A 115,343-nucleotide genomic window follows, 5' to 3' on the forward strand; every position below is an offset into this window, starting at 1 on the left:
CACGCCCTTGTCGAGCACGAGCACCGATTTGCCGTCGCGCGCCAGCCACCATGCCGAAGACAGCCCGGTAACCCCCGCGCCGATCACGATGACGTCGTAATGCGCGCTTGCATGATGCGTTGTCACAGGTGCATGTTCCCGCCCAGTTCCGCCAGATGGCGCTGTTCCGCCTCGGTGCCGATGTCGCGATAGGGGATCCACTGCGTGTCGATCCCGAACCACACGTCCCAGCCTTCGTCCATTTTTGCCGCCTGATCCCAATCGGCCATCACGCCCAGCGGCAGCGGCCGTACCGGTACGCGCCAGTTGCCGCGCGGCGCGGACTTTGGCGGCAGATTGGCCGCCATCGCCAGCAGCAGCGAAATCTGTTCGCGGCAACGACGCCCCTGGCACAGGCCCATGCCGGCACGCGTCAGGCGCTTGACCTGTTCGGCATCGGGGGGCCCGTCTTCCAGCAGCGTGCCGAGCGAACGCGTGCCCATCGTGTCGGAACGCGACAGATACCGCGGGGGTTGCACCCCGATCAGATCAGCGCGGCTGACCTCTTCGCACTGGCACACCAGCGTCGTATCGGGGCTTGTCGCCACCAGCGCCCGCAGCCAGTCGGCGCGATAGGCCATCCGGTCAAAGCCCTCGTCCGCGGGCACGATCACGCTGTCGAGCCCCAGCGCCGCGGCAGCAACCGCGCGCCCTTGCGCAAGCGCATCGGCATACGACCCGTTCAGGCCGGCCGCGGCACCCGCCAGCCACACGCGGGGCAGCACTTCGCCCGCGCCGCCTGCGATCACCGCCCCGCCGCGCGTGGGTTCGGTCACGACCTGTCCGCCGCCGACTTCGGCCAGTTCGATCGCCGGCACCACGTCGATCGCCTGGATCACGGTGTCGCACGCGATCGTCTGTTCCGCGCCACCGGCGCCGCGCACGATCACGCGTTCGACACCGTTGATCCCGCCTTCGGCGCGGATCACCTGCTGCGATGTCATCACGGTCAGCCCGGCGGGCACCGCACCGGTGCCCTGCACCGCATCGCGCACTTCGATCACTGCTGCCACGTCGATCCCGTGGGTCTGTGCAAGGGCGGCGGTTTCCAGCGCCAGATCGCCCGATCCCAGAATGACCACGCGGTGCCCGGCAAACGCCTGATAACGCTGGACCAGCGTCTGGAACGCCAGCGCGCCCATCACGCCGGGCTGGTCCCATCCGGCAAAGGCCAGCGCGCAATCGCGCGCGCCGGTCGCCAGGATCAGCGTGCCAAAGCCTGCGGTTGACGAGGTCTGGCCATCCGACAGCCCCAGCATCGCTTCGGGCAGCGCAGCCGACCCGTCGCGGTTGCGCCACAGGCCCCAGGCCGTTGTGCCCAGCCGCACATCGATCCCGGCCTCGAAGGCTTCGGCAATCAGCGGCTCGGTCTCGACCAGCGTTTCGATCAGCCGTTCGGGCGCCTGCACCGCGGCGCTGGCGCGCCCGCCAAACCACAGCGGCACATCGCTGCCGACAAGCGCTGCGGCCACCGGGTTTTCGTCGATCAGCAGCACCTGGCGTCCGGCCCTGGCCGCTTCAAGCGCGGCACCCAGCCCGGCCGGCCCTGCGCCCACCACGATCACATCGTGCGTGGCATCGGGCGCGGCGATCTTGCCGTCGATCGCGTGGGGGTCGTGAATACGCGTCATACCTGCTCCAGCGCCTGGGCAAAGTCGCCGATCAGATCGTCGGGATGTTCGATCCCCACAGACAACCGGATCGTGCCCTCGGTGATGCCGCCTGCTGCCCGATCGGCGGCGGCGACGTTGTAATGGGTGGTAGTCGCCGAATGGCAGGCCAGCGTTTCCGACCCGCCCAGGCTGACCGCCAGTTTGACCAGCCGCAGATTGTCGAGCAGCGCAAACGCCTCGGCCTGCCCGCCGTGCAGGTGGAACGAAAAGGTCGATCCTGCGCCCTGGCACTGCCGGTCGAACACCGCGCGTTGGACCGAACCTTCGGGCAGGAAACCGAGATAGGTCACACCGGCGACTTTGGGATGATCGCGCAGGAACGCGGCGACCAGCGCGGCATTGGCCATCGCGCGTTCCGAACGCACCGCCACGCTTTCGAGCGAACGCAGCACCAGCCAGCAGGTGAACGGATCGCAATGGCTGCCCAGCATCGTGCGTGTCTGCAGCAGCGGTTCGATCAGATCCGCCCGCCCGCTGATCCCGCCCGACAGAAGATCGCTGTGCCCGCCGCAATACTTGGTCAGCGAGGTCATGTTGAGATCGACCCCGAGCGCAATCGGACGTTGTGCAAACGGCGCCAGAAACGTGTTGTCGCAAACCACCAGCGGGCGTTTGCCCGTGCGCGCGCCGATCTCGTCGGCAATCGCCACGACCAGCGCGATATCGGTGATCGCCGCAGTCGGGTTGGCCGGGGTTTCAATCACGATCAGCGAAAGCGGCCCTTGCGCCAGCGCCAGATCGGCGCGCGCGCGGATATGATCGCCATCGCAGCCATCGAACATCTGCACCACATGCACGCCGAAATGCGGCATCAGGTGGTTGTACAGCGCATCGGTCCCGCCATAGATCGGACGGCAATGCAGCACGCTGTCGCCAGGGCGCAGATACTGGAACGCAATCGCGCTCTGCGCCGCCATGCCCGACGCGAACACCGCCGCGCGTTCGGCACCGTCGATCGCCGCCAGACGCGTTTCCAGCATCGCCAGATTGGGATGCGACAGCCGCGAATAGATATAGGCAGGCTTGCCCGCCATCGGGCCGGTGCCGCGAAAATAGGCTTCGTGAATGTCACGCGCCTGCGCCGCGCTTTCATACACGAAGGTCGACGTCAGATAGACCGGCGGCTTGGCCGCGCCGCTGGCGCTGGCCGGATCATATCCGCTGGTTATCGCCAAAGTTTCAGGTCGATACTGCATCGCCGGGTCATGCGGCATGCACGCATTCCTTCGCAAGCTGCTCGTCCAGATATTCGCGCGCGCGATCGCAATACCAGTCGACAAACCGCAGCACGAGCGTTTCGGCCTCGGGCGAATAAGGGCCAGGCGTGTAGCCTGGGCTGTCGACACCGTTCTGGTTGTTTTCGGCCAGATCGCGGTCCTGCAGATTGGTGGTGTGCCACGGTTCGGCGATCGTGCTGCTGTCGTAATCGACGCCGTCGACTGCATCCTTGTGCATCAGCCACTTGGCCGTCACCAGCGTTTCCCGCGGGCCGCTGGGCATCGCGCTGAAACAGAACACCAGATCACCGGTGGCATGGGCAAAGTGATGCGGTTCCAGCGCCCAGCGCAGCGATCCGATGTCGCCATCGCCGATCGGGCACATCAGCTTTTTCGATGCGGGCGTGCCGTCCACCGTCATCGAAATCATGCCGGGATTGAGCGGAAAGCGCACTGCCTGCCACCAGCCTTCACCGACCGGCCCCTTGGGCAGGCCGATTTCGTCCATGCGCGCATCGAACCGCGCGGCGTGATCGGCCCCGCCGAAATCGAAATAGGCGCTCATGTCGGCGGGAAAGGTCTTGGCCAGTTCGGGATGCGAACCCTGGCAGTGATAGCATTCGCGCCCGTTTTCGAGCACGAGCTTCCAGTTGGCCTGTTCGACCAGCACTTCGCTGTGCACGACTTTGGCATTTTCCAGATCGTGCGGCCCGAGCACCGCCTCCATATCGGCGCGAAAGCGCTCGAAAGGCAGCGGCGTCTCCGACAGGCAGATATAGATCACGCCCGCCACCACTTCGGTATGCACCGGGCGCAGTCCGTGGTCGCTGGTGTCAAAATCGTCGGGCATGCGCGCCGCGTTCATCAGGCTGCCGTCAAGATTGTAGGTCCAGCGGTGATACGGGCACACGATGCGGGGGCTTCGGCCCTGCCCTTCCTTGCACAGCACCGCGCCGCGATGGCGGCACGAATTGTGAAATCCGCGGACCACGCCGTCGCGCCCGCGCACGATCAGGATCGGCCAGGGCCCGACCTTGATCGAGCTGTAGCTGCCCGGCGTGGGCAGTTCGCACGAAAACCCGGCCATCAGCCAGGTGCGGCCAAACGCTGCGTGCAGGTCGAATTCGAACATCGCCGGATCGTTGTACAGCTCCTGCGGCAGGCTGTGGCCCGGCCGGCGGCTGTCGAATGCCGCCTTGATCTGTGCAAGATCCACGTGTCGTATCCCCTTTGGCGCGTCGCAAAATCGATTCGGTTCGCACTGAAACCGGCTTTCCCCGGCCTGTGCGATCACACCGTGCTGATCGCACAGCGCCATGCACCGCAGCGAATCCCATTATGTCATGGCCACATTCGATTTTTTGCGTGGGGATAGGGGCCGACACGGGGCGATTTCGTGTTCGCGCCATGATATTGACCTTGATCATTGACAGCACGGGCGCAAGGCCCGGCGCGGGTCAGGCACAACAGGAGGCAGGGCGATCGCCAGCAATCACCAGATCAACCGGCGATGGCTGCCTTTGAACGCGTTGCGCGCGTTTGAAGCGGTTGGAAGGCACCTGAGCTTTACCGCCGGCGCCCAGGCGCTGACCGTTTCGCAAAGCGCGATGAGCCGCCATGTGTCGAGCCTGGAAGACCTGATCGGCAAACCGCTGTTTGAACGTTCGGCCAGCGGGCTGCGGCTGACCCCGGCGGGCGAAGTGCTGTTGCCGGTGGTGGCCAAATGCCTCGACCGGCTGGAAGAAACGATCAACACCGTGCGCAATCGCGACAGCGAAAGCCGTCCGTTGCGGCTGCACATTCCGCCATCGCTGCTGTACCAGACCGCGCTGCCGCTGCTCCACGGGTTTCGCCAGGAACATCCCGAAATCCGCATCGATGTCACCACGTCGAACGTGACCGGCACGCCGCAGGCGAATGTCGATATGGCGATCGTGTTCGACCGGCCCAATGTCGACGACCGCGTGACCGATCTGCTGTGGATGGTGCGCGTGGCCCCGCTGTGTTCGCCCGCCACCCGCGACCGGCACCAGGGCAAGACGCTCGAAGCGTTCCTGTCCGAAACCGAACTGTTGCACGTAAAGCTCGACAACGAGCCGCGCGGGCTGTTGTGGAGCACTTATGCCGATCAGCAACGGCTGAATCTGGATACCGGTGGGGGGCTGGCATTCGACACCGCGTTTTCGGCCGTACGCTATGCCATGTCGGCCACCGGCGTGGTGCTGGCCGATATCGACATGTTTGCCGATGAAATCGCCGCAGGCAATCTGGTCATGCCGTTCGATTGCATTGGCGCCGACGGCTATGCCTATTACCTGAAAACGCACGCCGAAGATCTGTCGGACCCGACGATCTTTCTGCTGCGCGACTGGATCATCCGCCATTTTGCCAAGGGCAACCCGGGCGGCGACGGGCAAAGGATTGCACCGGGCGGCTGATCACTTGCCGATCGGCACCCCGATGATGAATTTGACGATCACGCTGTCCTTGGCCGTGCCATAGCCTTTGCCAATGCCCGCATTCAGGTCCCAGCGGCCCAGCCTGGTGTCGAGCGCCAGAAACGTCGAATGCTCGCTTGCAGAAACGTTGGCGAAACTGCGCAAGGCGCCGATGCCGTTGTAGCTTTCGATGCCGAAGGTCGTTTCCCTGGCCAGCTTATAGGCCGCTTTGGTCGCCAGTTGCACGCTGGCCGGGGTTTTGGCGGGCCCTGACAGCGCAAAATCGATATTGGTGTTGGTGCCGATAATCCAGTGATCGCCTTCCCATCCGGCAATCAGCTTGACCTCATTGTTCCACGCGTTCTGGTCAAGGCGGTAATCGACCCGCCCGACTTCATAATTGATGCCGTAATAAAAACCGCGCCCGGGATGGCGGGCCAGCCATTTGACCCGCAGTTTCCAGCCATCGACGCGGAACCGGCCGTTTGCATCGATGGTGGTCAGCGGAAGATAGGCGCCGAGTTCAAAATGGTCGTCCAGGCTGTAGGAAAATTCAGGCGTCACGCGCACGCGGTGCAGGCTTGACTGGCCGCCCGGATAGTCGGGGGTGCCCTTGCCCGAGGCAACATCGTTGACATGCAGATCCAGCCCCGGCTGTCCCGGCGCATTGATCTCGTTCATGTAGACCTGGATTTCCTCGTCGGCAGCGCGTGCATGACCGCCCGCGATCAATGCCGGCAAAGCGGCGCAACCGGCAATCGATCGCAGCAACACGATGGTGCAACGCATCACGCATTTCCCGACGCCAGCCGGGCAGCCTTTGCCCGGATCCATGCGCGCCCTGCCGACCCCCTGCCGCAATCGTGCCCCATGCACAACTGTGCCAAGGGGCCAATCCGGCCCATCTGCCCTATCCGGCGTGCGGAGCCAGACGCACGCCGTCAAACCCGGCAAACACCGCCAACACCGCCAACCCCAAGGCAAGGGCCGCGATGATCAGCGCCATGCGCACATACCTGGTCTTCATTGCCCCGCCCCCAAAGCGTCAGCGCCGCGACAGCGTGCGCGAAACCGCATCCTGCCACCGCGCGACCAGCGCATCGCGATGCGCTGCGCCCATGCCGGGCACAAACCGCGCGCCGCGTTGCCAGGTGGCCGACAGCGCGTCGAGCCCGCTCCACAGGCCCACCGCCAGCCCGGCATGGAATGCCGCGCCCAGCGCAGTCGTTTCCAGATGATCGGGGCGTTCCACCGGGGTATCGAGCAGATCGGCCAGGAACTGGCACAACCAGTCATTTGCCGCCATGCCGCCATCGACGCGCAGCGCCGCCGGCCAGACCGCCCCGTCCGCGGCCATCGTCACGGCAAGGTCGCGCGTCTGAAATCCCACCGCCTCAAGTGCTGCGCGCGCCAGATGCGCCTGCGTCGTGCCCAGCGTCAGACCATAGATCGCGCCGCGTGCATCAGGATCCCAATGCGGCGCGCCAAGCCCGGCAAAGGCGGGCACCATCGTCACGCCATGGGCATCGTCGACCTGGGTTGCCATGTCCTGCGTCTGGCTGGCATGGGTTATCACGCCCAGTCCGTCGCGCAGCCATTTGATCGCGGCGCCGGCGGCAAAGATCGATCCTTCCAGGGCATAGGTCATCTGCCCGTTAAGGCGGTAGGCCGGGGTGGTCAGCAAACCGCCATGCGACGGCAGCGCCTGATCGCCGGTGTTGATCAGCATGAAGCAGCCGGTGCCATACGTCGATTTGACTTCGCCGGGCTGAAAACAGACCTGGCCGAACAAGGCTGCCTGCTGGTCGCCCGCCATCCCGGCAATCGGGATCGGCGCGTCGAACAGCCCCGGCGCGGTGGTGCCGAACAGCCGGCTGTTGTCGTGCACTTCGGGCAGGATCGCCATCGGCACGCGCAACAGACGGCACAAGTCTTCGTCCCATTGCTGGCGATGGATATCGTAGATCAGCGTGCGCCCGGCATTGGTAACGTCGGTTGCGTGCACCGCGCCGCCGGTCAGGCGCCACAACAGAAAGCTGTCGATCGTGCCAAACGCCAGTTCACCGCGTTCGGCGCGCGCACGCGCGCCGGGCACATGGTCGAGGATCCAGGCAATCTTGGTGCCCGAAAAATAGGGGTCGAGCACCAGCCCGGTGCGCGCGCGCACCATCGCCTCAGCGCCATCGGCCTTGAGCTGGTGACAGGTTTCGGTGGTGCGGCGGTCCTGCCACACGATTGCACGGTGGATCGCCTGGCCCGTGGCGCGGTCCCAGATCACGGTGGTTTCGCGCTGGTTGGTAATGCCGATGGCAGCAATGCCCGCGGCCGACAGGCCCGCCTCGGCAATCGCCTGCCGGGCGGTGGCCAGGGTGTCGCGCCAGATGTCTTCGGGATCGTGTTCCACCCATCCGGCTGCGGGATAGTGTTGCGTGAATTCGGCCTGGGCGGTCGCCACCGGGCGCGCATGGCTGTCGAACACGATCGCCCGGGTCGATGTCGTGCCCTGGTCGATTGCCAGGATATGCTGCGCCTTGGTCATGATGTTCGCCCTCTCGCCTTTTCGTTTGATGTTCGTTATAGCGTGTTTTGGTTCGTTTCAAATTCGTTTTCGCATTCCCATGCGCGGATCGACCCTCGCGCGGAGCATTCCACCATGACCGGTCCAGAGCAAGCCCCCGATCACACGACAGAGTCCGAAACCGTCGATCTGCTGATCGTGGGTGGCGGGATCAATGGCGCAGGCATCGCGCGCGATGCGGCAGGGCGCGGGCTGTCGGTCCTGCTGGTCGAGGCAGAGGATCTGGCGCAGCACACATCGTCGGCTTCGACCAAGCTGATCCACGGCGGGCTGCGCTATCTCGAATATGGTGAATTCCGCCTGGTGCGCGAGGCGCTGATCGAACGCGAACGGCTGTGGGGCATGGCCCCGCACATCATCTGGCCGCTGCGCTTTGTCCTGCCGCAACTGCATTCGCCGCGCCCGGCGTGGATGGTGCGGCTGGGTCTGTGGCTTTACGATCATCTGGGCGGGCGCAAGAAACTGCCGGCAACGCAGACGATCGATCTGGCCCGTGCGCCCCAGGGCGAAGGTCTGAACCCCGGCGCGCGCAAGGCTTTTGTCTATTCGGACTGCTGGGTCGAAGACAGCCGGCTGGTCGTGCTCAATGCGATGGACGCGGCCAGTCGTGGCAGCACCGTGCTGACACGGACACGGCTGGTTGCCGCCCGGCGCGAAGGCCCGACATGGACGGCGACGCTGGCCGGTTCTTCGGGCACCCGCACCGTGCGCGCTCGCGCGCTGGTCAATGCCGCCGGGCCCTGGGTTGAAGACGTGATCCAGCGCACGCGCGATCCCGCACGCGCGTCGAACCAGCGCGACCGTGGCGTGCGCCTGATCAAGGGCAGCCATATCGTCCTGCCCCGGCTCTATCCCGGCGATCATGCGTTCCTGTTGCAGAACCCCGATCGCCGCGTGGTTTTTGCCATTCCCTACGAAGGGGAATTCACACTGATCGGCACCACCGACGAGGCATGGACCGGCCCGCCCGGACCGGCGACGATTTCACCGCACGAAACCGAATATCTGCTCGACACGGTGCGGCGCTATTTTGCCAGGACCGTCGGCATCGATGATGTGCGTTGGACCTATTCGGGCATCCGCCCGCTGTATGACGATCATGCCGCCAATGCTTCTGCTGTCACGCGTGACTATGTGCTCGATCTTGACGCAGCACACGGCGAGGCCCCGATGCTGAGCGTGTTCGGCGGCAAGATCACCACGTTTCGCAAACTGGCCGAACATGCGCTGGAAAAGCTTGCCCCCCATTTCCCGATGGCGGGGCCTGCCTGGACCGCGGGAGCGGGTTTGCCCGGCGGAGATTTGCCGAACGGCGATTTCGATGCCTTTGTGGCCGACCTGTGCGGTGAACACCCCGCCCTGCCCCGTACTCTGATCCGTCGTCTGGCACGCGCCTATGGCACGCGCGCCGAACTGGTGCTGGCAGGTGCGCGCGACGCGGCGGATCTTGGCCGCGATTTCGGTTCGGGGCTGACCGAGGCGGAACTGAGGTATCTGGCGCGCCACGAATGGGCGAAAAGCGGCGCCGACGTGCTGTGGCGGCGCAGCAAGATGGGGCTGCACACGCTGCCGCAGGCAGAGGCGCAGATCGATGCGTTCTATGCCGGCCTGGGGCATGCCTGAACCCGGCGGCAGCGCCGGGCGGCGCCGGGCGATCCTGGCGGCGGTGCGCCGTGCGGGCGAAGCCAACGTGGCGGTGCTGGCGCGTGAATTTGCCGTCACGCCACAGACGATCCGTCGCGATCTCAACCACCTGGCCGATCGGGCCCTGATTGCGCGGGTCCACGGCGGCGCGGCGCTGGGATCGGGCATTGCCAATGCCCGGTATGAAGAACGGCGCGGCCATGCCGCATCGGCCAAGGCGCGGATCGGTGCGGCCGCGGCAGCACTCGTACCCGAAGGCGCATCGCTGTTCATCAACATCGGCACCACGACCGAGGCGGTGGCACGCCACCTGGTGCATCATGCCAAGCTGATGGTGGTCAGCAACAATCTGAATGTCGTCGATATCCTGTCGGGCCGTGAAGGTCTGTCGGTGATCGCGGTTGGCGGACAGGTGCGCGCGGGCGATCGCGCGGTGATCGGCGCGCTGGCCGACCAGTTCATCGACAATTTTCGCGTCGATCTGGCGCTGATCGGCACCTCAGGGCTGAGCGAGGCGGGCGATCTGGTCGATTTCGACGCCGACGAAGTGCTGGTCGCACGCCGCATCATCCGCCAGGCGCGCACCGTGGTGCTGGTTGCCGACAGCAGCAAGATCGGGCGGCCGGCACCGATCCGCATTGCCGGGATCGATGCGGTTGACCATCTGGTTACCGATCGTCTGACCAGCCCGGAATTGCGCGCGGTGCTTCAGGCCAGTGGTGTCCGGCTGACCGAAACCGGATGACGCGCGCATCTGCCGATCGCCCCCTTGACCGCATGGCGCGTTGCGCGTCTGTTGCGCGCCACTGAACCTTGCGCGAGAATGCCATGACCCCCAGCTGGACCCCCGCCGCCGACAGCGGCATCACGATCGAAACGGTGGTTGCGGCCGGGCTGCCGTTCGAAGTGGCAACGGCCGGCAGCGGCGATCATCTGGCGCTGTGCCTGCACGGTTTTCCCGAACTGCATTATTCCTGGCGGCACCAGATCCCGTTGCTCGTCGCCAAAGGCTATCGCGTGTGGGCGCCCAATTTGCGCGGGTATGGCGCATCGTATCGCCCGGCGCACGTCGCCGATTACCGCGTGTCGTTTCTTCTGCAGGATATTGCCGCACTGATCGTGGCCAGCGGCGCGCGCCGGGTAACGCTGATCGGGCATGACTGGGGTGGCGCGCTGGCGTGGTATTTTGCGATCCAGCGCATCAGGCCGATCGAACGGCTGGTGGTGATGAACCTGCCGCACCCCAAATGCCTGAACGAAGCGCTGAAGCATTGGCCGCAACGCCGCCGCAGCTGGTACATGGCGTTTTTCCAGCTGCCGTGGCTGCCCGAACGCAGCCTGCTGCGCAATCGAGCGGCCGGGCTGCGCCGCGCGTTCAGGGGCATGGCGGTCGACAAAAGCCGATTTCCCGACGCGGTGCTCGATGTCTATGCGCATGCCGCAGCCCAGCCCGGGGCCATGACGGCCATGATCAACTGGTATCGTGCCGCGTATCGCTTTCGCGGCGATATGGCGGTGGGCAATGGCCGGGTCGATGTGCCGACCTTGCAGATCTGGGGAGAGGCCGACACCGCGCTGGGCCTGGAAACGCTCGACGGCACCGACCGCTATGTGCCCGACCTGACCCAGCGCCGCCTGCCCGGCGTTTCGCACTGGGTGCAACAGGAAGCACCCGAAGCGGTGAACGCAATCCTGGACGAATGGTTACCCGACGTGTGATGCCGCGCGCCTGCGCCCGGCGCGATAGATGGCAGCACCTGCCCCCAGCAGCACCAGCGTCAGCCCGATGATCTTGGCCAGCGCCAGCGGCTTGTTCGCTTCGTCTGCCGCGGGCAAGACCGCCAGCACCAGCGCCACCAGCGTGGTGCCAAGCCCGATCAGCGCCAGCATGGTCGAAACCGGCCGCCCGCCCGGCAGCCGCGACACGTCGGGCGCGTGCGCGCGCGCATCGCTGTTGACGCGCAGAACCGCCAGAAACACCCCCGCAAACGGCAGAAATGCCGCGATGATGCCCATGCTGACCAGCACCTCATAGGCGCCCTGCACGCCGGTGCCCGCCTGCCCCAGCACGCAGAACACCGCGCCAAGCCCGCCTTGCAGCAACAACGCCACCCACGGTGTGCCCCAGCGCGGATGCACGCGCGCGAACACCGGGGGCAGCATATGGTCGATCCCCACTGCAAACGGCAGCCGCGCGCATCCCGACAAATAACCGCTGGCCGCCCCCAGATTGCCCACCGTAATCAGCAGCGCGATCGGCCACGCCAGCCAGCCGATCCCCAGATGCGCCGACGCAATCGATCCGGCCTGGACCAGCCCCTGCAACGGATTGACCGAGCCTGCGGGCATCACCACCAGCACCGCGATCGTGCCCAGCAGATACACCGGCAGCACCACCATGCCCGCCAGAGGCAGCGCGCGCGGGATGGTGCGGCGCGGATCGCGGATCTCGCCACTCATGAAACTGGCCGCCTCGGGACCCGACAGCGCAAAGGCCAGGCTCGACAGGATGATCACATGGCCAAGGTCGAACGCCGGGCGCGCCGAGGCGGCGTCAAACCGCGTGACACTGCCGAACCGCCACCAGCAGACGCCTGCCAGCCCGACCACGATCAGCGTGGGCAGCCACATCCCGACCGCACCGGTGCCGTGAAGCCATCGGGCCCATTTCAGCCCGGCAATGTTGATTGCGGTAATAGCCCCCAGCGCGATCAGCGCAAACGACATGAACCAGGCGGTGCTGCCCGCCCATGCCTGCATCCGCGCGCCGCCCAGAAACAGCGCGTTGCCGGCATCGAAATAGAAAACCGAGGGAAAATACGGCAGGTTGGATGTCCAGTAGCTCCACCCCGCCATGAACCCTGCAAACGGCCCGAAGGTCTCGCGGATCCAGACGTAAAGCCCGCCTTCCTGCGGATAGCGCGACGACAGTTCGATCACCGCCGCGACCAGCGGGATGTAAAAACCGGCAAACGCCATCGCCCAGTACCACAGCGCCTGCGGGCCCAATGTGGCCGCAGACGCGATCCAGCGCAGCGAAATCCCGGTCACCATGTAAAACAGCGCCAAATCAGCCACCCCCATCACGCGGGGTGGCCGGCTTTGTGCGCCGGTCATGACCGCCATCGCGTCAGGCGATCACTTGCCGAACCACATGCGCCGGAACTGCGGCTGATGATCGAGTAACTGGTGTTTGAGCGCGCCGGCAATATGCAGCGCAACCAGCCCGGCCAGCAGCCAGCTTGAATATTGATGCACGGCAAACAGTTTTTCGTGCCACCAATCCTTGCCCGCATCATTCAGGCCGCCAAACAGCGGCATCCGGAACCACGGGATCACCCCAAACAGCACCAGCGGATGCGTTGGCGCGCCCTTCCAGGCCGAATCGTGCAACCATCCGGCCAGCGGAACGATTGCCATCAACAGATACAGCAGGTGATGCGCGCTGACCGACAGCTTGCGCTCCCACACTTTCAGTCCGGGCAACGGCTTGGGGCCGGGATGCCCGATTTTCCAGAGTATGCGCAAAACCACCAGGCCGATGACCGTAATGCCGATGGATTTGTGCAGATCGATCGCCGGCCGGGGCGTATTGTCATCGAAGACGACCAGCGCTTCGAACAGATTGTAGATGATACCGACAGCCACCAGCCAATGCAGGGCGACGGCAACCGCAGTATAACGCTGGGCCAATGGACTTTGGGGCATCTTGGACAATCTCCGCCAAAAACAGTGTCAGCCACCATCGAAACCTGCCATGGCGCGCCTGCGTGAAAGCTCAGGTTCATCCCGGATCGGACAGGTAGGCACACATGAGCATTCTTGACCCCGGCTTTCAAGCGCTCTCTCCGCGCCTTTCTCCACGTCCAGTGCCGTGGGTGGGCGCGCTGCTCGGCTGGGCCGGCCCCGCGCTGCTGGTGATCCTGCTGTGGCAAAGCGTCATGCGGTCAAGCCTGCTTGGCTGGTCGGTGGGCCTTGCCTATATCGGGTATGACACGTTTCTGCTGTTGTTTACCGCGGTGCAATTGTGGCCGCTGCGCCATGCCATGCGTGCCACCCCGCCGCCGTCGGCAGACATGCCGCGCGCGCGGCTTGGCGCGATCGTCGCCGCACACAACGAAGCGCAATCGCTGCGCATCACCATCGACACTCTGGCCGCGCAAGACCAGGCGCCCGATCTGATCGTGCTGGCCGACGACGGTTCAACCGATGACAGCGCGCAAGTGCTGCGCGACGCCTATGGCCTGGAGCCACCTGCGCCCGGGCAGATGAGCGCGTCTTCGCCGGTGCTGCCGTCGTTGCGCTGGTTGCGCCTGCCGCATGGTGGCAAGGCACGCGCGCTCAACACTGCGATCCCGCTGCTCGATACCGAACTGTTGCTGACGGTCGATGCCGACACGCTGCTGGCGCCGGGCGCGCTGGCCGCGATGCGCGATGCCTTTGCCGCCGAACCGCAGCTGGTGGCTGCGACCGGGGTGCTGGTGCCGATCTGCGGCACCCGGCCGACCGAGCGCCTGTTCCAGTGGTTTCAGCGTTATGAATATGTGCGCAATTTTCTGTCGCGCTTTGCCTGGATGCAACAGGACGGCCTGCTGCTGATTTCGGGTGCCTTTGCCGGGTTCCGGCGCCAGGCGGTGATCACCGTCGGCGGATTTGATGCCGATTGCATGGTCGAAGATTACGAACTGATCCACCGCATGCACCGCCATGCGCACGAAACCGGACAGGACTGGCGCGTGCGCGTGATCGGCCGGGCAATTGCCAGCACCGATGCCCCGGCCAGCCCGATGGCGTTCATGCGGCAACGGCGGCGCTGGTTTGGCGGGTTTCTGCAGACCCAGCACTGGAACCGCGACATGGTCGGCAATCCTGCGTTCGGTACGCTGGGCACGCGGATGCTGGTGGTCAAGGCGCTGGATACCGCACAGCCGATCTTTGGCCTGGTCGCGTTCGGTATTCTGGTGTCGCTGCTGGTGCGCGGGGCCCTGCCGCTGGCCGGTGCGATTGTCGTCGTGATGCTGGCCAAAGTGGTGATCGACCTGACCTTTCACCTGTGGTCGATCGCGCTGTATCGCCGCTGGACCGGGCAATCCGACGGACTGGGTATCGGCCGCGCGCTGATCGCATCGTTCTTCGAACCGTTCACGTTCCAGTTGCTGCGCCATGCCGGGGCCTGCTGGGGCTGGATCGCATTCCTGTCGGGGGGCGGCAGCTGGGGCAAGCAAAGCCGGACGGCACTGGCGGGTTCGGCGATCACACTGCCCGGTGGCGTGCGCACCCCCGAAACGGTCTGAGCCGTACGCCGTTCGCCCCCTTTCGCGGGGGCGCCGATACGCTAGATTGCGCGCCATGGCCTGCCGTCATCGCCCGTTTGTCCACCTGCGCCGCACCCTGCTGATCGGTGCAACCGCGCTGTTTGCCACGACCGCACTGATGCGCGCCGAGGCCGCGCCGAAAAACGCGCCTGCGTGGGATGCCGCGGGCGCCGCGCGCTATCTCGACGCACGGCTCGACTGGTGGCGGCACTGGCCCAAGGCGCAGCGCGATCATGATACCGTGTGCATTTCGTGCCACACCGCGCTGCCGCATGTGCTGGCCCGCCCCGGCTTGCGCGGCGGCCTGCCGGGCGCGCAGCGCAGCCCGGCCGAACTGGCGATGTTCGACGACGTGACCAAGCGGGTGTACCTGTGGCACGAAATCGATCCCTTTTATACCGATCAGAAGAACGGCATGCCCAAATCGGGCGAATCGCGCGGCGTCGAATCGGTTTTGAACGCCCTGTTCCTGGCCACGCGCGACACCGAACGCGGCGCGTGGGGTACCGATACGCGGCAGGCTTTTGCCCAGATGTGGGCGATGCAGATCCAGACCGGAGAGATGAAGGGCGGGTTTCCCTGGCTGAATTTTCACCTGGAACCCTGGGAATCGCCGTCTGCCACCTATTGGGGCGCCACGCTGTCGGCGCTGGCTGTGGCGCGCGCGCCCGCCAATTATGCCGCCGACCCCGCAATTGCACCCCAGATCGAAGCGCTGCGCGCCTATCTGCGCGGCGGCCTGACCGGCCAGTCGCTCTATACCCGTACGCTGATCCTGATTGCCGACAGCGAACTGCACAGCATTGCCACCCCCGACCAGCGCGCGGCGATCGTGGCCGAACTTGCCGCCGGGCAAGCGGCCGACGGCGGCTGGAGCCTGCCGGCACTTGCCCCGTGGAAACGGCTCGACAAGACCGATCTGCCCGCCACCAGCGATGGCTATGCCACCGCGATCGCCGCCTTTGCCTTGCGCGAGGCCGCCCTGCCGCAAAGTGCCACGCCTCTTGCCCGCGCAAAAACCTGGCTGATCGCGCATCAGGACAAGGCAACCGGCGCCATCCCGGCGCGATCGATCAACAAGGACCGCCAGGCGGGCACAGATGCCTATCCGTTCATGTCCGACCACGCCACGGGCATAACCGCCTTGGTGCTGCGCCCCTGACCGTTACGGCCCAAAAACCGAACCATTTTGGCGCGTACACTTGCAATCGCCGCAATTTGGTTTCCGTTTTGGCCAGCAATGCGCATGTTTGGACAACGGGCAAACACACGTGGGGGCGATTCGTATGATCTATGGCGGGTTCTGGGTCCGGTTTGTGGCCTATCTGATTGATGCGATCATCATTGGCATTGCGTCAACGATCATCCGGCTGGCCGTTTCGCTTGTCCTGGGCACAGGCCTCAGCATCCTGACCGGCGGCGGAAGCATCGTGATCCTGGTGATCAGCACGCTGATTTCCTTCGTGGCCGGCTGGCTTTATCACGCGGTCATGGAATCCTCGGACAAGCAGGCGACCTTTGGCAAGCAGGCCATGGGTCTGATCGTGATGGACACCAACGGCTATCGCATCAGCTTTGGCCGGGCGACCGGGCGCTATTTCGCCAAGATCCTGTCGGGCGTGATCCTTTATATCGGCTTTGTGATGATCGCCTTTACCGACCGCAAGCAGGGCCTGCACGACATGATCGCCGATACGCTGGTGGTCAAAGGCGATCGCGGGGCGCTGCGTTATGGCGAAACGTTCGGCTGATCGCATGCGCGACTGGCTGGCGCGCAATCATCGCACGATCGTTGGCAACAGTCGCTGGACCATCATGGCCTGCGGCCTGGCGCTGATGGCGCTCGACGCGTTGCCGCGCGATCCGATCGGTCATGCCTTGGCCATGATCGGCGTGATGGCGGTGGCGGTGGTGTTTGCGCTGTGGGCCATCGTGGTGGGGGTGGCAGTGATCCGCCCGCGCACATTCGATCAAAGGCCGCACCGCCATCCCGATCAATCGTAGGCCGGTTCCCACATCTGCGCCGCGATGGCATCGCGGGTCAGGGCATCGGCCTCGACACCTGCCACGCCTTCGTCCAGCGCCTGTTGCGCCACCGCGATCGCAATGCGCAGCGCCACCTCGCGCAAGCCGGTGATCGGCGGCAACAGGCCCGCGCCACCATCGCCAATCTCGGCGCTCAGTTCGCCCAGCCGCCGCGCTGCGGCCATGAACATGCCATCGGTCACCACGCTGGCCTTGGCCGCCAGCGCCCCAAGCCCGACACCGGGGAAAATATAGACATTGTTGACCTGGGTCACGCCCGGCGTGCCGAACGGGCTGCCGGTGCCGACGATCGCGCGGCCATCGCTCCAGCGCAGGATGTCGGCGGGCGTTGCCTCGGCGCGGGACACCGGGTTGGACAAGGGAAAGATCACCGGGCGTTCGACCAGGCTGGCCATCAGGCGCACGGTGCCTTCGTTGAACGCGTCCTTTTGCCCAGACGCGCCGATCAGCACATGCGGCCGCACCTGGGCGATGGTCTGTTCCAGTCCGATCCGGCCATTGCCGATGCGCGGCCAACCGGCCACATCGGCCGGATCGCGCGCCAGCGCCACCTGTTGCGGGCCAAGATCGGGCATGTTGGACACGATCAGCCCGTCGCGATCGATCGCCCAGATCGCGCCGCGCGCCGCAGCCTCGTCCACGCCTTCGGCCATGAACGCCTTGACCAGCATTTCGGCAATCCCGCTGCCCGCTGCGCCCACGCCATACAACAGCACACGTTGCGCCGCCAAAGGCACCCCTGTGGTACGCACCGCAGCCAGCATCGTGCCGACCGCGGTGGCTGCCGTGCCCTGGATATCGTCGTTGAATGTCAGCAACCGATCGCGATAGCGGTGCAGCAGGTCATAGGCGTTCTTGCCGGCAAAATCTTCCCACTGCAGCAGCACATTGGGCCAGCGTTCGTCGACCGCGCTGACGAATTCCTCGACAAAGGCGTCATAGTCGGCACCGCGAACGCGCGGCGAATGCCACCCGATGTACAAGGGATCGTCCAGCCGTTTGGGATTGTCGGTGCCGCAATCGAGCAGGATCGGCAGCACTTCGGCAGGGTGGAACCCCGCGCAGGCCGTATAGAGCGCCAGCTTGCCGATCGGGATGCCCATGCCGCCCGCGCCCTGATCGCCCAGCCCAAGGATGCGTTCGCCATCCGACACCACGATCACTTTCACCCGATCGAATGCCGGATCGGCCAGGATTTCGCGAATGCGGTGGCGATTGGGCCAGGTCAGGAAAAGACCACGCGGCCGGCGGAAAATCTGGCTGAAACGTTCGCACCCTTCGCCCACCGTGGGCGTATAGACCAGCGGCAGCATGCGCGGCAGATCGCTTTGCACCACCGCGTGAAACAGCACCTCGTTGGTGTCCTGCAATTCGCGCAGGAACGCATAGCGATGAAAATCCGAATCCATCCCTTCAAGCATCTGGCAGCGCCGCTCGATCTGGTCGGCCAGCGTGAACACGTGGCTGGGCAACAGTCCGTGCAGACCATAGGCGTCGCGCTCTTCCAGTGTAAAAGCCGTGCCGCGGTTGGTCAGCGGATCGTTGAGCAGCGCACGCGCGGCTGCATAGTCTGTCGTCATCGAAGGCTCCTGGTCGGCACGGTAGCGCCGTCGCTATGCGCTGACCGCGGCATAGGCAAGTCGGATCAATCGCGCACCCCCGACCTTGGGAAATCAGGCATGCCGACAGTCTTGCGGCGCTGCGGGGGCGCAGGCGCCGGTGCTTTCATCCGGCTGTGCCACGGGGTTTCCAGGCGCGGCACGCCTTCGATGCGGAAACCCGTCGCCTTGTGACAGCGTTCGCACACCGGGCCCAGCGTGTTGTTGTGAACGTCGTCGCGTTTGTGGCAATCGATACAGCGCGCGCCCACTTTCACTTTGTCCACCGATTGCGGATGGCATGCCACGCAAGCGACCCGGGTGTGATACCCGATCAGCGCAAAGCCGGTCCTGGCGTGATCGAACTTGTCCACTTTCCAGGTTGACTGGCTGTGGCAGCTTTCGCATTTCGGGCCGTCGGCACCTTTGTGCACGTCGTCTTTCACATGGCAGCCAAGACAGGCCACCGGCGCGCGTGACGGGCGCGCCGCAATCGCGTGGCACGCGACGCACGCGAGCGGGCGATGCGCGCCGCGCAACGGAAAGGCGCGGACCTGTTCGTGATCGAAACGGATCGTGCGCCAATCGGTGGTCAGATGGCAATCGGCACATTTCGGGCCATCGGCCCCGCGATGCACATCTTTGCGCAAATGGCACGACACGCATGCGGTCGAAACGCCGTGCCACTGTTCGCCCACATGGCAGCCAAGGCAGGCCGTCGTGCGATGCGCGCCCGTCAGCGGATAGCGCGTGTGGTCATGATCGAACGGCAATACTTCGCGCCAGCGCGCGGTGGTGTGGCACGATTGGCATTGCGGACCCAGCCGGCCGCGATGCACATCCTGCCGGGTGTGGCACGCGGCGCACGCCTGCGGGGTTTCGCGAAACAGCGTCATGCCGCGATGGCAGGCAACGCATTGCGTGCGGCGGTGCCCGCCGGTCAGGCGATACGCGCTTTGGCTGTCATGATGGAATGTCTTTGCATCAAGCTGCGCCAATGGATGCGCGGTGCCCTGGTGTTCGACATGGCAGGTGCGGCAGGCCTGGGTGCGCGCCTGGGTCACCAGGCCATGAAACCGGGTCTGCGTGGCACGATCGCGCGCGATCCCGGTGTGGCACGCCAGGCACTGCGCGGGCTGCGCCTGGCGTTGAAACGACAGGTGGCATGCGCTGCAGCGCCCCTCGAACCGGGCATGCGCGGGCGACAGTGGCCCGGGGCTGACCAGCCGCTCGATCGGGGTTTCGGCGCGCAACGCGCCGATCCCCCCCAGCAGGACCATGGCCACGATCAGCAACAGGCGCGACAGCCCGCGCATCAGTAGGCGTGTGCCATATAGACGTGCAGGATCACCGCCAGCATCATGACGACAAACAGCGGCAGGTGCAGATAATGCCAGCCTTCGGCCAGCGCGAGGGCCGGCGTGTTGCCGCTGCGTCGAGCCAGCGGCAACGCATACCGCGCCAGCAACCCGCTCAACACCACCAGCCCCATCGCCACCAGCGCAAAGCTGCTGTTGATCGAGCCCCAGGCAAACCGCGCATGAAGGACCACCAGCACCGGCCCGAACAACCCGAGCAGCACATGCGCGTTGTACCAACCCGCCACCGATCCGCGCCCCGCCGCCACCCGTTTGCGCCACGAAAAGCCCGCCACCGCCGCCATCATCAGCGCGCCGGTCAATCCCAGCCACCACCCCGGCCAGCCATGCGGATCAAGCAAGGGATCGGCGCGCGCGCGCCAGCCCCACACCAGCACGCCCAAAACCACCGACGCCACGCCCAGATCGATCGACGCAACGCACATGGTCGGGCGCGTGGTCGCACGATCGATCGGTTGCATTGCGCCGTCCATAACCCCTTTGCGAATCCGCCCTTTGTGATGACCCCATGCTGTGATGCCAGAATTTGCTGGAATTCGCGGCACAAATGTCGCTGTGTGTGCAAACAAAGCCCGATGATTGCCTCCACCGCCCTGATCCCGGTCTATGCCGTGCCGATTGCCCTGACGATGGCCGGGTGGGCATGGCACCACGCCGCGCGCACACGGCGCAACCGCGCGCTGTTGATGCAGAACCGCGCAACCGGCCTGTCCGAACCGCCCGGACTGCACCCCCTGATCGATCCGGCGCGCTGCATCGGCTGCGGCGCCTGCGTGCGCGCCTGCCCCGAACACGATGTGCTGGGGCTGATCGGGCGCACCGCCACCTTGATCGAACCGTGGGCCTGTGTCGGCCACGGCGTGTGCCGCGATGCCTGCCCGACCGGGGCAATCAAGCTGGTGTTCGGCACGCCATCGCGCGGGATCGAGGTGCCGGTGCTGGGTGCCGGCGGCGAAACCAGCGTGCCCGGCATCCACATCGCCGGCGAACTGGGCGGACTGGGCCTGATCCGCAATGCGATCAACCAGGGGCGCGATACGATCGATCATATTGCGCGCGTACTGCGCAGCGAAATCGCACCCGACGACCCCGATCGGCTTGATCTGGTGATTGTCGGCTGCGGCCCGGCCGGACTGGCCGCGGCGCTGGGCGCGATGGAGCGGTCGTTGCGCTTTGTCGCGATCGACCAGGCCAGCCTGGGCGGTTCGGTGGCGCACTATCCGCGCGGCAAGCTGGTGATGACAGCACCTGCGCATCTGCCGCTGATCGGCGAAGTGCGATTGGGCGCGGTATCCAAAGAACGCCTGCTCGCGTTCTGGCAGGATGTGCTGGTGCGCACCGGGCTTGCCCCCCGGTTCGAGGAACGCGTGAATGCGGTTACCCCCGACGCGGGCGGCTTTGTCGTCCAGACCGACAAGGATCGCTATCGCGCGCGGCGCGTGGTGCTGGCGATGGGGCGTGGCGGCACACCACGCAGACTGGGTGTGCCGGGCGAGGATCTGGCCAAAGTGGTCTATCGCCTGACCGAGCCTGGCCAATATGCCGGGCACCGCGTGATGGTCGTGGGCGGCGGCGATACGGCGCTGGAGGCCGCGATTGCGCTGACCGAAGTGCCCGATACCGTGGTGACCCTGGTGCACCGCGGCAGCGCATTTTCGCGCGCGCGCCCCGCCAACCGCGATGCGGCCGAGGCGCTGGGCCGGTCTGGCGCGATCACCATCCACCGCGCATCGCGCCCCGTTGCGATTTCCAGGACCGACGTGACAGTCGACGGTCTGCACGGCACGATCACGCTGCCCAACGACACGGTGATCATCTGTGCCGGGGGCACCCTGCCGCGTGAATGGCTGGCCCGGATCGGCATTGCGGTGCAAACCCACCACGGCGTGCCGGTAACCACGCTATAAGCCCAGGCGGGGCGGGTGCCGGTTGGCCACACCCCCGGGCACGGCGGACGGTCAAGACGCGCGACGGCAAGGCTCAGGCGTCAATGTCCTGCGGGTGCGTACCGGTTTCGGGCAGCGCGCGGTAGGCAAAGTCGCGAAACCGCACGCGCCCCGGGCCGGTGGCAAACAGGCCCGGGCGCAAACTGGCAAGGTCGTCGATCGTGTTGACATGATAGCCCGAGGTTTCGCTGCGGACCGTGTGCCGCGTCCAGCTGCGGCCGTCGGCGCTGTAGTAGAACGTCACGAGAGTGCGCCGGTTGACGATGCGCAGGTGGATCGTGCGCAATGGCGGCGCGGGTTCCTGCCAATAGCTCGCCTTGCCGCCACGCCAGGTGGTCATGTGTGTGCCGTCATGGCCCATACCCAGAAACAGGCGATCGTTGTAGAACAGCAGCAGTCCGCCCTGGCTTTCCCCGAGCAATTCCATGCACACCGATATCTGATACGCGGGATCGCCGACCATCTGGGTCAGCGGCGAGCTGTCTGCCGGGCTGGTGCCTTTGCCTGCAAGCACGAGGCCCTCGGGACCAAATTCGGCCCGATGCGCCTCGGTCGGGTCCGCTGCATAAAACGACCAGCGTTCACCCAGCGTGTTGCGCACAAAGCTGTCCGATCGCGCAATGCCGTCGGCTCCACCCGGCTGCCCGGTGGGCATTGGCAAGGGCCGCGACAGATCGCCACCGAGCGCCACGGGCCAGCCATCGGCGCTCCAGGGCATCGGCTCGAGCAGGGTTTGGCGGCCAAGCGTGCGCAGGCCGTTCTCGTAACCGTGATAGACCAGGTACCAATGGCCGCCCGGTCCTTCGACCGCGGTCGCATGTCCGCGCGACCACCATGGCTCGGCGGCACTGGCGGTATGGACGATCGGATTGTTCGGGGCATTTTCCCACGGTCCGGCGATGCTGCGCGATCGCGCGGCAATGACCATGTGGCCGGTGGGCGGCCCCGCGGTGCCCCCCACCGCGCTGATCAGGTAAAACCAGCCGTTGCGGCGCAGCAGCTTGGGCCCTTCCAGCGCATAGGCCTCGGTCACCCAGGTATCGGGGTAATGCCAGCCGTCGTAGGCGTGCTCGATCGCGCCGTTTGTAGCCAGTCCGTCACCGCTCAGCCTTATCCGGCTGACCCCCGACAGAAACAGGTAACGATGCCCGTCCTCACCCACAATGTGACAGGGATCGATATATCCGGAAATGCCAAGGTCGATCGGATCGCTCCACGGACCGGTGATGCTCGGCGCATGGATGACATGGATGTTTGCCCAGCTTTTGAGCCCGCGCGACCACGGCGCGCGCATGAACGGAATATAGATGTAATACCGACCGTCATGTTTGGCCAGGTCGCAGGCGAACACGGTGCCGAGCGGCGTGTCGAGCGCGGGACCGACCGGCGTCCAGTTGACCAGGTCGACCGATTGCCAGATCATCAGGCCCGGCGCCGCATCGAAAGAGGAATGGGTCATATACCAGCGATCGCCATCGCGCAGGATGGTTGGATCGGGATGGTCGCCGGCCATGACCGGATTGCGATAGAAACCGGTGCCCAGGTCCGCCTTGCGCTGGCCCTCGATTCCCACACCCCAGCCCGCAGCCGGCAACGCCGCACCGCCTCCCGCGCCCTGCGCCTGCGTCGGCGCCCCGCCCAGCAGCGACCACGCCGATCCGGTCAGGGCACCCTTCAATGCGTCTCGGCGCGTGGTCACCATGGCCTCCGGTTCTCGCCAGCGTGGCGTTGCAAGTCGCTGTCAGGCTCGCCCCGCCAGCCAGCGCGGGTGATGGTTCAGAAACAGATCGTCTTCTCGTCGTTGTTGAACGACGGGAACGGCATGTACGAGATGCGCAGCCGCTGTTGCAGCCCCAGGCGGTGGTCGCCCTTCGGAAAACCGCCGGGCAAGCTGACGATCACCGTGGCCGGTGTGCCGAACCCCCAGCGCCGATCGTAGACTGTCTCCATTTGCGCCAAAGTCAGCGCGCCCTTGCCGTCATCGAACGCGATCGCGTCACGCGGCATGACCTGACCGTCGATCGACACGGCCAGATCTTCGATCAGCGACAGAGTGATCCCGCGATAATATCCAAGGCGCGTTTCGAAGGCAAAGCCGGTGGGCGCATCGACGGGCCCGGTGTTGTGCACAGTGGCGGGGTCGATAATATATTTGTCGAACATCAGCGCGCGTCCTCAAGAAAATGTTGCAACCGCAGCCAGCGCAGCATGACATCCAGCCAACCTTCGGTGGGCGTGCCCGCGATGCCCGCGCCAAACCCGTGACCGCCGCTTGCAAACAGATGGAATTCGACCGGCCGGCCCGCCTCTCGATAGGCCTCAACCAGCGGAAAGCCGTGAACTTTTGCCAGCAGAAAGTCATCCGATGCCACCGCCACGAACATCGGTGGCGCATCCGCGGGCACCTTGATCGCGGCCATGTTGGGATAAATCGGCCCGACGAAATTGGGGCGCTCCGGACCCGAACGCTCGACCAGCGAACGGGTCAGAAACCCGCCGGCGGAAAACCCCATGAACCCGATGCGGTGCGGATCGATGCCGTACTCATTGGCGTGGGCGCGCACATAGCGAAGCGCGCCAAGGCCATCGGCCATATGTCGCCGTAATTAGATATTTAAATCATTATTTTAATCGCAATTTGAACCGCAATCAAATCCGAAACTTCCAACCTAACTTACAATCTGACTTTTGAAAGGTCGATCATGTCTGAAGCTCTTCGTACTTTTAACGCAATTCCAGCGAACTTTCGCACCACTGACAACACCGATGGCGACTGGCCAAGAGCGCCGCAATGGAAGGCCGCAACCGACGCCGGTGAAAGCGCCGCAATCGGCTTGGCAAGCGCCCATACGCGAATGCGCGAAGGTATGGGCCAATTTGTCAGCTTACTTAAAATGGAACCAAGGACGAAGACGCCCGAAGGTCATTATCTCGAAACGAATGATGCAGCGCAAAGCTGGTTGAAAGCGACCGCAACCATAACGCAAAATGCGCGGGACGCCGCCGATAGGTGTGGATAGGGGGCTGGAGGGCGTCGAAGTCTGCCAGTGATAATACACAGCGCAAACACTGTGGATGCACTAGCCGCGAACCGATCTGAATTTTCCGACGCCATAAAGCGCGCGCGCACTGCTGCCGAAACTGGCCCCTAGGTGCCGCACTGCCCGCATCCGTTCGCGTCAATTCAGGTCCAGCCGCAACCCGTTCGTGGGCTTAGTCATGGGCAACGCCTGAAAAAGTGCATTTTATCGAGGAAAATCAGAGGTAGTTGGCGGAGAGGCAGGGAAACGACGCTATTTCTTACTTTGATAGGATTATCAATATGTTTTAGGTCATGCCGGCTTAGATTTTGTAGCACATTTTGTAGCAACGGGTTGCAAGGGACATGCCGCCGCGCAGATCGAGCTACTAGCTGCTACCGGCGCACTTCAAGCAAAAGACGGCAGGCTTGATCAGCCACGGCCTCACGTTCTGCCCGCCACTTCAACCGTGCTTGCAGCATTCGGGCTTGGAATGCCCCTACGCCCTTGTCTGCGTTGCGGCTGGACTTGGCCTTGCCTTCATCGGTGCGCGGGCCTGTGGCCCGACCCCACGGCTGCCATTGCCTTATCGCTTCCGCTTGCTTTGCCCGGCGTTCGGGCGTCCAGCCTGACTTGCGCATGATTGCCTCCTTCAATAGTTCGTTTCGACCATTACAGCGTGATCGCGGTGCGCGCCAGAGTGACCTGCTGGCGACGGCAAGTGCGTCGGAGAGCAGCAGTGCGCGCAAGCAGGTTCTGTGGCCCCACGGGGCGCATACGGACGAAATAGCCGGGATCGTGGGGAAATTAGCAGTGGATCATTGACCGCTATCAGATGGGCACACCAAGACTGGCGACATGATGCGGGTCATCGACCCCTGCTTTCATTGTCAATAAAATCGGCTGGCTGTGCTTCGGCAGTGGCACTCGCACTATGTAGCGCCAGACCAGCCATGACCGCATCCATGAGATGCCGGTATTGAGGAACGAGGGCATAGCGTTTTACGGGGTGCTGGTGATCTCGACGACCTATCACGACCCGGTGCAGGATGCCGACGTTGCACAAATCGTCCAGGAGGGCTTCTGGCAATTCGTCGTGGCCATTTCGGCTAATTCCGCCGTCCTCGAACAGCCGGGCCATGACGCCTTGCACGCCGACCTGATGCGCAGCGCAGAGTTGGGCGATCATTCCGCATAGCCGGGTCAGATCGGTGATCTGCGGCGTAGGCCGCTCGTTGAACATCTCACCAAACCGTGACCAGCGCACAGCGGTCAATAGGTTCAGCCGTTCCATTTCCAAGATCGCGAGCAAGCGGTCTCGCGGTCGCACGGGGCGGCCAATGTCCGAGTAATCGCCCTTCTTCAATCGACGCACTTCAAACCGAAACCGCGACGGGGATTTGGCATAGACGCCAAGTCGATACTTATCGGTGAGCGTGAAGCCAATGGACAGGCAGTCAGGGCCATGTGAGGCACCCTTGGCAACAATGCGCGGTTGAAAGGAATGCCAACTGCGCGCCATTGGTTCTGTTGCCGGGCGGATGTCCGCCATTCGAAGTGCCGCTATGCGATCCCGGCATCTTCCACTGGTGTTACGACCGGACAGTCGCGCTCGACCCGCTCCGAATAGCGGTCCACCAGTTGGTCAGCATGTGGACGCAGCAGGACGGTGAAGCGCACCAGTTCCTCCATCACGTCAACGATGCGGTCGTAGTACGCAGAGGGCTTCATGCGGCCCGCGTCGTCAAACTCTTCATAGGCTTTTGCGACACTCGACTGGTTCGGGATGGTGACCATTCGCATCCAGCGCCCCAGCACTCGTAGCGTGTTGATGGAGTTGAACGACTGCGAACCGGCACTGACCTGCATCACCGCCAGCGTGCGCCCCTGTGTCGGACGCCTACCCTTCATGGCCAAGGGCAGATGGTCGATCTGCGCCTTCATGACGCCCGTGATCTGGCCATGCCGCTCCGGGCTGCACCACACTTGGCCCTCCGACCACAGCGACAATTCGCGCAACTCATGCACAGCGGGATGGTCGTCTCCTGCCACCTGATCGGGCAGGGGCAGGTCAGACGGATCGAAAATGCGCGTCTCGCAACCGAAGTAGCGCAACAACCGAGCGGCTTCCTCCGTGGCCAGCCGCGAATAGGACCGCTCACGTAGACTGCCGTAAAGCAGCAGCATGCGCGGCGGTGGGTCCATCGCCCCAAGGCCAAGCGCCGGGCGGCGATAGGCGTACTCGGGGCGCAGAGCCGGAAGTTGCTCCGGATCGGACAGGTCGCGAAGGCGGTTCATGCGATGTCCTTGGGAGCCAGAACTGTCTCCGTGCATAGATAGGCTGCCAACCCGCCCGCGAGTTGCGCAGCGATGAAGCCCGGCACACTGGCGGGCGCGATCCCGGCAAAGCTGTTGCTCAAACTACGGGCGATGGTGATGGCCGGGTTGGCAAAGCTCGTGGAAGAGGTAAACCAGTAAGCTGCGGTGATGTAGAGCGCGACACTGGCGGGCACCCATTGAGGCCGAACCCTGATCGTACACAGGATGGTTAGCAACAGGCCGAATGTGGCCACCGCCTCACCAGTCAACTGTCCGGGGCCAGAGCGCACCTTGGTCGATAGCTGCCACACGGGCAGGTCAAACATTAGGTGCGCCGTCCAAACGCCGAGGATACCTCCGGCAAGCTGCATCACCGCATAGCCTATGGCCTGCCCGGTCGAGAGTTCCCCGCGCAGACGGAACACCAGTGTCACGGCTGGGTTGAAGTGAGCGCCCGACAACGGCCCCAGCATCGTAATCAGCACGAACAGCATGGCCCCGGTTGCCAAGGTGTTACCCAATAGGGCTATCGCCACATTCCCACCGGCCAGCTTCTCGGCCATGATCCCGGAGCCGATCACAGTCGCGAACAGCATGAAACTGCCGACCGCCTCTGCCCACAGCGCCGGGCGTATCATGCCGAACGGCCGGGTGCGATACGCTGACCAGCGTCGTCGATCACCTGTTCGCCGTCCTCCTTGGCGAACGCACCCTGTTGGACGGTTGGCAGCAGGTCTAACACAACCTCGGACGGACGGCACAGCTTCACCCCTAGCGGAGAGACAACCAGCGGACGATTTATGAGGATCGGGTGGGCCATCATGGCGTCCACCAATTCCGCGTCAGTCAGGGCCGGATTGTCCAGCCCGAGATTGGCGTAAGGAGTTCCCTTCTGCCGCAGGAGGTCGCGGGGAGACATCCCGGCTCGCTCCAGCAGGCTTTCCAGCAAGGCACGCGAAGGCGGGGTCTTGAGGTACTCGACGACATGCGGCTCGATCCCGGCATTGCGGATCATGGCAAGCGTGTTGCGCGAAGTACCGCATTCCGGGTTGTGGTAGATGATAATGTCAGTGCTCATTGGGCGATCACGCCGGGCTGGGTAGCGCCTTCAATGTGACCGATGTCTTTGAGCTTACGCTCCGTCGCCAGCTTGTCGAGGGTGGCGAGCGGAAGTTCCAAGAACAGTTCGATCCGGCGACGCAGGTAGCGCACGGTATCAAGAAATGCCTGTCGCTGACCATCACCTTCCACGGCGGCAGGGTCTTCAATACCCCAATGGGCCGTCATGGGATGACCGATCCAAACTGGGCAGGTCTCGCCCGCCGCATTGTCGCACACGGTGAAAATAAAATCGAACTCGGGCGCGCCAGCACCAGTAAACTCATTCCAACTCTTTGAGCGCAGTCCTTCGGTCGCAAAACCCAGCCCGGCCAAAGTTTCCCGTGCCATCGGGTGGACCTCGCCCTTGGGGTGACTGCCTGCGCTATACGCCTTGCAGCCGCCAGCACCGTAATGGTTCATCAGCACCTCACCGATGATCGAGCGCGCCGAGTTGCCGGTGCACAGAAACAGGACGTTGTAAATCTTGTCGGTCATGAGGGCCTCCCTAGGCGCTGGCACTACAGTGAAGTTCAGCAAGCAAGTCCGAACACATTTCCGGCGCACCATTGCAGCAATCCTGCATGAGGAACGCAAGCAACCGGCGCATACCGGCATAGTCCGTTCGGTAATGGATCAGACGGCTTTCCCGCTCCGACCGCACCAGACCGGCGCGTTCGAGCGTCGCCAGATGATGGGACATGGTCGAGGGCGGCACCCCGGCATTTTCAGCGATGGCCCCTGCGATCAGGCCATCCGGCCCCGCCTGCACCAGCATGCGGAAAACCGATAGGCGCGTTTCGTGGGCAAGAGCGCCCAACGCATCAACGGCCCATACCTGCGGGTTTACATCACTCATGCGAGACCACCTTTCGACTTGACTAAAAGTATCGACACAAGCTCCTATGTCAAACGATATTTCTAAATCAATCGAAACATTCTAGCCTGCTTGACGAGGCTTGGCTTCACCGAGGCACGGCGGTGAACGAGATCAGCGCGATACGCCGGTGCAACAGGTTGCAACGACGTTCATCAATCATCCAATCGTTGACAGCTTGTAAGCCGGTAGCCGCTCGATCTCGGCCAACGTCACTGACGGCTCTATGTCGCCATAGTGCTCGCCCTCGGTTCTTGGAGCGTGGCCTTGGATGTAGTCGGCGATTGTCGGGTCCAAACGATGCCTTTTCGCCAAGGTCTTGAAGCGGTGCCTCCATCCATGGTTTGGAGCCACGCCCACTATTCCCAAGTCGCGAACCCATTCCGCCAGATGCTGCCCAACCTTCTTGCTCTGGCGGTTGCCATCACCGCCGCCGCGATGGCGGCTCGGGTCATAGAACAAGCTGCCCGTGCGTTTGCTGACCTCGCTCACGAAGCCCTGCTCAATCAAATGCGGATGGAGCGCAACAATCCGGGCTTCATTGTTCTTTTGCCCACCAGCCTCTGGCGTAATACGCACGGCCCAGACACCATCACGCTTTTGCACGTCCTCCGCCCGAAGCTGCGCCATCTCGTCCACGCGACGGCCCGTGTAGGCGCAAAGCCAAGGAACCCAGCGCCGGGCGAAAGCTCTTTCTGCGGAAAGCCGAGCAGGCGGCGCGGTGAGCGTGGCGCGAAGGATCGTAAGCGCCTCGCTATCAGACAGTGACTTGGAGCGCAGTTTCAAGGGGCGTGGGGCACGGACGCGAACCTGTTCTGCCGGGTTCGATTTGAGCTTCGCGTTTTCAACGCCCCACTTCAAAGCGGTTTTCAAGGCAGACAGGTATGTCTCTCCGACCGTCTTGGCCGTCCGCACAGTGCCCTTGGCGTTGGGGACTGTGAGCAAGTGCTGCTTCCATGCAACGACATCCGCGAACTGTATTTGCTTCGCATCGTCGTGCCCAATGAACGCGACGAATGCGGCCACCTGTCGCCGATACGCCTTGACGGTAGCCGGAGCCGGTTTGCGTTCCTTCGCATAATCATCGAACAGACCTATCAAGGAAACCGGCCCATTATTCTCGCGTGCGCGCCGCCGCTCTTGATCCGACTGGTATTGCTCGCGACTGAAACGGTCATCGCTGGTTTGAAGCGGACTGCCATTGATCGCTGCTCGCTGCTGCTGAACGGCCTCCTTCTGGCTCTGCGCGACAAACTGTAGCAAGAACCAATAGTCCGGATGGGACGTTGGCAATTCCCAACCATACCGCTCGATGATAGCTGCCGCCGCCCACTCTGTTGCAAGAGGCACTTCGGCATTTGCTTCAAGGTCAAGACCTCGAGCAATCATGCTCTCTTGGTGGGTCAGTATCGCGACAAGTTCTCTGCCTGCCGCACGATCCTCCGGCATAAAATAGTCGGTTCGAGCGCGCGCCAATCGTTCGGCAAGAACTTCACGGACGGCTTCCTCAATCTCTATGCGCAACGGCACGCGCGACTGCTTCTGCACAGCTACAGGAGATTTGGTCCGCCGCACCGTGGACAGGCAGTTATCAAACTCGGCTAGATGCTTCACCATCAAATGGCGCGCCTCACGCACGTCGCCGGTTTCGAGTGCCACCCATACTTCGTGCCTTCCACCGAACGCGGCACGCGCATCTTGGGGCACACCACGGCGGAAATAAAGAAACCCTTCGCGCCGATAAAGGTAGCGATGATCCTTCACGCGCTCCATGCCAAACCCATCCCTTCTCGACAGGGATTTTGTAGCACACTTTGTAGCAAACGCCAGCGCACAAAGCCCGGAGAAGCGGGCTTTCGAGCGTTATCAATGCTTTTCAGAGATATTGGCGGAGAGGCAGGGATTCGAACCCTGGATGCCCTTGCGAGCATGCCGCATTTCGAGTGCGGTGCATTCGACCACTCTGCCACCTCTCCGCGAAGTGTCGTCGGGCGCCGCTGGTGCGCCCCGGTCGGGAAAGCGCCGTTAGCGCATGGGTGGTGGCTTGCCAAGCGCAAAAAGCAATCGGCTGATCATAACATTGCCCATCAAGGATGGCGGCAAAGGCCATGCCTTGCTTGTTTGCGTCCGCCCCAACGCCTATATGCCTGATTATGGAACACGGGAATTATGTTTCGGCCCAAAGCGGCCGTGAAATCGTCGCTCCGCCGGTGTGCGAGGCGCGGTTTTCGATCGGTGAAGTCGTGCGGCACAGGCTGTTCGATTTTCGCGGCGTTGTTTTCGATATCGACCCGGTATTTGCCAATTCGGAAGACTGGTATCAGTCCATCCCGGAAAATATCCGGCCTGACCGCGATCAGCCGTTCTATCACCTGCTCGCCGAAAACGGCGAAAACAGCTATGTTGCCTATGTCAGCCAGCAAAACCTGATCACCGATGCCGAAGCAGGCCCGGTAGACCACCCGTCGGTGACCGAAATGTTCGAGGCATTCCGCGACGGGCGCTATCGCCTGCGCCGCAAGCTGTCGCATTGATCACGGAGCGCTGCGCGATATTCAGTCGCGCAGCTTCCACCCCGAACGCAACAGCGCATACGTGGCTGCAGCCAGAACGACGTTCAGCACGCCCAGGCCCATCGCCCCGCCCAGCACCGCTGTATTGGTGGCACCGATATCGCTCTGGCCCAGAAAGCCATAGCGAAACCCCGACATGATATAGAACACCGGATTGTATCCGCTGATCGCGCGAAACACCGGTGACAGGCGTTCCACCGAATAGAATGTCCCCGACAGCATCGCCATCGGCGTGATCACGAAATTGGTGACCGCGGCGTTCTGGTCGAATTTGTCGGCCCACAGTGACGTCAGCACCCCGATCAGCGAAAACAGCACCGATCCCATCAGCCCGAACCAGATCACCGCCCAGGGGTGATGCATCGTCAGATCAACCCCCGGCCACAGCCACATCGCGGCATACAGCGCAATCCCCACCAGGATGGCGCGGGTCACCGCCGCCGCCACCAGCGCGATCAGCAGTTCCATTTCGGAGATCGGCGGCATCAGATAATCGATGATCGTGCCCTGCATCTTGCCCACCAGCAGGCCAAAGCTGGCATTGGCAAAGGCATTGTTGATCATGCCCATCGCAATCAGCCCCGGCGCAACAAAGCTGGCGAAGGGAACGCCCATCACCGTGCGGCCGCCGCCGCCCAGCGCCAGCGTGAAAATTACCAGATAGAGCAGCGTCGTCACCGACGGCGCCCAGATGGTCTGGAGCTGAACCTTGAAAAACCGGCGGACTTCCTTCATATAAAGGGTCCACAGGCCCAAACGGTTGAAACCGCGAAACACCGGTTGACCCGGTGGCGGAAAATTCCCGACAGCTGCAGGATTGGGATAGACGGTTGCGAGCGTTGCCGATGGCAGCGTCGGGATCGATTGATCAAGCATGACCAAGGCGGTATCGCGGCGGTCGGACAATAGCAAGCGGATGGCGGCAAGCGCAGTTTGCCCTCACCCCAAAGAACAGTATGGCGGGCATTGGCGCGCATGAAGGAATTGGCATGAGCTGGACGGACGAGCGGATCGAGACACTGACCAAAATGTGGGAAGGCGGCGCCACCGCCAGCCAGATCGCCGAAGAACTGGGCGGGGTCAGCCGCAACGCCGTGATCGGCAAGGCGCATCGCCTGGGCCTGAAAGCGCGCCCTTCGCCGGTAAAGCCGAACGAAAAGACCGAAGCAGCACGAGCAGAGGCACCGCCGCCCAAACCTGCGCCCCGTACGGCCGCGCCGGCAGAACCGCGCGCGCCTGCGCCGCGCCCTGCCGCACCCCCGCCAGCAGCAGCAGCACCGCGCGCGCCCGCGCCGGCACCGGCGGCACCCGCCGCTGCGCCGCTGGCCGCGGCACCTGCCACCGATGCACCGCCTGCCGCGCCGCAGCCGCGCATTGTCTCGGTCGGGCCCGGTGGATTTCTGCGCCAGGGTCCGGGCGATCAGCAGGCGCCCATCCCGCCCGCTCCGCCACGCCGCCTGGTGCCCGCGCGCCCCAGCGCCGAAATCGCCGACAAGACCAGCCTGCTCGATCTCAACGATCGCATCTGCCGCTGGCCGATGGGCCATCCCGGCGAGCCCGATTTCCATTTCTGCGGCGAAAAGGTGAACCCCGGCTTCCCCTATTGCGTCGAACATTGCGGCCGTGCCTATCAGGCGCAATTGCCGCGCGGCCATCGCCGCCCGCCCCCGCCGATGCCGTTTGGCGGCCCGCGCGTACGCTGACCATATAATGACCAAGCCCGGGGCCCGCGCCCCGGGCTTGGTTAATATCGCGCTACTGCTGCCGTTCTCTACCCGTATGACAGCAGACGAACATCCTGATCCGGCGCAGCAGCATTCAGGCTGGCGCGAATGGCTGGGCCTGGCCCCGCGCAGCGCCCCAGCCACGCGCGACAACCCCGCCCGACCGGACCACGACCTGGGCCGTGAACTGACCCAGCGCGAGATCTGGCTGCCGGCCAAACGCCGGATGCTGGCACAAGTTGCCGATTTCCTGATCGACCACGACCTGGACGTGCTGCCCTTCACACTGGCAATCGCCTACGACTGCGTCACTGGCGCCAGTCCGAAACTGGCGCAGCGGGTCCTCGAACGCACCGAAAAAGGCCTGCCGATCACGTTGAAATGGCTGGAAGAAGCCTGTGCAGCGCAGGCCCGCGATGCCACTGCAGAGGCGGTCGCCATGCTGGTCGGAGAACTGGAACACAGCCTGTCGGATCTGGGCCGGACCATGGCCGGGGTGCGCGTCGCCACCGGTACCTATTCGGTGGCGCTTGAAGGCCATGTTGCCGATCTGCAAGGGGCAGCGGCAAGCACCGATGTGATCGCACGACTGACCGCGCTGACCCGCCATATGCTGGACCACACCCGCACGGTGGAACGCGAACTGACCAGCAGCGAGGCGCATATAGCCACGCTGCAGACCCGGCTCGACGAAGCGCGGCTGCAGGCCAACCAGGACCACCTGACCGGCCTGCCCAACCGGCGCGCATTCGACGAAATGTATGACCGCGAAGTGCGCGAGGCCAGACTGGGCGGCGAAGCGCTGTGCGTGGCGTTTTGCGACATCGACAATTTCAAACGGATCAACGATGCGCATGGCCACCCCGCGGGTGATCGGGTGATCCGCTTCGTGGCCGAGGCACTCGGTCGGATTGGCGATGCCAAATGCCATGTCGCCCGCCACGGTGGCGAAGAATTTGCCGTGCTGTTGCGCGGCACCAGCGTGTCCGATGCCTGGGCCAGGCTGGACGCCGCGCGCGAGGCGATCGCACAAAAACGGCTGGTCAATCGCACCAACGACACCCCGTTTGGCCGGATCACCTTTTCCGGGGGCATTGCCGATGCGCTGGCCTATCGCACCAAAAGCGCCGCGCTGAAGGCTGCGGACGACGCGCTGTATGCCGCCAAGCAATCGGGCCGCAACCGGATCGTGATTGCGGGGCAGCAGGGCGAACCCATGCGCGATGTCGCCTGACGATCAGGCGTCAACAGCCATCGCTGTCAGCGCGCGTTCGGCCGACACCACGGTGTTTTCCAGCAGCATCGTAACCGTCAGCGGCCCCACCCCGCCCGGCACCGGCGTGATCGCGGCGGCCCTGGTGCAGACGCCGGCAAAATCGACATCGCCGACGATGCGCCCGTCCGCCAGGCGGTTGATCCCGACATCGATCACCACCGCGCCGCGCTTGACCATCTGCGGCACGATCAGCCCGGGCACACCCGCGGCCACCACCAGGATGTCGGCCATGATCGTATATTGCGCCAGATCGCGCGTGTGGATGTGGCAGATCGACACGGTTGCCCCTTCGGCCATGAGCATCAGCGCGGTCGGTTTGCCAACGATATTGCTGGCGCCAACCACGACCACGTTCTGGCCCTTGAGGTCAATGCCTTCGGATTCGAGCAGTTTGACCACACCGTACGGGGTGCATGGCGAAAACACCGTGTTGCCGGTGACCAGCGCGCCGATGTTATAAAGGTGAAATCCGTCGACATCCTTGTCGATGCTGATCGTCTCGAGCACGCTTGGCATGTCGATATGGCCGGGCAGCGGCAATTGCACCAGAATGCCGTGCACCGTGGGGTCGGCGTTAAGCGCGGCGATGCGCGCCAGCAACGTACCGGTGTCGATCGCAGCCGGATACCGCTCTGTAAAACTGCGGATGCCGACCGCGTCGCAGGCCTTGACCTTGCGGCCAACATAGACCGCGCTGGCGGCATCATCGCCCACCAGGATCACCGCCAGGCCGGGGATCACGCCCTGTGCGGACAGCGCGTCGACGCGCGTCGCAATATCCTGCCGCAGATGCCGGGCAAGCGCTGTGCCATCGATGATCCGCGCGGTCATACGTGCTCCAATTCAGTATGCAATACATACGACATAGCGTGTTGACGTGGGGTCAACAAGCCGTGCCCAAGATAACAAACGTTGTCATTTCGGTGGCTGGCCCCACTTGCAACCGGCCGCGGGCTGTGGCTTAGCTGGCAGCCTATGAACGATCAATCCATCACCAAAACTGTTCCTGCGCCCGCGCATCTGCTTGTGCGGCTGCTCAAACTGGGCAGTTTCATTTCAGGACCGATGCGCGACGGCGTGTGCGATCCTGCCCAGATCAGCAGCAACGAACTGCGCGTGATCATGGCGCTGGCAGGTGAAGGCGCATTGGCCGGACACGATCTGGTCGAAATCACCGGCCTGCCGCCGATGAATGTCAGCCGCGCCATCGCAACCTTGCGCGAACGCGGCTGGATCGAGGATGCTGTCGATCCGGACAATCGCCGCCGGCGCCCGGTGCGGCTGAGCGACGACGGGCACGAGGCCTATCGCCGCACCCAGCCCTATTTCGATGTGGTGGCCGATGCGCTGCTCAGCACGTTGACCTTGCGCCAGCGCCAGCAACTGGCCAGCCTGACCGACAAAGTCAACGCGCAGCTGATCACCTGGATCCGCGACCACCACGCCGAAGTAAAGCTGGCCAAACCCGATCAGTCCGACTGACGCAGAGGGACATTTTACCGCGGTACGATCAAGTCCGCGTCACGATGAGCGACGGTCGGGCCTGCGCAAGCCCACCCGACCGTCCGCAGCATCGGATCATACGCGCGTGCCGCCGCGCGCGTCGACTTTGTCTTGCGTGTTGTTTTCGAAATCGCTGGCATCGTGGCGTTCACGCAGCTGGCCGGCCGGATCGCCAAACGCGCGGTTGACCATGCGCCCGCGCTGCACCGCCGGACGCGCAGCGACCAGATCGACCCAGCGCGATACATTGGCATATTCGTGCACCGACAGGAATTCCTGCGCGCTGTAGGCTTCGCGCACCATATTGCCGTACCAGGTGAAATTGGCGATGTCGGCAATGGTGTAGTCGTCGCCGGCAACATACTGCGTCTTGCCCAGCTGGGTGTCGAGCACGTGCAGCAACCGCTTGGTTTCCATGGTAAAGCGATTGATCGCGTATTCGATCTTGATCGGGGCATAGGCGTAGAAATGGCCAAAGCCGCCGCCCAGATAGGGCGCACTGCCCATCTGCCACATCAGCCAGTTCATCACCGCAGCGCGCGCGCGGGTTTCGGTCGGCAAAAATTCGCCGAACTTTTCCGCCAGGTAGAAAACAATCGATCCCGATTCGAACAGGAACACCGGCGGATCGAGCGAATGATCGGCCAGTGCCGGAATTTTCGAATTGGGATTGATTTCGACAAACCCGCTGGAAAACTGATCGCCCTGCCCGATGTTGATCAGCCAGGCATCGTATTCGGCGCCCGCATGGCCGCGCGCCAGCAGTTCTTCGAGCATGATCGTCACTTTGACGCCATTGGGCGTGCCCAGCGAATACAGCTGCAACGGATGTTTGCCCACCGGCAGCACTTTGTCATGCGTCGCGCCCGATACCGGCCGGTTGATATTGGCAAACGTTCCGCCCGAAGGCTGGTCAAAGGTCCACACCGCCTGTGGCACATAGCCGGCGGGAAAATTGTCGGCAGGGTCACCGTTGGCCATGATCGTATCCTTGGTTGCGCCAATGCGGCGCGCGGTTTGTCTTCAGATGGTCGGACCTGCGCGCATTACAACCCCGCAAAGGCCCGGGCGCGCCTATTCGTGGATACGCGTCAGCATCTCGATCAGCATTTCGACCTCCTGATCGGTAAAGCGCGATTTCAGCCAGCGTTCGTGTTCAAGGATCGCGTCCTTGGCCTTGGCCAGCGCATCACGCCCGGCATCGGTCAGGTTCAACGTCTGTTTGCGCCGGTCGGTCAGCGACGCGCCGCGCACCAGGTAACCGCGATCCTGCAACCGGTTGACGATCGCCATGGTGGTGGCGCGGTCCATCCGCATGCGGTGCGCCAGATCGGTCTGGGCGATATCGGGGTGATCATCGATCAGCCACAGCACCGAGACCTGTTTCTGAGTCAGGTCGATGTCGGTGAATGTCTCGGTAAAATGGCGATATGTCGCACCGTGGGCCAGGCGGATGTGAAACCCCACGATCGAACGGATTTCGCCAATGTCCTCATCCCCCTCGACATGGGGGGTGGTCGGTACGAGCGTTTCTTTTGGTCTTGCCATCCACGTGTCCCTGGAGGATTGTCAGTGCAACATACAATAACATTTGAGAGCGATGTCCATGGCTCATTTTCCACAGACACCTTCGTTTACCGGTTTCAACACGCCTTCGCGCATCGAAGCCGACATCGCCGATCTGGCGCACGAGGGCACCATTCCCGACGCATTATCGGGCGCTTTCTACCGTGTTCAGCCCGATCCGCAATTCCCTCCGTTGCACGGCGATGACATATCCTTCAACGGCGATGGCATGATCACGCGGTTTCACATCCACGATGGTCAGGTCGATTTTCGCCAGCGCTGGGCACGCACGCGCAAATGGGAACTGGAACATGCCGCGGGCCAAGCACTGTTTGGCAATTATCGCAACCCGTTGACCGATCTTCCCCAAGTGGCCGGCGAAATCCGTTCCACCGCCAACACCAATGCCTTTGTCTTTGCCGGCAAGCTGTGGGCGCTGAAGGAAGACAGCCCCGCGCTGGTGATGGACCCGGTCAGCATGGACACGCTGGGGATCGAAACGTTCGGCGGCGCGATGACCGGACAGACCTTTACTGCGCATCCCAAGATCGACCACGCCACCGGCAACATGGTCGCGATCGGCTATGCCGCCAGCGGCCTGTGCACCGATGATGTGACCTATATGGAGGTCGCCCCCGACGGCACGCTGGTCCGCGAAGTGTGGTTCAAGGCACCCTATTACTGCATGATGCACGATTTCGGCATTACGCCGGATTATCTGGTCCTGCACATCGTGCCGTCGATCGGCAGCTGGGAACGGCTCGAGGCGGGCAAGCCGCATTTCGGGTTCGACACGACCATGCCGGTCTACCTTGGCATCATTCCGCGGCGCGACGATGTGACCCAGGCCGATATCCGCTGGTTCAGGCGCGACAACTGTTTTGCCAGCCATGTGCTCAACGCATGGCAGGACGGCAGCACCGTGCATTTCGTGACCTGCGAGGCAAAGAACAACATGTTTCCGTTTTTTCCCGATGCCCACGGCGCGCCGTTCAACCCGCACGAAGGCATCAGCTATCCGACCGAATGGGTGGTTGACCTGTCAAGCAACGACGACAGCTTTGCCGCGATCACTCGCCTGTCCGAAACCGCAGCGGAATTCCCGCGCATCGACGACCGCTTTGCCGGGTGCAAGACGCGCCATGGCTGGTTTCTGGAAATGGACATGGCCCGCCCAGTGGCAATGCGTGGCGGCAGCGCAGGCGGATTGCTGATGAACTGTCTGTTTCACAAGGATTTCGAAACAGGCGCGGAACAGCACTGGTGGTGCGGACCGGTGAGCAGCCTGCAGGAACCATGCTTTGTGCCGCGCAGCGCCGATGCCCCCGAAGGCCAGGGATGGATCGTGCAGGTGTGCAACCGGCTGGACGAGGCGCGCAGCGATCTGCTGATTTTCGACGCGCTGGATATCACCAACGGTCCGCTCGCCACTGTGCATATCCCGATCCGCCTGCGGTTCGGCCTGCACGGCAACTGGGTCAATGGCGCGGACATCGGCCTGGCCGCATGATCAAGCCCGGGCTTGAATTCGTCTATGAAGCGCACGGGGAACTTGAGCCACCGCGCGCGATTGGCGATACATATGACGGCACGCGCCGCATCGTGCCGATCGTGGGCGGTGGCCGGGTCGACGGGCCACAGATCAAGGGCCGCCTGATCGGCAATGCGGCCGACTGGCAATGGACTCGCCATGACGGGGTGACCGTGGCCGATGCGATCTATGCGATCGAAACCGACGACGGTGTGGTGATCCAGATCCGCAACCGCGGCCTGCGCCACGGCCCGCCCGAGGTGATGGCGCGGCTGATCGCAGGTGAAGTGGTTGATCCGGCTGAATATTATTTTCGTACTGTGCCCGAATTCATCGCCCCCAACGGCGCGTACGAATGGCTGAACCGATCAATCTTTGTGTGCTCGGGGGCGCGCTATCCGCTGGGCATCAGGCTGTGGGTTTGGCGCGTTACATAAGGCGCAAACGCCCCCTTCCCCTGCCGTGTCGGCCGCAATAGGCTGCATCGCAACAGCGGGGGCAGACGACATGCAAACATCCGAATTGCGTTTTGGCGACATCATGGCCGGTTTGGGCAGCGTGATCCGATCGAATGCGGGACTGGTCCTGCTGGCGACCGCGTTGATTGCGATGATCGACACCGTGTTCGACATGACGGCGGACAAGGCAACCAGTGCGGGCCTGGGGATGTTTGCCAGTGTCGCGATCAGCGTATTTGGCCAATACCATTTCGTCGAAGCGCTTCTGCCCGGATATCGAGCCGGTACCGCATCGCGCAAGCGCCGTTATGGCAGCCTGTTCGCGGCCGGTTTTCTGGGCGGGCTGGGTGTTGCGCTGGGCGTCGTGCTGTTGGTGGTGCCGGGTCTCTATCTCGCGGCGCGCTGGTCGATATCGACCCCGTTCATCGTTGCCGAAGATCAGGCCAGCACGCAGTCGCTGAAATCAAGCTGGCACGCGACACAGGATTCGGGCTGGACAATATTTCTGGTGCTGCTGACGCTGAGCATGGCCGGGCTCGCGGTGTTTGCAACGGCAACCGTGATCGCGACATTGGCCGGAAAACAGGACAATGCGCTGGTGCAATCGCTGCTGACCAACATCCTGGTTGGCCTTTGGCTGGTCGGTGGGTGGTGCCTGAGCGTGGCAATCTTCCAGCGGCTGAACCCTGCATCGGGCACGTATGAGGCGGTATTTGACTGACTTGCCCAAAAAGCGGCCCGCAAGTGGTGAAACTTGCGGGCCGTAAGGGTGGACTGGTGGGGACCGGCGTCGATCAGACGATCGCTTCGGCCAGCGCATGCCACAGCCACGGCGCAAAGCTGCGCCAGACTTCGACATGGAATGTTTCGGGCGCCAGCGCCCAGATCTGGATTTCAACGGTTTCAAACACGGTGCGCGTGGCGCGGCCCGGGGTCAACCGCGCAAGATCGAGCGGGCAACCACGGCCCAGCGCGGCGGCTGCGCCAGGCCCGGTCAGCGTAAGACCGACCGCGCGCGCGGTAACCTCGACCTGGCTGAGCGGCTGGCCTGCGACAACCGGCAGCGTACTGCCCTCGGGCAATAGCGCATACCATTCATCGGGGCCCAGCCGGGCAATGCCATCGTGGTGCGTGCCGATCGCGTCGGGCAGCGCGCGGCCGATAGCCGCCGACAACACGCCCGCATCCTTTGCGCGCAACGACCAGCGCACCATCGGCGCGGCGGGCGACAGGGTAACCGAATGGCCATAGACCGTGCCGGAAACCGGCGTGGTGCCCAGGGTCAGATCGATGCCGGCAACGGCAAGCGGGGCGATCTCAAGCATTGAGGCGGCTTCCTTGCGCATCATAAAACATCGGTTCGGTGACCGTGGCGCGGATCACTTTGCCCGGCATCGGTACGAAAATGGTCTGCCCGATCCGCGCGCGGCCATCGGCGATCACCGCCAATGCAACCGTGCGCCCCAGCGCCGCGCTGCGGTAGGACGATGTCACATGCCCGATCATCGGCATGGGGATCGGCAGATCGGGATCGGCCACGACCTGCGCGCCTTCTTCCAGCAATTCCTGCGCGTCTTCGGTCAAAAGACCGATGAACTGTTTGCGCCCCGGCGCCGACATGTCGGGCCGCGCGAGCGAGCGTTTGCCGACGAAATCGGGCTTTTTCTTGCCCACCGCCCAGTCGAGCCCCATGTCAAACGGGGTCATCGTGCCGTCGGTATCCTGCCCGACGATGATAAAGCCCTTTTCCGCGCGCAGCACGTGCATGGTTTCGGTGCCGTAGGGCACAATGCCGAACGCGTGGCCGGCGGTGTGGATCGCCTCCCACACCGCGCGCCCTGCGCTGGCGGGCACGTTGATTTCAAAGCCCAGTTCACCGGTAAAGCTGACGCGGAACAACCGCGTCGGCACACCCGCGATGGTGCCTTCGCGCACCGCCATGTGCGGGAACGCCTCGGCGCTCAGATCGATGCCCGACACCAGCGGCGCGATCACGTCGCGTGCGCGCGGGCCCTGCACCGCGATCACCGCCCATTGTTCGGTGGTCGAGGTCAGCCAGACATCAAGGTCGGCCCATTCGGTCTGAAGATAGTCTTCCATCATGCCCAGCACGCGCGCGGCCCCGCCGGTGGTGGTGGTCAGGTGGAACCGGTCATCGGCCATGCGCGCCGACACGCCATCGTCCATGATGAACCCGTCTTCGCGCAGCAGCAGCCCATAGCGGCACCGGCCAGGCGCGAGCCCCTTCCACGGGTTGGTGTACATGCGGTTGAGGAATTCGGCGGCATCGGGCCCGACCACTTCGATCTTGCCCAGGGTCGAGGCGTCGAACATGCCCACCGCATTGCGTACGGCGGCGCATTCGCGCAGCACGGCAGCCTCCATGTCTTCGCCACCGACCGGGAAGTACCGCGCGCGCCGCCAGTTCGACACGTTTTCGAACACTGCGCGCTGTTCGCGCGCCCAATCATCGATCGGCGATTTGCGCACCGGCTGAAACAGCGCATCCTTGTGATGGCCCATCAGCGCGCCAAAGGTCTGCGGGCTGTACGGCGGGCGGAATGTGGTCAGGCCGATTTCGGCAACCGGGCGCCCCAATGCGGCAGATGCGATCTGCAAGCCATTGAGATTGCTGGTCTTTCCTTGGTCGGTCGCCATGCCGTTGGTGGTATAGCGCTTGATATGTTCGATCGAGCGCATGCCTTCCTGCACCGCCAGATGAATGTCGCGCGCCTTCACGTCGTTCTGGAAATCGACAAAGGCCTTTTGCGCGCGCACGTCGCGGCGGTTGGGCAGCACCGCGGTGATGGCGCCTGTACCCATATCCCACGCCCCGGCGCAGGCCCCCACCGCGCGGCAGTTTTCGATTGCCGTCCCGGGCAGGTAAGCACCCCAGGCGTCGTTCCACACCAGGCTGCCCTTGGCATGGCTCCACAGATGCACGCTGGGTGTCCAGCCTCCGGCCATCAGCACGGCATCGCAGGCCAGCCTTGCGCCACGGCCGGTGCCACCGGCGGCAAAGGTAACGCCCTTGACCGCGTGGCGCCCGTGCACGGCGGTGATCGCACTGCCGATATGCACCGCGATGCCCGCAATCCGTGCGGCATCGGCCAGATCGGCAGACACGACGCCGCGCACGTCGATGATCGCGGCAACCGTCACGCCGGCTTGTGCCAACGCCAGCGCATCGCGCCAGCCGCTGTCATGCGCGGCCATCACCACCACGGCCTGGCCCACGGCCACGCCATAGCGCAACGCCAATGTGCGTCCGGCGCTGGCCAGCATCACGCCCGGCACGTCGTTGCCATGGAACACCAGCGGGCGTTCGATCGCACCTTGCGCCAGCACGACTTCGCCGGCGCGGATCCGCCACAGCCGTTCGCGCGGGCCATCGGCCTGCGCAGGGGCCAGATGGTCGGTCAGGTATTGCGTCGCGCCGATGAAGTTCTGGTGATAATACCCGAATGCCACCGTGCGCGTCAGCACGGTCACATTCGCGGCCGCCGCCAGCCGGTCCTTCAACGCGTTGAGATCGGCCCATTGGGCCAGATCCGACAATGCCCCGCCGCCCAGTTCATCCTGTTCGTCGATCAGGAACACGCGGCCACCTTGCGCCGCGGCATCCAAAGCAGCCGCAATCCCGGCCATGCCGCCACCGACCACCAGCACATCGCAATGCGCATAAGTCGCATCGTAATGATCGGGATCGCGCGCCACCGGGCTGTCGCCCAGTCCTGCCAGCTGGCGGATCACCGGCTCGTACAGATGTTCCCAGGCCGAACGCGGCCACATGAACGTCTTGTTGTAGAACCCGGCCGGAAACAGCGCGCCAAACACATCGTTGAGTGCTGCGACATCGAATTTCAGCGAAGGCCAGCGGTTCTGGCTTTTGGCCATCAGCCCTTCGTGCAGCGCCACCTGCGGCGCGCGCAGATTGGGCGTGATCCGCGCCGGACCGCGATCGACGCTGACCAGCGCATTGGGTTCTTCTGGCCCCATCCCGACTAGCCCGCGCGGACGGTGATACTTGAACGAGCGACCAAACAGCGTGACACCCGATGCGACCAGCGCCGAGGCCAGGCTGTCGCCGGCAAAACCCTGATAGCCCTGCCCGTCGAAACTGAACGCCAGCGGACGGCTGCGATCGATGCGACCGCCGGTGGAAAGCCGATAACCGCTCACTTGGCATCTCCGGGGCGTGCTTCGCCGGTCTTGTAGGTCACTTCAAACCGGTCGGTCACTGTATCGCGCACCGCGTTGAAAAACCGGGCACAACCATGCGCATGCCGCCAGCGTTCGGCGTGCGGCCCGCGCGGATTGCGGCGGATATAAAGGTAGGTTTCCCATTCGCGGTCGTTCAGCGCGGCAGGGTCTGCGGGGCGCGCGATATGCGCCTCGCCGCCATAGGTGAATTCCACCTCGGGCCGGTCTTCTTCGCAATAAGGGCAATGGATCAGGATCATCGGTGTTCTCGTCAGTGCGCGACAGCCGCGGCGGCGGCTTCATCGATCAACCGGCCGTTGCGGAACCGGTCGAGATTGAATGGCGCGTTGATCGCGTGCGGCGCATCATGGGCGATGGTGTGGGCCAAAAGGTCGGCAGCGCCCGGCGTGGCCTTGAACCCGCCGGTGCCCCAGCCGCAATTGACATAAAGCCCAGGTACCGGGGTCTTGGCCAGGATCGGCGATCGGTCGGGCGTGACGTCGACAATCCCGCCCCAGGTGCGCAGCATGCGCATGCGGGTAAAGATCGGAAAGATCTCGCAGATCGCGGCCAGCGTGTGTTCGATGATATGCAGCGCGCCGCGTTGCGAATAGCTGACATAGGCATCGGTGCCCGCGCCGATCACCAGTTCGCCCTTGTCCGACTGGCTGATATAGGCATGGACCGTGTTCGACATCACCACGCAAGGGAAGATCGGCTTGACCGGTTCAGACACCAGCGCCTGCAACGGATAGGATTCGAGCGGAAAATCGAGCCCCGCCATGCGCATCACCAGCGATGTGCTGCCCGCGGCCGACACGCCGATCTTTTTTGCGCCGATAAATCCCTTTTCGGTTTCGACCCCCAGCACCGCGCCATCGGGCCCGCGCCGGATTCCGGTAACCGCGCAATTCTGGATGATGTCCACACCGCGCGCGACCGCGCCGCGGGCATAGCCCCAGGCCACGCTGTCATGCCGGGCGGTACCGCCGCGGCGTTGCAGCGCGCCGCCCAGCACCGGATGGCGCGCGTTGGCGGCAATGTCGAGCGGCGGGCAATAGGCCTTGCACTGCTCGGCGGTCAGCCATTCGTTGTCGACACCGTTCAGCCGGTTGGCATGGATGTGCCGCTTGAAGCTTTGGATATCATGCACATTGTGCGCCAGCATCAGCACGCCGCGCTTCGAATACATGACGTTGTAGTTCAGTTCCTGGCTGAGCCCGTCCCACATCTTCACCGCGTGATCGTACAGATGCGCGGATTCGTCGTAGAGATAGTTTGACCGGATGATCGTGGTGTTGCGCCCGGCATTGCCGCCGCCCAGCCAGCCCTTTTCGATCACCGCCACATTGGTGATGCCGTATTTGGCCGCCAGGTAATAGGCCGCCCCCAGCCCATGGCCGCCGGCCCCGATGATGATCACATCATACGCGGCCTTGGGCGCCTTGTCGGGCCAATGTTCGGGCCATCCCTTGTGCCCGTTGAAGGCCTCGGCAAAGAGGTTCAGGCCAGAAAAACGCTTCATCGTCCGATCATCCGTTCCTGTGCTCAGCCCAACGCGCGGACGCTGGCGTCGACGTAAAACTGCTTGAACGCGTCAACCAGCTTTTCCTCGACCGAATAAACCCCCTGGGCATAGCCGTCGCTGGTGATCCCGCGATGGTTCACCGCCGACAGATAGCTGTCCTGCCCGTTGGTCGCGCGCCATACTGCCGCAAGATTGTCGGGATCGTAATCCACCCCTTCGACCGCATCTTCGTGCACCAGCCAGCTGGTACGCAACAGCGTCTTGTCGGGGCCCAGCGGGGTCAGCGAAAACGTCACGACATGGTCGTTGCAGAAATGGTGCCAGCTGTTGGGCTGGGTCCAGACCGACAGGCTGGACTGTTCGGTCAGCCCGTGCTGCCAGATCGGCACCTGGCTGGCCGGTTTGCCATCCAGCGTCTGCGACACCGCGCCGTGCGCCAGCGGCAGGCGTGCCACGCGGTGCCAGCCGGTCTGACCGTTCTCTTCGGGAAATTCGATCAGTTCGTGAAACACCCCCAGGTCGCGCCAGTGCTGACGCTGCGCCTCGAGCATGGCATCGAACGCCGCATCGTCGACCACGTCGGCTTCGCCATCTTCGGGCAGGCCTTTGCCAAACCCGTAGGTCGACAACGATTTCAGCAGCTCGGGATGGTTCTGGTCGCAGTGATAGCACTCGCGATTGTTTTCCATCACCAGCTTCCAGTTGGCCGGCTCGATCAGGTCGTCTTGAACCGCGACTTTCATTGCGTCGAGGTTGTACAGGCTGACCTGCTCGGCGATGTCGGCCTTGGCACGGCCGAATGGCGGCGGCGTGTCCGACAGACAGACGAACAGCAGACCGGCGACATTTTCGATGGCCACCGGCGCCAGCCCGTGTTCGGCCTTGTCAAATCCTTCGGGCATGTTGCGCGCGGCCAGCAGCTTGCCATCCAGCCCATAGGTCCAGAAATGGTAGGGGCAGATCAGCCGCGGCGCATTGCCGCTCGATGCTTCGCAAACCCGCGCGCCGCGATGGCGGCAGGTGTTGTGAAACGCGCGGATTTCGCCATCGCGCCCGCGCACGATGATCACCTGGTTGTGACCCAGTTCAAAGATGAACCAGTCGCCGGGCTTTTTGGCATGCGCCACGGTTCCGGCATACAACCAGACCGATTTGAGCATGACCTCGACATCGAAGCGATAAGCCTCTTCACCGACATAAAGGTCGCGCGGCAGGGTGTATCCGGGCCGGTTCTGGTCCAGCAGACGGGCAATGGCATCGAACTGTTGCATCGGATCAGCTCCGCAATGCGTGGTTTTCCGGGTCATAGGGCGAATCTGGGATCACCACGGCCTTGTGCACAGTGCCGAGGATCGAAATCTCGAGCTCGGTGCCTGGCGTCGCGTGTTCGGGTGCAACCATTGCCAGCGCCAGGCTTTTGTCCACGCGCGCGCCATAGCCGCCCGACGTGGCGCGGCCAACCAGCGCGCCATCGCGGTAGATCGGTTCGGACCCGCGCGCATCGGCATCGGTTACATCAAACACTTCGAGCGTTACCAACTGCCATTTCAGCCCGGCCTCCTTGGCCGCGATGATCCCGTCGCGGCCCTTGTAGGCCGGCTTTTTCATGCTGACGAAACGATCGAGCCCGCTTTCCAGCGCGTTGTATTCGATCGACAGTTCGCGCGGGATCAGCTTGTAGCTCTTTTCCAGCGCCATCGCGGTCATCGCACGAATGCCGAACGGCTTGATGTCGAATTCCGCGCCCGCCGCCATCAACGTGTCGAAAATGTAGTTCTGCATTTCGATCGGGTGGTGGATTTCCCAACCCAGTTCACCGATGAAATTCACCCGCAGCGCATCGACCCGCGCCGCGCCGACCGAGATCGACTGACCGGTCAGCCACGGAAACGCGGCATTCGACAGATCGGTGCGCGTCACTTTGGCCAGCACATCGCGCGCACGCGGCCCGGCCAGCACGAGCACACCCATCGCCGTGGTCAGGCGTTCGAACCGCACCGAGCCGTCGGCGGGCAAGGCCTTGACCAGATAATCCTGATCGTGACGCTCCATCGCGCCGGCCGAGACCAGATAATAGCTTTGCGGCCCCTTCTTGTAGACGGTGAATTCGGCGCGCACGCCGCCGGCATCGGTCAACAGATACGACAAAGACAGCTTGCCGATCTTTTTGGGCACCACGTTGGACAGCAGGCCGTTCAGCCAGTCTTCGGCGCCAGGGCCCGAGATCAGGCACTTGGCAAAGGCGCTCATGTCCTGGATGCCGACCTTTTCCGACACATGGCGGCATTCCGCGCCAACAAAATCGAAATAGTTCGACCGGCGGAACGACCACTTTTCGCGGATCGCCTCGCCCGCCACATCAGGGTGGTTGTGGTTCAGGATGACGTCGGCACGATCGAGATCGGCGTCGGTCAGTTCATACCCCTGCGGCGCAAACCAGTTCGGCCGTTCCCAGCCGAACACGCTGCCGAACACCGCGCCCAGCGCCTTCATCCGGTCATAGCACGGGGTGCGGCGCAGCGCGCGCCCGGCTTCGCGTTCTTCATCGGGGTAATGGATCGAGAACACCTTGGCATAGGCCTCCTCGTTCTTTTCGATCAGGTAGCCTTCGCCCGCATAATCGCCAAAGCGGCGCGGATCGACGCCCATCATGTCGATCGTCGGCTCGCCATTGACGATCCATTCGGCCAGCTGCCACCCGGCGCCGCCTGCGGCAGTGATGCCGAACGAATGGCCTTCGTTGAGCCAGAAGTTTGTCCTGTCCCACGCCGGTCCGACAATGGGCGAACCATCGGGGGTGTATGCGATCGCACCGTTGTAGACTTTCTTGACGCCCACTTCGCCAAACGCGGGCACGCGCGCCATGGCCGACAGGATATAGGGCTCAAGCCGTTCCAGCGCGTCGGGGAACAGTTCGTATTCGCTGTTGGCCGCAGGGCCCTTCACATAGCATGCGGGCGCGCCGACTTCATACGGCCCGAGCAGCAGGCCGCCGGCCTCTTCGCGCATGTACCAGCTGGCATCGGATTCGCGCAGCACGCCCATTTCGGGCAGGCCCTGGCGCTTGCGCTCCATGATCGCGGGGTGCTGTTCGGTGACGATATACTGGTGTTCGACCGGCACCACCGGGATATCGAGGCCGACCATTTCGCCGGTCTGGCGGGCAAAGCTGCCCGTGGCCGAAACCACGTGTTCGCAGGTGATCTCGCCCTGGTCGGTGGTGACCACCCATTCGCCATTGGTCTTCTGCGTGATGCCGGTGACCGTGGTGTTGCGATAGATCGTGGCGCCGCGCTGACGCGCGCCCTTGGCCAGCGCCTGGGTCAGGTCGGCGGGCTGGATATAGCCGTCAGCCGGATGCTGGATCGCGCCCAGGATATTGTCGGTCTCGACCAGCGGCCAGATCTCGCGCACCTGTTCGGGGGTCAGCCAGTTGACCTCGACCCCGATCGTTTTAGCCACGCCCGCGTAATAGCGGTATTCGTCCATGCGGTCGGGGCTTGTCGCCAGGCGGATGTTCGACACATTGGAAAAGCCCACATTCAGCCCGGTTTCCGCCTCGAGCGAAGGGTAGAAATCGACCGAATACTGGTGCAGCTTGCCCACCGAATAGCTGAGGTTGAACAGCGGCAGCAACCCGGCGGCGTGCCAGGTGGAGCCCGAGGTCAGTTCCTTGCGCTCGATCAGGACGACATCCGACCAGCCCAGCTTGGCCAGGTGATACAGCGTGCTGACGCCGACCACTCCGCCACCAATCACCACCACGCGTGCTGTCGTTTTCATGCTTGCCCCTCAGGCCTGTCGATCCGGATAGAAACCGCGATATGCCAGTTTCACGACGCATGCGCCAAGTGAACGCATGGCCATACGAAACACTAATGTCGAATATCAGCCAAACTTAACCCAATGCGCGACGGGCGCCATGGCCCGAAGCCATCGCGCCCATCGTCGAACCGCCGATTCGGCCCACCTGCCATGCCCCCGACGGGGCACGGCAGGCAAGGCGTCAGAAATGATAACGCGCGTTCACACCCCAGGTGCGCGGTTTGCCGTAAATGCCTTCGGTCGATCCGAAATACAGCGAACCGTCATAGGCATAGATGCGATAGGCGTGGTTGAAGACATTGTTGACATAGAACGCCAGATCAATCGGGCTGTCCTTTGGCGTGAACGAAATCCGCGCGTTTTCGACATGATAGCCCGGCTCCTGCTCAACCGGCGCGCACATCACGGTAAAGCACATGTGCGACTGGTACAGGCTGTCGGCCTGCACCGCCGCCAGACCGCCCATGGCGGCGAATTCGTAGCGGATCAGCGCGTTGCCCGACCAGTGCGGCGCCTGCGGCAGATCGTGGGTAACGACGGTCGCGCCATCGGGCAGCAAAACATCGTGCACATGGCTTTCTTCCCATGATCCCGCCAGGTTGAGCGTCAGCCCCGGGATCGGGTGCGAGGTGAATTCGGCCTCGACCCCACCGGCGACCGCGGGCAGATTGCGGATTTCCTGCGTGTACCCGACCTGCACAAACGCCTGATAGTTGTGATAATCGTAATAATAGGCCGCCACGTTCAGGCTTGAATGCCCCGGCAGGCTGGCCTTGATACCCACTTCATAGTCATCGAGCACTTCGGGACGGAACGCGATCCCGTTGATCGTGTCATAGACCGCCTGCCCCAGCGTCGGGGTGCCGGTCGAGAAGGTAAAGCCACCCGATTTCGAACCGCGGTTGTAGCTGGCATAAAGCAGCGTGCCGACCGACGGCTTGTAATCCAGTTCGGCCCGCGCGGTCACACCCGAAAAGGTCGGCCGCGCCGCCGAAGGCGATGCGGTGATCGATCCGCCGGCTGCGGCGGTGGTGCCGGTGGGATCGTTGAACGAAATGCCGTCAGGGCAATAATGGATCGAAAAGCCCGACCAATATTCCTGCCCGTTATAGCAACCGACTTTGTGATCGTTCCAGTAGCGCGCACCCAGGATCAGTTTCCACTGATCGTCGAACTTGTATTCGTCCTGGGCAAACACCGCCAGGCTGCGGGTGTGCTGATAGAACTGCACCTGCGGATCATATTCATCGAACGGCGTGGCGTATTGCGCACCAAAATGGCTTTCGATCGCCATGCCGAACGCGCCCACCACCAGATAGTTCTTGCCGAAGGTGGTCGCCGCGCGCAGCTCTTCGGAAATCTGGTTGGTCCGGTCCTTTTGCGAGAAGATCGTGCCCGGGGCATAACAGGTGACCGACGCAATGCCGGGGCACGGGCCTGGGGTATATGTCGCGCCCTGCACATAGGGAAATTCGGGCTGATTGTCGCCCATCTCGTTGTAGAACTTGTTGACGTACTGATAGTCGGTGACCGAGGTCAGATCGAACAGCCCCAGCTTGGCATCCATGCGATAGCTTGCGCCAAAGAACTGGCGCTCGACGCCCGGGTTGCCGGTGGCGGCGATCGACCAGGGATCACCCCCCTGCCAGGCGATGACCGACGGGTTGGTATAGCCTGTGGCCATCGCGCCCGGCGTGTTGCCATTGTACGCGCTCCAATAGCTGCACACCTGGTTGGCGGGCAGATTGACGCCCTGGAAATTGGCATTGGGGCATGACGGTGACAGCGTGTACATCGCCGCCTGCCGCTCGTGATCGGCCTCGGTATACCGCAAGGTCAGCTTGGCGGTGAAATCGGACGACGGCGACCATTTGAATATGCCGCGCAAGGCCCAGTGATTGTTGGCGCCGCGATTGGGCTGCCCGGGGATCACGTCCTTGATATAGCCGTCATCGCGGTCATAGATGCCCGAAATGCGCGCGTCGAAATCCTTGGCCAGCTGCCCCTGCAAGGCACCTTCCAGCAGGGTCTGGTTGAAGCTGCCATACGTCGCCGACAGGAAACCCTCGGTGACGTCGCGCGGCTGGGTCGAAATGAACTGTACCGCGCCGCCTGTGGCATTGCGGCCGAACAGCGTGCCCTGCGGCCCGCGCAGTGCCTCGGTCCGGGCAAGGTCGAAGATCGGAAAACCGGCAGTGGCCATCGACGAGGCATAGCTGTCGTCCTGGTAGACCGCGACGGGGGGTTCCTGTTCATCGCCGTAATCGTTCTGCGCAACCCCGCGCATGTTGAACACCACCTGCGACGAGGCATAGGCATTGAAACGCAAGTTGGGGATCGCGCGCACGATATCGGTGGCGTTGGTGATATTCAGGTTCTTGATCGTTTCCTTGTCGAGCACCGTGATCGCGATGCCGACATCCTTCAGCTTCTGTTCGCGGCGCTGCGCCGTCACGACGATGTCGGCATTGACAGGGGCGGACGCGGCTTCGGGCTGCGGCGTGGCTGAAACGGCGGCTTGCGCGATCGCCACACCCGGCGCCATGCCCTGCAGCGCACCCCCGGCCAAAAGCGAAACAAGCAACGCGCGACGCGCCACGGATGAATGGCGCGCAGCCGCGCCCTGCATGGTGCTGATCATGGAAAGTTCCCTTTCATAGGCACCCGCAACCGCCTGCGACGGCCACGCGGATGCGCGTCTCCCTGGACGGGAACGCTGCCAAAAATGGGCCCAACGGGCAAGTGAATCCACACGGGTTCTGCCGGAAAACAGCGGGATAAGCACCGCTACGAATTCACGAAAAACCTATTTTAATCATAAATTTAACCAAGCTCTGCCACGGCACCCTGCATTACTCATACTAATGTTTCTCATAAATTATTGGCGTGTCACGCAGCGTTTCGCGCCCGTCCCCGGCATGCGTTGCAATCAGTTTTATTAATCCCGCCAGCCGATTTTGACTGATACCCTGCGGAACGATGATCCATTTTTGCAAACATCTGTTTTTGTTGATTTTCTGCGCATAGCATGCGCGTCAGCGGGCGAAACGTCGCCTGAAAAAGTTTCTCCACGCTTAAAAAGATTTACTCCAAGGGTTGTTAGACGCACCCGCATCAGGCAATTTCGGCAGGTAACAGCGGGGCGTCGCATCCTGGCCGCGACGCCGCCCGGGTGCACACTATGGGGAGCAGTTCATGACCAAGACAGCGCATGTGGGTGCAACGGGTTGCATGGCCGATGGCGCGCGCGCCGGTTCGCCGCGCCCGAAGATTGCGGCTGCTCTTCTGGCTGGCGCAGCGCTGGCGGCATTCGCGCCGGACGCAGCATGGGCGGACCCCGCCGCCCCGGCCGCCGAAGCCGCGGCGCAGCCGGCCGGGCCAGCCGACATCGTGGTGACCGCACAGCGCCGCGAACAAAAGCTGAAAGACGTCGGCATCGCCATTACCGTGCTCGACAAGGAAACCATTCACGACCTCAACATCACCAATGCCACCGACGTGGTGCGGGCGATCCCCAATTTGCGTTACAACGCCTATGCGTCGAGCCAGGTGGTCTACAACATGCGCGGCGTGTCGATGACGTCGTATGGTGACGAGCAGGAACCGCCGATCGCCGTCTATCAGGACGACAGCTATTCCTCGTCGATGTCGACCGCCGGCTTTCCGATATTCGACCTGGCGCGCACCGAAGCGCTGCGCGGCCCCCAGGGCACATTGTTCGGTCGCAACGCCACCGGTGGTGCAATCCAGTTCATTTCAACCCAGCCCAAAGACAAGACCGAAGGGTATTTGTCGGCAACATATGGCCGGTTCAACGAAACCATTCTTGAAGGCGCGTTGCAGGGCCAGGTCGCCAAGGATCTGGATGTGCGCGTATCGGGGATCTACGACCGCGACGATGGCTATATCAAGAACATCGTGCCCGGCCAGGGCGACCGCGGCGGCGCGCATCACTGGGCGCTGCGCAGCATCATGAAGTGGACCCCTTCGTCCGATTTCACCGCCAAACTGACCTTGCGCTATACCGAGACCGATCACGAACGGCAGGGCGCGATGTATTCGTTTTCGCCGTCATGCCCCAATGCACAGTTTCAGGGCGTGGATCTTCCGGCAAATGTGGTCTGCCCATACTGGGCGCCAAACTCCAGCTACAATCTGCCCGGCTATGCAGCTTCGCCCGGCTTTGGCACCAATGTCACCCCCGGCGCGATGGGCACCGGTTTTAACGGTCAGGTCAACGGCACCAATGTCAACATTCTGACCGGCGGCAACCCGTGGACGATCGCTGCCACGGGCAATCCCGGGATCGACCGCCAGTTTTTTGGCGCGACCTACCGCATGGATGCCAAACTGGGCCTGTTCGACGTAACCTCGATCACCGATTATCAGTACATCAACAAGTTCTATAACGAACTCGGCGACAGCCAGCCCGAATTTGCCTATGTGCAGGGCGCAACCTACACCCCCGGCCCCTGCCCCGGCGCAGCGTCGGTCACCTGCTATGCACCGGGCACGATCTTCAACCAGCGGTTCAAATCGAACCAGGTTTCGCAAGAAGTGCGCGCCGCCACCAGCTTTGGCCAAAACTATCTGGTGTTCGGCGCGTTTGGCATGTCGATCGAAAGCCATTTTCACGCGCAATACGCTACGCCGTTTGATGAATACGATCCGCAGGTGCAGTTTTATCAGCAAACCCGCAGTTATGCGTTCTTTGCGCAGGATGAATACAAGTTCAACGATCAATTCAAATTCATTGCTGGTGCACGCTATTGGCATGATCACAAATTGGGCTGCTACAACGGCGCAGAATACTGGACCGGCTTCACGATCCATTATTGCCCCGACGGCGTGTCGTACAACGACCCGACCGGCGCCAGCCAGGCCACCGGATCGACCATCACCGCAACCGGAGCCGACGCCAGCGCAAACTACAGCGGCGTGACCGCGCGCGCCGAACTCGATTACAAACCCACGGTCGACACGTTGATCTATGCCGCGTTCAACCGCGGATCGAAATCGGGCGGGTTCAGCTTTTCAACCGGCACGCCAACCCCGGGCCAGGCGGTCTATGATACGCTGAACGGCATTGCCTTCCGCCCCGAAGTGCTCAACGATTACGAAGTGGGCATCAAGACCAGCCTGCCTGCCCATTCGTCGTTGAACCTTGTCGGCTATTATTACGATTACCAGAACTATCAGGCGTTTGCCCAGGTGGGCTATGTGCAGGAAATCCGCAACCTGCCTGCCAAAGCCAAAGGGATCGAGGCCGAATTCAGCACGCATCCGGTTATCGGCCTGACGTTCAATCTGACCGGCGCATGGGAATCAAGCCATGTGCCCAATGTGCTGCTGCCCGATGGCGTAACGACCGTGACCCACGATCTTCCGCAGACCCCGCACTGGTCGGGCAATGCGCTGATCCGTTATGAATTTGCGCTGGCGGGCGGGATGGCCATGCTTCAGGCCGACGCGCTGTACCAGTCACACATGTGCTTTACGCTGCTGTGCGCACCGGTCGAACAGGAACCGGGCTACAGCGTCGAAAACGCGCGGATCGGCTTTACCCCCAAGGACAGCAATGTCGATCTGGCGTTTTACGTGAACAATATCTTCAATCACGCCTATCGCATCTATGCCTATGACGGTTCGCTCTATTCGGGCGCAACGCAATCGACCTTTGCCCGGCCGCGCACCTGGGGGATCAACGTGCGCTATCATTTCTGACCGCCTGCAATTGCGCATGGTTGCCCTGCCCCGGCCCGGTCTTCCGCTGGCCGGGGCTGTGCATTGTGGTGCATAACGATGGCTAATGCCCGCGATAGGCGCTTGCCATCGACAATATTCCGACGGACACATTCGACCATGTCACACACGAATCTTCGCAAGGCCGCAACCGGCCTGGTTTCCGTTTTGGCGCTGTGCAGCGCGATCGTTCTGCCCGGGTCAGCCACGCATGCCGGCATGCCCGACCTGTCGTCGGCGGCGTATCCGGTGGCGGCCGACCAATGGCCCTATGTGGGCGGGGACCAGGCCGGCACGTGGTTTTCGTCGCTGACCGACATCAACGACGGCAATGCGGCGCAGTTGGGTCTGGCCTGGTCGTATGACATGGGCACCGAACGCGGGCAGGAGGCATCGCCGCTCGTGATCGGCGGGGTGATGTATACCTCGGGCGTGTGGGGCATTGTCTATGCGCTGGATGCCGCCAGCGGCAAATTGCTGTGGCAGTTCGATCCGGGGATCGACCCGATGTCGGCGCGCAATGCCTGCTGCGACACGGTCAATCGCGGCGTCGCCTATCGCGACGGGGTGGTGTTTGTGGCCTCCGAAGATGGCCGGCTGCACGCGCTCGATGCCAAAACCGGCACGGAAAAGTGGACCGCCGACACGATCATCAACCGCAAACAGGCCTATGCCTCGACCGGCGCGGTGCTGCTGACCGGCGATGCCGTGGTGATCGGCAATTCGGGATCGGATCTCGGCGATGGGTCGTCGCGTGGCTATATCTCGGCCTGGGATATCAGGACGGGCAAATTCAAGTGGCGCTTTTTCACCGTGCCGCCCGCCCCCGATCAGCCTTACGAGCACCCCGAACTGGCCATGGCGGCCAAATCGTGGGGGCCCAATCGCGACGGCAAGTACCAGAACGGCGGCGCGGTGTGGGACGGCCTGTCCTACGATCCGCAGACCGACCAGATCGTGTTCGGCACCGCCAATGCATCGCCCTATCTGCGCGTCAAGGACGGCAGCGAGCGGCACGATGACCTGTTCAACGCCTCGATCATCGCGGTCAATGCGCGCAACGGGCACATGAACTGGTACTATCAGGAAACACCCGGCGACAGCTGGGACTATGACGCGGTGCAGAAGTTTGTTTTTGCCAACCTGCCGATTGGCGGCACTCCGCGTCGCGTGGTGATGCAGGCGTCGAAGAACGGGTTCTATTACACGCTCGATCTCAAGAGCGGCAAATTGCTTGCCGCCGATGCCTTTACGTATGTCAACTGGGCCAAGGGCGTCGATCTGGTTACCGGCCGGCCGCAGTTCACCGAGGTGGCCGACTATTCGCACAAGCCGAAAAACGTCTACCCGTCGTGGGCGGGCGGCCACACCTGGAACCCGATGTCGTTCAGCCCGAAGACCGGGCTGGTCTATATCCCCTCGCTCGATGTGCCCAACGTGATCTTCAACATGGCGCACAACGGCGGCGCGCTGGCGCATCTTGAAGGGTTTTTCAACGCCGACGGGGTGATCCCCGATGAAACCTACGACACCGCGGGCTTCAAACGGCTGTTCGGGGCGCTGCCCGAAAAATCCGAACTGCAGAAGGAACGCCCCGGCACCAAGCTGGTACGCGAAATCCTGAAGGCCTGGGACCCGGTCACGCGCAAAGTGGTGTGGCAACAGGTCACGTCCGAAGGCAACCGCGGCTATGACGGCGGCGTCTTGTCAACCGCGGGCAATATCGTCGTGCAGGGCCGCGGCGACGGCACCTTGTGGGTCTACAACGCCACCACCGGCCAACCGATTACCAAGCTGCAGACCGGCAGCCATATCATGGCCGCGCCGATGACCTACAAAGTCGGCGGTGTCCAGTATATCGCGGTGCAGGTCGGCTATGGCGGGTCGGGCATCAGTTTCCCGATTCCGCCGTCGAGCGCGGCCTATCTCAACCAGAACACCAATCGCATCCTGGTGTTCAAGCTGGGCGGCGGGCCGGTGCCGCCCCCCGACAAGCGCGTCAATCCGTTCGATTATCCCGAACCACCGGCGTCTACCGCGACCACGGCGATGATCGCGCATGGCGAGGAAAAGTTTACCGAGTATTGTTCGCGCTGCCACGGTTTCGGCCCGGGCGTCGCGCCCGACCTGTCGCGCCTGCCGCCCGAAATCCATTCGATGTTCAACGATATCGTGCTCAAAGGCGCACTGGCACAGCTGGGCATGGCGCCGCTCGACGATCTTGTCACCAAGGATGATGTCGAAGCGATCCATGCCTACTTGATCGATCAGCAGCGTCAGGGCTACGACGCGCAACACAAGAAGACCGCCAGCAGATAAAAGCTGTTCTGGCCCGGGGGGATCATCAAAGCCGCATGTCACACGACGCAAAACTCGCCCATTCGCTCAAGCCGCGTCATGTGACGATGATTTCGATCGGTGGCATCATCGGTGCCGGGATTTTTGTCGGGTCGAGCACGGCCATCCGCATCGCCGGCCCGGCTGTGCTGGGCACCTATTTCCTGTGCGGGCTGCTGGTCTTTGTGATCATGCGCATGCTGGGTGAAATGGCGATGGCGCGCCCAGGCGTGGGTTCGTTCACCGGGTATACCTCGCTGGGCCTGGGGCCATGGGCCGGCTTCACCAATGCCTGGCTCTATTACTATTTCTGGGTAACGACGATCGCGTTCGAGGCGCTGGCGGGCGCAGACATGCTGGCCACGGTGATCCACCTGCCCGCCGCCGTGCTGGCCGCCGGGCTGATCGCGGTGATGACCGGGGTCAACCTGCTGTCGGTCAAGACCTATGGCGAATTCGAGCTGTGGTTTGCCAGTTTCAAGGTGGTTACGATCATCGGCTTCATCGCGCTGGGGCTTGGCTATATCTTTGGCTTTGGCCCCGGGCCCGGCGCGCTGGCGCATCAGATAGCGAGCCACGGCGGCTTTGCCCCCGAAGGCTTTGGCGCGGTGTTCCTGGCGGTGCCCACGGTGATCTTTTCGATGATGGGCAGCGAAGTTGCGACGATCGCGGCGGTGGAAACCGAGGACCCGGCGACCAACGTGGTGCGTTCGGCGCGCACCGTGGCGCTGCGCATCATGTTCTTCTACATCGGATCGATCGCGGTGATCCTGGCGATCCTGCCGTGGTCCGCAGCGGTCGAGGGCGAATCCCCGTTCATTGCCGCGCTCGGCGTGGTGCACGTGCCTTATGCCGAACGGGTGATCACCGCGGTCGTGTTCACCGCGATCGTGTCGTGCCTCAATTCCGCGATCTATGTCACCAGCCGCATGCTGTATGAAATGGGCCAGCGCGGCGATGGTCCGGCGTTCTTCGCCAAGACTTCGTCGCGCAAAGTGCCCGACCGGGGCATCCTGATTTCGGCATTGCTGGGCTTTGCCGTCGTCATCACGGCGATCATTTCGCGCAAGGGCATCTATGCCTTTCTGCTGCAATCGGCGGGCGCCACGATCCTGTTTGTCTATCTGCTGATCATCCTGTCGCAGATCCGGTTGCGCCGCCGGCTGGAAGCCGCAGGCGAAACGCTGCCGGTCAGAGTCTGGGCGTTTCCTTATATCAGCATCGCCGCCGCCACCGGCATTGTTGCGGTGCTGGTGATGATGCTGGTGATGAAGGACCAGCGCACCGAAGTCGAACTGTCGGCGGGGGTGTTTGTGCTGTGTGTCGCGATCTACAGCCTGTTTATCCACCGCACGCGCAGCGCCGCAGCCTTGCCCGGCGTGGCCTGATCCCATCGCGAAAACGATTGCACAAGGCGCGTCGGTGCTTGGCACCGACGCGCCTTGTGTGCCAGTGATGCGCCACGATGCGAAAGGGGATTTGGGGATGCAAGGCCAGCACGGCGCACTGATCGGGGCCATCGAGGCGGGCGGCACCAAGTTCATCTGCGCCTTGGCAAAGCCCGATGGCACGATCGTGGCCCGCGCGCGGATCGACACGCGCACCCCGGCCGAATGCTTTCCCGATGTCGCCGCGTTCTTCCGCGAAGCTGCCGCCACGCACGGGCCTGTTACCGGGTTTGGCGTTGCCAGTTTTGGACCGATCGACATCGATCCCGCGTCCCCCGCCTATGGCACTTTCACCACCACGCCCAAGCCGGGCTGGCAGGGCGCGCGGTTTCACGACGTGCTGGGCGCATTCGGCGTGCCGATCGTGGTCGATACCGACGTCAATGGCGCGGCCATCGGCGAATGGTTGCACGGCGCTGGCCAGGGCGCACGCACGCTGGCCTATACCACCATCGGCACCGGGGTGGGCACCGGGGTGCTGCGCGACGGGCGATCGCTGATGGGATTTTCGCATTACGAAATGGGGCATATCCACCCCACGCACGACCATGCGGCCGATCCCTTTGCCGGCGTGTGCCCGTATCACGGCGATTGCCTTGAAGGCCTGGTGGCAGGCCCCGCCATCATCAAGCGCTGGGGCACCAGCCTGGACCAGCTCGCCGGCGATCCCGCCAAGATCGAGCTGATTGGCGGTTATATTGCCGATCTGGCGGCCGATCTGGTGCTGATGCACATGCCCGACCGGCTGATTTTCGGCGGCGGGGTCAGCAAGGCACCGGGCCTTATCGACGTGGTGCGCCGACGGACCGCGGCGCGCCTCAACGGCTATGTGTGCAATCCCCGGCTCGATCCGGGCCTGCAAAGCTATATCGTCACCCCCGGTCTTGGCGATGATGCCGGGATAACCGGGGCGATCCAGCTGGGGCGTCAGGCTCTGGGGCTCTGACCCGGCACCACGTCGAACGCGATATTCAGCCGTTCGCCGTGTTCCACCGGCACGGTGCCGTGCCAGACATACGACGGAAACAGCACCAGTTGCCCGACCACCGGCGCGATCACCCCGCGCGGCGGCAGATCAACCCGCAGTTCGGCCGGCGGTGCACCCCAATGGAAATGCCCCGCTGGCGCCCGACCCATCACCGCCGCATCGGGCACCGCCACGTAGAACGCCGACGACAGCCAGCCTGCCGGATGGCTGTGCGATACGTTGAACCCGCCCGGTCCCAGTCGCACCGACCAGCTGCCCGCCACGGTCAACGCTTCGCGCGGGGTCGATAACAGTGGATGGCGCGGATCATGCGGCGGCAGGCCCGCAACATGCACCTGCACCGCCTCCATCAAGGCATCTTTTGCGCGCGCAAGGATCGGTTCGTGGCGCAGCAGGACCGACCGGTCGGTCTGTGTGCCCATCCGCACGGTCTGTTCGGCATAAGGCGCACTGCCGCCATGCAGCCCGCGCAGGACATCGGCCAGTTCGCCAAGCTCTGCCGGCGACAGGCCGACATCGTGCGCGCGCACAAAGGCCGGATCGCCCTCCAGCCATTCGGCCAGCGGATCGCCCAGCAACCGCCACGCGGTGCCAAGATAAGTCCACGCCTGGCGCGCCCCCGGCCCGCCCAGCATGGCCAGCGCGCCGTCGCGCGCGCGCGCCGCATCACCCTGGCGCAGCGCCAGCCTGATCCGCGCAATCCGCAGAAATTCATCGTCGCGCCCAGCCAGCCGATCGAGCAGCGCCGCACATCGATCAAGATCGCCGGTTTCCCCGGCGACAAACACGCGCGCCGACAGCACCGCGGGGGTTTCACCCAGATGGTGCTGCGCCTCGTCCAGCACCGCGCTCGCACGCGCCCACGCGCGCACCTGGGCCAGCGCGCCAAACCACCCCAGCCACAGCCCCTGCTGCAGCGGGTGTGCCCGCGCCGCCAGTGCCCAGCCCCGGTCAAACCGGTCCGCATCACCCCCGACCCAGCGCAACGAAGCCAGCGCGCGCTGGCCATCGAGCCAGGCGGGATCGCGGTCCAGCGCCACAGTCAGCAGCGCCTCGGCGCGGTCCGGATGCCCTTCCGATGCCTCGGCCAGCGCCCGGTTGCGCAATCCATCGCGGTTGTCAGGCGCAAGCGCCACCGCGCGCGCAAACAGGTCTGCCGCGGGCAGCCCACGCTCATAGCGCAATTGCGCGATCAAAAACGCCACCCGCGGATCATCGGGCGCTGCGTCATACGCCTGCGTCAGCGCGGCGTCCGCATCGGCCATGCGCTGCGCGGCGCGATGGGCCAGCGCCTGCGCAAACAGGTCAGCCATGGCTTGCGCAGTGCTGCGCGACATAGTCCCGATGGCTGGGCACTTTGCCGGCTTCTGCCGCCATCGCGGCGCGGAATTTCGCAAGCCAGGCCGCACCGTCGGCTTCGCGATAGGCCAGGACCGGGTCAAGCCGTTGGGGGCGGTTGCCCTGCCCGATCTGCACCGCCGTCCACGAAGGCGGGCCGAACAGATCCATGTCGCGCGCGATCAGGCGCCCAAAGCGGCGGAAATGTTCGATCCGCGTTTGCAAAGTGTCGGGAATCTGCATTTGCGCGCACGCGCGCCACAACGGCTCGTCGCGCTGGTTGAGATGGTAATGCAGGATCAGGAAATCGCGAATGCGTTCGGTTTCGGTCGCGGCCACGCGGTTGAATTCATCGATCACCAGCGGATCGAAATCGCGATCAGGGAAAAATGCCAGCAATTTCGATATGTTGGCCTGAATCAGGTGCAGGCTGGTTGATTCCAGCGGCTCCATGAACCCGCTCGACAGACCGACCGCGACGACATTGCGGTTCCATGATTTGCGCCGCCGCCCGGTCACGAAACGCAAAGCACGCGGATCGGCCAGCGCTGCGCCATCAAGCCGCGACAGCAGATTGCGCGCCGCAGTCTCGTCATCGATAAAGGCCGAGGAATAGACATAGCCGTTGCCGGTGCGGCCCTGGATGGGAATACGCCATTGCCAGCCCGCCTCTTGCGCGGTGGAGCGGGTGTAGGGAATGAAATCGGGCGTGGGCGCACAGGGTACCGCCAATGCGCGATCGCACGGCAGCCAATGGGTCCATTCTTCGTAGCCGGTGTGCAACGCCCCCTCGATCAACAGGCCGCGAAAGCCCGAGCAGTCGATGAACAGGTCGGCGGCAAATGCGCGCCCGTCTTCCAGCGTAACGGTTTCGACAAAGCCGGTTTCGGCATGTTGGGCAACGCCTGCCACTTTGCCTTCGTGGCGGACCACACCGCGCGCCTCGGCATAGGCACGCAAAAACCCGGCATAGCGCACCGCATCGAAGTGATAGGCATAGTCGTAAGTGCTGAGCACATTGCGCGGATCGCGCGACGGCGGGGCAAAGCGTCCGGCCTGCGCCAGATGCCACGCCATGCAATAGTTGTCGATCGGATCGATCGCGCCGCCAACATGCTGTTGCAGCCAATATTGATGAACCCCTACGGTCTCGAATGGCTTTCCATATGTGCCAAAGGGGTGAAAATAACTTTCGCCTGGGCGTGACCAGCCGTTGAACTGAATACCCAGCTTGAACGACCCGTGCGTCGCCTTGACGAAATCGGCTTCGCTGATGCCCAGCATTTCGTTGAACAGGCGGATCGGCGGGATCGTCGCCTCGCCCACGCCAACCGTGCCGATGTCTTCGGATTCAACCAGCGTGATCGTGCAATCGCGCTGCAACGTGCGCGCCAGGGCCGCTGCGGTCATCCACCCGGCCGAACCGCCGCCGACAATGACAATCGATCGGATCGCCCGGCTCATGCTCTTTCCACTCCTGCTTTGGCCGATCAGATAGACCGACAGCCGCAATTCGCCAAAAAAAATGGGTGAAGGATCGGCGATCCTTCACCCATGATCAGGTCATGCCGGCCACGCATGCGTGGCCGGCGGGATCACACCATCAGAAGGTGAAGCGAACCGAACCCTTGACCGCGCGGCCCTGGGCAACACCGGCGTTGAACAGGCCATTGCCGATATAACTGGCTGCACCCTGCGTCGCATAGCTGTTGAACAGGTTGTAGACGTCCAGACCAAGCTGAATGTGATCGGCCGGGCGCACTTTGGCAAACAGACCAAACAGCGCCGACCCGGCATACGTGCGGCCATCGCCACCCAGTGTGCTGGTCTGACCATTCACGCTCAGGCCAATTTCTGCCTGCTTGATGGTATAGCTGACCAGACCCGAATAGGTCAGATCAGGAATGTTGGGCGATTTGGCAAACGGTGCGTTCTGGCTGGCGGCGACCTTGGAATGGTCATACGTCGCACTCAAGACCAGCGCCAGGCCACTGTTGCGATAGGTCGTGAACAGTTCAAGACCGGTATCCTTGTACTTGCCCGAGATGATGCAGGTCGTCTCGTCGATGCCCAGCAGGTTTTCACAGTTGGTCTGCGAAATTTCCTGCGAAGAGATCGTGTACTTGGAATAGAACCCGGTCAGTTCGACGGTGTAGCGCCCACCGAACAGGCCGCCGCGGTTTTTCAGCCCCAGTTCGTACTGATCGACCGGGAATGCCGCATTGGCAAGACCCGACGCGCTGAGCGAACCATTGGCGTTGAAATACGACGGGATGCTGTTGGTCAGACGGTCAGCGTTGAAACGCGTACCATGCGACGCACGCGCAAACGTCGAAAGCATGTCGGTAACCTTGTACAGCGCACCCACCGACCAGTTGGTTGCGTGTTCGCTGAAATTCACGGCGTTCACGACACCGTCAAAACCCAGCAGCGGCAGCGAGGTGACCACCGTCGAGCCGGTACGCGGATCGACCTGGCTGACATGCGCGGTGCCGACCGCAGCACCGGTGCTGCCCTGCGCCCAACCGTTGCCCGCGAAAATTTCTTCGCGGATGCTGCCGTCAAGGTTCAGCTTGCCCAGGTCGACGTTCAGGTCGGCATAAGGCGCATTGTCGGTGAAGGTGATGTCGAACTGCTGGTTCCAGCCTTCGTTGAAGCCGGTCTGGCCGCCTGCTGCCAGCAGATTGCCGGTGCCGTTCAGGCCGCTGACCAGATCGAGTTCAGCCGGGGTTGAACCGGTGGCTTCGTTAAGCGACGGGTTCGAATGCCAGTCTTCGGCGATCCGCTGCGAATAATACAGATACCCCAGCTTCAGGTCGCCCTTGAAACTGCCCTGGTCAAACTTGTAATGCGCGGCAAGATCGTTGGCGATGTGATCCATGTGGTTCATGTTGGTATGAACCGCATTGCTGTTGCTGACATAGGCACCGGTGAACGCCTGACCGGCATTGGGGCCGTTGGCATAGATCAGCGACTGGCCTTCACCCACAGCACCCGACGTCGGGCCGGCGCCATAGAACTGCACGTCGAAATTGCCGCTCATGCGGGCAATCCGCGCATTGTCGTCAACCGTCAGACCGCCACCGAAATCATAGTGGGTCTGGAACTGCAGCATCTTTTCCTTGGTCTTGATGCCATCCATCGGCTGACGCGCAAGGTTGCCGCTGGCATCCGCGAACAGCACGCTGGAATTCAACGATGAATAACCGGGCGCCGTGTTGCGCGCATCGCACACGGGCGACGGGCCAAACCCGGACACCGAAGTACCGCTGACATTGGCCGAGCTGAGGCAGCCGTTGTAGCTGGGCTCTTGCGTGTCCGCCACCTTGAACAGCATGCGGATATAGCCCTTGCCGTCGGCAAATTCCTTGGTCACGTTGCCCTTGATGGCATAGGAATTGCTGACGTTGTAATCGGCATGTTCGATGCCGTGGCCCACGTCGTAATAGCCACCGATGTTGTAATAGGTGGATTCATTGATGCTGCCGCCCAGGCGGAAATTCACCTTGGTCCAATCGTAATTGGCGCCCTTTTCGACTTCGACAAAGCCGCCTTCGTTGCGGCCGGTATAGCTGATGTGGTTCAGCACTGCGCCGATCGCCTGCGAAGCGAGCGTCGCGGCGGTGCCACCGCGGATCGCTTCGACGCGTTCGTCGGTGACCATCGGGTGGGTCCAGTAGTCGTTGTTGCCGAACTGGATGTCACCAAACAGCACGACCGGCAGGCCGTCTTCCTGGATCTGCACGAACGGCGAACCACCGGTGGGGGTGCGCAGCCCGCGCACGCCGATGTTCGAGTTGCCGCCATCGCCCTGCGTGCCTGCAACCTGGATGCCGGGGATCAGGCGATACAGTTCCGCGGTCGACGATGCGTTGAAATTCTGGATGTCGGCCGACGTCAGCGAGCTGATCGAGGTCGAGGTGTCGAGCTTGGTGCGCGAACCGGTCGATGCGGTCACCACGATCGCGCCAAGCGTATCGTCGGCAGCCGGCGTGGTTGCTGCAGCGGCAGCGGGTGCCTGGTCGGCAGCAAAGGCTGGCATGGAAACAAAGGCTACGGCAATGGCCGCGGCCGAAACACAGGTATGCAGAGCTGGGCGCTTCATCAGGAACTCCCCCATGGAATCGTCCCCACCTCTTTGGCAGGGATCGGATGACTCGCCTCCTAAATCCACCTACAAACGTTTGCAACCCCCATTGCAAAGGATTGCATTCGTTTGTCGCATCATTTGGGCACTGTGGCGCAACAGCATCACCAGTCCGTTCGCCCAACCCCGGCCCATCTTGCATTCCGTCAAGGTGCAGGCCAGACATGCGCGCATGACACACGACACCACCGGAACCCTGCCAAACACAAAGCCGGACGAGGCCGAGGCCCACGCACCACGGCAGCGCATCCGCAATATCACCGAACTGGCGCGCATGGCCGGGGTATCGCCTGGCACGGTGTCGCGCGCGCTGGCGGGCAAATCGCTGGTCAATCCGCAAACCCGCGAGCGTATCCAGGCTCTGGCGCGCGAACACGGGTTCAGGCTGAACCAGATGGCCAGCCGGTTGCGCACCCAGCGCACCGGGGTGATCGGCGTGGTCTTTCCGCTGGGCCACGAAAGCCGCCAGCACATTTCCGACCCGTTTTTCATGACGCTGTTCGGCTATCTGGCCGATGAACTGACCGAAAGCGGGCACGACATCATGCTGTCGCGGGTGATCCCGGGTGATACCGAATGGCTGGACCGGATTGTCACATCGGGCATGCTCGACGGCGCATTGGTCATCGGACAATCGGACCAGAGCACGGTTATCGATGCGGTGGCTGCGCGTTACATGCCCCTGGTCATTTGGGGATCGCACCATCCGCACCAGGTTCAGTGCACCGTGGGCAGCGACAACCGGCTGGGCGGATGGCTGGCGGCCGAACACCTGCTGGCCAAGGGCAAGACCCGGCTGGCCTTCATGGGCGAAACGCGCGGGCCCGAAATCGCCGATCGTCTGGCCGGCGTGCGCGATGCGATTGCCGGGCGCAGCGATGTCACCTTGCGCGAAATGCCCACCCCGTTGTCGAGCGAGGCGCTGGGCGAAACGATCGTGGCCCAACTGGCGCAGCTGGGCGATGACCTGGACGGCATTGTTGCCGCATCCGACGTGATCGCGATGATGATCTTGCGCGCGCTGCACGAACGCGGTGCCCGCGTGCCGCAGCAGATCGCAGTGGTCGGCTTTGACGATCTGCCGATCGCCACCAGCACGGTGCCGCAATTGACCACCGTGCGTCAGGACATAGCCGGCGGCGCCAAGGCGATGGTCGGCGCGCTGATGCAGCGGATGGCCGGGATCAATGCCCCGGCGACAATCCTGCCGCCCGAACTCGTCATTCGCGAAAGCGCCTGATTACGTGTCGATCAGCACCCGATCACCGTCATAGCGCAGGCGGAAGACGGGTGCCGGCGTACCGCCAAACTGGCTGCGCACCAGATCGGGATGGTCGGCCAGCGTGCGCCCCTGCATGCCCCAGTAATCGATAAAGCTCCACACTTCGTCTTCACCCGTGACCCACCAGCTATAGCTTTGGGTAGGTTCGTCCAGCGGATTGGCCGCGACCAGTCCGTTGCCGTTGACCATGCGCCACGGGCCGCCAATGCGGTCGGCCACTGCGCCATAAATGCCGTTGGGTCCGGCCACCGTCTGCGGCCCGAACGTATGCCGCTGGGTCGACCAGAACAGGTAATAGCGCGCGTCGCGGTGGACCAGGCACGCGCGTTCCAGTTCGTTGTTGACGCCGATCGCCTCGATCAGCGGATCGCCCAGAACCCAGCCATCGCCCTCGCGCGTGGCGATGCCGATCACCCCGTTGTGCGGATCGCTGCTCCATCCGGCGCTGGCGGTAAACACCATATGCGCCTTGCCCGTGACGGGATCGCGGAACCATGCCGGATCACGAAACGCCTTGATCGTACCGGGTTCGGGATGTTCGATTTCCTGCCGGTCGAGCAGATAGCGCACGCCGTCGGCAACGATGATTTCACAAGGGGCCTGCCAGTCGCGAATGGCCAGGCCGTCCAGCCGACCTTCGACGGCAAACAGGCGCTGTTCGAACGACGGCGGGCCGCCCCGGCGCCCCGATACGGTATAGAACAGCGTGACGGTTGCGCCGTCATCGGCCAGCACCGCGCTGCCTGCCCACTCGCGCAATCCCGGATTGAAACCGTCGGGCAAGGCATCACCATGATCGCGCCAGCCATCAGCGCCGTGCGACAACAGCCGGATGCGCGCGATCAGATGGCGACCGACCGGATCGGGCAGGACCGGCGCGCCAAGGAAAAACCACAGCGTGCGACCCTCGTGAACCACGCTGCGGCCGTCTTCATGCGCCAGTGGCCAGCAATCCCAAAGATCAAGGCCCGGCAGGATCGGCGCAACATCGGCCGCAGTGATCACCGGCAGCACCGGCGGATCGGTATAATCTGCCGACACCCAGCGGCTGGCCCCGAACGGCGCAATGGTTTGATCAATCGATTGGGGAGAAGCAGGCGAAGTCTGGGTCATGAACGGAACAGTCTGCAATCAGGATGAAAAGGGAAACGCCGCCAGCGCGGGCACCGCAGCGCGATCCCCCCCGGCGATGTGGAACACCGCGACCGATTCTGCGCGCAGCGGCGGCAGCGGCAGCCCGGCGTGCGCCAGCCAATCGCCATCAAACACGGCCGGCGCGTCGGCGGACCATAAGTCCGGCACCGGGGCGGCATGGCCGGCCAGGCCGCCGGCAATGCCCAGCATGCGGACCGCAAACGGGCCGTGCCCCGCCAGAAACGGCAGCGCCAGCGGGCGCGGACGACGATCTTGCGGGGGCGCACGGCGGATTGCCCACAGCAACAGGCCCTGGCGCGGACATCCCTGCGCCTGCCAGACCAGGCCGTCGCCGCCCTGCCCCAGCCAAACCCCCTGCCCGTGCACCATCGTGCGCGCGCTGCGGGCAAAGGCGATCCATTGCGCCAGGTTCCGGCGATCATCCGCCCCCAGCGCGTCGGGATCGAGTTCCACGCCGAAATGGCCGCAAGTGGCCACTGCCGCGCGAAACGCCATGCTCTGGCTGCGGCCGGTGGCGTGCGCCGGGCTGGCGCCGACATGGCTGCCCATCATTTCGGGGGGCAGAAACGCCAGGAAACCGCGCTGCATCGCCACGCGGCTGACCGCATCGATCGTATCGCTGGTCCAGAACCGGTGCACGAACGGGGCCATGCCCGCATCGCTGCGCCCGCCCCCGCCCGCACAGGATTCGATTTCAACACCCGGATGCGCCGCGCGCAGCCGCGCCAGCAGCGCATAGACCCCGCGCACTTGCGCCGCGCCGCCTGCGGGCACCAGGTCGCGGTTGTGATCCCATTTGAGGTACCCGATCGGCGCTGCGCGCAGCAGGGCATCAAGCGCACCGAACAGATGATCGCGCACATCGGCACGCGCCAGGTTCAGCACCAGTTGCCCGCGCGCGGTCCAATGCGGATGGCCATCGCGATACAGCGCCCATTCGGGATGCGCGCGATACAGATCGCTGTCGGGATTGACCATTTCGGGTTCGACCCACAGGCCGAATTCCATGCCCATGGCGCGCACCGCCTGCGCCAGCGGAGCAAGCCCTTGGGGATATTTGACCGGGTCGGGGGTCCAGTCACCCAGCCCCGCGCTGTCATCGCCGCGGCCCTTGAACCAGCCATCGTCGAGCACGAAGCGTTCGATGCCGATATCGGCCGCAGCGCGCGCCAGCGCCAGGATGCGTGCCGCATCATGATCGAAATAGCATGCTTCCCAGCTGTTCAGATGCACCTTGCGCGGGTGCATGGCCCCGTCGGGCCAGCACAGCATCGCGCGCACCATGGCATGCTGCGCCGCCATCGCGCCATTGCGCCCGCACGCACTGAACGCCACCAGCGCATCGGGCGCAGACCAGCTGTCTCCGGGCGCCAGAATGACCTCACCTGGTTGCAGCACTGCGCCTGCGGTCAGGATATGATAGCCTTCGTCATCGCGTTCGATCGCGATGCGGCTGTCCCCCGACCAGCACAGTTGCAGCGCAAGCATGTCGCCCGCATCCCAACCGGCCCCGGCAGCGCCGACATAGACACCCGGCGCACCGCCATGGCCCGAAATCCCGCGCCGGGTTTCGCGTTGCCAGATCTGTTCGGGCAGCGCTTCACAGGATTCAACCAGTTCGGCGTTGTGCCGGCCGCGCCACGACACCACGCGCGCGGCACTTGCCGGCACAGGCAGCAGCACGCTGGCCAGGGCATCGACGGCAATCGCACCGTCGCTGCGATTGATCAGCGTGGCCTCGATCCGCCAGCCCGCCCCGGCATCAACCGCGAACGTCTGCACCAGTGTCACCTGCGCAAGATCATCGGTCAGGGTGATCCGGACAACCGTATCGTCGTGTGCGATCGCGACGCCGGTCCAGACCAGCGGCAGGGACAGCCCGTCGCGGCGCAGCGTCACGAACGACGGCCCGAACCAGCCTTCGCCCGCCAGCGGTGCCGTCGACAACGGGCGATCGCAATCCAGCGAAAACGACGCGGCCGTGCGCGTGATGGCCAGCGGCGGCAGCGGCGATGCACCCACGCGTGCGCCGCAATGGCGCCACACCGGGGCACCATGGGCGACGGGTTCCAGCACGATCGCGCCATCGCCTGCACAAAGCAGCATCGGGGTCACGCGGCCACAGGCTCGGGCAGGACGGGCCGCGCACGACCTTCTTCGACCCAGGCCACGGCCAGCGCGGCCGCGATCAGGCAGGCCCCGCAAACCCGCAGCATGTTGCGCGGATCGCTGTCCAGTGCGGCGTGATAGACGTCGAACCCGATCGATACCACACCCAGGTCAAGCCGGCTCATCACCACGGCAAACAGCAGCATCGGCAACACGATCATCATGTTGAAGATGCCCATGTAGACCCCGGTGCGCACCGCCGGGATGGCGCTGGTCAAAATGGTATAGGGGTTGCCCATGATGCTGCCCCAGGCCAGGCCCACACCGATCGCCGGAATGAACAGCATGGCCTTGTCCTGCATCAGCGGCAGCGCGATCATGCCAAGCCCGCCCGCGGCCAGTGCCAGCGCGTGCAAGGGCCCCGGGCCGATCCGCCGCGCAAATGGCACCATCGCAAAGGCCCCGACAAAGGCCACCGCATTGTAGAACGCGGCGACTTCGCCGGTGGTCAGCACCGCGCTGTGAAACGCCGAAGTCTGCGGATCGGCGGTGTGATAGATCGTGCGCCCGATCGAATAGGTTGCATATGTCCAGTACCCCGACATGCCGAACCACTGAAACAGGCTCATCACGCCCAGTTTGCGCATTGCACGCGGCATGTCGCGGATGGCCACCGCGATTTCCATCAGCGTGGCGCCAAATCCGCTTGGCCGCGACAGGATTTCCGCACGCTCGGCCGGCGCCAGCGGCAATTCGGGCACGCGCCAGATCGACCACAGGATCGTGGTCAGCGACAGCACCGCGCCGATCGAGAACACCACGCGCACGGTATAGGGAATATGATGGGGATCGACCCAATCCTGGTTCATCCCCAGCCCGACCAGGATCGCCGGCGTCAGAAACGCCAGCATCTGGGCCAGGCCGGTGAACGCGCTTTGCGACAGAAATCCGAATTGCCGCTGCGACAGGTCAAGCCGGTCCGAGACATAGGCGCGGTAGGGCTCCATCGTGATATTGTTGCCCGCATCGAGCACCCACAGCAGCGAAGCCGCCATCAGGATCGACGAAGACAACGGCATCGCGAACAACCCGACACAGCACAGCACCGCGCCGATCAGGAAATACGGCGTGCGCCGGCCCCAGCGCCCGGTGGTGCGATCGCTCAGCGCACCGATCAGCGGCTGGATCAGCAGGCCGGTCAACGGACCCGCCAGCTGCAACATCGGCAGCTGGCTTTCGTTGGCGCCAAGATAGCTGTAGATCGGCGCCATATTGCCCTGTTGCAGCCCGAAACTGAACTGCAGCCCGAGGAACCCCAGGTTCATCTCGAGAATGCGGCCTAGCGGCAGATGCGGGCGTTGAGCAGGCACGAATCTTCTCTCCCGGAGCATTGTCAGCCCTCACGCCCTCGTGATGTCACAGATCAATCGCGCTGACAACAATCGTTTGCAGTCGCAAGAATACCTGATTGTCGGGTTGTTTGCGCGTCAAATGGCAAGGTTCCCGGGGCTCAATGGTGCGCCCGGCATGCGGCCCTGTTTGGCCAGGACGATGCGCGATCTGCACGCCGGGCCGGTCGCAAATCGCGCAAGCGGCATGGCCTGCGCGCCTGCCTGCGCGTCAGCGTGTGGCCATGGCCCCGACCAATGCGGCAAAGGCCGCAAGGCTGCACCGCCCGTGCGCGGTGCAGGCCGGAATGGCAAGCGGCTGGGTGTCCTCCGGTGTCAAGGGCGCAAGCTGCCTGATCTCGTCAAGGCTTTGCGAACGATAGCGCAGCCGGACCTGGCGGCGGCCATTTGCGCCGCGCCACAGCTCGAACACCAGCGCCGCGCCGGGCCCGGGGTCATCTGCGGCAAACCCGCGCCCCTGCCAATGCACATCGAGCGCGCCGCCGATCAACGCCAGATTGGTATCATGCCCGACGAACAGCGCAAATGCCGGGCCTGCCGGATCACGCAGATCGGCCGCAACCGCCTGCAGCAACGCGGCCGCACCTGCCTTGGCAACCAGTGGCGGCCGGGCCACCAACGCATACTCCAGGGCGTGCAGGCTTGACAGATCGGTGATCATCGCAGGCGTAACCTGCCCCCATCCGACATCGGCCATCGGTTTGCCTTCGGCGTATTCAAGCAACAGCGTCTGGGCAAATGACGCCGCGGTGGCAATGCCCCCGGTGATCCGTGCCCGCCCCATGTCGGTCGTCACGACCAGGGGCATCTGCGCCAGATGGCAAACCGCCTGTCCTGCGCAAGCCGGTGGTGCGCAACACCCCAGCACCGCATCAATCTGCGCCAGCCGGGTGTGCTGCGCAGCATCGATCGCAGCCGTGCCACCCGCCGGCAAAGCGCCCAGCACCGCGATGCTTGCCTGGGCCGGGTCAAGCGTCGATCCTGCCTCAAATGGAGAAAATCGGGGGTCGCGCCGGCCTTCACCAACGGTTTCAACCGCAACATGGCACCCTGGGAACAGCGTATCGGCATAGACCAGCGCCGTGCGCTGCGTGCGTTGATCGATATCGGCAACAACTCGCACTTTGGCAGCGGGCGGACAATGTGTCGGGATCAACGCACGATAGCGGATCGCATCAAATTGCGCCGCCAGGGCAACCGCTGCCTCACCATGCGGGGTCAACCAGCCCGGCGCGACCGGCCACACGGGCCAGGTGCGCGCGGTATAGCCATCGGCCAGCGCCTTGGCCTTGGTCGGTGGGCGAACACCGTGACGCATCACGATCACCACCCGTTCCAGCGTGGCGTGATCGCCCGGTGCTGCTGACACCGGGCTGATCGGCGCCAGACCCGATGCGGCCAGCAACCCCAGCCAAGCGAGCGAGCGGGTCAGACAACGCCTGTTCATCGTTTCAATCCAGTCCGCCAATTTTACGACGCAAAGTGAATGCAGGTCCGCCTGTTCACCCGATCCGCACAGGCGCCGGTGTTTCCGGTCCGCACACGGCCATTGGCACGCGCGCGGACCGGTCAACCGGAACCACGGTTACAACCTGATTTTTACGCCGGCTTCAAACGTCGGGCCATAGATTTCGCGCTGAACCGGGCGATTGCTGGTGCCTTCGTAGTACTTGAGCGGCGCGTTGGTCATGTTTTTCACCGATCCATAGACGCTGACGTTCCTGCTGAATTCGTACCCCGCAGTGTAATCCAGCGTAGCGCGCCTGGCGAGATAGATGTCCGACTGGATGGTCTTGCCATTGGTAAACGTCGTCGGTCCGCCGGCGATGCTGAAAACGCTGGGCGAATCGTATTTGAACGCCAGCCGCATGCGCAAGCGATGCGCCTCGTACAACAGCGCCGCATTGCCGGTGTATTCGCCCGTCCCCGGGATTTGCGTAGGCGCCAGACCATCGTGCAGATCGACTTTGGAATCGGCGTAGAGGAAGTTCATGTCGACGCCAAAACCATCGAACGGTGCCGGCAGGCTCGTGAACTTGTTGACATACGATGCCTCGATCCCGCGTGCATAGGTGCCGCCCACGTTCTGGTAGGTCGTGCTGACGTAAATCGACGGATCGACCAGACCGAACGTCGTGCCTGGCGCGGTAATGTTGCGCGCAACGATAAAGTTGCTGATCAATTTGTAATACAGAGCCACCGAAATGATCCCGGCGTTGGGCAGGTATTTTTCCACGCTGAGATCGAAATTGTGGCTGTAGGCCGGGTTCAGATTGGGATTGCCGTTCGAGATCGATCCGTTTCCGCCGTTCTGGGCCGGAGTAAAGACCACTGCCTGCTGCACGGTCTGATTGAAACCCGGACGCGAAATCGTGGCCGAATAGACTGCGCGCATGATCAGATCGGGCTGGAATTCGTAGCGCAGTTGCAGGTTGGGATAGAAATCGGTGTAGCTTTTGCGCGGGGCATAAAGATAGTTGCCGTTCGCATCGGCGGTGGTCGTGTTGTAATCACCGGGGTCGGTCGCCTGTGATGGTGCAACCGTGGTAAACCCACCATAGATTTCCTTGGTGTGTTCCATCCGCACGCCGGCGACAAAATGCAACTGGCCCAGATTGCCGCTGTATTGGGCATAGGCTGCGGTGATGTTTTCGACATCGTCAAACAGCAGCGTATTGGTGTCGGTCAGGCTGAGCGGGGTCAGTGCGGGCGTCGGAAAATTCGCCTCGACCAACTGGGTGTTGCCGTCATAGCCCAGGTCGTAAAGCCCGCCATAGAAATTGGTGATTGGCGATCCGATTGCCAGGGCTGACAGCAGCGCCCCATTGTGGATTGTTTGCTTTACCGACGATGCCGCATCGTATTTGCGGCGATAGCGCAGCAGCCCCCCGATCTTGACTTCGTCGTTCGCGGTCAGATGCACCGGCAGGCTGATGTCGAGTTTGTAGCTGAATTCGCGGTCGGCGGTATATTCGTCCGAATTGCCGACGCGGTTGAGCGCATAGAGGCTGGGATCGGCAATGTTGATGCCATTGGTTACGCGGTCAACCGGGCGGTCGGGGTTGGTGACATTGTCGTAAGTCACATCCAGCCCCGAAGGCCCGCCAAAGCGCGTGCTGTAATTGTAGGGCTGATAATAGGTCGCGCGTTCATAGGCAGCGAGCCATTCAATTTTGACATCGCCCAGATGATGTTCGCCGCCAAACTGGCCCACGACGTTGCGATGCGTTTCCTTTTCGTCGGTCGAGGTTACCGTGGCGCTGCCACCGGTAATGTCAAAAGCGTTGGGATTGGTCGGATCGACCGCGATCGAGCCCCCCGTCCCGTCGAGGCCGCCGATGGTCAGGAATTTCTTCACGACCTTTTCCTGATACCCTGCGGCATTGGCGCGCAAATAGATGCGGTTGTTGTCATCAGGCGTAAAGTCGATCGCCGCCGAATAACCAAAGCGCTGACGGTGATAGCGATAGCGGCGCAATTGCTGACTGCTGATCACTTTGTCCTGGTTGGCCGCACCCGGCAGGACCGTCGGGTCATCGATATAATTGCCAATCTCGATATCATCAAACCCGCGACCATCGTTGTGTTCGTTCTGGGTGAACACGAAATGCACCAGCTTGTGGCCATTGGCATTGGTGCCGAGCGCGCCGCCGATGACGATTTCTTCATTCAGGTTGGTGGTTTTGCGTTCGGGTTCGTAGCCTTCGCCCAATGTCCCTTCCAGAAAGAAATGATCGTGCGCCAGCGCCGAACGCGGGCTCAATTCGACGCTGCCGCCCAGGCCTTCCGCATCGTGATCGGGCAGGCCGGTCTTGGTAACGATGATCCGGTCGATCGCCCCGGTCGGGATCGTGTCAAATTCCACCGCGCGGCCTGCGCCGGTAAACGACGTGCCGCCGGCATTGGTGTTGAGCAGCGCGGTGCCGCCAAAGCTGGCCCCGTTCAGATTGCCATCCAGCCCGCGAATGTTGACGAACCGCCCTTCGCCCGTGTCAATCGACAGCGAAACCCCGGGAATGCGGCTCAATGCCTCGGCAGCGTTGTAATCCGGATATTTGGCAATCGCTTCAGCCGACTGGATATTGACCATGTTCGGCGCGATTTCCTGCGCTTTGCGCGCAGTCGTTTCCAGCCGGGGGGCGGTTATGATGATCGCACTGGCAGTATCATTCGCCTCTGCCGGGGCGGGCATTTGCTGTGCTTGCGCAGCGTGCGACAGGACCATCAAACTTGCAGTGGCCAAAATCCGTGTATGCAGAAGTTGTGACATGGTTGATATCCCTCATCGACCTGATGAGGGACGGCTACCGACTGTGCGTGACACCCCGAAGACTGAACCGCAGGAATTGCATTAATGCATCTGGCGGCACCCGCGGCACCCGCGGGCCAACAACGGTTGCGTTGTTCGCCCGCGCGCCTTGCCGTTTGGTACAGGTCCGGGCTGATCAGCCCAGAATACCAGGCAGATCGAGGCCCTTTTCGCGCGCGCAGTCGAGCGCGATATCATATCCGGCGTCGGCATGACGCATCACGCCGGTGGCCGGATCGTTCCACAGCACGCGTTCCAGACGCCGCGCAGCGGCCTCGGTGCCATCGGCCACGATCACCATGCCCGAATGCTGCGAATAGCCCATGCCCACGCCGCCGCCGTGATGCAGCGACACCCAGGTCGCCCCACTGGCGCAATTGAGCAAGGCGTTGAGCAGAGGCCAGTCCGACACCGCATCCGATCCGTCCTGCATTGCCTCGGTCTCGCGGTTGGGGCTGGCGACCGATCCGCTGTCGAGGTGATCGCGCCCGATCACGATCGGCGCTTTCAATTCACCGCTGGCGACCATGTCGTTGAACGCCAGCCCCAGCCGGTGCCGATCGCCAAGCCCGACCCAGCAGATGCGCGCCGGCAGCCCCTGGAACTGGATTTTTTCGCGCGCCATGTCGAGCCAGCGATGCAGCGCGGGGTTGTCGGGGATCAGTTCCTTGACCTTCTGGTCGGTGCGATAGATGTCTTCGGGATCACCCGACAGCGCCACCCAGCGGAACGGGCCGATGCCCCGGCAGAACAGCGGGCGGATATAGGCGGGCACAAACCCCGGAAAGGCAAAGGCGTTGATCACGCCTTCGTCCTGCGCCACCTGCCGGATGTTGTTGCCGTAATCGGTGGTCGGTACGCCCAGCGCCTGAAACGCCAGCATCGCCTCGACATGGCGCGCCATGCTCGCCTTGGCCGCACGCGCCACCACTTCGGGTTCGCGTTCGCGCTTGTCGATCCATTCGGCCACGGTCCAGCCTGCGGGCAAATAGCCGTTGACCGGATCGTGCGCGCTGGTCTGGTCGGTCAGCAGATCGGGGCGAATGCCGCGTTCGAGCATTTGCGGCAGCAATTCGGCGGCATTGCCCAACAGCCCGACCGACACCGGCGTTTTGGCGGCATTGGCGGCGTTGATGATCGCCATCGCCTCGTCAAGTGTGTCTGCACGGCGGTCGACATAGCCGGTGCGCAGACGCATCTCGATCCGGCTGGCCTGGCATTCGATCGCCAGGCAACTGGCACCGGCCATCACCGCCGCCAGCGGCTGCGCCCCGCCCATGCCGCCAAGCCCGGCGGTCAGGATCCATTTGCCCGCCAGATCACCGCCGAAATGCCGGCGCCCCATCTCGACAAAGGTTTCATACGTGCCCTGCACGATGCCCTGCGTGCCGATATAGATCCACGATCCCGCGGTCATCTGGCCATACATCGCCAGGCCTTTGCGATCGAGTTCGTTGAAATGTTCCCAGGTTGCCCATTTCGGCACCAGGTTGGAATTGGCGATCAGCACCCGCGGCGCATCGGCATGCGTTTTGAACACGCCCACCGGTTTGCCCGATTGCACCAGCAGCGTCTGGTCGTCGTCCAGATCGCGCAATGCCGCGACAATCTTGTCAAAGCTGGCCCAGTCGCGCGCGGCGCGTCCGATCCCGCCATAGACCACCAGTTCCTCAGGCCGTTCGGCAACATCGGGATGCAAGTTGTTCATCAACATGCGCAAAGGCGCTTCGGTCAGCCACGATTTTGCGGTCAGACCGGTGCCTGTGGCTGCGCGGATGACGCGGGTGTTGTCGAGACGGGTGCTCATGCGGATTCTCCCGAGAAGGCAAAGTGAAGCGCGGCGTCGATCACGCGGCGCAAGGTGGGGGTAATGACCGGCGCCGGATCAAGCGGCGCGGGCCAGTTCGAAGCGGTGACGGTATCGGGTTCGGCAAGATAGCCGCGCAGCGCCAGTTCCATCTGCACCGCATGGACCCCGGTTGCGGGCCGACCATAGTGCCGCGTGGTCCAGCCGCCCTTGAACCGGCCATTGACCACATGGCCCAGCCCCGAGGCGGCACAGACCCCGGCAATCGCGGTTTCAAGTTCGCGCGCGCACGTGGCCCCTCCGTTGGTGCCGATGTTGAACTGCGGCAGAGCACCGTCGAACAGCCGCGGAATCCGGCTGCGGATCGAATGCGCGTCATAGACCACGACGCGCGGGTGGATCGCGCGCAGCCGCGCGATCTCGGCCGAAAGCGCCGCGTGATACGGGTCGAACCAGGTTGCGCGCCGCGCGGCGATGTCATCGGCATCGGGCAAGGCGCCGGCGTAAAGCGGTTCGCCATCGAACGTGGTGGTCGGCACCAGTTCGGTGGTCGCGGCGCCGGGATAAAGCGACGCGCCCGACGGATCGCGGTTGCAATCGATCACGCTGCGGCTGATCGTGGTGGCAACGGTGGTTGCGCCCAGATCATGCACAAAGTCGTAAAGCCCGGCGATCCACCAGTCGGCATCGCGCCGCGCCAGCCAGGGCGACACGAACCGCGCGTCCAATCCGGCCAGATCGGTACCGCCGTGCGGAAACGCGACCACCAGCGGCGCATCGCCCCGCGATATCCGCAACCAGTCCATCACCGCACGCCCGGCAACACGCGCGCCACCACCGCACCCAGCTGCCCGCTGCGCACCAGCGCGTTGGCGGCTTCCATATCGGGGTGGAAATGGCGATCGTCGTCAAGCGCGGGCACAACTGCGCGCAACAGGTCGCGCGCGGCTTCGAGCGGGGTCGACGATTGCATCGGCCGGTGAAATTCCAGCCCCTGCACCGCCGCCAGATATTCAATCCCGATCACGCCTTGCGCATTGGCAACCATCGCCGCCAGACGGCGCGCACCGTGGGCGGCCATCGAAACGTGGTCTTCCTGGTTGGCGCTGGTCGGGATCGAATCGACGCTGGCCGGATAGGCCATCTGCTTGTTCTCCGACACCAGCGCTGCGGCGGTGACTTGCGGGATCATGAACCCCGAATTCAGCCCCGGGCGCGGGGTCAGGAACGCGGGCAGCGCCGACAGCGCCGGATCGACCAGCATCGCCACGCGCCGTTCGGCAATCGAGCCGATTTCGCATACGGCCAACGCAATCATGTCGGCGGCAAAGGCCACCGGCTCGGCATGGAAATTGCCGCCCGACAGCGCTTCGTCGGTTTCGGGGAAGATCAGCGGATTGTCCGACACGCCGTTGGCTTCGGCATCAAGAGTCGCTGCCGCCTGGCGCAGCACGGTCAGCGCGGCGCCCATCACCTGGGGCTGGCAACGCAGGCAATACGGGTCCTGCACCCGCGGATCGTCGTCGCGGTGGCTGGCGCGGATCGGGCTGCCCGCCATCAGATCGCGCAGCGCACCGGCGGTTTCGATCTGGCCCTGGTGGCGGCGCAGCGCATGAATGCGCGGATCGAACGGCGTGTCCGAGCCTTTGGCCGCCTCGGTCGACAGCGCGCCGGTAACCAGCGCCGCCTGAAACAGGTCTTCGGCTCCGAACAGCCCGGCCAGCGCGTTGGCGGTCGAAAATTGCGTGCCGTTGAGCAGCGCCAGCCCCTCTTTGGGCCCCAGCACCAGCGGCGCAAGCCCCGCGCGATCGAGCGCGACCGCGGCCGGCAGGCGTTCTCCGGCAACGTCGATTTCGCCCACACCGATCATCGCGGCGGTCATGTGCGACAGCGGCGCAAGATCGCCGCTGGCACCGACCGAGCCCTGGCACGGGACCACCGGGGTCAATCCGCGGGCAAGCATCGCCTCGAGCAGGGCCACGGTAGCAGGCTGCACCCCGCTGGCCCCCTGGGCCAGGCTGGCGAGTTTGAGCGCCATCATCAGGCGCACGATCGGCACCGGCGACGGCGCGCCCGTGCCCGCCGCATGGCTGAGCACGATATTGCGCTGAAGCATGGCCAGATCGCCATCGTCGATACGCACGCTGGCGAGTTTGCCGAACCCGGTGTTGATGCCGTAAACCGGCTGACCTTTGGCCAGAATGCGCGCAACCGCCGCCGCGCTGGCGGCAATGACCGGCGCTGCCGACGCGTCGAGCGTGGCCGGGGCGCCCTGCCATATGGCGCGCCAATCGGACAGACTGACGGATCCGGGCAGCAGAACAAGCGTGGTCATTGACCTCTCCAAAAACGCGCATGGAGGGGTCGTCCCCCGATGCGATACACCAATTCGGCAGGCTGGGTCACATCCCAGACCGCCAGATCCGCCCACGTTCCCGGGGCCAGCAGGCCGATATCGTCGCGGCCCAGCGCACGCGCCGCATGGATCGTGACCGCGGCCAGACATTCGGCCACGGTCAACCGGAACAGCGTGGCGCCCATGTTCATCGTCAGCAGCAGCGACGTCAGCGGGCTGGTCCCCGGGTTGCAATCGGTCGCCAGCGCAATCGGCACGCCGGCCGCACGCAATGCGTCGATCGGCGGCAGCACGGTTTCGCGGGTGAAGTAATAGGCGCCCGGCAACAGGGCCGCCACGGTGCCCGCTGCCGCCATCGCGGCAATGCCCGCCTGATCCAGATGTTCCAGATGGTCGGCCGACAACGCACCATACCGCGCCGCCAGCGCCGCCCCGTGCAGGTTCGACAACTGTTCGGCGTGCAATTTCACCGGCAGCCCCAGCGCACGCGCCGCCTGGAACACGCGTTCGACTTGCGCGGGCGAAAATCCGATCCCTTCGCAAAAGGCATCCACCGCATCGACCAGCCCTTCGGCGGCGAGCGCAGGCAGCATGACATGTGCAACATCGTCGATATAGCCATCGGCGTTGCCCGCATATTCGGGGGGCAGCGCATGCGCGCCCAGAAACGTTGTCATGACCGAAACCCGCTGCGCCTGGCCCAGCGCGCGCGCCGCGCGCAGCATCGTGCGCTCTGCCGCCAGGTTCAGGCCATAGCCCGATTTGATCTCGACCGTGGTCACGCCATCGGCGATCATGTCGGCCAGGCGCGGACCGCTTTGCGCGACCAGATCGTCAACGCTGGCGGCGCGCGTGGCACGCATCGTCGAAACGATCCCGCCCCCGGCGCGCGCGACCTGTTCATAACTGGCACCCGCCAGCCGCGCTTCGAATTCGCCCGCGCGGCTGCCGCCATAGACCAGATGCGTGTGGCAATCGATCAGCCCCGGGGTCACCAGCCGCCCCGCGCAGGCGATTGTGCGCGCTGCAGCAAATGCGGGTGCGCCTGCGCCGGGCCCGGCGTAGACAATCCGCCCGTCGCGCGCGGCGATCATGGCATCGTCGATCATGGCGTCGGGTCGCGCCGCATCGGTCATCGGAACAAGACGCGCGCCCGTCCATAGCGTATCGCACGAAACCGCTGCGGACATGCCCCGACCTTTCGCACCAGAGTTGCAGGTTGCCATGCGAAGCCGATTGCCTCGCACGGCGAATATGTATAGACATTAAAGCGGCGTCGCAAGAGCATTGTACGCGATGCGACCGAAAGGAAACCGGTGATGTCGAAGGTGTTGCATGCCACACGCGCGCTGCTGCCGGACGGCTGGCATACCGATGTGCGGGTCACGCTTGCCGGCGGCCGGATTGCCGCGATCGCGGGCGATGCGCCCCCCCTTCCCGATGATGAACGCCATGCGATCCTGTTGCCCGGACTTGGCAATCTGCACAGCCATGCGTTTCAGCGCGGCATGGCCGGGCTGGCCGAACGGCGCGGCGACAGCAACGACAGTTTCTGGACCTGGCGCGAGGTCATGTACCGCTTTCTCGAACGCATGGGCCCCGACGATCTCGCGGCGATTGCCGCGCTGGCCTATGCCGAAATGCTCGAAACCGGGTTTACCCGCGTCGGCGAATTCCATTACCTGCACCACGATCCGGCGGGACAAGCCTACGCCGATCCCGCCGCGATGTGCGCGGCGATTGCCCAGGCCGCCGCCGAAACAGGTATCGCATTGACCCTGCTGCCGGTGTTCTATGCCCACGGCGGGTTTGGCGGACAGGCGCCCAATGCGGGACAGCGACGGTTTATCACCGGTCTGGACAGCTTTGCCCGGCTGCGCGGTGACGCCGCGCACGCACTGACCGCGCTGCCCGATGCCGTGCTGGGGCTGGCGCCGCATTCGCTGCGCGCGGCCACGCCCGACCAGATCAGCGCGCTCGACGCCATGGCAGGCGCCGCGCCGATCCACATCCACATTGCCGAACAGACGCGCGAAGTCGACGATTGCCTGGCCTGGAGCAACCTGCGGCCGGTCGAGTGGCTGCTGCGACACGCGCCGGTCGATCGGCGCTGGTGCCTGGTCCACGCCACACACATGACATCCGATGAAACGCGCGCGTTGGCGGCCAGCGGCGCGACCGCCGGTCTGTGCCCGATCACCGAGGCCAACCTGGGCGACGGCCTGTTTCCCGCACGCGACTATACGGGCGCCTGGGGCGTGGGCAGCGATTCCAATGTGCTGATCGATGCCAGCGAGGAATTGCGGCTGTACGAATATGGTCAGCGGCTGGTCCATCGTGGCCGCAATCTGCTGGCCCCGGCACCGGGCACCAGCACGGGTGCGGCGCTGTACGGCGGTGCTTTGCGCGGGGGGGCAGCGGCGCTGGGGGCGCCTGCAGGACTGGCGGTGGGCAACAGTGCCGATCTGGTCAGCCTGGATGCCGATCATCCCTGCCTGATCGGGCGCCGCGACGATGCGCTGATCGATGGCTGGCTGTTCGCCGGCGGACGCGCGGTGATCGATTGCGTATGGCGTCATGGTGCCAAGGTGGTATCGCAAGGTCGCCATCACGCGCGCGATGCCATCGTCCGGCGTTATCGCGCGGTGCTTACCGGATTGCTGGAATGAAGCCTGCCCCGCTGCACGAACGCATTCGTGCCGAGATCGAAACCGCGATCATGAGCGGTGATTTGCGCCCTGGCGACCGGATTCCCAAGGAAACCGATCTGATGGCGCAGTACGACTGTGCACGGATGACGGTCAACAAGGCGCTGTCCGCGCTGGCCGCGGCCGGCATGCTTGAACGGCGCAAACGCGCAGGGTCGTTCGTGGCACGCCCGCGCGCGCAATCGATGGTGCTGGAAGTGCCCGATCTGGCCGCGGCAATTGCCGCGCGCGGACAGGCCTATCGCTGGGATCTGGCCAGCCACAAAGTGACCGCACCCGACCAGGTCGAAGCCGAAGCGCTGGGCGTAAAGGCCAAAGTGCTGAAACTGACCGGCGTGCATTTCGCCGATGGCCTGCCGCTGGCGTTCGAAGAACGCATGGTCAATCTGGCGCTGGTGCCCGCTATAGCCGATGCCGACCTGACCGTGGCGCCGCCGGGATCCTGGCTGATCGCGCATGTCCCGTGGACCGAGGCCGAAAACCGGATCAGCGCCGCCGCAGCACCGCCTGCGGTTGCCCGCGCGCTGGGCATCGCGCGCGGGGCGCCCTGCCTTATGCTGGAACGGCGCACCTGGCGGGGGCCCGATACGGTAACCCGCGTGCGCCAGCATTTCGTCGCGGACCGCTATGAACTGGTGGCGCGGTTCGGCCCTACGGGGCCATGAAAAAGGGGGCTTTCGCCCCCTTTCCCGATCAGAACTTGGTGCCGACTTTCAGGCCGAAATACTGCGGCTTGATCGGGTAGGTGCGCGTGTAATGCGCAGAGCTTGAACCCGCGGCAAAGGTGTTTTCAAAGTCCGCCGGAGAAATCTGGGCGTTGTGCGACAGCGACCCGCGTTCATCAAACGCATTCTGGATGAACAGCTGGAACGTGTAATTGCCTGTCTTGCCACCCACCGAGAAATCGGCCGTGGTAAAGCCCGGGCTGTTGCCGAACACCGCATTGTCGCCCACGCCCAGCAGGCTGGTCGCGTTCGACTGCGTGTTCATCGACCCTTGCACAAAGGCATCGACCGAACCGACCGGGAATTCATACCGCGCGGTGGCCGACATCTTGAACTTCGGCTGCACCGGCAGACGGGTGCCCGTCGGGGCATAATTGCCCTTGGGCGTGCCGTCGCTGCGCAAGTCACCGAAATTGGCGGTCAGGGCGCCGTCGTTGTACGCGCCCGAGGCGGTCAGGGTCAGACCCTTTGCCGGACGCAGTTGCAGATCGCTTTCGATGCCATAGACCCTGGCGCCACCAACATTCTGGATATTGGTGATGCCGGCACCCGCGCCCTGTTCGGCATATTGCAGGTCATTCCACTTTTCGTAGTAGACCGCACCGTTCCAGCGCAGCACGTGGTCAAACCAGCTGGTTTTCCAGCCCAGTTCGAAATTGTTCAGCTTGTCGGGGTTGTAGACCGTACCGATCGGGTTGCCGGGCGGTGTGTGGCTCAGCACGCTGTAATTGTCGCGGTTGTTGCCGCCGGGGCGGAACCCGGTCGAATAGGTTGCATAGACCATGTGGTCGGTATCGACCTGCCAGGTCAGGTTGAGCTTGTGCGTTTCGCCCGAGCCGTGCGAGCGCTTGTTTTCGAAATTGCATGAATCGATCGTCGGCAACGGGAATGTGCACAAGCCGGCCGGCGGATAGTTCGGATATCCGGAAAATCCATACAGATTGTTGGTGTAGATAAATCCGCGCAACCCGGCGGTCAGCGTCAGGTGCGACGTGATGTCATAATTGGCCTGACCGAACGCGGCATAGTCACGGTCGGTAATATAGGCGTTGGTCAGGAACAGGTCGTCGCCAAAAACGTTGATGCCATTGATATATTCGCTGAAATTGGCGCTTGCTGCACCGGGCACCGAATAATTGTTGACGTTGTGGTTGGTCTGCTTCTGGTAAAACAGCCCGGCAGTTACCCGCAGCGCCGACGACGCGGGCGAGTTGAACCGCAGTTCCTGGCTTTGCTTGGTCAGCTTTTGCGACGAACTGAACTGCTGCGTCGGATCGATCTGATGGCCCGCGCTGTCGGTAAAACGCGTATACCCGTCATAGCCGATGCCGCTGTGCGCCGAATAGGCCACCGTGTAATAGCTGTAGTCCGCCGCGGTCTTGATATTCCGGTTCATGTAGCCGCCGGAATAGAGCACATCCCAATCGCCGACTTTGCCTTCGATGGTGAGCGCGGCCTGAATCCACTGATCGGTGTCGTATTCAGGCGTGAAGTCGTGCACCTGCAGATCGCCAACGGCAGGGTCGAACAGGAACGTGCCGTTGCTGTGCATGTGCTGCGCAATCAGCTGCGGCGTCAGTTTCCAGCCGCTGTCTGTTTCGATCGCCAGAGCAACCCGCCCGCCATAGGTCGTCACGTCGTTGTAGTGGTTTTTCACATAGGCGCTGTTGGTTGCGGTGTATGGCGCGGTCTGTTCGACGCCTTCGCCATCGGTATAGTAATTGGGATAGGTGCGCGAACCCGGGGTGTTGTTGATGTAACCCCCTTCGTGGTCGTAGAATCCGACCACCCGCACGGCCACGTTCTTCGCCAGCGGCACGTTGATCATGCCTTCGATCGTGGCCCCGGCATCGCCCTTGCCATACTTGTCGACGGTAACGTCAAAGCTGCCCTCGGTCTTGCCCTGCACCGGCTTGTTGGTGATCATGCGCAGCGTGCCCGACAGCGAACTGGCGCCAAACAGCGTGCCCTGCGGCCCCGACAGCGCCTCGACCCGGCTCATGTCATAGACATGGATATCCAGCAGCGCGCCGATCGTGGTCACCGGAATTTCGTCGAGATAGACGCCGCTGGTCGGCAGCGCGCCAAACGCCAGGCCATCACCGCCCGACGTGATGCCGCGGAAGAACAGCTGACCCTGGCCCGGACCGAACGACTGGAACGACACGCTGGGCAATTGCTTGGCATAGTCGTCGAACGAGGCGACCTGATGCTGTTCGAGCGTGGCCGCACCCAGCGCCTGCATGCTGATCGGCACATGCTGGATGCTTTCCGACCGCTTTTGGGCGGTCACAACGATTTCGCCTGCCGGGGCAGAGGCCGCCGCATCGGCCGCAGCCGGGGCCGTACCAGCCGATTGCGCCGCAGCCGAAGCCGCCGCAAACGGAACCAGCGCGGCACCAGCCAGCAATAGCGCAGCCCGACGCGCGCCCCTGTTATAAGCCCTCATGAAGCGAAACTCCTGTTTATGTCTTCCCCGGCCCGGGGCGGATCATGTCCGTCCACCTTGGCCAATCGCCCTACCATTGCGCAATTTCGCACAATCACACAACATCCTTGCTATCGCGACCGATTTGTCAATATGACTATACATAAAGGGTGGCGATCCATGCATTTTCGCGCGCCATGGAGCTTTTGAGGTGACACCATTACCCGCATCGCTTGATCGACCGCTCGATGCCCGCACGCTGGCCGAGGTGGCGCTGGGTGCGCGGCTGGTGCTGGGCGAGGCCGCGCGCAATCGCATTGCCGCAGCACGCGACCTGGTGCGCGCCATCGTCGCGCAGGGCGTGGCCGCCTATGGCATCAACACCGGGGTGGGCGCGCTGGTCGATCGCGCGGTCGAACCCGCGCTGCAACGTCGCCTTTCGCGGCAATTGATCATGAGCCATGCCTGCGGCGTGGGCGCCCCCCTGCCCGAACCCGAAGTGCGCGCGATCATGGCCGCACAGGCCAACAACCATGCCCACGGTTGTTCGGGGGTGCGCGTGGCGGTGGTCGAGGCATTGCTGGCCTTGCTCGATCACCGCATCGTGCCCGAAGTGCCGCAGGGTGGATCGGTCGGCTATCTGACGCACATGGCACACATTTCGCTGGTGCTGATCGGCGAAGGCCATGCGCGGATCGGGGATGAACGCCTGACCGGGGCCGAGGCGCTGGCGCGCGCGGGCCTTGCCCCGCTGGTGCTTGAGGCCAAGGAAGGACTGAGCCTGATCAACGGCGCGCCCTGTGCCACCGGACTTGGCGCGGTCGCGCTGGCGCGCGCGTGGCGCGCGGTTGATGCTGCTGATGCGGTTGCGGCGCTGAGCTTTGAGGCACTGGGCGGCAATCCGGTCGCGTTTGACCCGGTGCTGATGGCCTTGCGCCGGTCCGACGGAATTGCCGCAACCACGACCGCGCTCAATGCGTGGCTGGCCGGCAGCGGGCATCTGACCGGCGCCGCACGGTTGCAGGACCCGATATCGCTGCGCGCGGTGCCCCACGTGCATGGCGCGGTGCGCGATGCGCTGACCCATGTGGGTGCAATGATCGATGCCGAACTGGCCTCGGTTACCGACAATCCGGTGGTGCTGGGCACCCCCGATGCTCCGCGCGCAGGATCACAGGCGCATGCGGTTGCCGCGGGCCTGGCGCTGGCGCTGGATTCGCTCGGGATTGCGGTGGCGCATCTGGGGACGATTTCCGAACGGCGGCTCGATCGGCTGGTCAACCCGCTGGTCAGCGGCCTGCCGCCGTTCCTGGCCGACGCCGCAGGCGTGTCGAGCGGCTTCATGATCGCGCAATACAGCGCCGCGGCGTTGGTCGCGGAAAACCGCCGACTGGCTGCGCCTGCCAGCCTGGATGGCGGTATCACGTCGGGTCTGCAGGAGGATTACCTGTCGCACCAGACCCCGGCCGCGCTCAAGGCGCTGACGCTGGTCGCCAATGTCGAGGCAATCCTGGGCATCGAACTGGCCGCCGCGGCGCAGGCGCACGATACCGCCGTGCCACCCGCAGCGCGCGCGCCCGCCACCGCACGGCTGCATGCGCATGTGCGTCGCACAATTGCGCCTTATACCGACGACCGGCCGATGCATGCGGTGATGGCGGCCGGCGCCGCGCTGGTGCGTGCGGGATTGCCCACGCCTCAGTGAGACAGGAACGCCCGGAACACGGGCGAGGCATCGGCGCCGAACATCAGCGCGGGCGGGCCCATCGATTCTATCACGCCGTCGCGCACATGCACCACGCGGGTCGACACATCGCGCGCAAACGCCATTTCGTGCGTGACGATCAGCATCGTGCGGCCTTCGTCGGCCAGCGCGCGCATCAGATCGAGCACTTCGCGCACGCGTTCGGGATCGAGCGCAGACGTCGGCTCGTCAAACAGCATCAGATCGGGATCGGTTGCCAGCGCGCGCGCGATCGCCACCCGCTGCTGCTGCCCGCCCGACAACTGGCGCGGCCAGTGCGCGGCAAAGCCGGCCATGCCGACCTTTTCAAGCAGCGCCTGCGCGCGATCCGCCGCCTCTGCCCGGGGCACGCCATGCACATGCACCGGCGCCGCGACGATATTGTCGAGCACGGTCATGTGCGTCCACAGATTGAAATTCTGGAACACCATCGCGGTTTTCGCGCGCAAATCGTTCAGCGCGCGCGGATCGGCGATCCGCGCGCGCCCCTGCGTGTCGTGCACCAGCGGCGCCGCGGCCCCGGCAATTTCGATCGTGCCCGCATCGGGCAGTTCGAGCAGATTGAGACAGCGCAGGAACGTGCTCTTGCCCGATCCGCTGCCGCCCAGGATCGCGATGACATCGCCGCGATGTGCATCCAGATCGATGCCGCGCAGCACCGCGCGCGCGCCAAAGCTTTTGGTGATGCCGCGCACGCGCAAAACGGTTTCGGTCATTGCGCCAGACCCCTTTCGATACGCCGCAGCAGCGCGGTCAATCCGGCAGTCAGCGCCAGATAGACCGCTGCCGCCAGGCAAAACACCTCGATCGTGCGATAGGAATGCGCGATCACCAGTTGCGCCACCCCGGTCACATCGACCACGGTGATAGTGCTGGCCAAGGATGTCGACTTGATCAGCATGACCAGTTCGTTGCCATAAGCCGGCAGCGCCAGCCGCAGCATCTGTGGCATGATCACCCGCCGCACGCGTGTGCCGCGCCCCATGCCGCAGGCCTTGGCCGCCTCGATCTGTCCCGTTGGCACCGCGGCCAGTGCCGCGCGCAACACTTCGGCGATATAGGCCGAACAACAGCACGTCAGCGCCAGCCAGGCGCAGAACAGCGGATCGCGAAACAGCGGCCATAGCACCCCATGGCGGATCGGTCCCAGCGCGGCCACACCGTAGTAGACCATGAACATCTGCAACAGCAGCGGCGTTCCGCGAAACACGAAGATCCACACGTGCGCCAGCGGACGCCCGATCCGCGTCTGTTGCGCCGCGACCAGCACGGCTGCCAGCATGCTTGCCCCGATCGCGCTGGACAGCGACAGCACCAGCGTGATCGGCAGCGCGCGCACGATGGCAAGCGCGGTGGCCGCAAGAAACGCCAGTTCTTCGCTCATCGCCCCCCCGCCCAGCGTTGTCCACGGCGTTCGGCCAGCCGGAACAGCGCCGTGCTGGCGCTGGTCATGACCAGATAGAGCACCATCGCGGTGGCAAAGAACAGGAACGGCCGCCGTGTCGATCCGGCCGCGACCAGGCTGACCCGCATCAGTTCGGCCAGCCCCGCAATCGACACCAGCGCCGAATCCTTCAGGTTGAATTGCCAGATATTGCCCAGCGGCGGCAGCACATGGTGCAGCACCTGTGGCGCAATCACCCGGCGAAACCGCGCAAACGGACCCATGCCCGCGGCCATCGCCGCCTCGATCTGTCCGCGCGGCACGGCCAGCATCCCGCCGCGAAACACTTCGGCCTGGTATGCCGCCGAGACCAGCCCGATGGCCAGGCACCCGGTCAGCAAGGCCGGCGGCGATCCCGGCGGCGGCAGTCCGAACAATGCCGCACCTGCGGCCAGCATGCCCGGCGCGCCAAAATACAGCAGCAGCACCACCAGCAATTCGGGCACCCCGCGCAAGATGACGCCATAGGCCGCCGCCGCCCGCGCCAGCCAGACCGCACGCGACGCCTGCGCCGCGGTCAGCAGGGCCCCCAGCAGCGTGCCGATCGCCATCGCGCCCAGCGCCACCGCCAAAGTCAGCCCCGCACCCGAGACCAGCGCCCAGCCCCAGCCATCGGGGCCAAAGCCCAGCAGCGTTGCGATCGGCAGATCATCGCTCATCGCCGCACCGCACCGGGCGCGGCGTCGATGCGAAACCATTTCAGCCCCAGCCGGCGCACCGTGCCATCGGCCAGGGTATCGCCGATGACGCGGTCGAATTGCGCGCGCAAGCCCGGGTCGCCGGGGCGAAAGGCCAGCGCTTCGCCCCGCCCCATCGATCCGCCGATCATGCGCGGCCCCGCCATGACCAGCGCGGCGCCGTCGCGCGTGGCGAGCAGCGGGCGGATATAGGATTCATCTTCAAGCGTGGCGTCGATGCGCCCGTTCAACAGATCGAGATCGCGTTCGCCCATCGTGCGGTAATATCGGATCGAAACCCCCGGCCCCGCACGATCGGCAAACGTCTGGGTCAGGAACGTGTCAAAGGCGCCCGACAATTCCACCCCGATGACTTTGCCCGCCAGGCCCTTGCGCAAACGGTCGGTCATCGCAGCAAAGGCCGGGCCCTTGCCGTCAAGGTCCATCGTCACCCCGTCATCGCCCAACCGGGCCAGCGGACTGCCGCGCAACGTGGCGATGACGCCGGTGGTCAACGCATATGGCCGACCAAATGCGAGCACGCCTGCACGTTCGGGGGTGATCTGCACGGCATCGGCGATCAGGTCGATCTTGCCCGTCTGCAAGGCACCGATCATGCCATCCCAGTCCATCGCCACCATGCGGCAGCGCCGGTGCAGCCGGGCGCACAGATCGCGCAGATATTCGGGCTCGAACCCGCCCAGGCTGCCATCGGCGCGGGTGAAATTCCACGGCGGATAGGCGCCTTCGGTGCCGATCACCAGTTCGCGCACGTCCCCGCGCAGCGCATCGCCGTGGCACCCGGCCAGCACCAGGGCCAGCGCCACAGCGCCCGCGCGGATCACCGTACCACCAGCGCGGGTCCCGACAGGCGCACCGGCCCGGTCGGAAACACCGTGTCATGCGCTGTCACCGTCAGACCATCCACCGTGATCGCCTCGCACGCGAATATCGCCAGCGCATCGACCATATCCCGGCCATGGAACCGTTCCAGCCGCACGCGCGGCGCACCGTCGGGCACCATCAGGTTAAACGCCAGCGCCGGCCCGCCAAGGGGCGTGGCATCGACCGCATCACCGCCCGAAAACACCACAGGATCGCAACCTGCGTCCAACACCAGCCCATGGGGACCAAACACCACTTGCCCCGCAACCAGCGCAAAGTGCCGCGTGACGCCGGGAAACCGCGAAAACGGGCCCGCCTGCGCAATCGTTGCAAGGCTCAGGCGCAAATCGGCACGGTCGGCAATCACCCGCGTAACTCCGCCGCCGTTGGCCCACGGCACGGCAACCAGCGCTGCCGCTGGCACGACCGCGCCCACCGTTGCCATGTTTCGCGTCTGCGTCACCGCGCGCGCCGCTCCATCAATGCCGACCACACGCAGAAATCTGCCATGCGTCCCGCAATATGTATAGACATTTTTGGGCGCCTTCAAAAAAGGGTGGATGATTGACTTGGCACCCGCTTGTGCAAATGTTCGCCAGAAATTTGCGGTTTTGCATAAGGGGGTGGCGATGGCTTTGCTGGCAGCGATATTGGCCCTGGCGATACCGCCCGCGGTCGAAGCGAACCCCCCGCAGCACTTCATGCAATCGGGCGGCGAAACCGAGGGGCCCAGCGAACCCGCATACATCCTGCTCCGCATGAACGAGACAGCGCGGATCTTGCACGAACACGGCCAGACGGCATCGCGGATCGCACTGTACGACATGGCGTGGCCGGCAACGCCTGCGGAATATGAAGCAGTCGGCCATAACGGCATTATCCAGATCAGTGTTGCGGTGGCAGATGGCTCCGAACTGCCCCTGCGCAATGTGCGGGTCCACACTGCCACGGGCGACATCGTGCTCAAACCGATCGCGATCAAGGATCAGCCCGTGGCCAAAGACTCGCTGCTGGCACAGACTGTCGGCCCGTTCAGGCAGGATTGTTATTATCTGTTGCCCGCCGGCCTTGCGCTGCAGCGCGGCTCGATCCTGATCGACTATGCCCGCAATCGCAGCGATTTCGCGCTGGCACAGTTGCCGCTGCAACCGCTGCCGTTCCACACGGACGCCCGTCCTGTCCGGCCCCCAAACCCGGACGCAGTGGCGGCATTCCTGCATCGTGAATATCCCGATTCGCCGCCTTTGCTGCCAGCTGCGCCAACTGCCGACGCCGTCACACCCCGGTCAGGCCAAGGCTGAACGATTGCGCCGCACAACGCGCACACCGAACGTGATCAGCCTGGCCACTCCATTCCAGTCCGCAGAAGAAAACGCGATGTAGTGGCCAGTATCTGATTGACCACAACGTGGCTTCACACCGGTCAATCAGAATTCGAGAGCCAGCCGCGCGATCTCGTCGACCGAGCCGCAGCCGCCTGTAAATCCGCAATCTGCTGAAGATTTCTCGCATCAAAACGTCAAAATGATCTGACTCAGGCCTACAAAAAAGGCCCGGCCGCCCTCATTTTCGAAACGAAAATCAGGACGACCGGCAGTTGGTTGATCCCGACTGACGCCCGGATCAACCCGCAGAAGCCCCCACATCCACGACCGCGTCGTGCATGTGGGGGAACAGAGACATGAACGTCGCGCGATCGATCCGGTTCAACGCGACGTCCACACGGCCACCGATCTAGAACCGAAGGCGGACACCCGCCGTGGGATCGATTTCATTGGTAAACAGATAGCCGCTTGAAAACCCGTTGGTTACATTGCTGGCCATGAAGCCGGTGTAGATGTCGAAATGCTTGTTGAAGCTGTAGATTGCCGCGGCCGAGAATGCCTGCAGGTCTCCGCTGCAGCCGCTGCTGACTGCGGTCGTGCATCCGGCATTGGCGCCGGTGGCATAGCTGTTCTGGTGAACGTTGTAGTAGGCAAGCCAGATCGACAACTTGGGCGTGACCGCCACCTGGGCACCCGCCCAGAATACATCGAGCTTTTTCGGGTTGGTATAGGCGGTCTGGTTCAGCAACGCATAGGGGATCGTATATCCGCCAATGTCGTTGTATGCGGTACCAGGAGCGCCCGCCAAAGGGCTGTTCGGGTTCTTGTATTCGACGTTTTCATAGGCGCCAAGCAGCTTGACCGACGCGATCTTGTAAGACCCCATGATCGCATACGTCTCGTTATCAGAGATGGTCCCCGCCAGGGTTTTGCTCAGGGTGCAGCCCGGGCACGTGGCGCCGAGCGCGGTGACTTGTGCCGCGCTCAGCGACGAGGCCGAAACCGCGCCCTTCGACGATTGGTAAAACAGATCGATCGTTGCATTGGCAGCGCTGGCGCCGGCCTGAAACGATACGGCCGAATGCGCTTCACCGCCGAGCTGTGCGATCTTGTAAAGCGCCGCAGCACGGAAATGCTTGATCTGGAACATATACTTGATCGATTGATCAAATCGACGGTCTTCCGTATCGCCGCCGCCTGCATAAGTGCCGGACATGCCAATCACCGAGAATGCCTGCGAGGCAGCCATCGGATCGTAGGCCCCGATGCCGTCTGCAACCAGACTAGTCTGACGGCCAAACGTGATCGTGCCATAATGCTTCGAGCTGATGCCGGCATAGGCGGCGCCCCCGAAGAACTGGCCGGCAATACTCGAATCGGCCGACATCGTTTGCGAGGCGAGCCCGACGCCGTTGTTGATTGTCAGTGATTTCAGCGCGTCGCTGATCGTGCCTGCCTGCGGATTGAAGAACGTTTCAAGTTTGAATACGCCCGAGAATTCGTCGTTGATGGCCTCTTTGCCGGCAAGCGTGATCTTTGACTGACCAAGGCCACTGGGAATGATCGCCGTGATCGAGCCATTGTTCTGTTTGGCAACCAGCGGGTTGGTCCCGGCGGGATGGTAGTCGCTTTCGGGTGCGCCATGGTTATCATACTGCACGCCGATATCGACATTGCCCGACAGGGTGATACCATGGAACGTCAGGCTGTCGTCAGCGACCGGCGCAGCGCTTTGCGCGAACGCACTGGCTGCGAAACCAAGGCACAAAGCGGTACCCACCAGTGCAGCCGCGCGGCGGGTGTGGCGATTCAAATATTTCACAGTGATTCCCTCATGGAACGTGGATTGGACGGCGCTGGTTATGACCGCTCCATGACCGATATATTTCAAAATGCCGTGTAATCGCGTCGCGTTATTGTGAATTAAATTTCACTTTCGAAAATTCACCAATATTCATGTCAAGTGAAATCGATTTCATATTAATGATCAATTTAAAAGCCATTTCACTTGATGATAAAGCCTGATTTTTCGCATCAGAATGGGGAAAGGATTTGTTCCCATGACCCATCGTTCCATTGCAGCCGCCGCGTTTGGCATCATTGCGTTGTTTGGCGTGACCACCGCGCACGCGCAGGAGGAATTCTATGAAGACCATCCCGACCACGGGCTGCGGTTCGCCGACATGGAATTCGACATGCCCACCGACCCATTGCTGCCGTCCTGGGTCAGTTTTAGCCACGTGATCCACACGCCCGCGCAATTTCTGGCGGGTGCAACCGCGAAATTGCGGGCTGCAGTGCCGGTTGGCACCGATGCCGCAGCCGCGGCAGGCATTCTTGCGAAAGCCGGTGCGCACTGTGGCCAACCCACCGGCAATGCGATGGCCTGTCATTATCGGGATGTCGAAACGCCCTGGGGCGGCGAATATTTCGACGCGATCAACTGGACGATTACCCTGCCCCTGGCCAACGGCCATGTTGCCGATCTGGCTGTCGCGCGCGATTGGACGCGGCGTTGAGCTTGCTTGGCACCGGGCCCCGCGCGGTTTAGGGGAACGCAATGACCCACGTGCTGGTGGTGGAGGATGATGCGGCCACCGCCGAAATCATCCTCGCCAGGCTATCCGAACAGGGCTACTCCACCCGCCATGCCGCGACGGGGCGCGAAGGGCTGGCCTGCGCGCAGGCTGAACGTTTCGATGTGATCACGCTCGATCGACTGTTGCCGGACATGGACGGGCTTGTCTTGCTTGGCCGATTGCGCGCCGAACAAGTGACCGCGCCGGTGCTGGTGGTCAGTTCGATGGGCGACGTCGACCAGCGTATTGCCGGCCTGCGGGCCGGCGGCGACGATTATATGGTCAAGCCGTTTTCGCCCGACGAGCTGGCCATGCGCGTCGAGGTTTTGCTGCGACGCGGGCATGATTATCCCGCCGATGCCATGCTGCGCATCGGCGAGCTGGAACTCGACCTGATCAAACGACAGGCCTGGTGGGCGGGGGAACAGGTGCCGCTGCTGCACAAGGAGTTTCGCCTGCTGGAATTTCTGGCGCGCCACCCCGGTCAGACGATCAGCCGCCAGATGATCTTCGAACAGGTCTGGGGCTATTTTTTCGAACCCGCCGACAACCTGATCAATGTTCATATCGGCAAAATTCGCCGCAAACTGGACCGGCCTGGACGGTCTTCACCGATCCAGACAATCAAGGGCGAAGGATACCGCCTGGACATCGCGGGATGATGGCAGTGCGGGGCTTCCGCAGCCTGACCAAACGGTTTCCCGATGTGCGCCATACGATCGTCTTTCGCCTGACTGTCGGCTTCAGCGTTGTCTTCACCGTGGCCGCCGTCGCGATGATCGGGGTCACCTCGGCGCTGACAGAGCGGGCATTGACGTCGCGCACCGATCAGGTGCTGGCGCATGAAATGCACCGGTTGACCGCGTTGCCAGCAGCAAAACTGCCGGCCGAAATCGATGCCCTGATTGCCAATAGCGCAAGTGGCCTCAATTTCTATGCACTGCTCGGACCCGACGGTCGGATCAGGGCGGGAAATTTCGCGCTGCCGGCTGTTCCGCGTGCAAGCGGCGCGTTCGAGGTGGCTGCGGGTCCCGCCTTGCCGGTGCCGGTGCGCGCGCAGGTTGAACAATTGCCCGATGGCGAACGCATCGAAGTGGCGCGCGACATCACCCAGATCATCGATTTGCGGCATCGGATATTTGCCATCACGATCTCCAGCGGGATCGCGATAATGGTGTGCGCACTGTTGGCCGGTGCCTTGCTCAGTCGCGGACCGCTGCGCCGTGTCGGACAAGTGCGCGATGTGGCGCGCCGAATTGCGGCGGGCGAACTGGGCTTGCGCATGCCGGTCACCCCGCGTGGCGACGAACTCGATCTGATCGCCGGAATGGTCAATGCGATGCTGGAAGAGATCGAACGTTTGCTGGAACAGGTCAAAGGTGCAACCGACGCAATCGCACACGACTTGCGCGCGCCGCTGGCACACTTGCGCCAACGATTGCAGGCGCTGGCGCCGCGACGCGGACCCGATCAGGATGGTCCGATGGCATCGGTGGTGGCCGATGCGATTGCCGATGTCGATCAGGTCCTGCGGCGGTTCAACGCGCTGCTGCGCATTTCGGAACTCGAAGCATCGGGCCGCAGATCGGGGTTTGCACCGGTTGATCCGATGGCGCTGCTTGCCGACATTGCCGAACTTTACGAGCCGCTGGCGGAAGAACAGGGCATCAATGTTTCGCTGCATGGCGCCTATGGTCAGATCATCGTCGGCGATGAGACGCTGCTGCTCGAAGTGATCAGCAATCTCGTCGAAAACGCCTTGAAATTCGTCGGACCGGGCGGGCATGTCGTGCTTTCGGTGACAACGGCAAACGATCGGGTGGTCATCGAAGTGCGCGACGACGGGCCGGGCATCCCCGAGACCGAACGCGCGCTGGTGCTGGGTCGGTTCAGGCGCGGATCGACCGCAAGTCGCGCTGCCGGATCCGGGCTGGGCCTCAGTCTGGTCGCAGCCATCGTCCAACTGCACGGATTTGCCATGACGCTGGGCGACGCAGCCCCGGGTCTGATCATCAGCATAACGTGCCCGCGACAGGACCCGGCCAATAAATTGCATTTCATTTGATAGGTTGTGCGCGCGGTTCAATAGCCTTGATCAACCAGTGGCTTTGGCCAAGTTGAATCGGATCGCCCGTAAACATGCTGCATTTGATCAGGATCGCGCTGAGCCGACCCTATACATTCGTGGCCATGGCAATTCTGATCGTGCTTGGCGGAACAATTGCCTGGTTACGCGCGCCCACTGACATTTTTCCGGATATCCGCATGCCGGTTATCGCCGTGGTGTGGACGTATAATGGTCTGCCGCCGAGCGACATGTCCGGACGCGTGGTCTATTTCTATGAGCGACAGCTGGCCAACTCGGTCAACGATATCGACCATGTCGAAAGCCAGTCGCTGACGGGGGTGGGTGTCGTAAAGATATTCTTCCGCCCCGGGGTCGATATCCGCACCGCCACCGCCCAGGTTACCTCGATTTCACAAACGGTGCTCAAGCAGATGCCGCCCGGCATCACCCCGCCGCAGATCCTGAACTACAACGCTTCGACCGTTCCGATCCTGCAACTGGCGCTATCGTCGGACAGCCTGACCGAACAAAAGATTTTCGATATCGGCCAGAACAGCATTCGCCCGGCGCTTGCAACGGTCGAAGGCGCCGCCATTCCCACGCCTTATGGTGGCCGGGTGCGCCAGATCCAGGTCGATCTCGATCCGGTCGCACTGTTCGCCCATCGACTAAGCCCCGCCGATGTCGGCGCGGCTTTGGCAGCGCAGAACCAGATCGTGCCTGCGGGTTCGGCACGGATCGGGACTTATGAATATGCCGTGCGGCTGAACAACAGTCCCGACGCCATCGCCGATCTGAACAATCTGCCCATCCGAACCCAGGACGGCGCGACGATCACCATGCGCGATGTCGCCAATGTGCACGATGGATCGCCCCCGCAAACCAACGTGGTACGGGTCGACGGGCGACGGGCGGTGTTGATGACGGTACTCAAGGCGGGCAGCGCATCAACGATCGCGATTGTCGATGCGGTCAAGGCGCTGCTGCCGACATTGCGCCCGATCCTGCCGCAGGACCTGCATGTTGCGGCGCTGGCCGACCAGTCGCTGTTTGTGAAGGCCGCTGTGTCGGGCGTGATCCGTGAAGGCGTGATTGCGGCTGCGCTGACCAGCATAATGATCCTGCTGTTTCTCGGGTCGTGGCGATCGACCGTGATCATCGCGATATCGATCCCGTTGGCGGTGCTCGCCGCGGTGGCCGGACTTGCCGTTACGGGCGAGACCATGAACATCATGACCCTGGGCGGGTTGTCGCTGGCAGTCGGCATTCTGGTCGACGATGCGACGGTAACCATCGAAAACATCAACTGGCACCTTGAACAGGGCAAGCAGGTCGAGGCGGCCATCCTCGACGGTGCAGCGCAGATCGTTCAACCGGCCCTGGTCAGCCTGCTGTGCATCTGCATTGCCTTCGTGCCGATGTTCTTTTTGCCTGGCGTGGCGGGTTTCCTGTTTGCGCCCATGGCCAAGGCGGTGGTGTTTGCGATGATCGCCTCGTTCGTGCTGTCGCGCACCCTGGTGCCGACGATGGGCAATTATCTGCTGCGCCAGCACGCGGCCGCACATACGTCGAATCAGATGGCGGCGCACGATGCCGCAGTAGGCCACCCGCAGACCCACAATCCGCTGCGAAAGTTCCAGCACCGCTTCGAAGCGCGGTTCGAAGCACTTCGTCGCTGGTACATGCAGGCGCTTGCGCTCGCGCTGGCACGCCCGCGTCATGTGGTGTGGGGCGCCGCTGCGGTTGTGGTGCTATCGCTTGCGCTGGTGCCGTTTCTGGGCCGCAATTTCTTTCCGGCGGTCGATTCCGGACAGATCAGCCTGCATGTTCGGGCGCCGGTGGGGACCCGTATCGAGGAAACGGCCGGGTTGTTCGATCATGTCGAGGCACAGATCCGCGCAAGCCTGCCCCCCGGGGAAATTGCCTCGGTGGTCGACAATATCGGCATGCCGGTTTCGGGCATCAACCTGGCCTATTCCAACACCGGCGGCATCGGACCACAGGATGGCGACATTCTGGTGACCTTGCGCGAAGGCCACGGCCCTTCAGCCGACAGGGTCAAGCGTCTGCGCGAGAGTTTGCCGCGCGCGTTCCCGGGCACCTCATTCTCGTTTCTTCCCGCCGATATCGTCAGCCAGATCCTTAACTTTGGCGCGCCTGCACCCATCGACATCATGATCACCGGGCCCGACCTGCCGGCCAATGAAGCCTGGTCAAATCATCTGCTTGTGCGGCTACGCGGCATCCCCGGCCTGGCTGATGCCCATTTGCAGCAGGCGAGCAATTACCCCGGCATGGCGGTCAATATCGACCGGAGCCAGGCAGATCGGCTGGGCATAACCGAAGGCGATGTCACCCGATCGTTGTCGGTCAACCTGGCAGGCAGCCTGCAGACCGCGCCCGCGTTCTGGTTAAACCCGAAAAACGGCGTGTCCTATCCGATCGTGGTGCAGACCCCGCAATATCGCGCGGACAGTTTGTCCGCGCTGGCCAATGTCCCGGTGGGCAGCAACGTGGCGGGCGCGGTACAAACGCTGGGCGCACTCGGCACGATCGATCGGGAACGGACGAGCGCCGTCATCTCGCACTACGCGGTGCAGCCAGCACTGGATATCTATGCCACGATACAAGGCCGCGATCTGGGTGCGGTGGCCGGTGATATCCAGCGTGTTCTCGATCATGAAACCGCCAGTTTGCCCGGTGGTGCGCATGTCCAGCTGCGCGGCCAGGTGCTGACCATGAACACCGCGTTTTCGGGCCTTGGCTGGGGGTTGGCGGGCGCAATTGTGCTGATTTATCTGCTGATCGTCGTAAATTTCCAAAGCTGGTCCGATCCTGCGGCGATTGTCTCGGCGCTGCCGGCTGCGATCGCCGGGATCGCCTGGATGCTGTTTGCGACCGGGACCACGCTCTCGGTTCCGGCGCTGACCGGTGCGATCATGTGCATGGGGGTGGCAACCGCCAATTCGGTGCTCGTGGTCAGCTTTGCGCGCGAACAACTGGCGGCAGGCGGCAACGCGCTGCAAGCGGCGCTGGCCGCGGGCGCGACACGGTTTCGTCCGGTGCTGATGACCGCGCTCGCCATGATCATCGGCATGGCACCGATGGCGCTTGGCCTGGGCGAAGGCGGCGAACAGAACGCCCCGCTGGGACGCGCTGTCATCGGTGGGCTGGTCTTTGCAACAATCGCCACGCTGGTGTTCGTACCGGTCGTCTTCAGCCTTATCCATCGCCACGCGCGGGACGGAGCCTCGCTGCATGTCTGATATTTCGCCCCTGCAAAATCCTCCACCCCGCGGTTTGCGCGCCGCCGGCATCGCGATCGGCGCGGCGGCGCTGGTCATCGTGCTGGTGGGCTCGGTCCTGCGCATGCATGATGGCTACGGCGCGCAGCAATGGTCCACCGCGCAAGCCACCCCGACGGTGCGGCTGATATCCCCGAGATCGACCGCAGCGAACGCAACGCTTGTCCAGCCCGGCACCATCGAAGCGTGGACCGAGGCGAAGATCTTTGCGCGTGTGCCTGGATATATCCATGCCTGGTATACCGATATCGGCGACCGGGTGGTCACCGGCGCAACGCTCGGCCGGATTGATACGCCCGAGCTCGACCAGCAGATCATCCAGGCCCGCGCAGCACTCGTCCGGGCCCGCGCCGAGGCCATGCTGGCGCGCACCACCTCGGCGCGCTGGCAGGACCTGCTGCGATCCACCGCAGTATCGCGCCAGGAAGCCGACGAGAAGGCCGCTGATTCGGCAACACGCGCGGCGGGCGTCGATGAAGCCCGGGCAAGCCTGGGGCGCCTGCTTGCACTCAAAGCCTATAGCACCGTGTCCGCGCCATTTGCCGGCGTGATCACGTTGCGCAACGCCGATATCGGCGACCTCGTCGGGCCGGGTGCGACCACGCAGCAACCGATGTTCGCGCTGGCAGATGACCGCAGCTTGCGCGTCTACGTCGATGTGCCGCAACGCTATGCCCCGCAAATGACAAAAGGACTGGTGGCGGATCTTTCGGTTCCCGCGTGGCCCGGGCGGGTGTTCGCAGCACGGGTGATCGGCCAATCGGGCGGGGTCGACACCAAAACCGGCGCCTTGCGTGTCGAATTGTTGGCAGACAATGCCGACAGGCGGTTGAAGCCGGGCGGTTTTGCGCAAGTCAGCTTCCGCCTGCCGGTGCCCGCTGGGGAAGTGACCATCCCGGCGAGCGCGCTGATCCTGCGTGGCGGCACGCGTGTTGCAACGGTCGACCGCGCGGGGCGGGTTCGCATGCTCGCGGTCACCATCGGCCGCGATATGGGGTCAATGGTGGAAATCACCGCCGGGCTGTCGGCTGCGACGCGGATCATCGACAGTCCGCCGGATTCGCTGCAGGATGGTGACACGGTGCGGGTGGCCGCGCATGGCTAAGCTTTGCCCGCGCGCGGGCCTGCTGCCGGTGCTGGCGCTGCTGGCCGGTTGCAGCCAGGCACCGGCATATGCGCCGCCAGCGGTCAGCATTCCCGCCACCTTTCGCGAAGCGGACGGCCAGCGCTGGATCCCCGCGACACCCGGCCACCCCGATCGCGACACGCGCTGGTGGCAAGGGTTTGGCGATGCGACACTCGATGATCTCGAAACCCGAATGCTGGCGGACAATCTGTCGCTTGCGCAGTCGGTCGCCCGCCATGACGCCGCACTGGCGGAATATGGAATTGTCCATGCCGACACCCAGCCGCAGATCGGGGTGAATATCGACCTGTCGGCCAATCGTCAGTCGAATGACCGCCCGCTGCGCGGGTCCAACCAGCCCGATCTCTACGGCGCGGAAACCGCGGGCGGGCTGGCAAGCTATCAGCTCGATCTGTGGGGACGGTTGACCGATCGGGCGCGGGCAGCACGCGCACAGGCCGACGCCAGCGCCGATGATCTTGCCTACGCGCGTCTTGCGTTGTCGGCGCAACTGGCCTCGTCGTACATCAACTTGCGCGGGCTTGATGCGCAGGTTGCAATTCTGGCCAGTGCAGTCAAAGCCTATGGCGATGCGGCAAGGATCGTTCGGCTGCGGTTCGTCAAGGGCATTGCCAGCGGGATCGATATCGGGCGCATCGACGCGCAATTTGCCGACACGCAGGCACAGTTGGCGCGCGTGCGGGGGGACCGGGCGGTGGCAGAACATGCCATCGCCACGTTGGTGGGGGTTCCCGCCAGCGGCTTCGACATTCCGATCGAGGTGCCGTTGATGCGGCCGCTCGCGGTCCCGGCGGTGGTGCCCGCAGACGTACTACAGGCGCGCGCGGACATTGCGGCTGCCGAACGCCGGGTCTATGCGGCAAACCGCGCAATCGGCGTTGCCCGGGCGGCCTGGTTTCCTGCGATCGCGATCGGGGCAGCCGGGGGCACGGAAGCAACCGCCCTGGCGGGGCTTGCCGCAACGCCCAATCTGTTCTGGTCGATCGGGCCGCAATTGGTTTTGCCCTTGTTTGACGGCGGGCGGCGTCGGGCGCGCCAACGCCAGGCCGAAGCCGAATGGCGCGAGGCCTCTGCGCACTATCGCGCCACCGTATTGACCGCGTTTCAACAAGTCGAAGACGGGTTGGCGCGGTCATCGCGCCTGTCCGACCAAGTGGCCGCAGAAGATCGCGCTGCGCGTTCGGCCGACAGCGCAGCACGCCTGGCCTATGAACGCTATGTCAAGGGCGTGGCGAACATTCTGGATGTTGTAACGGCACAGGCGACCGAACTCGATGTACGCCGCCGCGCCGAACAGGCGCGGGTCGAACAACTGCAAACCGGCGCATCGCTGCAACTGGCGTGCGGCGGGTGCGGCGTGCCGCGCGGCAAATAACCCCTCTACCCCCCGTGCTGGCCCTTGCGCGGAGAAGCTTTGTCTGTCGCCAGGTCCATCCCGGCAAAGCGGATGGGGGTGCGTACGCCCGGGATCGGGGTGCCGTCATCGGCATGGAGCGCCAGTTGCATACCGCGCGCCACGATCTGCGGATCGGCAAAGGCGTCGGCCACGGTGTTGATCGGGCCCGCGGGCACGCCGGCCTGGGCCAGTTGGGCCAACAGGTCATCGCGGATGAACCGGCGGGTCACCGCGCGGATCGCGTCTTCCAATGCTTCGCGATTGTCGAGCCGCGCGGTGTTGCCGACAAAGCGCGGATCGTTGGCCAGATCGGGGCAGCCCGCCACCGTGCAGAATCGGGCGAATTGTCCGTCGTTGCCCACCGCAAGGATGAACCAGCCGTCGGCGGTGGGATAGACCGCATAGGGTGCCACGTTGGGATGCGCGTTGCCCATCCGCGTCGGGCTGATGCCAGACACCAGATAGTTCAGCGCCTGGTTGCCCAGAACACCGACCATCACGTCGAACAGCGCCATGTCGATATGATCGCCGCGCCCGGTTTTGGCACGCGCGGCCAGCGCGGCCTGGATCGCGATCACCGCATAAAGCCCGGTCATGATATCGGCAAAGGCAACGCCGATCTTCTGCGGCGATCCGGCAGGATCGCCGGTCAGGTCCATGATCCCCGACAGCCCCTGGATGATGAAATCATACCCGGCACGCGGGGCATAGGGTCCGTCCTGGCCGAACCCGGTGATCGAACAATAGATCAGCCGCGGATTGATCGCCGACAGGCTCGCATAATCCAGCCCGTATTTGGCGAGCCCGCCCAGCTTGAAATTCTCGATCAGCACGTCGGCGTCGGCGATCAGGTCGCGCACCACCTGCTGGCCTTCGGGTGTCGCGAAATCGGCAATGACCGAGCGTTTGCCCCGGTTGGTGGCATGGTAATAGGCCGCATCGCGGCTGCCATCGGCATATTCGACAAATGGCGGGCCCCAGGTGCGCGTGTCGTCGCCGGCGGCGGATTCCACCTTGATCACCTCGGCGCCCAGGTCGGACAGCGTCTGCCCGGCCCACGGTCCCGCCAGCACGCGCGCCAGTTCGACGACTTTCAGCCCGGCCAGCGGCGTCACGGTCAAAACGCCGCGATGCCGGTGATTGCCCGCCCCAGGATCAGCGCATGGACGTCGTGCGTGCCTTCATAGGTGTTGACCGTTTCCAGGTTCGCCAGGTGACGCATTACCTGATATTCCTCGGAAATACCGTTGCCGCCGTGCATGTCGCGCGCCATCCGCGCAATATCGAGCGCTTTGCCGACATTGTTGCGTTTTACGATCGACACCATTTCGGGCGCAAACTGGCCCTCGTCCATCAGCCGCCCGACGCGCAAGCTGGCCTGCAGGCCCAGCGCAATATCGCTCATCATGTCGGCCAGCTTTTTCTGGAACAGCTGCGTCGCCGCCAGCGGCCGCCCGAACTGTTTGCGATCGAGCCCGTACTGGCGCGCGGCATGCAGGCAGAATTCGGCCGCGCCCAATGCCCCCCACGAAATGCCATAGCGCGCACGGTTAAGGCAACCGAACGGCCCCTTCAGCCCTTCGACATGGGGCAACAGCGCATCTTCACCCACTTCGACATTGTCCATCTGGATCATGCCGGTGATCGACGCGCGCAAGCTCAGCTTGCCGGCGATCTTGGGCGCAACCAGCCCGGCCATGCCCTTTTCCAGCACGAAACCGCGGATCGCCCCGCCATGCGCATCGGATTTGGCCCAGACCACAAACACATCGGCAATCGGCGCGTTGGAAATCCACGTCTTGGCGCCCGAAATGCGATAGCCGCCATCGATCTTTTCCGCGCGCGTGATCATCCCGCCCGGGTCCGATCCGGCATCGGGTTCGGTCAGGCCGAAACAGCCGATCAGTTCGCCCCGCGCCAGCCCCGGCAGATACTTGTGCTTCTGCTCTTCCGAACCGAAGCTGTAGATGGGAAACATCACCAGGCTCGACTGCACGCTCATCATGCTGCGATAGCCTGAATCGATCTTCTCGATCTCGCGCGCAATCAGGCCATAGGCAACGTACGACGCGCCGACCCCGCCATAGGTTTCGGGCACGGTCGGCCCCAGCAGCCCGAGTTCGCCCATTTCGCGAAAGATGCCGGTGTCGGTGGTCTCGTCGCTCCACGCCTTGATCACGCGCGGTTGCAATTTGTCCTCGGCATAGGCCTTGGCCGCATCGCGGATCATGCGCTCTTCCTCGGTCAATTGCGCGTCGAGGAAGAAGGGGTCGCTCCAATCGAACCTGGTCATGCCGGCCATGGCGTCGCTGCCTTTTGCTATACGGTCCCGCCCCGCAATCGGGGTGCTCAGTTGGGCGGTTACGCGCGCGCAATTGGGCGGGCAAGTGTTTTAAAGGACACCCCATGGTGACCTGCAGGCACCAGCGGCAACCAAAAAAATCCTTTGCGCCCATGCCCCGATCCGGCGCAGACCGGACATCATGCCACACACACGCACAATCCTTGAACGCCTGATCGCGTTTCCCACCGTAAGCCGTAGCGGCAACCGCGCGCTGGTCGATTACGTGCGGGCGCTGGTCGAACCGGCAGGGGCGCATGTTGTGACAACCGACGACGGGCCCGACGCCAATATGTGGATCAGCGTCGGGCCGCATGATGTGCCTGGTGTGGTGCTGTCGGGACACAGCGATGTCGTGCCGGTGGCGGGGCAACACTGGCGCCACGATCCGTTTGTGCTGCGTGCCGAGGATGGGCGCCTCTATGGGCGCGGCACGGCCGACATGAAGGGGTTTCTGGCTTCGGCCATCCATGCCGTGCGGATCGCGGCGCTGCGCCCGTTGCGCACGCCGCTGCACCTGGCGATTTCGTTCGACGAGGAAATCGGCTGTGTCGGGGTGCGTTCGTTGTTGCCGGTGCTGGCGGCGCAGCCAGTGCGCCCTCTGCTGGTGTGGATTGGTGAACCGACGGGCCTGAAACTGGCCAGCGGGCACAAGGGCAAATCGGCCTATCGCGTGACCTTTACCGGGCGCGCCGCGCATTCGGCACTGACACCGCAGGGGTTGAACGCGATCTATCTGGCCACCGATTTCATAGGCGCCCTGCGCGACGTGCAGAACGATCTGATCGCGCGCGCCGCGCCCGATCCGGCGTATGATGTCGGCTATTCCACCGTGCATGTCGGCACGATCCGGGGCGGCGAAACGCTGAACATCGTGCCCGAAACCTGCACGCTGGAATTCGAGATCCGCGATCTGGCGATCGACGATGTGGCTGCGATCGAGGCCGACATCCGCAGCCGTGCCACAGCCATCGTCGCCCCCTGGCGCGAACGGTTTCCGGAATGTGCGATCACGATCGAAACGATCAACACCTATCCCGGTCTCGACACGCGCCATCCCGGGGCATTGGCGCTGGCGCGCGCGGTGTCGGGGCACAACGGGGCAGAAATCAAGCTGGCGTTCGGCACCGAAGGTGGGCTGTTTGCCCGGACGCTTGGTGTACCGGCGGTGATCTGCGGCCCCGGATCGATGGACCAGGGGCACAAGCCCGACGAATTTGTGACCGAGGATCAACTGGCGCGCTGCGATGCGATGCTGGCACGACTGATCGACAGGCTTGAGGCGGGGCTTGGTTCAGCTTTTCCGATCCAGGACTGACGGTTTTCGTTATTTGCCCAAACCAGGCGGTGCGGTATATTCGGCACGACACACGCAGGGGAATGGCACGCCATGCACGGCGAACACGTTGAAACGCTGATCATCGGCGGCGGACAGGCGGGCATCGCCGCCAGCGCGCACCTGACCCGGCGTGGCCGACCGCACCTGGTGATCGAACGCGCACGCCTGGCCGAACATTGGCGAACGCGGCGCTGGGATTCGCTGGTGGCCAATGGCCCGGCCTGGCACGACCGTTTTCCCGATCAGACCTTTGCCGTAACCGGCCCCGACGGCTTTGCGCCCAAGGAGGAAGTGGCCGATTATCTGGAACGCTATGCCGCATGCTTTGGCGGCCCGGTCCGCACCGGGGTTGAAATCACGCAGGTGGCGCGCGGTGCCGACGGGCGCTTCGTGGCGCAGACCGACGCCGGCGAAACGCTGACCGCCAGCAACGTCATCGTGGCGACAGGAGCGTTTCACAATCCGGTGATCCCGCCGCTGATCCCCGCAGAGGCGGGCATGACTCAGATCCATTCGGCGGATTACCGCAATCCCGGCCAGTTGCCCGCAGGCGGCGTACTGGTGATCGGCGCCGGATCATCGGGGGTGCAGATTGCCGACGAATTGAACCGTGCGGGGCGCAGGACCTGGCTGGCGGTGGGGCCGCACAGCCGGCCACCGCGGCGCTATCGCGGGCGAGATTTCGTGTGGTGGCTGGGCGTGCTGGGCAAATGGGATCAAAAGCCGGTCGAAACCGGCGGACCGCATGTGACGATCGCGGTCAGCGGCGCGCATGGCGGGCACACCGTGGATTTTCGCGCGCTGGGCCACGCCGGGATCACGCTGGTCGGCCGCGCCACCGGCTTTGCCGAAGGCCGGCTGACCTTTGCCGACGATCTGCCCGCCACCATCGCGGCGGGCGATGCCGATTATCTGGCCACGCTGCGCGAAGCCGATGCCTATGCGCTGCGCGCAGGGCTGGACCTGCCGCCAGAGCCGGAGGCGCATCGGATCGGCCCCGATCCCGATTGCATCGCGGATCCGGCAACAACGCTCGATCTGGCCGCCGCCGGGATCACATCGGTGGTATGGGCCACCGGCTATGCCTTTGATTTCGGATGGATCGACTGCGCGGTGTTCAACCCTGACGGTTCGCCGCGCCACACCTGCGGCATCAGCCCGGTGCCGGGGTTGTATTTCCTGGGCCTGCCCGGCCTGTCGCGCCGGGCTTCGGCGTTCATCTGGGGTGTGTGGCATGACGCCGCATACCTTGCCGACCATATCGCCGCGCCTGTCGCCGCCTGAGGAGCCCGCATGCCCACCCACACCCGCGTCCGCCCGTTCAACACCAAAACGACGTATCCCGAACAGAACCTTGACAATGATCTGTGCCAGGCGGTCGTTGCCAGCGGGCGCATGGTGTTTGTGCGCGGCCAGATCGCGCAGGACCTCGATACGCGCGAAAGCGTGCATGTCGGCGATGCCACGCTGCAAACGCGCAAGGCGATGGAAAACATTGCCCTGTTGATGCAGGAAGCGGGCGGCGATCTGAGCCACGTGTGCCGGGTAGTCGTCTATCTGATCGACATCCGGTACCGCGAAGATGTCTATCGTGAAATGGGTCGCTGGCTGAAAGGCGTGTTCCCGGTTTCGACCGGGCTGGTCGTATCGGCGCTTGCCCGGCCCGAATGGCTGGTCGAGATCGAGGCGACGGCGGTCATTCCATGACTTTTTCGATTGTCGCACATTGCCCGCGCACCGGGCAGTTCGGGGTGGCGCTGTCGTCTTCAAGCCCGGCCGTGGCGGCGCGGTGCGCGCATGCGCGTGCAGGCGTGGGCGCAGTGGCCACGCAAAATGTGACCGATCCGCGCCTGGGTCCGCTGGGGCTTGACCTGATGGCGCGCGGCTATGGCGCGGACGAAACCGTCAATGCGCTTGCCGCAGCCGCAGGCATCCATGCCCCGTGGCGACAGGTGACAGCGGTGAACCACGCCGGCAATGCCGCATTCAGCGGCGCGCGCGCGCTGGGGCGCAACGGCCATGTGATTGCGCCGCACGCCGTGGCGGCGGGCAATATGCTGGCCGACGATCGCGTGCTGTCCGCCATGCTGGCCGCCTGGGCCGCCGATCCTGCTGCACAGTTGGCCGAACGGCTGTTGTGCGCGCTCGAAGCCGCGCTGGAGGCGGGCGGCGAGGAAGGACCGGTTCATTCCGCCGGATTGCTGGTGGTGGCAGACCAGCCCTGGCCGCTGGTCGATCTGCGCGTCGATTGGGCCGACCATGCGCCGATTGCCGCGCTGCGTGATCTGTGGGCGCTGTGGCAGCCGCAGATGCATGCCTATGTTACGCGCGCGCTCGATCCCGCCGATTCGCCAAGCTATGGCGTTCCGGGCGACCGGTGAGCCGCTTTACGCTGAAACAACTGGGCTATTTTGTTGCCGCGGGCGAAGCCGGCAGCATCACGCTGGCCGCCGAGCGCGTGCACATTTCGCAGCCGTCGATTTCTGCGGCGATCGCAGCACTCGAAGCGGAATTCGGGGTGCAACTGTTCGTGCGCCACCATGCGCAGGGCCTGTCGCTGACCGCGGCGGGCGAACGGCTGTTGATGGCGGGGCGCGATCTGTTGCGCGCGGCCGATGATCTGGGCGATCTGGCGCGCGATATCGCCGACGGCATTGCCGGGCCGTTGCGCGTCGGCGCCTTTCGCACGCTGTCATCGCTGGTGTTGCCCGAACTGGTGGCGGGCTTTGCCGCCGCGCATCCGCGCATCGATCTGTCGATGATCGAACATGACGAGGCCGACCTTGCCACGCGGTTGCGCCGGGGCGAGATCGATCTGGCGCTGAGCTATGCGCAAAAGGCCGACGATCTGGCGTTTGAGCCGCTGGCGCTGCTGCCCACGTATATTGTGCTGGGTGCGGACCACGCGCTGGCCACGCGCAGCAGGCTCGCGCTGGCCGACCTGGTCGCGGTGCCGTTCATCCTGCTCGATATGCCGATCAGCCGCGATTATTTCCGATCGCTGTTCGAAACGGCCGGGGTGCCGATGCGGCCCGCGGCACGTTCGGACCAACCCGAAACGATCCGATCGATGGTCGGCAGCGGGCTTGGCTGGTCGTTGATGACCGCGCGCCCCGCCAGCCGCGTTGCCGCCAATGGGCGCCCCCTTGCCTATGTGCCACTGGCCGATGATGTGCCCCCGATCGCGCTCGGCCTGTTGACCAATCCGGTCCTGCGCCAGACCCGCGCGGCAGCGGCCTTTGCAGAGTTCTGTCGCACGCGGATGACCACCGCGCACTTGCCCGGCATGGCGCGCGTTTAGCCGGGCTTGAGCGCGGGCGGCACTGCCAGCACGCGCGGCATCCGCGCGGCAAGGTCGATGACCAGTTCACCAAACAGGCCATTGGCCCAGGCAAACCACGGCCGCGTGTAATGCGTCGGATTGCCCGCCTCGAACGCTTCGTGCATGTACCCGGTGCCGGCGTGGCTGGTCTTGAGCTGCGCCAGGCACCCGGCCACCACGCGTGGGTCGTCCGACGACAGCGCGCGCACGGTCAGCGACATCGGCCAGATCATGCCCAGCCCGACATGCGGGCCGCCGATCCCCGAATGGCCGCCCTGGGAAAAGAAATACGGATTGGCGGTCGACCAGCAGCGCGCCTCGGTGCGGCGGAACAGCGGATCGTCGCGCGACACCGCACCGAGATAGGCGAGCGATGACAGGCTGGGCGCATTGGCGTCGTCCATGAACAGCGTGTTGCCATAGCCATCGACTTCGTAGGCCCAGACCGCATTGGCCCCTTCACCGATCCGGCCGTATTGCATCAGCGCCGCGGCCACTTCATCGGCCAGCGCCATGGCATCGTTGGCCAGCGCGGCGTCGTGCAGCACCACCCCTGCAATTTCGGCCAGCCAGCGCAGCGCGCGCACCGCGAACAGATTGGCCGGGATCAGGAACGGATAGACGCAGGCATCGTCCGAAGGGCGGAACATCGCATGGATCAGCCCGACCTTGCGCGTGGGCGCACCCATGCCGCCCAGCATCACCGTGTCGATCGGATTGGGGGTGGTGCGTTGAAAACGATAGGGGCTTTTGCCGTCCTTGCGCTGTTCGGCGCGCAAGGTGGCGACGATCACTTGCGCGGCGCGGTGCCATTCGCTGTCGAACGGGGCCGTATCGCCCGTCGCCCGCCAATAGCCCCAGGCCAGGCGCACCGGGTGGCACAGCGAATCGATCTCCCACTTGCGCTCGGCCACGCCGGGCCGCATCGCGGTGGCATCGGACGACACCCACCACAGCGGCGATTTGGGCGAATTGGGATCGCGTGCAAAGGCATTGGCATAAGGATCGATCAGGATCGATCGCGCGTGCCGCCCGATCAGCCCGCGATACATCCGCTGCAACGCCGGATCGTCCTTGGCCAGATGGACATAGCCCCACACTTGCGCCGAACTGTCGCGCAACCACATCGCCGGAATATCGCCGGTCAGGATGAAGGTATCGGGCCGGCCGTTCATCGTGCCGACTTCGGTCGTGGTGTCGAGCGTGTTGGGATAACAGTTGGCAAACAGCCACGCCAGTTCCGGATCGGCGATCTGGGCCGACACGCGGGCAATTTCGGTTTCGACCGCGGGGCTGGAAAAGCGCCGATCGCGGGGCAATGGCCGGCGCGATACGAATTCGGCGGCCTGTGCGCGCGGCGCGCCTTCGGGCAGCACCCCCACCCCTTCGGCCAAGGCCACGGCCCCGGCGGTGCCGAGACGGCGCAGGAACAGGCGGCGATCAAGCAAGGCGGCAGTCAGGTTCACAGCGGTGGCGGGATCGACTCTGGGCACAAGGGACCGGTTTGGATGACCCGAAACACCCGTTTCAGGCGGCGTCCCCCGTTCGAACACCAGATGACAGCCCCATGCAAGCGCCAAGTTGATCGCGCATGGCCGGCAGCAGATCGTGTTCGGCCAACGATTGCGCAAATCCCGCGTCGCACAGCAGGCCGATGCTGCGCCGAAATGCATATCCGGCAACATCGATCGGCACCGTTCCGGCAATCGCCAGCGAAACCGGTGCGGTGGTGATGCCAAGGCCTGCCGCGACCATCGCCATGCACCGTTCATCGCTGTCGCTGCGCAAGGCAAACCGTGGCCGCACCCCGGCCGCGGTGAAAAACCGGCTGGTATCGTCCAGCACTTCGCAAGACCGGCGCGCGATCATGATTTCGCTGGCCAGTTCCTCGGGCTCAACGGTGCCCACGCGGGCCAGACGATGATCGACAGGCACGATCATGCGATAGTCTTCCTGCCATAAATGATGCCCACCGCGCTCGCCGTCGCGCAGCAGCGTCAGTGCGCCGGCGATGCGCCCGCTGGCCAGGTGTCCGCGCAATTCCTGGTCGGTGCCTTCGACCAGTTCAACCCCGAATGCGCGCAGCAAAGGCATCACCACCGCGCGCAGTGCCCCGCCCGAAACGGTGCGGATCGTGCCCAGCCGCAAGCTTGGCCAATCGGGCGATGCGCCCCGGCCGAATCCGTCGGCGGCACGAAACGCCCGTTCAAGGTCGCGCGCCAGCGGCAGGAATGCGCCGCCCGCCTCGGTCAGGCGCACATGGCGCCGGTTGCGCACGAACAGCCGCGTGCCGACCAACCGTTCCAGTTCGGCAATCCCTGCCGACAGCGAGGGCTGCGTGATATGCAGCCGTGCTGCCGCCTGCACAAAGCTGCCCGCGTCGGCCACGCCCAGGAACTGGCGGATGTGATGGCGTTTTATCATAGATGAAACCTATATGAGGATGCGCCCATTTTCAATTTCCGCGATATTGCCGCATCGGCTAGATTGCCGGCATAACCGGTGAAGAGGATGTGATGCGCGCGACCCCCGAATTCGATTTCGGCCTGTCCGAACAGACCCTGATGCTGCGCGATACGGTCGCGCGCTTTGCCGACGAACGCATCGCGCCGATCGCCGCGGCGATCGATGCCGAAGACCGTTTCCCGCGCGAATTGTGGCCCGAAATGGGCGCGCTGGGCCTGCACGGATTGACCGTGGACGAAGCCGACGGCGGGCTGGGCCTGGGCTATCTCGACCATGTCATCGCGGTCGAGGAAATCAGCCGTGCCAGTGCCAGCGTGGGCCTGTCGTATGGCGCGCATTCGAACTTGTGCATCAACCAGATCCGCCGCTGGGCCACGCCCGAGCAAAAGGCGAAATACCTGGCCCCGCTGATCAGCGGCGAACATGTCGGCGCGCTGGCGATGTCCGAAGCCGGCGCGGGCAGCGATGTGGTGGGGATGAAACTGCGCGCAGAGGCGGTGCCCGGCGGGTTTCGCCTGAACGGCACCAAGTACTGGATCACCAACGGATCGATCGCCGAGACACTGGTGGTCTATGCCAAGACCGCGCCCGAAGGCGGATCGCGCGGCATTACCGCGTTTCTGATCGAGAAACAGTTTGCCGGATTTTCGATCGGACAAAAGATCGACAAGATGGGCATGCGCGGATCGCCCACCGCCGAACTGGTGTTCGACGATTGCTTCGTGCCCGAAGACGCGGTGATGGGCCCGCTGCACGGCGGGGTGGGCGTGTTGATGAGCGGGCTGGATTACGAACGCGTCGTCTTGGCCGGGCTGCAGCTGGGCATCATGCAGGCCTGCCTCGACACGGTGATCCCGTTTGTGCGCGAACGGCGCCAGTTCGGCCAGGCGATCGGATCGTTCCAGCTGATGCAGGCCAAAGTGGCCGACATGTACGTGGCGCTGCAATCGGCGCGTGCCTACGTCTATGCGGTGGCACGCGCCTGCGACAATGGCCAGACCACGCGGTTCGACGCGGCGGGCGCGATCCTGCTGGCCAGCGAAAACGCATTCCGCGCAAGCGGCGAGGCGGTGCAGGCACTGGGCGGCGCCGGCTATACCAAGGACTGGCCGGTCGAACGCTATCTGCGCGATGCGAAACTGCTCGATATCGGCGCGGGCACCAATGAGATCCGCCGCATGCTGATCGGCCGCGAACTGATCGGGGCGCGGTCGTGATGCGCAAGACCCCGCGCGCTAGCGCGCGCCTGCACCAGGGGGTCTGACATGACCGCGCCCGTCATTCCGACATCGCTTGACCGCACCAGCCCCGAGGCAATGGCGCGCGATGTGCACAACCGCGCGCTGGCCGCAGACTTGCGCGACCGGGTCGCAGCGGTCGGCGCAGGCGGTGGCGAAACGGCGCGCGAACGGCACACATCGCGGGGCAAGCTGTTGCCGCGCGAACGCGTCGAACGCCTGCTCGATCCGGGATCGCCGTTTCTGGAACTGGCGCAGCTGGCCGCAACGGGCCTGTACGATGACGCTGTGCCGGGTGCCGGTCTGATCACCGGGATCGGCCGCGTGTCGGGCCGTCAGGTGATGATCGTGGCCAACGATGCCACGGTCAAGGGCGGCACCTATTACCCGCTGACAGTGAAAAAGCATCTGCGTGCGCAGGCGATCGCTGCCGAAAACCGCCTGCCGTGCGTCTATCTGGTCGATTCGGGCGGGGCCAACCTGCCGCACCAGGCCGAGGTGTTTCCCGACCGCGACCATTTCGGGCGGATTTTCTTCAACCAGGCGCAGATGTCGGCACAGGGCATTGCCCAGATCGCCTGCGTCATGGGCAGTTGCACCGCCGGGGGCGCCTACGTGCCCGCGATGAGCGATGAAACCGTGATAGTGCGCAACCAGGGCACGATCTTTCTGGCGGGGCCGCCGCTGGTCAAGGCCGCGACCGGCGAAGACATTACCGCCGAAGACCTGGGCGGCGGCGATCTGCACGCACGCAAATCGGGCGTGGCCGACCATCTGGCCGCCAGCGACGATCACGCACTGGCCATCCTGCGCGACATCGTCAGCACCCTGCCCCCGGCGCAACCGACCCCGGTCAACCGCCGCGAAACGGTTGCGCCGCTCTATCCGGCCGATGATCTCTACAGCCTGATCCCCGAAGATGTGCGCGGCAGCATGGACGCGCGCGAAATCATCGCGCGGCTGGTCGACGGCAGCGAATTTCACGAATTCAAACCGTTGTATGGCACCACGCTGATCACCGGCTTTGCACATGTCCACGGACAGCCGGTGGCGATCCTGGCCAACAATGGCGTGCTGTTTTCGGAATCCGCCACCAAAGGCGCGCATTTCATCGAACTGGCGTGTCAGCGCCGCATTCCGCTGCTGTTTCTGCAAAACATCACCGGCTTCATGGTGGGCGGCAAATACGAAGCCGAAGGGATCGCCCGCCACGGTGCCAAGCTGGTAACTGCGGTCGCCACCGCCAATGTGCCCAAGCTGACCGTGCTGATCGGCGGATCGTTCGGCGCGGGCAATTACGGCATGTGCGGGCGCGCCTACGATCCGCGGTTCCTGTTCACCTGGCCCAATGCGCGGATTTCGGTGATGGGCGGCGAACAGGCGGCCAGCGTGCTGGCCACGGTGCACCGCGATGCGGCCACCTGGACACCCGCACAGGCCGAAGCGTTCAAGGCCCCGATCCGCGACCGGTTCGATGCCGAAGGCAGTCCCTATTTCGCCAGTGCCCGGCTGTGGGATGACGGCATCATCGATCCGGCACAAACGCGCGATGTGATCGGCCTGGCGCTGTCGGCAGCGCTAGAAGCCCCCTTCCCCGAAGCGCCACGCTTCGGCGTGTTCCGGATGTAGCCGATGATCAAAAGCCTGCTTATTGCCAATCGCGGCGAGATTGCCTGCCGGATCATCCGCACCGCGCGCGCGCTTGGGATTCGCACCGTGGCGGTGCATTCGGATGCCGATGCCGGCGCGCTGCATGTGCGCATGGCCGATGCGGCCGTGGCAATCGGACCGGCACCAGCACGCCAATCCTATCTGGCGGGGGACCGGATCATCGCCGCCGCGCTGGGCGCGGGCGCGCAGGCGATCCATCCCGGCTATGGCTTTCTGTCAGAAAACGCGGCCTTTGCGCAAAGCGTGATCGACGCCGGCTTGATCTGGGTCGGGCCCGATCCCGCCAGCATTACCGCGATGGGGCTGAAGGATGCGGCCAAGCACCTGATGGCGCAGGCGGGCGTGCCCGTCACCCCCGGCTACATGGGCGAAAACCAGGAACCGGCGTTTCTGGCCGCACAGGCGGCGGCAATCGGCTATCCGGTGCTGATCAAGGCGGTTGCCGGCGGCGGCGGCAAAGGCATGCGGCTGGTGGAAGACCCGGCACAGTTTGCCGAAATGCTGGCATCGTGCCAGCGCGAGGCGCTGGCATCGTTCGGCAACGCGCATGTGCTGATCGAGACATACATCGCCTCGCCCCGCCATATCGAGGTGCAGGTGTTTGGCGATGCCCATGGCAATGTGGTGCACCTGTTCGAACGCGACTGTTCGCTGCAGCGGCGCCACCAGAAAGTGATCGAAGAGGCGCCTGCGCCGGGCATGGACGTGGACACGCGGGCGGCGCTGTGCGCCGC

General features: G+C 63.9%; 95 protein-coding genes and 1 tRNA gene (2 of these 96 cut by a window edge). 40 read left to right on the plus strand and 56 right to left on the minus strand.

What is annotated here, in order from left to right; genetic code table 11:
• The 4 genes in view from G404_RS0101765 to G404_RS0101780 are tightly spaced (each overlapping or abutting the next) and all read right to left on the minus strand, a layout consistent with a single transcriptional unit that may run on beyond the window.
• Nucleotides 1–126 carry the start of an NAD(P)/FAD-dependent oxidoreductase gene (locus tag G404_RS0101765; protein ID WP_028639562.1) on the minus strand. It extends 1,026 nt beyond the left edge of the window, so 126 of the gene's 1,152 nt are visible here — the first part of the coding sequence; its start codon is at nt 124–126; the stop codon falls past the left edge of the window.
• Nucleotides 123–1,670: an FAD-dependent oxidoreductase gene (locus tag G404_RS0101770; protein WP_028639563.1), complete on the minus strand. Its 1,548-nt coding sequence runs from the start codon at nt 1,668–1,670 to the stop codon at nt 123–125. The genes G404_RS0101765 and G404_RS0101770 overlap by 4 nt, the downstream gene beginning before the upstream one ends.
• Nucleotides 1,667–2,926: an aminotransferase class I/II-fold pyridoxal phosphate-dependent enzyme gene (locus G404_RS0101775; RefSeq protein WP_028639564.1), complete on the minus strand. Its 1,260-nt coding sequence runs from the start codon at nt 2,924–2,926 to the stop codon at nt 1,667–1,669. Before G404_RS0101775 ends, G404_RS0101770 begins: the two co-directional genes overlap by 4 nt.
• A complete protein-coding gene (locus G404_RS0101780) occupies nt 2,916–4,145 on the minus strand; it encodes an aromatic ring-hydroxylating oxygenase subunit alpha (protein ID WP_028639565.1) in 1,230 nt (409 codons plus the stop codon). Before G404_RS0101780 ends, G404_RS0101775 begins: the two co-directional genes overlap by 11 nt.
• Before the next feature lie 304 nt (nt 4,146–4,449).
• On the opposite strand from G404_RS0101780, the gene G404_RS17720 reads away from it, so the two are divergent.
• Nucleotides 4,450–5,367, plus strand: coding sequence for a LysR family transcriptional regulator (locus G404_RS17720; RefSeq protein ID WP_036520010.1), 918 nt, complete (start codon nt 4,450–4,452; stop codon nt 5,365–5,367).
• On the opposite strand, the gene G404_RS0101790 is transcribed toward G404_RS17720, so the two are convergent.
• Nucleotides 5,368–6,156, minus strand: coding sequence for a hypothetical protein (locus G404_RS0101790; RefSeq protein ID WP_245584343.1), 789 nt, complete (start codon nt 6,154–6,156; stop codon nt 5,368–5,370). It lies immediately after the preceding gene.
• Between the two features lie 256 nt (nt 6,157–6,412).
• Nucleotides 6,413–7,906 (minus strand): glycerol kinase GlpK, encoded by a 1,494-nt coding sequence (gene glpK / locus G404_RS0101800; RefSeq protein ID WP_028639567.1) that lies wholly within the window; start codon nt 7,904–7,906, stop codon nt 6,413–6,415.
• Nucleotides 7,907–8,020: 114 nt separating this feature from the next.
• Between glpK and G404_RS0101805 the strand changes: the two genes are divergently transcribed.
• The 3 genes from G404_RS0101805 (at nt 8,021) to G404_RS0101815 (ending at nt 11,308) form a co-directional block, all read left to right on the plus strand.
• Nucleotides 8,021–9,568, plus strand: coding sequence for a glycerol-3-phosphate dehydrogenase (locus tag G404_RS0101805; RefSeq protein ID WP_051280054.1), 1,548 nt, complete (start codon nt 8,021–8,023; stop codon nt 9,566–9,568).
• Complete coding sequence (locus G404_RS0101810; protein ID WP_028639569.1) at nt 9,561–10,334, plus strand: DeoR/GlpR family DNA-binding transcription regulator; 774 nt, start codon at nt 9,561–9,563, stop codon at nt 10,332–10,334. The genes G404_RS0101805 and G404_RS0101810 overlap by 8 nt, the downstream gene beginning before the upstream one ends.
• An 83-nt stretch (nt 10,335–10,417) precedes the next feature.
• The gene (locus tag G404_RS0101815; protein WP_051280031.1) at nt 10,418–11,308 is read left to right on the plus strand and encodes an alpha/beta fold hydrolase; all 891 of its coding nucleotides are present in this window, start codon (nt 10,418–10,420) and stop codon (nt 11,306–11,308) included.
• Here G404_RS0101815 and G404_RS0101820 read toward each other — a convergent pair.
• Both G404_RS0101820 and G404_RS0101825 read right to left on the minus strand, forming a co-directional pair.
• On the minus strand, nt 11,294–12,715 hold the full coding sequence (locus G404_RS0101820; RefSeq protein WP_028639571.1) for an APC family permease: 1,422 nt from the start codon (nt 12,713–12,715) through the stop codon (nt 11,294–11,296). The genes G404_RS0101815 and G404_RS0101820 overlap by 15 nt on opposite strands.
• Nucleotides 12,716–12,727: 12 nt before the next feature.
• Entirely contained in the window at nt 12,728–13,282 is a 555-nt protein-coding gene (locus tag G404_RS0101825; protein ID WP_245584344.1) for a cytochrome b, read from the minus strand.
• Between the two features lie 119 nt (nt 13,283–13,401).
• On the opposite strand from G404_RS0101825, the gene G404_RS0101830 reads away from it, so the two are divergent.
• From G404_RS0101830 to G404_RS0101845, 4 genes are all read left to right on the plus strand, one after another.
• Entirely contained in the window at nt 13,402–14,883 is a 1,482-nt protein-coding gene (locus G404_RS0101830; protein WP_028639573.1) for a glycosyltransferase family 2 protein, read from the plus strand.
• 55 nt (nt 14,884–14,938) lie between these two features.
• The gene (locus tag G404_RS20810) at nt 14,939–16,066 is read left to right on the plus strand and encodes a hypothetical protein (RefSeq protein ID WP_245584345.1); all 1,128 of its coding nucleotides are present in this window, start codon (nt 14,939–14,941) and stop codon (nt 16,064–16,066) included.
• Nucleotides 16,067–16,175: 109 nt separating this feature from the next.
• Complete coding sequence (locus G404_RS0101840) at nt 16,176–16,655, plus strand: RDD family protein (RefSeq protein WP_245584346.1); 480 nt, start codon at nt 16,176–16,178, stop codon at nt 16,653–16,655.
• A 4-nt stretch (nt 16,656–16,659) separates the two neighbouring features.
• On the plus strand, nt 16,660–16,908 hold the full coding sequence (locus G404_RS0101845) for a hypothetical protein (protein ID WP_028639576.1): 249 nt from the start codon (nt 16,660–16,662) through the stop codon (nt 16,906–16,908).
• On the opposite strand, the gene G404_RS17725 is transcribed toward G404_RS0101845, so the two are convergent.
• The 3 genes from G404_RS17725 to G404_RS17730 all read right to left on the minus strand — a co-directional run bounded on the left by G404_RS17725 (nt 16,899) and on the right by G404_RS17730 (nt 20,388).
• Complete coding sequence (locus G404_RS17725) at nt 16,899–18,530, minus strand: NAD-dependent malic enzyme (RefSeq protein ID WP_036520013.1); 1,632 nt, start codon at nt 18,528–18,530, stop codon at nt 16,899–16,901. The genes G404_RS0101845 and G404_RS17725 overlap by 10 nt on opposite strands.
• A gap of 65 nt (nt 18,531–18,595) precedes the next feature.
• On the minus strand, nt 18,596–19,864 hold the full coding sequence (locus tag G404_RS0101855; protein ID WP_028639577.1) for a cytochrome c family protein: 1,269 nt from the start codon (nt 19,862–19,864) through the stop codon (nt 18,596–18,598).
• Entirely contained in the window at nt 19,864–20,388 is a 525-nt protein-coding gene (locus tag G404_RS17730; RefSeq protein WP_156906156.1) for a pyridine nucleotide-disulfide oxidoreductase, read from the minus strand. The genes G404_RS0101855 and G404_RS17730 overlap by 1 nt, the downstream gene beginning before the upstream one ends.
• 114 nt (nt 20,389–20,502) lie before the next feature.
• Between G404_RS17730 and G404_RS0101865 the strand changes: the two genes are divergently transcribed.
• Nucleotides 20,503–21,834, plus strand: coding sequence for an NAD(P)-binding domain-containing protein (locus G404_RS0101865; protein ID WP_028639578.1), 1,332 nt, complete (start codon nt 20,503–20,505; stop codon nt 21,832–21,834).
• Between the two features lie 73 nt (nt 21,835–21,907).
• Here G404_RS0101865 and G404_RS0101870 read toward each other — a convergent pair whose 3' ends face one another.
• The 3 genes from G404_RS0101870 to G404_RS17740 form a co-directional block, all read right to left on the minus strand.
• Nucleotides 21,908–23,575 (minus strand): family 43 glycosylhydrolase, encoded by a 1,668-nt coding sequence (locus G404_RS0101870; protein WP_051280033.1) that lies wholly within the window; start codon nt 23,573–23,575, stop codon nt 21,908–21,910.
• A 74-nt stretch (nt 23,576–23,649) separates the two neighbouring features.
• On the minus strand, nt 23,650–24,036 hold the full coding sequence (locus G404_RS17735; protein ID WP_028639580.1) for a C-glycoside deglycosidase beta subunit domain-containing protein: 387 nt from the start codon (nt 24,034–24,036) through the stop codon (nt 23,650–23,652).
• Nucleotides 24,036–24,467 carry an alpha/beta hydrolase gene (locus G404_RS17740; protein WP_036520016.1) on the minus strand — a complete coding sequence of 144 codons (432 nt, stop codon included), beginning with the start codon at nt 24,465–24,467 and terminating at the stop codon, nt 24,036–24,038. Before G404_RS17740 ends, G404_RS17735 begins: the two co-directional genes overlap by 1 nt.
• Nucleotides 24,468–24,575: 108 nt before the next feature.
• Between G404_RS17740 and G404_RS20270 the strand changes: the two genes are divergently transcribed.
• A complete protein-coding gene (locus G404_RS20270; protein ID WP_156906157.1) occupies nt 24,576–24,893 on the plus strand; it encodes a hypothetical protein in 318 nt (105 codons plus the stop codon).
• A gap of 868 nt (nt 24,894–25,761) precedes the next feature.
• On the opposite strand, the gene G404_RS20275 is transcribed toward G404_RS20270, so the two are convergent.
• The 8 genes from G404_RS20275 to G404_RS0101920 all read right to left on the minus strand — a co-directional run bounded on the left by G404_RS20275 (nt 25,762) and on the right by G404_RS0101920 (nt 31,163).
• Nucleotides 25,762–26,445, minus strand: a complete 684-nt coding sequence (locus G404_RS20275; protein ID WP_156906158.1) for a hypothetical protein — start codon at nt 26,443–26,445, stop codon at nt 25,762–25,764.
• An 11-nt stretch (nt 26,446–26,456) separates the two neighbouring features.
• Nucleotides 26,457–27,191, minus strand: coding sequence for an arsenical resistance protein ArsH (gene arsH, locus G404_RS0101890; RefSeq protein WP_028639582.1), 735 nt, complete (start codon nt 27,189–27,191; stop codon nt 26,457–26,459).
• The gene (locus G404_RS0101895) at nt 27,188–27,850 is read right to left on the minus strand and encodes an aquaporin (RefSeq protein WP_028639583.1); all 663 of its coding nucleotides are present in this window, start codon (nt 27,848–27,850) and stop codon (nt 27,188–27,190) included. Before G404_RS0101895 ends, arsH begins: the two co-directional genes overlap by 4 nt.
• Entirely contained in the window at nt 27,847–28,290 is a 444-nt protein-coding gene (arsC, locus tag G404_RS0101900; protein ID WP_028639584.1) for an arsenate reductase (glutaredoxin), read from the minus strand. The genes G404_RS0101895 and arsC overlap by 4 nt, the downstream gene beginning before the upstream one ends.
• Nucleotides 28,287–28,808, minus strand: coding sequence for an arsenate reductase ArsC (locus G404_RS0101905; protein ID WP_028639585.1), 522 nt, complete (start codon nt 28,806–28,808; stop codon nt 28,287–28,289). Before G404_RS0101905 ends, arsC begins: the two co-directional genes overlap by 4 nt.
• A gap of 10 nt (nt 28,809–28,818) precedes the next feature.
• Nucleotides 28,819–29,169, minus strand: a complete 351-nt coding sequence (locus G404_RS0101910) for an ArsR/SmtB family transcription factor (RefSeq protein ID WP_028639586.1) — start codon at nt 29,167–29,169, stop codon at nt 28,819–28,821.
• 177 nt (nt 29,170–29,346) lie between these two features.
• Nucleotides 29,347–30,960 carry a DUF6538 domain-containing protein gene (locus G404_RS19725; protein WP_051280034.1) on the minus strand — a complete coding sequence of 538 codons (1,614 nt, stop codon included), beginning with the start codon at nt 30,958–30,960 and terminating at the stop codon, nt 29,347–29,349.
• A 113-nt stretch (nt 30,961–31,073) separates the two neighbouring features.
• Nucleotides 31,074–31,163, minus strand: a tRNA-Ser gene (locus tag G404_RS0101920).
• Nucleotides 31,164–31,340: 177 nt separating this feature from the next.
• On the opposite strand from G404_RS0101920, the gene hspQ reads away from it, so the two are divergent.
• Nucleotides 31,341–31,721 carry a heat shock protein HspQ gene (hspQ, locus tag G404_RS0101925; RefSeq protein ID WP_028639587.1) on the plus strand — a complete coding sequence of 127 codons (381 nt, stop codon included), beginning with the start codon at nt 31,341–31,343 and terminating at the stop codon, nt 31,719–31,721.
• A 21-nt stretch (nt 31,722–31,742) separates the two neighbouring features.
• Here the strand turns inward: hspQ and G404_RS0101930 are convergent, their stop codons facing one another.
• Nucleotides 31,743–32,636 (minus strand): ABC transporter permease, encoded by an 894-nt coding sequence (locus G404_RS0101930; protein ID WP_028639588.1) that lies wholly within the window; start codon nt 32,634–32,636, stop codon nt 31,743–31,745.
• 113 nt (nt 32,637–32,749) lie between these two features.
• On the opposite strand from G404_RS0101930, the gene G404_RS0101935 reads away from it, so the two are divergent.
• Both G404_RS0101935 and G404_RS0101940 read left to right on the plus strand, forming a co-directional pair.
• Complete coding sequence (locus tag G404_RS0101935; protein ID WP_028639589.1) at nt 32,750–33,463, plus strand: GcrA family cell cycle regulator; 714 nt, start codon at nt 32,750–32,752, stop codon at nt 33,461–33,463.
• A gap of 76 nt (nt 33,464–33,539) precedes the next feature.
• Nucleotides 33,540–34,718 carry a GGDEF domain-containing protein gene (locus tag G404_RS0101940; RefSeq protein WP_036520019.1) on the plus strand — a complete coding sequence of 393 codons (1,179 nt, stop codon included), beginning with the start codon at nt 33,540–33,542 and terminating at the stop codon, nt 34,716–34,718.
• A gap of 3 nt (nt 34,719–34,721) precedes the next feature.
• Here the strand turns inward: G404_RS0101940 and G404_RS0101945 are convergent, their stop codons facing one another.
• Complete coding sequence (locus G404_RS0101945) at nt 34,722–35,591, minus strand: bifunctional 5,10-methylenetetrahydrofolate dehydrogenase/5,10-methenyltetrahydrofolate cyclohydrolase (RefSeq protein ID WP_028639591.1); 870 nt, start codon at nt 35,589–35,591, stop codon at nt 34,722–34,724.
• Between the two features lie 144 nt (nt 35,592–35,735).
• Between G404_RS0101945 and G404_RS17750 the strand changes: the two genes are divergently transcribed.
• Entirely contained in the window at nt 35,736–36,242 is a 507-nt protein-coding gene (locus G404_RS17750) for a MarR family winged helix-turn-helix transcriptional regulator (RefSeq protein WP_051280035.1), read from the plus strand.
• A 96-nt stretch (nt 36,243–36,338) separates the two neighbouring features.
• On the opposite strand, the gene yghU is transcribed toward G404_RS17750, so the two are convergent.
• Both yghU and G404_RS0101960 read right to left on the minus strand, forming a co-directional pair.
• A complete protein-coding gene (gene yghU, locus G404_RS0101955; protein WP_028639592.1) occupies nt 36,339–37,244 on the minus strand; it encodes a glutathione-dependent disulfide-bond oxidoreductase in 906 nt (301 codons plus the stop codon).
• A gap of 93 nt (nt 37,245–37,337) precedes the next feature.
• Nucleotides 37,338–37,811: a Saro_0803 family transcriptional regulator gene (locus G404_RS0101960; RefSeq protein WP_028639593.1), complete on the minus strand. Its 474-nt coding sequence runs from the start codon at nt 37,809–37,811 to the stop codon at nt 37,338–37,340.
• 58 nt (nt 37,812–37,869) lie between these two features.
• On the opposite strand from G404_RS0101960, the gene G404_RS0101965 reads away from it, so the two are divergent.
• The 3 genes from G404_RS0101965 (at nt 37,870) to G404_RS0101975 (ending at nt 40,539) form a co-directional block, all read left to right on the plus strand.
• Nucleotides 37,870–39,339, plus strand: a complete 1,470-nt coding sequence (locus tag G404_RS0101965; protein ID WP_028639594.1) for a lignostilbene-alpha,beta-dioxygenase — start codon at nt 37,870–37,872, stop codon at nt 39,337–39,339.
• Nucleotides 39,336–39,797: a DUF3237 domain-containing protein gene (locus G404_RS0101970; RefSeq protein ID WP_028639595.1), complete on the plus strand. Its 462-nt coding sequence runs from the start codon at nt 39,336–39,338 to the stop codon at nt 39,795–39,797. Before G404_RS0101965 ends, G404_RS0101970 begins: the two co-directional genes overlap by 4 nt.
• A 70-nt stretch (nt 39,798–39,867) precedes the next feature.
• A complete protein-coding gene (locus G404_RS0101975) occupies nt 39,868–40,539 on the plus strand; it encodes a glycerophosphoryl diester phosphodiesterase membrane domain-containing protein (RefSeq protein ID WP_028639596.1) in 672 nt (223 codons plus the stop codon).
• A gap of 73 nt (nt 40,540–40,612) precedes the next feature.
• Here the strand turns inward: G404_RS0101975 and G404_RS0101980 are convergent, their stop codons facing one another.
• The 7 genes from G404_RS0101980 to G404_RS0102010 form a co-directional block, all read right to left on the minus strand.
• Nucleotides 40,613–41,143, minus strand: a complete 531-nt coding sequence (locus G404_RS0101980) for a sarcosine oxidase subunit gamma (protein WP_028639597.1) — start codon at nt 41,141–41,143, stop codon at nt 40,613–40,615.
• Nucleotides 41,136–44,000, minus strand: a complete 2,865-nt coding sequence (locus tag G404_RS0101985; protein WP_028639598.1) for a 2Fe-2S iron-sulfur cluster-binding protein — start codon at nt 43,998–44,000, stop codon at nt 41,136–41,138. The genes G404_RS0101980 and G404_RS0101985 overlap by 8 nt, the downstream gene beginning before the upstream one ends.
• Nucleotides 43,997–44,281, minus strand: a complete 285-nt coding sequence (locus G404_RS0101990) for a sarcosine oxidase subunit delta (RefSeq protein WP_028639599.1) — start codon at nt 44,279–44,281, stop codon at nt 43,997–43,999. Before G404_RS0101990 ends, G404_RS0101985 begins: the two co-directional genes overlap by 4 nt.
• Before the next feature lie 11 nt (nt 44,282–44,292).
• Nucleotides 44,293–45,546 (minus strand): sarcosine oxidase subunit beta family protein, encoded by a 1,254-nt coding sequence (locus G404_RS0101995; protein ID WP_028639600.1) that lies wholly within the window; start codon nt 45,544–45,546, stop codon nt 44,293–44,295.
• A 23-nt stretch (nt 45,547–45,569) separates the two neighbouring features.
• Nucleotides 45,570–46,820: an aromatic ring-hydroxylating oxygenase subunit alpha gene (locus G404_RS0102000; protein WP_028639601.1), complete on the minus strand. Its 1,251-nt coding sequence runs from the start codon at nt 46,818–46,820 to the stop codon at nt 45,570–45,572.
• 4 nt (nt 46,821–46,824) lie between these two features.
• Nucleotides 46,825–49,332 (minus strand): GcvT family protein, encoded by a 2,508-nt coding sequence (locus G404_RS0102005; RefSeq protein WP_028639602.1) that lies wholly within the window; start codon nt 49,330–49,332, stop codon nt 46,825–46,827.
• 223 nt (nt 49,333–49,555) lie between these two features.
• Complete coding sequence (locus G404_RS0102010) at nt 49,556–52,015, minus strand: TonB-dependent receptor (RefSeq protein WP_028639603.1); 2,460 nt, start codon at nt 52,013–52,015, stop codon at nt 49,556–49,558.
• 554 nt (nt 52,016–52,569) lie between these two features.
• On the opposite strand from G404_RS0102010, the gene G404_RS0102015 reads away from it, so the two are divergent.
• From G404_RS0102015 to G404_RS0102030, 4 genes are all read left to right on the plus strand, one after another.
• The gene (locus G404_RS0102015) at nt 52,570–55,098 is read left to right on the plus strand and encodes a TonB-dependent receptor (protein WP_051280036.1); all 2,529 of its coding nucleotides are present in this window, start codon (nt 52,570–52,572) and stop codon (nt 55,096–55,098) included.
• A 138-nt stretch (nt 55,099–55,236) separates the two neighbouring features.
• The gene (locus tag G404_RS0102020; protein ID WP_028639605.1) at nt 55,237–57,435 is read left to right on the plus strand and encodes a PQQ-dependent dehydrogenase, methanol/ethanol family; all 2,199 of its coding nucleotides are present in this window, start codon (nt 55,237–55,239) and stop codon (nt 57,433–57,435) included.
• Between the two features lie 35 nt (nt 57,436–57,470).
• Nucleotides 57,471–58,841 carry an amino acid permease gene (locus G404_RS17755; protein ID WP_036520023.1) on the plus strand — a complete coding sequence of 457 codons (1,371 nt, stop codon included), beginning with the start codon at nt 57,471–57,473 and terminating at the stop codon, nt 58,839–58,841.
• A gap of 97 nt (nt 58,842–58,938) precedes the next feature.
• Entirely contained in the window at nt 58,939–59,847 is a 909-nt protein-coding gene (locus tag G404_RS0102030) for an ROK family protein (RefSeq protein WP_028639606.1), read from the plus strand.
• Here the strand turns inward: G404_RS0102030 and G404_RS17760 are convergent.
• The 3 genes from G404_RS17760 to G404_RS0102045 form a co-directional block, all read right to left on the minus strand.
• Nucleotides 59,829–61,202, minus strand: coding sequence for a putative 2OG-Fe(II) oxygenase (locus tag G404_RS17760; protein WP_051280037.1), 1,374 nt, complete (start codon nt 61,200–61,202; stop codon nt 59,829–59,831). The two genes, G404_RS0102030 and G404_RS17760, sit on opposite strands and share 19 nt — an antisense overlap.
• A complete protein-coding gene (locus G404_RS0102040) occupies nt 61,195–62,691 on the minus strand; it encodes a tryptophan halogenase family protein (RefSeq protein WP_028639607.1) in 1,497 nt (498 codons plus the stop codon). Before G404_RS0102040 ends, G404_RS17760 begins: the two co-directional genes overlap by 8 nt.
• A 139-nt stretch (nt 62,692–62,830) precedes the next feature.
• Complete coding sequence (locus tag G404_RS0102045) at nt 62,831–65,269, minus strand: TonB-dependent receptor plug domain-containing protein (protein ID WP_051280038.1); 2,439 nt, start codon at nt 65,267–65,269, stop codon at nt 62,831–62,833.
• Between the two features lie 277 nt (nt 65,270–65,546).
• Between G404_RS0102045 and G404_RS0102050 the strand changes: the two genes are divergently transcribed.
• Nucleotides 65,547–66,614 (plus strand): LacI family DNA-binding transcriptional regulator, encoded by a 1,068-nt coding sequence (locus G404_RS0102050; RefSeq protein ID WP_051280039.1) that lies wholly within the window; start codon nt 65,547–65,549, stop codon nt 66,612–66,614.
• On the opposite strand, the gene G404_RS0102055 is transcribed toward G404_RS0102050, so the two are convergent.
• The 9 genes from G404_RS0102055 to hutI form a co-directional block, all read right to left on the minus strand.
• Nucleotides 66,615–67,769 (minus strand): glycoside hydrolase family 68 protein, encoded by a 1,155-nt coding sequence (locus G404_RS0102055; RefSeq protein WP_028639610.1) that lies wholly within the window; start codon nt 67,767–67,769, stop codon nt 66,615–66,617.
• A gap of 18 nt (nt 67,770–67,787) precedes the next feature.
• Nucleotides 67,788–69,917, minus strand: coding sequence for an alpha-galactosidase (locus G404_RS17765; RefSeq protein ID WP_084600944.1), 2,130 nt, complete (start codon nt 69,915–69,917; stop codon nt 67,788–67,790).
• 5 nt (nt 69,918–69,922) lie between these two features.
• Nucleotides 69,923–71,245 (minus strand): MFS transporter, encoded by a 1,323-nt coding sequence (locus G404_RS0102065; RefSeq protein ID WP_051280041.1) that lies wholly within the window; start codon nt 71,243–71,245, stop codon nt 69,923–69,925.
• A 295-nt stretch (nt 71,246–71,540) separates the two neighbouring features.
• On the minus strand, nt 71,541–72,776 hold the full coding sequence (locus G404_RS0102075; protein ID WP_028639612.1) for a histidine-type phosphatase: 1,236 nt from the start codon (nt 72,774–72,776) through the stop codon (nt 71,541–71,543).
• 138 nt (nt 72,777–72,914) lie between these two features.
• Nucleotides 72,915–75,521 carry a TonB-dependent receptor gene (locus tag G404_RS0102080; protein ID WP_169719671.1) on the minus strand — a complete coding sequence of 869 codons (2,607 nt, stop codon included), beginning with the start codon at nt 75,519–75,521 and terminating at the stop codon, nt 72,915–72,917.
• A gap of 253 nt (nt 75,522–75,774) precedes the next feature.
• Complete coding sequence (gene hutU, locus G404_RS0102085; RefSeq protein WP_028639614.1) at nt 75,775–77,445, minus strand: urocanate hydratase; 1,671 nt, start codon at nt 77,443–77,445, stop codon at nt 75,775–75,777.
• Nucleotides 77,442–78,251, minus strand: a complete 810-nt coding sequence (gene hutG, locus G404_RS0102090) for an N-formylglutamate deformylase (RefSeq protein ID WP_036520030.1) — start codon at nt 78,249–78,251, stop codon at nt 77,442–77,444. The genes hutU and hutG overlap by 4 nt, the downstream gene beginning before the upstream one ends.
• Complete coding sequence (gene hutH, locus G404_RS0102095) at nt 78,251–79,780, minus strand: histidine ammonia-lyase (RefSeq protein ID WP_028639616.1); 1,530 nt, start codon at nt 79,778–79,780, stop codon at nt 78,251–78,253. Before hutH ends, hutG begins: the two co-directional genes overlap by 1 nt.
• A complete protein-coding gene (gene hutI, locus G404_RS0102100; RefSeq protein ID WP_028639617.1) occupies nt 79,777–80,991 on the minus strand; it encodes an imidazolonepropionase in 1,215 nt (404 codons plus the stop codon). Before hutI ends, hutH begins: the two co-directional genes overlap by 4 nt.
• A gap of 129 nt (nt 80,992–81,120) precedes the next feature.
• On the opposite strand from hutI, the gene G404_RS0102105 reads away from it, so the two are divergent.
• Nucleotides 81,121–82,470, plus strand: coding sequence for a formimidoylglutamate deiminase (locus G404_RS0102105; RefSeq protein ID WP_028639618.1), 1,350 nt, complete (start codon nt 81,121–81,123; stop codon nt 82,468–82,470).
• Nucleotides 82,467–83,174, plus strand: a complete 708-nt coding sequence (gene hutC, locus G404_RS0102110) for a histidine utilization transcriptional repressor HutC (protein ID WP_028639619.1) — start codon at nt 82,467–82,469, stop codon at nt 83,172–83,174. Before G404_RS0102105 ends, hutC begins: the two co-directional genes overlap by 4 nt.
• A gap of 28 nt (nt 83,175–83,202) precedes the next feature.
• Here hutC and G404_RS0102115 read toward each other — a convergent pair whose 3' ends face one another.
• Nucleotides 83,203–85,683, minus strand: coding sequence for a TonB-dependent receptor (locus G404_RS0102115; RefSeq protein ID WP_028639620.1), 2,481 nt, complete (start codon nt 85,681–85,683; stop codon nt 83,203–83,205).
• A 190-nt stretch (nt 85,684–85,873) separates the two neighbouring features.
• On the opposite strand from G404_RS0102115, the gene G404_RS0102120 reads away from it, so the two are divergent.
• Nucleotides 85,874–87,367, plus strand: a complete 1,494-nt coding sequence (locus G404_RS0102120; RefSeq protein WP_028639621.1) for an HAL/PAL/TAL family ammonia-lyase — start codon at nt 85,874–85,876, stop codon at nt 87,365–87,367.
• On the opposite strand, the gene G404_RS0102125 is transcribed toward G404_RS0102120, so the two are convergent.
• The 5 genes from G404_RS0102125 to G404_RS0102145 are packed head-to-tail and all read right to left on the minus strand — an operon-like array spanning nt 87,361 to nt 90,875.
• Nucleotides 87,361–88,122 carry an ATP-binding cassette domain-containing protein gene (locus G404_RS0102125; protein ID WP_028639622.1) on the minus strand — a complete coding sequence of 254 codons (762 nt, stop codon included), beginning with the start codon at nt 88,120–88,122 and terminating at the stop codon, nt 87,361–87,363. The genes G404_RS0102120 and G404_RS0102125 overlap by 7 nt on opposite strands.
• Nucleotides 88,119–88,790 carry an ABC transporter permease gene (locus G404_RS17770; protein ID WP_245584347.1) on the minus strand — a complete coding sequence of 224 codons (672 nt, stop codon included), beginning with the start codon at nt 88,788–88,790 and terminating at the stop codon, nt 88,119–88,121. The genes G404_RS0102125 and G404_RS17770 overlap by 4 nt, the downstream gene beginning before the upstream one ends.
• Nucleotides 88,787–89,509, minus strand: a complete 723-nt coding sequence (locus G404_RS0102135) for an ABC transporter permease (RefSeq protein WP_028639623.1) — start codon at nt 89,507–89,509, stop codon at nt 88,787–88,789. The genes G404_RS17770 and G404_RS0102135 overlap by 4 nt, the downstream gene beginning before the upstream one ends.
• Nucleotides 89,506–90,372: a transporter substrate-binding domain-containing protein gene (locus tag G404_RS0102140; RefSeq protein WP_028639624.1), complete on the minus strand. Its 867-nt coding sequence runs from the start codon at nt 90,370–90,372 to the stop codon at nt 89,506–89,508. The genes G404_RS0102135 and G404_RS0102140 overlap by 4 nt, the downstream gene beginning before the upstream one ends.
• Nucleotides 90,369–90,875, minus strand: coding sequence for a HutD/Ves family protein (locus G404_RS0102145; protein WP_245584348.1), 507 nt, complete (start codon nt 90,873–90,875; stop codon nt 90,369–90,371). Before G404_RS0102145 ends, G404_RS0102140 begins: the two co-directional genes overlap by 4 nt.
• Nucleotides 90,876–91,041: 166 nt before the next feature.
• Between G404_RS0102145 and G404_RS0102150 the strand changes: the two genes are divergently transcribed.
• Nucleotides 91,042–91,713, plus strand: a complete 672-nt coding sequence (locus tag G404_RS0102150; RefSeq protein WP_028639626.1) for a hypothetical protein — start codon at nt 91,042–91,044, stop codon at nt 91,711–91,713.
• Nucleotides 91,714–92,146: 433 nt separating this feature from the next.
• Here the strand turns inward: G404_RS0102150 and G404_RS0102155 are convergent, their stop codons facing one another.
• A complete protein-coding gene (locus G404_RS0102155) occupies nt 92,147–93,628 on the minus strand; it encodes a porin (RefSeq protein ID WP_156906159.1) in 1,482 nt (493 codons plus the stop codon).
• A gap of 169 nt (nt 93,629–93,797) precedes the next feature.
• Here G404_RS0102155 and G404_RS0102160 point away from each other — a divergent pair, with 169 nt between their 5' ends.
• The 6 genes from G404_RS0102160 to G404_RS17780 all read left to right on the plus strand — a co-directional run bounded on the left by G404_RS0102160 (nt 93,798) and on the right by G404_RS17780 (nt 102,211).
• Entirely contained in the window at nt 93,798–94,256 is a 459-nt protein-coding gene (locus G404_RS0102160; protein WP_028639628.1) for a hypothetical protein, read from the plus strand.
• 41 nt (nt 94,257–94,297) lie between these two features.
• The gene (locus tag G404_RS0102165) at nt 94,298–94,978 is read left to right on the plus strand and encodes a response regulator transcription factor (protein WP_028639629.1); all 681 of its coding nucleotides are present in this window, start codon (nt 94,298–94,300) and stop codon (nt 94,976–94,978) included.
• Nucleotides 94,975–96,381, plus strand: coding sequence for a sensor histidine kinase (locus tag G404_RS17775; protein ID WP_051280043.1), 1,407 nt, complete (start codon nt 94,975–94,977; stop codon nt 96,379–96,381). Before G404_RS0102165 ends, G404_RS17775 begins: the two co-directional genes overlap by 4 nt.
• Before the next feature lie 74 nt (nt 96,382–96,455).
• Entirely contained in the window at nt 96,456–99,650 is a 3,195-nt protein-coding gene (locus G404_RS0102175; protein ID WP_028639630.1) for an efflux RND transporter permease subunit, read from the plus strand.
• Nucleotides 99,643–100,794: an efflux RND transporter periplasmic adaptor subunit gene (locus G404_RS0102180; protein WP_028639631.1), complete on the plus strand. Its 1,152-nt coding sequence runs from the start codon at nt 99,643–99,645 to the stop codon at nt 100,792–100,794. The genes G404_RS0102175 and G404_RS0102180 overlap by 8 nt, the downstream gene beginning before the upstream one ends.
• Nucleotides 100,787–102,211, plus strand: coding sequence for an efflux transporter outer membrane subunit (locus tag G404_RS17780; RefSeq protein ID WP_169719673.1), 1,425 nt, complete (start codon nt 100,787–100,789; stop codon nt 102,209–102,211). The genes G404_RS0102180 and G404_RS17780 overlap by 8 nt, the downstream gene beginning before the upstream one ends.
• Before the next feature lie 5 nt (nt 102,212–102,216).
• On the opposite strand, the gene G404_RS0102190 is transcribed toward G404_RS17780, so the two are convergent.
• Together G404_RS0102190 and G404_RS0102195 are read right to left on the minus strand one after the other, a co-directional pair.
• On the minus strand, nt 102,217–103,353 hold the full coding sequence (locus G404_RS0102190; RefSeq protein ID WP_028639632.1) for a CaiB/BaiF CoA transferase family protein: 1,137 nt from the start codon (nt 103,351–103,353) through the stop codon (nt 102,217–102,219).
• Nucleotides 103,350–104,534, minus strand: coding sequence for an acyl-CoA dehydrogenase (locus G404_RS0102195; RefSeq protein WP_028639633.1), 1,185 nt, complete (start codon nt 104,532–104,534; stop codon nt 103,350–103,352). The genes G404_RS0102190 and G404_RS0102195 overlap by 4 nt, the downstream gene beginning before the upstream one ends.
• 181 nt (nt 104,535–104,715) lie before the next feature.
• Between G404_RS0102195 and argE the strand changes: the two genes are divergently transcribed.
• The 5 genes from argE to G404_RS0102220 all read left to right on the plus strand — a co-directional run bounded on the left by argE (nt 104,716) and on the right by G404_RS0102220 (nt 109,213).
• On the plus strand, nt 104,716–105,891 hold the full coding sequence (gene argE, locus G404_RS17785; protein WP_036520034.1) for an acetylornithine deacetylase: 1,176 nt from the start codon (nt 104,716–104,718) through the stop codon (nt 105,889–105,891).
• 72 nt (nt 105,892–105,963) lie between these two features.
• Nucleotides 105,964–107,196, plus strand: a complete 1,233-nt coding sequence (locus G404_RS0102205) for a flavin-containing monooxygenase (RefSeq protein WP_028639634.1) — start codon at nt 105,964–105,966, stop codon at nt 107,194–107,196.
• 9 nt (nt 107,197–107,205) lie between these two features.
• Nucleotides 107,206–107,619, plus strand: coding sequence for a RidA family protein (locus G404_RS0102210; protein WP_028639635.1), 414 nt, complete (start codon nt 107,206–107,208; stop codon nt 107,617–107,619).
• Entirely contained in the window at nt 107,616–108,293 is a 678-nt protein-coding gene (locus G404_RS0102215; protein WP_028639636.1) for a DUF1028 domain-containing protein, read from the plus strand. The genes G404_RS0102210 and G404_RS0102215 overlap by 4 nt, the downstream gene beginning before the upstream one ends.
• Nucleotides 108,290–109,213, plus strand: coding sequence for a LysR family transcriptional regulator (locus G404_RS0102220; RefSeq protein WP_028639637.1), 924 nt, complete (start codon nt 108,290–108,292; stop codon nt 109,211–109,213). Before G404_RS0102215 ends, G404_RS0102220 begins: the two co-directional genes overlap by 4 nt.
• Here G404_RS0102220 and G404_RS0102225 read toward each other — a convergent pair.
• Both G404_RS0102225 and G404_RS0102230 read right to left on the minus strand, forming a co-directional pair.
• Nucleotides 109,210–110,727, minus strand: coding sequence for a glycoside hydrolase family 125 protein (locus tag G404_RS0102225; RefSeq protein WP_169719668.1), 1,518 nt, complete (start codon nt 110,725–110,727; stop codon nt 109,210–109,212). The genes G404_RS0102220 and G404_RS0102225 overlap by 4 nt on opposite strands.
• A 34-nt stretch (nt 110,728–110,761) precedes the next feature.
• A complete protein-coding gene (locus G404_RS0102230) occupies nt 110,762–111,658 on the minus strand; it encodes a LysR family transcriptional regulator (protein WP_028639639.1) in 897 nt (298 codons plus the stop codon).
• A gap of 92 nt (nt 111,659–111,750) precedes the next feature.
• Here G404_RS0102230 and G404_RS0102235 point away from each other — a divergent pair, with 92 nt between their 5' ends.
• The 3 genes in view from G404_RS0102235 to G404_RS0102245 are tightly spaced (at most 48 nt apart) and all read left to right on the plus strand, a layout consistent with a single transcriptional unit that may run on beyond the window.
• Entirely contained in the window at nt 111,751–112,917 is a 1,167-nt protein-coding gene (locus tag G404_RS0102235) for an acyl-CoA dehydrogenase family protein (protein WP_028639640.1), read from the plus strand.
• 48 nt (nt 112,918–112,965) lie between these two features.
• Nucleotides 112,966–114,567, plus strand: a complete 1,602-nt coding sequence (locus G404_RS0102240) for a carboxyl transferase domain-containing protein (protein WP_028639641.1) — start codon at nt 112,966–112,968, stop codon at nt 114,565–114,567.
• Between the two features lie 3 nt (nt 114,568–114,570).
• Nucleotides 114,571–115,343, plus strand: the 5' portion of a protein-coding gene (locus G404_RS0102245; RefSeq protein WP_028639642.1) for an ATP-binding protein. The gene runs 1,078 nt beyond the window's last position; 773 of the gene's 1,851 nt are visible here — the first part of the coding sequence; the start codon lies at nt 114,571–114,573; its stop codon lies off the right edge, out of view.

The sequence above is a fragment of the Novosphingobium acidiphilum DSM 19966 genome (assembly GCF_000429005.1).
In the GTDB taxonomy this organism is placed as follows: Bacteria; Pseudomonadota; Alphaproteobacteria; order Sphingomonadales; family Sphingomonadaceae; genus Novosphingobium; species Novosphingobium acidiphilum.

What these genes read in the sequence shown, in the direction of transcription:
- G404_RS17735 (WP_028639580.1), bottom strand. Translation starts at nt 24,036, where the DNA reads ATGTTCGACAAATATATTATCGACCCCGCCACTGTGCACAACACCGGG.
- G404_RS0101865 (WP_028639578.1), top strand. Translation starts at nt 20,503, where the DNA reads ATGATTGCCTCCACCGCCCTGATCCCGGTCTATGCCGTGCCGATTGCC.
- G404_RS17770 (WP_245584347.1), bottom strand. Translation starts at nt 88,790, where the DNA reads ATGAGCGAAGAACTGGCGTTTCTTGCGGCCACCGCGCTTGCCATCGTG.
- hutU (WP_028639614.1), bottom strand. Translation starts at nt 77,445, where the DNA reads ATGAGCACCCGTCTCGACAACACCCGCGTCATCCGCGCAGCCACAGGC.
- G404_RS0101995 (WP_028639600.1), bottom strand. Translation starts at nt 45,546, where the DNA reads ATGAAGCGTTTTTCTGGCCTGAACCTCTTTGCCGAGGCCTTCAACGGG.
- G404_RS0101940 (WP_036520019.1), top strand. Translation starts at nt 33,540, where the DNA reads ATGACAGCAGACGAACATCCTGATCCGGCGCAGCAGCATTCAGGCTGG.
- G404_RS19725 (WP_051280034.1), bottom strand. Translation starts at nt 30,960, where the DNA reads ATGGAGCGCGTGAAGGATCATCGCTACCTTTATCGGCGCGAAGGGTTT.
- G404_RS0102175 (WP_028639630.1), top strand. Translation starts at nt 96,456, where the DNA reads ATGCTGCATTTGATCAGGATCGCGCTGAGCCGACCCTATACATTCGTG.
- hspQ (WP_028639587.1), top strand. Translation starts at nt 31,341, where the DNA reads ATGGAACACGGGAATTATGTTTCGGCCCAAAGCGGCCGTGAAATCGTC.
- G404_RS0102230 (WP_028639639.1), bottom strand. Translation starts at nt 111,658, where the DNA reads ATGATAAAACGCCATCACATCCGCCAGTTCCTGGGCGTGGCCGACGCG.
- hutG (WP_036520030.1), bottom strand. Translation starts at nt 78,251, where the DNA reads ATGGACTGGTTGCGGATATCGCGGGGCGATGCGCCGCTGGTGGTCGCG.
- G404_RS17725 (WP_036520013.1), bottom strand. Translation starts at nt 18,530, where the DNA reads ATGACGACAGACTATGCAGCCGCGCGTGCGCTGCTCAACGATCCGCTG.
- G404_RS0102010 (WP_028639603.1), bottom strand. Translation starts at nt 52,015, where the DNA reads ATGATCAGCACCATGCAGGGCGCGGCTGCGCGCCATTCATCCGTGGCG.
- G404_RS0102180 (WP_028639631.1), top strand. Translation starts at nt 99,643, where the DNA reads ATGTCTGATATTTCGCCCCTGCAAAATCCTCCACCCCGCGGTTTGCGC.
- G404_RS17760 (WP_051280037.1), bottom strand. Translation starts at nt 61,202, where the DNA reads ATGGCTGACCTGTTTGCGCAGGCGCTGGCCCATCGCGCCGCGCAGCGC.
- hutH (WP_028639616.1), bottom strand. Translation starts at nt 79,780, where the DNA reads ATGACCACGCTTGTTCTGCTGCCCGGATCCGTCAGTCTGTCCGATTGG.
- G404_RS0101870 (WP_051280033.1), bottom strand. Translation starts at nt 23,575, where the DNA reads ATGGTGACCACGCGCCGAGACGCATTGAAGGGTGCCCTGACCGGATCG.
- G404_RS0101845 (WP_028639576.1), top strand. Translation starts at nt 16,660, where the DNA reads ATGCGCGACTGGCTGGCGCGCAATCATCGCACGATCGTTGGCAACAGT.
- G404_RS0101990 (WP_028639599.1), bottom strand. Translation starts at nt 44,281, where the DNA reads ATGATCCTGATCCATTGCCCTTATTGCGAAGAAGACCGGCCCGAGGTG.
- G404_RS0101770 (WP_028639563.1), bottom strand. Translation starts at nt 1,670, where the DNA reads ATGACGCGTATTCACGACCCCCACGCGATCGACGGCAAGATCGCCGCG.
- G404_RS0102030 (WP_028639606.1), top strand. Translation starts at nt 58,939, where the DNA reads ATGCAAGGCCAGCACGGCGCACTGATCGGGGCCATCGAGGCGGGCGGC.
- G404_RS0101805 (WP_051280054.1), top strand. Translation starts at nt 8,021, where the DNA reads ATGACCGGTCCAGAGCAAGCCCCCGATCACACGACAGAGTCCGAAACC.
- yghU (WP_028639592.1), bottom strand. Translation starts at nt 37,244, where the DNA reads ATGGCCAACGGTGACCCTGCCGACAATTTTCCCGCCGGCTATGTGCCA.
- G404_RS0102000 (WP_028639601.1), bottom strand. Translation starts at nt 46,820, where the DNA reads ATGCAACAGTTCGATGCCATTGCCCGTCTGCTGGACCAGAACCGGCCC.
- G404_RS17750 (WP_051280035.1), top strand. Translation starts at nt 35,736, where the DNA reads ATGAACGATCAATCCATCACCAAAACTGTTCCTGCGCCCGCGCATCTG.
- G404_RS0101815 (WP_051280031.1), top strand. Translation starts at nt 10,418, where the DNA reads ATGACCCCCAGCTGGACCCCCGCCGCCGACAGCGGCATCACGATCGAA.
- G404_RS0102215 (WP_028639636.1), top strand. Translation starts at nt 107,616, where the DNA reads ATGACTTTTTCGATTGTCGCACATTGCCCGCGCACCGGGCAGTTCGGG.
- G404_RS17740 (WP_036520016.1), bottom strand. Translation starts at nt 24,467, where the DNA reads ATGGCCGATGGCCTTGGCGCGCTTCGCTATGTGCGCGCCCACGCCAAT.
- G404_RS0102160 (WP_028639628.1), top strand. Translation starts at nt 93,798, where the DNA reads ATGACCCATCGTTCCATTGCAGCCGCCGCGTTTGGCATCATTGCGTTG.
- G404_RS0101960 (WP_028639593.1), bottom strand. Translation starts at nt 37,811, where the DNA reads ATGGCAAGACCAAAAGAAACGCTCGTACCGACCACCCCCCATGTCGAG.
- G404_RS17765 (WP_084600944.1), bottom strand. Translation starts at nt 69,917, where the DNA reads ATGCTGCTTTGTGCAGGCGATGGCGCGATCGTGCTGGAACCCGTCGCC.
- arsC (WP_028639584.1), bottom strand. Translation starts at nt 28,290, where the DNA reads ATGAGCACTGACATTATCATCTACCACAACCCGGAATGCGGTACTTCG.
- G404_RS20270 (WP_156906157.1), top strand. Translation starts at nt 24,576, where the DNA reads ATGTCTGAAGCTCTTCGTACTTTTAACGCAATTCCAGCGAACTTTCGC.
- G404_RS0101775 (WP_028639564.1), bottom strand. Translation starts at nt 2,926, where the DNA reads ATGCCGCATGACCCGGCGATGCAGTATCGACCTGAAACTTTGGCGATA.
- G404_RS0101930 (WP_028639588.1), bottom strand. Translation starts at nt 32,636, where the DNA reads ATGCTTGATCAATCGATCCCGACGCTGCCATCGGCAACGCTCGCAACC.
- G404_RS0102195 (WP_028639633.1), bottom strand. Translation starts at nt 104,534, where the DNA reads ATGGCCGGCATGACCAGGTTCGATTGGAGCGACCCCTTCTTCCTCGAC.
- G404_RS17775 (WP_051280043.1), top strand. Translation starts at nt 94,975, where the DNA reads ATGATGGCAGTGCGGGGCTTCCGCAGCCTGACCAAACGGTTTCCCGAT.
- G404_RS20275 (WP_156906158.1), bottom strand. Translation starts at nt 26,445, where the DNA reads ATGGCGGACATCCGCCCGGCAACAGAACCAATGGCGCGCAGTTGGCAT.
- G404_RS20810 (WP_245584345.1), top strand. Translation starts at nt 14,939, where the DNA reads ATGGCCTGCCGTCATCGCCCGTTTGTCCACCTGCGCCGCACCCTGCTG.
- G404_RS17730 (WP_156906156.1), bottom strand. Translation starts at nt 20,388, where the DNA reads ATGCAACCGATCGATCGTGCGACCACGCGCCCGACCATGTGCGTTGCG.
- G404_RS0102210 (WP_028639635.1), top strand. Translation starts at nt 107,206, where the DNA reads ATGCCCACCCACACCCGCGTCCGCCCGTTCAACACCAAAACGACGTAT.
- G404_RS0102075 (WP_028639612.1), bottom strand. Translation starts at nt 72,776, where the DNA reads ATGAACAGGCGTTGTCTGACCCGCTCGCTCGCTTGGCTGGGGTTGCTG.
- G404_RS0101935 (WP_028639589.1), top strand. Translation starts at nt 32,750, where the DNA reads ATGAGCTGGACGGACGAGCGGATCGAGACACTGACCAAAATGTGGGAA.
- hutC (WP_028639619.1), top strand. Translation starts at nt 82,467, where the DNA reads ATGAAGCCTGCCCCGCTGCACGAACGCATTCGTGCCGAGATCGAAACC.
- G404_RS0101905 (WP_028639585.1), bottom strand. Translation starts at nt 28,808, where the DNA reads ATGACCGACAAGATTTACAACGTCCTGTTTCTGTGCACCGGCAACTCG.
- G404_RS0102055 (WP_028639610.1), bottom strand. Translation starts at nt 67,769, where the DNA reads ATGACCCAGACTTCGCCTGCTTCTCCCCAATCGATTGATCAAACCATT.
- G404_RS0102020 (WP_028639605.1), top strand. Translation starts at nt 55,237, where the DNA reads ATGTCACACACGAATCTTCGCAAGGCCGCAACCGGCCTGGTTTCCGTT.
- arsH (WP_028639582.1), bottom strand. Translation starts at nt 27,191, where the DNA reads ATGAACCGCCTTCGCGACCTGTCCGATCCGGAGCAACTTCCGGCTCTG.
- argE (WP_036520034.1), top strand. Translation starts at nt 104,716, where the DNA reads ATGCCACACACACGCACAATCCTTGAACGCCTGATCGCGTTTCCCACC.
- G404_RS0101965 (WP_028639594.1), top strand. Translation starts at nt 37,870, where the DNA reads ATGGCTCATTTTCCACAGACACCTTCGTTTACCGGTTTCAACACGCCT.
- G404_RS0101945 (WP_028639591.1), bottom strand. Translation starts at nt 35,591, where the DNA reads ATGACCGCGCGGATCATCGATGGCACAGCGCTTGCCCGGCATCTGCGG.
- glpK (WP_028639567.1), bottom strand. Translation starts at nt 7,906, where the DNA reads ATGACCAAGGCGCAGCATATCCTGGCAATCGACCAGGGCACGACATCG.
- G404_RS17755 (WP_036520023.1), top strand. Translation starts at nt 57,471, where the DNA reads ATGTCACACGACGCAAAACTCGCCCATTCGCTCAAGCCGCGTCATGTG.
- G404_RS0102205 (WP_028639634.1), top strand. Translation starts at nt 105,964, where the DNA reads ATGCACGGCGAACACGTTGAAACGCTGATCATCGGCGGCGGACAGGCG.
- G404_RS0101970 (WP_028639595.1), top strand. Translation starts at nt 39,336, where the DNA reads ATGATCAAGCCCGGGCTTGAATTCGTCTATGAAGCGCACGGGGAACTT.
- G404_RS0102040 (WP_028639607.1), bottom strand. Translation starts at nt 62,691, where the DNA reads ATGAGCCGGGCGATCCGATCGATTGTCATTGTCGGCGGCGGTTCGGCC.
- G404_RS0102115 (WP_028639620.1), bottom strand. Translation starts at nt 85,683, where the DNA reads ATGAGGGCTTATAACAGGGGCGCGCGTCGGGCTGCGCTATTGCTGGCT.
- G404_RS0101855 (WP_028639577.1), bottom strand. Translation starts at nt 19,864, where the DNA reads ATGCGCGGGCTGTCGCGCCTGTTGCTGATCGTGGCCATGGTCCTGCTG.
- G404_RS0101810 (WP_028639569.1), top strand. Translation starts at nt 9,561, where the DNA reads ATGCCTGAACCCGGCGGCAGCGCCGGGCGGCGCCGGGCGATCCTGGCG.
- G404_RS0101895 (WP_028639583.1), bottom strand. Translation starts at nt 27,850, where the DNA reads ATGATACGCCCGGCGCTGTGGGCAGAGGCGGTCGGCAGTTTCATGCTG.
- G404_RS0101830 (WP_028639573.1), top strand. Translation starts at nt 13,402, where the DNA reads ATGAGCATTCTTGACCCCGGCTTTCAAGCGCTCTCTCCGCGCCTTTCT.
- G404_RS0101980 (WP_028639597.1), bottom strand. Translation starts at nt 41,143, where the DNA reads ATGCTTGAGATCGCCCCGCTTGCCGTTGCCGGCATCGATCTGACCCTG.
- G404_RS0101910 (WP_028639586.1), bottom strand. Translation starts at nt 29,169, where the DNA reads ATGAGTGATGTAAACCCGCAGGTATGGGCCGTTGATGCGTTGGGCGCT.
- G404_RS0102065 (WP_051280041.1), bottom strand. Translation starts at nt 71,245, where the DNA reads ATGAACCTGGGGTTCCTCGGGCTGCAGTTCAGTTTCGGGCTGCAACAG.
- G404_RS0102105 (WP_028639618.1), top strand. Translation starts at nt 81,121, where the DNA reads ATGTCGAAGGTGTTGCATGCCACACGCGCGCTGCTGCCGGACGGCTGG.
- G404_RS0101975 (WP_028639596.1), top strand. Translation starts at nt 39,868, where the DNA reads ATGCAAACATCCGAATTGCGTTTTGGCGACATCATGGCCGGTTTGGGC.
- G404_RS0102125 (WP_028639622.1), bottom strand. Translation starts at nt 88,122, where the DNA reads ATGACCGAAACCGTTTTGCGCGTGCGCGGCATCACCAAAAGCTTTGGC.
- G404_RS17780 (WP_169719673.1), top strand. Translation starts at nt 100,787, where the DNA reads ATGGCTAAGCTTTGCCCGCGCGCGGGCCTGCTGCCGGTGCTGGCGCTG.
- G404_RS0101790 (WP_245584343.1), bottom strand. Translation starts at nt 6,156, where the DNA reads ATGCGTTGCACCATCGTGTTGCTGCGATCGATTGCCGGTTGCGCCGCT.
- G404_RS0102045 (WP_051280038.1), bottom strand. Translation starts at nt 65,269, where the DNA reads ATGCCAGCCTTTGCTGCCGACCAGGCACCCGCTGCCGCTGCAGCAACC.
- G404_RS0102240 (WP_028639641.1), top strand. Translation starts at nt 112,966, where the DNA reads ATGACCGCGCCCGTCATTCCGACATCGCTTGACCGCACCAGCCCCGAG.
- G404_RS0102050 (WP_051280039.1), top strand. Translation starts at nt 65,547, where the DNA reads ATGACACACGACACCACCGGAACCCTGCCAAACACAAAGCCGGACGAG.
- G404_RS0101820 (WP_028639571.1), bottom strand. Translation starts at nt 12,715, where the DNA reads ATGGCGGTCATGACCGGCGCACAAAGCCGGCCACCCCGCGTGATGGGG.
- G404_RS0102005 (WP_028639602.1), bottom strand. Translation starts at nt 49,332, where the DNA reads ATGAAAACGACAGCACGCGTGGTGGTGATTGGTGGCGGAGTGGTCGGC.
- G404_RS0102235 (WP_028639640.1), top strand. Translation starts at nt 111,751, where the DNA reads ATGCGCGCGACCCCCGAATTCGATTTCGGCCTGTCCGAACAGACCCTG.
- hutI (WP_028639617.1), bottom strand. Translation starts at nt 80,991, where the DNA reads ATGTCCGCAGCGGTTTCGTGCGATACGCTATGGACGGGCGCGCGTCTT.
- G404_RS0102015 (WP_051280036.1), top strand. Translation starts at nt 52,570, where the DNA reads ATGACCAAGACAGCGCATGTGGGTGCAACGGGTTGCATGGCCGATGGC.
- G404_RS0102150 (WP_028639626.1), top strand. Translation starts at nt 91,042, where the DNA reads ATGGCTTTGCTGGCAGCGATATTGGCCCTGGCGATACCGCCCGCGGTC.
- G404_RS0102080 (WP_169719671.1), bottom strand. Translation starts at nt 75,521, where the DNA reads ATGCCCGCCCCGGCAGAGGCGAATGATACTGCCAGTGCGATCATCATA.
- G404_RS0102135 (WP_028639623.1), bottom strand. Translation starts at nt 89,509, where the DNA reads ATGAGCGATGATCTGCCGATCGCAACGCTGCTGGGCTTTGGCCCCGAT.
- G404_RS0102165 (WP_028639629.1), top strand. Translation starts at nt 94,298, where the DNA reads ATGACCCACGTGCTGGTGGTGGAGGATGATGCGGCCACCGCCGAAATC.